Origin of the sequence: Janthinobacterium leeuwenhoeki (genome assembly GCF_051380795.1) — a bacterium.
In the GTDB taxonomy this organism is placed as follows: Bacteria; Pseudomonadota; Gammaproteobacteria; order Burkholderiales; family Burkholderiaceae_D; genus Janthinobacterium.
The window spans coordinates 1-87864 of sequence record NZ_JBNYXT010000020.1; the positions used below are offsets into that span (position 1 = coordinate 1).

General features: G+C 59.5%; 72 protein-coding genes, 1 tRNA gene and 1 pseudogene. 40 read left to right on the plus strand and 34 right to left on the minus strand.

Annotated features, from left to right (window positions below; translation table 11 throughout):
- Positions 1-119 precede the first annotated feature (119 nt).
- The 3 genes and pseudogenes from ACQ4WS_RS16050 to ACQ4WS_RS16060 form a co-directional block, all read right to left on the minus strand.
- A pseudogene (locus ACQ4WS_RS16050) lies at positions 120-278 on the minus strand (helix-turn-helix domain-containing protein); the annotation flags it as partial.
- Between the two features lie 689 nt (positions 279-967).
- Positions 968-1219 (minus strand): hypothetical protein, encoded by a 252-nt coding sequence (locus ACQ4WS_RS16055; protein WP_150130967.1) that lies wholly within the window; start codon positions 1217-1219, stop codon positions 968-970.
- A gap of 24 nt (positions 1220-1243) precedes the next feature.
- Positions 1244-1474, minus strand: a complete 231-nt coding sequence (locus tag ACQ4WS_RS16060; RefSeq protein ID WP_077405346.1) for a DUF2188 domain-containing protein — start codon at positions 1472-1474, stop codon at positions 1244-1246.
- A gap of 135 nt (positions 1475-1609) precedes the next feature.
- Between ACQ4WS_RS16060 and ACQ4WS_RS16065 the strand changes: the two genes are divergently transcribed.
- The 4 genes from ACQ4WS_RS16065 to ACQ4WS_RS16080 all read left to right on the plus strand — a co-directional run bounded on the left by ACQ4WS_RS16065 (position 1610) and on the right by ACQ4WS_RS16080 (position 4139).
- A complete protein-coding gene (locus tag ACQ4WS_RS16065) occupies positions 1610-2215 on the plus strand; it encodes a hypothetical protein (protein ID WP_436477819.1) in 606 nt (201 codons plus the stop codon).
- The gene (locus tag ACQ4WS_RS16070; RefSeq protein ID WP_436477821.1) at positions 2212-2640 is read left to right on the plus strand and encodes a hypothetical protein; all 429 of its coding nucleotides are present in this window, start codon (positions 2212-2214) and stop codon (positions 2638-2640) included. Before ACQ4WS_RS16065 ends, ACQ4WS_RS16070 begins: the two co-directional genes overlap by 4 nt.
- Positions 2627-3394 (plus strand): ImmA/IrrE family metallo-endopeptidase, encoded by a 768-nt coding sequence (locus tag ACQ4WS_RS16075; protein WP_436477823.1) that lies wholly within the window; start codon positions 2627-2629, stop codon positions 3392-3394. Before ACQ4WS_RS16070 ends, ACQ4WS_RS16075 begins: the two co-directional genes overlap by 14 nt.
- Positions 3395-3752: 358 nt before the next feature.
- Positions 3753-4139, plus strand: a complete 387-nt coding sequence (locus ACQ4WS_RS16080; protein ID WP_077405376.1) for a hypothetical protein — start codon at positions 3753-3755, stop codon at positions 4137-4139.
- A 238-nt stretch (positions 4140-4377) separates the two neighbouring features.
- On the opposite strand, the gene ACQ4WS_RS16085 is transcribed toward ACQ4WS_RS16080, so the two are convergent.
- The 3 genes from ACQ4WS_RS16085 to ACQ4WS_RS16095 all read right to left on the minus strand — a co-directional run bounded on the left by ACQ4WS_RS16085 (position 4378) and on the right by ACQ4WS_RS16095 (position 8812).
- Positions 4378-5523 (minus strand): ArdC family protein, encoded by a 1146-nt coding sequence (locus ACQ4WS_RS16085; RefSeq protein WP_436477825.1) that lies wholly within the window; start codon positions 5521-5523, stop codon positions 4378-4380.
- Positions 5524-5591: 68 nt separating this feature from the next.
- Positions 5592-6158 (minus strand): hypothetical protein, encoded by a 567-nt coding sequence (locus ACQ4WS_RS16090; protein ID WP_436477827.1) that lies wholly within the window; start codon positions 6156-6158, stop codon positions 5592-5594.
- A 263-nt stretch (positions 6159-6421) separates the two neighbouring features.
- Positions 6422-8812 (minus strand): type IV secretion system DNA-binding domain-containing protein, encoded by a 2391-nt coding sequence (locus ACQ4WS_RS16095; RefSeq protein ID WP_436477829.1) that lies wholly within the window; start codon positions 8810-8812, stop codon positions 6422-6424.
- A 175-nt stretch (positions 8813-8987) separates the two neighbouring features.
- On the opposite strand from ACQ4WS_RS16095, the gene ACQ4WS_RS16100 reads away from it, so the two are divergent.
- Both ACQ4WS_RS16100 and ACQ4WS_RS16105 read left to right on the plus strand, forming a co-directional pair.
- Positions 8988-9560, plus strand: a complete 573-nt coding sequence (locus ACQ4WS_RS16100) for a hypothetical protein (protein WP_436477831.1) — start codon at positions 8988-8990, stop codon at positions 9558-9560.
- A gap of 86 nt (positions 9561-9646) precedes the next feature.
- Positions 9647-10348: a LexA family protein gene (locus tag ACQ4WS_RS16105; RefSeq protein WP_436477833.1), complete on the plus strand. Its 702-nt coding sequence runs from the start codon at positions 9647-9649 to the stop codon at positions 10346-10348.
- A 72-nt stretch (positions 10349-10420) separates the two neighbouring features.
- Here the strand turns inward: ACQ4WS_RS16105 and ACQ4WS_RS16110 are convergent, their stop codons facing one another.
- Positions 10421-10930, minus strand: a complete 510-nt coding sequence (locus ACQ4WS_RS16110; RefSeq protein WP_436477835.1) for a helix-turn-helix transcriptional regulator — start codon at positions 10928-10930, stop codon at positions 10421-10423.
- Positions 10931-11168: 238 nt separating this feature from the next.
- On the opposite strand from ACQ4WS_RS16110, the gene ACQ4WS_RS16115 reads away from it, so the two are divergent.
- The 5 genes from ACQ4WS_RS16115 to ACQ4WS_RS16135 all read left to right on the plus strand — a co-directional run bounded on the left by ACQ4WS_RS16115 (position 11169) and on the right by ACQ4WS_RS16135 (position 19711).
- Positions 11169-12212 carry a hypothetical protein gene (locus tag ACQ4WS_RS16115; protein WP_436477837.1) on the plus strand — a complete coding sequence of 348 codons (1044 nt, stop codon included), beginning with the start codon at positions 11169-11171 and terminating at the stop codon, positions 12210-12212.
- A gap of 535 nt (positions 12213-12747) precedes the next feature.
- Positions 12748-13863 (plus strand): DUF4062 domain-containing protein, encoded by a 1116-nt coding sequence (locus ACQ4WS_RS16120; protein WP_436477839.1) that lies wholly within the window; start codon positions 12748-12750, stop codon positions 13861-13863.
- A 650-nt stretch (positions 13864-14513) separates the two neighbouring features.
- Positions 14514-15593, plus strand: a complete 1080-nt coding sequence (locus ACQ4WS_RS16125) for a site-specific integrase (RefSeq protein ID WP_436477841.1) — start codon at positions 14514-14516, stop codon at positions 15591-15593.
- A 118-nt stretch (positions 15594-15711) separates the two neighbouring features.
- Positions 15712-18828 (plus strand): MobF family relaxase, encoded by a 3117-nt coding sequence (gene mobF / locus ACQ4WS_RS16130; RefSeq protein WP_436477843.1) that lies wholly within the window; start codon positions 15712-15714, stop codon positions 18826-18828.
- Between the two features lie 28 nt (positions 18829-18856).
- Positions 18857-19711 carry a hypothetical protein gene (locus ACQ4WS_RS16135; RefSeq protein ID WP_436477845.1) on the plus strand — a complete coding sequence of 285 codons (855 nt, stop codon included), beginning with the start codon at positions 18857-18859 and terminating at the stop codon, positions 19709-19711.
- A gap of 33 nt (positions 19712-19744) precedes the next feature.
- On the opposite strand, the gene ACQ4WS_RS16140 is transcribed toward ACQ4WS_RS16135, so the two are convergent.
- The 3 genes from ACQ4WS_RS16140 to ACQ4WS_RS16150 all read right to left on the minus strand — a co-directional run bounded on the left by ACQ4WS_RS16140 (position 19745) and on the right by ACQ4WS_RS16150 (position 22543).
- On the minus strand, positions 19745-19999 hold the full coding sequence (locus tag ACQ4WS_RS16140) for a hypothetical protein (RefSeq protein WP_436477847.1): 255 nt from the start codon (positions 19997-19999) through the stop codon (positions 19745-19747).
- Positions 20000-20329: 330 nt separating this feature from the next.
- Positions 20330-21139, minus strand: coding sequence for a hypothetical protein (locus ACQ4WS_RS16145; RefSeq protein WP_436477849.1), 810 nt, complete (start codon positions 21137-21139; stop codon positions 20330-20332).
- Positions 21140-21247: 108 nt separating this feature from the next.
- The gene (locus ACQ4WS_RS16150; RefSeq protein WP_436477851.1) at positions 21248-22543 is read right to left on the minus strand and encodes a hypothetical protein; all 1296 of its coding nucleotides are present in this window, start codon (positions 22541-22543) and stop codon (positions 21248-21250) included.
- Between the two features lie 386 nt (positions 22544-22929).
- Between ACQ4WS_RS16150 and ACQ4WS_RS16155 the strand changes: the two genes are divergently transcribed.
- Positions 22930-23358, plus strand: coding sequence for a helix-turn-helix domain-containing protein (locus ACQ4WS_RS16155; RefSeq protein ID WP_436477853.1), 429 nt, complete (start codon positions 22930-22932; stop codon positions 23356-23358).
- A 543-nt stretch (positions 23359-23901) separates the two neighbouring features.
- Here ACQ4WS_RS16155 and ACQ4WS_RS16160 read toward each other — a convergent pair.
- Positions 23902-24924, minus strand: a complete 1023-nt coding sequence (locus ACQ4WS_RS16160; RefSeq protein WP_436477855.1) for a helix-turn-helix domain-containing protein — start codon at positions 24922-24924, stop codon at positions 23902-23904.
- A gap of 1403 nt (positions 24925-26327) precedes the next feature.
- On the opposite strand from ACQ4WS_RS16160, the gene ACQ4WS_RS16165 reads away from it, so the two are divergent.
- Together ACQ4WS_RS16165 and ACQ4WS_RS16170 are read left to right on the plus strand one after the other, a co-directional pair.
- Entirely contained in the window at positions 26328-26612 is a 285-nt protein-coding gene (locus ACQ4WS_RS16165) for a hypothetical protein (RefSeq protein ID WP_436477857.1), read from the plus strand.
- 7 nt (positions 26613-26619) lie between these two features.
- Positions 26620-27225: a hypothetical protein gene (locus ACQ4WS_RS16170; RefSeq protein WP_436477858.1), complete on the plus strand. Its 606-nt coding sequence runs from the start codon at positions 26620-26622 to the stop codon at positions 27223-27225.
- 24 nt (positions 27226-27249) lie between these two features.
- On the opposite strand, the gene ACQ4WS_RS16175 is transcribed toward ACQ4WS_RS16170, so the two are convergent.
- From ACQ4WS_RS16175 to ACQ4WS_RS16205, 7 genes are all read right to left on the minus strand, one after another.
- Positions 27250-27510: a helix-turn-helix domain-containing protein gene (locus ACQ4WS_RS16175; protein WP_436477945.1), complete on the minus strand. Its 261-nt coding sequence runs from the start codon at positions 27508-27510 to the stop codon at positions 27250-27252.
- A gap of 871 nt (positions 27511-28381) precedes the next feature.
- Positions 28382-29026: a hypothetical protein gene (locus ACQ4WS_RS16180; protein WP_436477859.1), complete on the minus strand. Its 645-nt coding sequence runs from the start codon at positions 29024-29026 to the stop codon at positions 28382-28384.
- Positions 29027-29633: 607 nt separating this feature from the next.
- Complete coding sequence (locus ACQ4WS_RS16185) at positions 29634-30968, minus strand: site-specific integrase (RefSeq protein WP_436477861.1); 1335 nt, start codon at positions 30966-30968, stop codon at positions 29634-29636.
- A gap of 125 nt (positions 30969-31093) precedes the next feature.
- Positions 31094-31168: transfer RNA gene (locus ACQ4WS_RS16190), tRNA-Val, on the minus strand.
- An 82-nt stretch (positions 31169-31250) separates the two neighbouring features.
- Positions 31251-31967 (minus strand): DNA polymerase III subunit epsilon, encoded by a 717-nt coding sequence (gene dnaQ / locus ACQ4WS_RS16195; RefSeq protein ID WP_436477863.1) that lies wholly within the window; start codon positions 31965-31967, stop codon positions 31251-31253.
- 128 nt (positions 31968-32095) lie between these two features.
- On the minus strand, positions 32096-32533 hold the full coding sequence (gene rnhA / locus ACQ4WS_RS16200; RefSeq protein ID WP_034784447.1) for a ribonuclease HI: 438 nt from the start codon (positions 32531-32533) through the stop codon (positions 32096-32098).
- Positions 32526-33302, minus strand: a complete 777-nt coding sequence (locus tag ACQ4WS_RS16205; RefSeq protein ID WP_436477866.1) for a class I SAM-dependent methyltransferase — start codon at positions 33300-33302, stop codon at positions 32526-32528. The genes rnhA and ACQ4WS_RS16205 overlap by 8 nt, the downstream gene beginning before the upstream one ends.
- Positions 33303-33321: 19 nt before the next feature.
- On the opposite strand from ACQ4WS_RS16205, the gene gloB reads away from it, so the two are divergent.
- A complete protein-coding gene (gene gloB, locus ACQ4WS_RS16210; RefSeq protein ID WP_436477868.1) occupies positions 33322-34131 on the plus strand; it encodes a hydroxyacylglutathione hydrolase in 810 nt (269 codons plus the stop codon).
- 79 nt (positions 34132-34210) lie between these two features.
- Here the strand turns inward: gloB and aceB are convergent, their stop codons facing one another.
- Complete coding sequence (aceB, locus tag ACQ4WS_RS16215; protein WP_436477870.1) at positions 34211-35809, minus strand: malate synthase A; 1599 nt, start codon at positions 35807-35809, stop codon at positions 34211-34213.
- 216 nt (positions 35810-36025) lie between these two features.
- Here aceB and ACQ4WS_RS16220 point away from each other — a divergent pair, with 216 nt between their 5' ends.
- Positions 36026-36937 carry a LysR family transcriptional regulator gene (locus tag ACQ4WS_RS16220; RefSeq protein ID WP_436477872.1) on the plus strand — a complete coding sequence of 304 codons (912 nt, stop codon included), beginning with the start codon at positions 36026-36028 and terminating at the stop codon, positions 36935-36937.
- 140 nt (positions 36938-37077) lie between these two features.
- Here ACQ4WS_RS16220 and ACQ4WS_RS16225 read toward each other — a convergent pair whose 3' ends face one another.
- The 4 genes from ACQ4WS_RS16225 to ACQ4WS_RS16240 all read right to left on the minus strand — a co-directional run bounded on the left by ACQ4WS_RS16225 (position 37078) and on the right by ACQ4WS_RS16240 (position 40449).
- Positions 37078-37281 (minus strand): cold-shock protein, encoded by a 204-nt coding sequence (locus tag ACQ4WS_RS16225; protein WP_010398811.1) that lies wholly within the window; start codon positions 37279-37281, stop codon positions 37078-37080.
- 292 nt (positions 37282-37573) lie between these two features.
- The gene (locus ACQ4WS_RS16230; protein WP_436477875.1) at positions 37574-37936 is read right to left on the minus strand and encodes an Hpt domain-containing protein; all 363 of its coding nucleotides are present in this window, start codon (positions 37934-37936) and stop codon (positions 37574-37576) included.
- A 22-nt stretch (positions 37937-37958) separates the two neighbouring features.
- Positions 37959-38609, minus strand: coding sequence for a uracil phosphoribosyltransferase (upp, locus tag ACQ4WS_RS16235; RefSeq protein ID WP_436477877.1), 651 nt, complete (start codon positions 38607-38609; stop codon positions 37959-37961).
- A gap of 157 nt (positions 38610-38766) precedes the next feature.
- Positions 38767-40449 (minus strand): isovaleryl-CoA dehydrogenase, encoded by a 1683-nt coding sequence (locus tag ACQ4WS_RS16240; protein ID WP_436477879.1) that lies wholly within the window; start codon positions 40447-40449, stop codon positions 38767-38769.
- Positions 40450-40905: 456 nt separating this feature from the next.
- Here ACQ4WS_RS16240 and ACQ4WS_RS16245 point away from each other — a divergent pair, with 456 nt between their 5' ends.
- Positions 40906-42585: a putative bifunctional diguanylate cyclase/phosphodiesterase gene (locus ACQ4WS_RS16245; RefSeq protein ID WP_436477881.1), complete on the plus strand. Its 1680-nt coding sequence runs from the start codon at positions 40906-40908 to the stop codon at positions 42583-42585.
- Positions 42582-44078, plus strand: a complete 1497-nt coding sequence (locus ACQ4WS_RS16250) for an HDOD domain-containing protein (protein WP_436477883.1) — start codon at positions 42582-42584, stop codon at positions 44076-44078. The genes ACQ4WS_RS16245 and ACQ4WS_RS16250 overlap by 4 nt, the downstream gene beginning before the upstream one ends.
- 111 nt (positions 44079-44189) lie before the next feature.
- Here the strand turns inward: ACQ4WS_RS16250 and aroC are convergent, their stop codons facing one another.
- On the minus strand, positions 44190-45284 hold the full coding sequence (gene aroC, locus ACQ4WS_RS16255) for a chorismate synthase (RefSeq protein WP_436477885.1): 1095 nt from the start codon (positions 45282-45284) through the stop codon (positions 44190-44192).
- A 417-nt stretch (positions 45285-45701) separates the two neighbouring features.
- Here aroC and ACQ4WS_RS16260 point away from each other — a divergent pair, with 417 nt between their 5' ends.
- The gene (locus ACQ4WS_RS16260; RefSeq protein WP_436477887.1) at positions 45702-47963 is read left to right on the plus strand and encodes a putative bifunctional diguanylate cyclase/phosphodiesterase; all 2262 of its coding nucleotides are present in this window, start codon (positions 45702-45704) and stop codon (positions 47961-47963) included.
- Positions 47964-48030: 67 nt separating this feature from the next.
- Here ACQ4WS_RS16260 and ACQ4WS_RS16265 read toward each other — a convergent pair whose 3' ends face one another.
- Together ACQ4WS_RS16265 and ACQ4WS_RS16270 are read right to left on the minus strand one after the other, a co-directional pair.
- On the minus strand, positions 48031-48477 hold the full coding sequence (locus ACQ4WS_RS16265) for a CBS domain-containing protein (protein WP_010398828.1): 447 nt from the start codon (positions 48475-48477) through the stop codon (positions 48031-48033).
- 224 nt (positions 48478-48701) lie between these two features.
- Entirely contained in the window at positions 48702-49325 is a 624-nt protein-coding gene (locus ACQ4WS_RS16270) for a 2OG-Fe(II) oxygenase (RefSeq protein ID WP_436477889.1), read from the minus strand.
- Between the two features lie 281 nt (positions 49326-49606).
- Here ACQ4WS_RS16270 and ACQ4WS_RS16275 point away from each other — a divergent pair, with 281 nt between their 5' ends.
- From ACQ4WS_RS16275 to ACQ4WS_RS16295, 5 genes are read left to right on the plus strand one after another with little or no spacing between them, the layout of a single operon-like run.
- Positions 49607-50917, plus strand: coding sequence for an O-acetylhomoserine aminocarboxypropyltransferase (locus ACQ4WS_RS16275; RefSeq protein WP_436477891.1), 1311 nt, complete (start codon positions 49607-49609; stop codon positions 50915-50917).
- A gap of 1 nt (position 50918) precedes the next feature.
- On the plus strand, positions 50919-51731 hold the full coding sequence (locus tag ACQ4WS_RS16280) for an alpha/beta fold hydrolase (protein ID WP_436477893.1): 813 nt from the start codon (positions 50919-50921) through the stop codon (positions 51729-51731).
- A gap of 34 nt (positions 51732-51765) precedes the next feature.
- The gene (locus ACQ4WS_RS16285; RefSeq protein ID WP_436477895.1) at positions 51766-53160 is read left to right on the plus strand and encodes a PoNe immunity protein domain-containing protein; all 1395 of its coding nucleotides are present in this window, start codon (positions 51766-51768) and stop codon (positions 53158-53160) included.
- Between the two features lie 30 nt (positions 53161-53190).
- Positions 53191-55191 carry a DUF6630 family protein gene (locus ACQ4WS_RS16290; protein WP_436477897.1) on the plus strand — a complete coding sequence of 667 codons (2001 nt, stop codon included), beginning with the start codon at positions 53191-53193 and terminating at the stop codon, positions 55189-55191.
- 54 nt (positions 55192-55245) lie between these two features.
- The gene (locus ACQ4WS_RS16295; RefSeq protein WP_436477899.1) at positions 55246-55560 is read left to right on the plus strand and encodes a hypothetical protein; all 315 of its coding nucleotides are present in this window, start codon (positions 55246-55248) and stop codon (positions 55558-55560) included.
- 7 nt (positions 55561-55567) lie between these two features.
- On the opposite strand, the gene ACQ4WS_RS16300 is transcribed toward ACQ4WS_RS16295, so the two are convergent.
- Complete coding sequence (locus ACQ4WS_RS16300; protein ID WP_436477901.1) at positions 55568-56944, minus strand: YihY family inner membrane protein; 1377 nt, start codon at positions 56942-56944, stop codon at positions 55568-55570.
- Between the two features lie 67 nt (positions 56945-57011).
- Between ACQ4WS_RS16300 and wrbA the strand changes: the two genes are divergently transcribed.
- The 9 genes from wrbA to ACQ4WS_RS16345 are packed head-to-tail and all read left to right on the plus strand — an operon-like array spanning position 57012 to position 67210.
- A complete protein-coding gene (gene wrbA, locus ACQ4WS_RS16305) occupies positions 57012-57620 on the plus strand; it encodes an NAD(P)H:quinone oxidoreductase (RefSeq protein ID WP_436477947.1) in 609 nt (202 codons plus the stop codon).
- A complete protein-coding gene (locus ACQ4WS_RS16310) occupies positions 57620-58030 on the plus strand; it encodes a DUF2069 domain-containing protein (RefSeq protein ID WP_436477949.1) in 411 nt (136 codons plus the stop codon). The genes wrbA and ACQ4WS_RS16310 overlap by 1 nt, the downstream gene beginning before the upstream one ends.
- Positions 58027-59442 carry an FAD-binding oxidoreductase gene (locus ACQ4WS_RS16315; protein WP_436477903.1) on the plus strand — a complete coding sequence of 472 codons (1416 nt, stop codon included), beginning with the start codon at positions 58027-58029 and terminating at the stop codon, positions 59440-59442. The genes ACQ4WS_RS16310 and ACQ4WS_RS16315 overlap by 4 nt, the downstream gene beginning before the upstream one ends.
- Positions 59439-59867 carry a DUF4124 domain-containing protein gene (locus tag ACQ4WS_RS16320; RefSeq protein WP_436477905.1) on the plus strand — a complete coding sequence of 143 codons (429 nt, stop codon included), beginning with the start codon at positions 59439-59441 and terminating at the stop codon, positions 59865-59867. Before ACQ4WS_RS16315 ends, ACQ4WS_RS16320 begins: the two co-directional genes overlap by 4 nt.
- Entirely contained in the window at positions 59855-62452 is a 2598-nt protein-coding gene (locus ACQ4WS_RS16325) for an FtsX-like permease family protein (RefSeq protein ID WP_436477907.1), read from the plus strand. The genes ACQ4WS_RS16320 and ACQ4WS_RS16325 overlap by 13 nt, the downstream gene beginning before the upstream one ends.
- Positions 62452-63528: a lipocalin-like domain-containing protein gene (locus ACQ4WS_RS16330; RefSeq protein ID WP_436477909.1), complete on the plus strand. Its 1077-nt coding sequence runs from the start codon at positions 62452-62454 to the stop codon at positions 63526-63528. The genes ACQ4WS_RS16325 and ACQ4WS_RS16330 overlap by 1 nt, the downstream gene beginning before the upstream one ends.
- 39 nt (positions 63529-63567) lie before the next feature.
- The gene (locus ACQ4WS_RS16335) at positions 63568-65421 is read left to right on the plus strand and encodes an ABC transporter transmembrane domain-containing protein (protein ID WP_436477911.1); all 1854 of its coding nucleotides are present in this window, start codon (positions 63568-63570) and stop codon (positions 65419-65421) included.
- Between the two features lie 12 nt (positions 65422-65433).
- A complete protein-coding gene (gene leuE / locus ACQ4WS_RS16340; protein ID WP_436477913.1) occupies positions 65434-66108 on the plus strand; it encodes a leucine efflux protein LeuE in 675 nt (224 codons plus the stop codon).
- A 10-nt stretch (positions 66109-66118) separates the two neighbouring features.
- Positions 66119-67210: a threonine aldolase family protein gene (locus ACQ4WS_RS16345; protein ID WP_436477915.1), complete on the plus strand. Its 1092-nt coding sequence runs from the start codon at positions 66119-66121 to the stop codon at positions 67208-67210.
- 164 nt (positions 67211-67374) lie between these two features.
- Here the strand turns inward: ACQ4WS_RS16345 and ACQ4WS_RS16350 are convergent, their stop codons facing one another.
- The gene (locus tag ACQ4WS_RS16350; RefSeq protein WP_436477917.1) at positions 67375-68808 is read right to left on the minus strand and encodes an OmpP1/FadL family transporter; all 1434 of its coding nucleotides are present in this window, start codon (positions 68806-68808) and stop codon (positions 67375-67377) included.
- A 157-nt stretch (positions 68809-68965) separates the two neighbouring features.
- Positions 68966-71719 carry a bifunctional diguanylate cyclase/phosphodiesterase gene (locus ACQ4WS_RS16355; protein WP_436477919.1) on the minus strand — a complete coding sequence of 918 codons (2754 nt, stop codon included), beginning with the start codon at positions 71717-71719 and terminating at the stop codon, positions 68966-68968.
- A 208-nt stretch (positions 71720-71927) separates the two neighbouring features.
- On the opposite strand from ACQ4WS_RS16355, the gene ACQ4WS_RS16360 reads away from it, so the two are divergent.
- Positions 71928-72902: a thymidylate synthase gene (locus tag ACQ4WS_RS16360; protein WP_436477921.1), complete on the plus strand. Its 975-nt coding sequence runs from the start codon at positions 71928-71930 to the stop codon at positions 72900-72902.
- Positions 72902-73942: an SMI1/KNR4 family protein gene (locus ACQ4WS_RS16365; protein ID WP_436477923.1), complete on the plus strand. Its 1041-nt coding sequence runs from the start codon at positions 72902-72904 to the stop codon at positions 73940-73942. Before ACQ4WS_RS16360 ends, ACQ4WS_RS16365 begins: the two co-directional genes overlap by 1 nt.
- Here ACQ4WS_RS16365 and ACQ4WS_RS16370 read toward each other — a convergent pair.
- The 4 genes from ACQ4WS_RS16370 to ACQ4WS_RS16385 form a co-directional block, all read right to left on the minus strand.
- Positions 73939-76218 carry a TonB-dependent receptor domain-containing protein gene (locus tag ACQ4WS_RS16370; protein ID WP_436477925.1) on the minus strand — a complete coding sequence of 760 codons (2280 nt, stop codon included), beginning with the start codon at positions 76216-76218 and terminating at the stop codon, positions 73939-73941. The two genes, ACQ4WS_RS16365 and ACQ4WS_RS16370, sit on opposite strands and share 4 nt — an antisense overlap.
- 164 nt (positions 76219-76382) lie before the next feature.
- The gene (locus ACQ4WS_RS16375; protein WP_436477927.1) at positions 76383-77717 is read right to left on the minus strand and encodes a VWA domain-containing protein; all 1335 of its coding nucleotides are present in this window, start codon (positions 77715-77717) and stop codon (positions 76383-76385) included.
- A gap of 9 nt (positions 77718-77726) precedes the next feature.
- Positions 77727-78980 carry a TerD family protein gene (locus ACQ4WS_RS16380; protein WP_436477929.1) on the minus strand — a complete coding sequence of 418 codons (1254 nt, stop codon included), beginning with the start codon at positions 78978-78980 and terminating at the stop codon, positions 77727-77729.
- A 128-nt stretch (positions 78981-79108) separates the two neighbouring features.
- Positions 79109-79684 carry a TerD family protein gene (locus tag ACQ4WS_RS16385; protein WP_436477931.1) on the minus strand — a complete coding sequence of 192 codons (576 nt, stop codon included), beginning with the start codon at positions 79682-79684 and terminating at the stop codon, positions 79109-79111.
- Positions 79685-79888: 204 nt separating this feature from the next.
- On the opposite strand from ACQ4WS_RS16385, the gene ACQ4WS_RS16390 reads away from it, so the two are divergent.
- The 5 genes from ACQ4WS_RS16390 (at position 79889) to ACQ4WS_RS16410 (ending at position 87343) form a co-directional block, all read left to right on the plus strand.
- Entirely contained in the window at positions 79889-80686 is a 798-nt protein-coding gene (locus tag ACQ4WS_RS16390) for an alpha/beta fold hydrolase (RefSeq protein WP_436477933.1), read from the plus strand.
- Positions 80683-81168: a dihydrofolate reductase gene (locus ACQ4WS_RS16395; RefSeq protein WP_436477935.1), complete on the plus strand. Its 486-nt coding sequence runs from the start codon at positions 80683-80685 to the stop codon at positions 81166-81168. Before ACQ4WS_RS16390 ends, ACQ4WS_RS16395 begins: the two co-directional genes overlap by 4 nt.
- Before the next feature lie 237 nt (positions 81169-81405).
- Entirely contained in the window at positions 81406-83670 is a 2265-nt protein-coding gene (locus ACQ4WS_RS16400) for an Orn/Lys/Arg family decarboxylase (RefSeq protein ID WP_436477937.1), read from the plus strand.
- A gap of 420 nt (positions 83671-84090) precedes the next feature.
- On the plus strand, positions 84091-85893 hold the full coding sequence (locus ACQ4WS_RS16405; RefSeq protein ID WP_436477939.1) for a DUF1800 domain-containing protein: 1803 nt from the start codon (positions 84091-84093) through the stop codon (positions 85891-85893).
- A 10-nt stretch (positions 85894-85903) separates the two neighbouring features.
- The gene (locus ACQ4WS_RS16410) at positions 85904-87343 is read left to right on the plus strand and encodes a DUF1501 domain-containing protein (protein ID WP_436477941.1); all 1440 of its coding nucleotides are present in this window, start codon (positions 85904-85906) and stop codon (positions 87341-87343) included.
- An 81-nt stretch (positions 87344-87424) separates the two neighbouring features.
- On the opposite strand, the gene ACQ4WS_RS16415 is transcribed toward ACQ4WS_RS16410, so the two are convergent.
- Entirely contained in the window at positions 87425-87691 is a 267-nt protein-coding gene (locus tag ACQ4WS_RS16415) for a hypothetical protein (RefSeq protein WP_436477943.1), read from the minus strand.
- Between the last annotated feature and the right edge of the window lie 173 nt (positions 87692-87864).

An 87864-nucleotide genomic window follows, 5' to 3' on the forward strand; every position in this document is an offset into this window, starting at 1 on the left:
TCGAGGTCTGAGAAGCTCTTTTGCATGATCGGTGGCGGGGCAATGAACGTGTCGCTATTGTCTCAGGTCGGCGCGCTGCCGTGAACAGCAACTGGAGAATAAATCAGCGCTTCCCTAACTGATCGCCGCTCCGCATAGGAGGGCTCAGTGGTTTCCGATCGCAGATAGCGTCGGACGGTATTGCGAGAGATATCCAGTCGCCTGGCGATTTCTCGTATTGGGATCTGGTCACGAAGGTGCCAGCGTCGAATGATACCGAGTAGAGCCACGTTGATCACTCCGATCTCCTGCCGATAAGACAGGTGGAATTGTGCTACTAACGTGGGTCAGATTCCGTTGCAAATTCGTGGGGAAAGTGGGTCAATTTTCAGTGCAACTTAACATGGGTCATTTTGCACGCAAAATGACCCCATAAAAGGGAAGGAGATCGAGTGAAATCAAGGCTTTCGTTCGGCCGATTTGCACCCGTCACTTCCTAAACTTTTATCGTATCGGGACGGGTCAAATGGACCCTCATGCAAATTATTTTCTGTGACCCACTTATACTCGCAGGGTGAGCTGCGCTGGTCCCAATTGTCCACCAGTAGCCTGATGGAGACTGATAGCCGGCGGCTACCTTCGATTACACGATGCCTGGATCGCCTTGTCAAAATCGGTTTTCAGTTGTTGATCATCGCCCTGCCGCGCGGTGATGCGCATAACGCGCCCAGCTCATCGAAAATTTCTTGTTCAGTTCTCATTGCGCGCCCTTTGTTTTGTTGCCACAACTCATGGCGCATATTTTCTCTTCAATGCATCCGAATACTTTCAGCTTGCACCAGCCCAGCTGATCCTAAACTGCTCACGCCACGCTTAGTTAATCAAAGCCGGCGACTTGCAAATACAGGCTGAAAGCCGCACGCTTCTTAGCATGCAGCTTCCAGCGGCCTTGCGGCATCCTTCACATCAATATTCGTCGCCACCTAGACTAGGCGCCCATGCGACGTCGCACTTCATTGACAGCTTTGTCGCAACATCCTTTGACCGTGAACTTCAGCGAGGAAAGATCCCGCCCCTCTCCTATTATTTGAGGTGACTTGCCATGTTCGGGGCAAGAGATGCGGCCAACGCGCGAGGCGATCTGGTCTCGGACATTTTGAAAAATGGCTTTTTCCAGAACGCTTTTCAAATTGTTCGGGCTCACCTCTCGGCCACCCACCTTAAATTTAATGTCGATCATGCGATTCTCCAATGATGCCAAGCATTAGCCTGGTGGTGGGAACGGGTCGTTTCCGTGGCTGTCTTTGTTTTGAATCCGGCCATCCTTTGTGTGGATGACCAGTTCGACGCCTTGATTTGCAGCGATTTCACGTGCGCGGTCGACAGCCTGTTGTTTTGTCGGCAAAATTGCCGTCGCACGCTCAGAATGCTCCCGTCGCACCGCCCAACCGCCCGTCGAATTAGGGACGACGTGTTGATTATTTTTCTTTGCCATGGAATGCTCCTTAAAGATGGGGCGGAAGTGCCCCACATAAACATAGGCTGACGAAATCAGAAAGTCGGACAAAAAAAAATTTTGTCCGACTTTTCAATGTAGCCAGCCTACAATGTGGCGGAGGAGAAAAAAGCGATGCGACAATCTGAACCGGTAGATATGGCGGCGCCCAGCGACATCGCGGCGCGGCTCGAGGTTGCCATAGGCGCCTTCAAGGATGTGGACATTATTCGCCTATGCAAGAAAATGAAATATTGGACTGGCGGCGCGCCAGATGGAGATCCGATGGCATTGTTCAATGAAGCAATTGTTCGAACATTGCAGGGAACGCGCCATTGGCCATTGGATTTGCCTTTTGAAATTTTCATATTCGGGGCGATGAAGAGTATTGCAAACGGCCAGCGTGGATTAAAACAAGTGATCAATGAAACACTTGAATGTGACCTTGACGATGACAGATACTCGGATGGCAACCTGGCTCACATCGCAGGCGCACCTGGCACAGATGATCTCCTTATTGAAAATGCCGCGTTCCTTGCGCTGCAAGCCGATATCGAAGAGCTGAAAGCGCATTTCAAAGGAGATGACAACGTCGAACTCGTGTTGGCAGCTCTGGAAGACGGAACACCACGGGGTGTTCTCATCGAAGAATTCGGACTGACCGTCACGGAATACGAGTCGGCAAGGAAAAAATTGCGCCGTGGCGCAGACGTTATTTTTCGTGGACGGAGGACAAAATGACTCACCACACCCAAAAAGATTTGCTCCGCAAAGCAAACCGAATCGCAGCGGCTCTCAGTGACGAGGTGGATGCTTTAACGGACGAACAACTAATGCAGGAAGCGCAAGAGGATGGACTCGACACTGCCAAGCTCGGCAATGAGTTTCGCTCAAGCGCTATGAAACTCATCGCGGAAGCCAAGCGGCAAAAGCTAGCGTTGGCACGGCAGCGCCTGGCTGAGTCTCAGCAAAACAGGGCGACTGAGCCGCGCTCGCGACCTAGCTTGGAATCAATCAAGCAACGCATACAAGCTGTTTTGGCAATCAGGCCCAATTTAGCCGTCGCATTCCGCGATGGAAAAACACTTTCCGACGACGACTGGTTATCGCTCTGGGATGATTTTATTGAGATGGGGGCGGTCAAGGACAATCATGACCCCCTTTGAACTTTCCCAGCTTAGCCCTGCAGAGGCCTTGTTGTGGAACTATGGCATATCCGACCCCGTCGACATCGACTTGGATGCGATAGCATTCGACATGGGAGCAACCGTCCATCGTCGCCCTCTTTGCGGCTGCGAGGCCCGGCTTGTTGCGGATGGGGACAAAGCTGTCATCACCATCAATTCCAAGAGCATCATTACTAGGCAGAGGTTCTCACTGGCACATGAGCTTGGGCACTTGAAACTTGATCGCGGACGCAGCGGCTTTCTTTGCACGAGCAAAGACATAGGTCCACATAGCGATGCATCGCGCGACGGCGAAGCCATTGCGAATAGCTTCGCTAGCCAGCTTTTGCTCCCTAGCTATCTATTCATTCCAGCTGCATGTGGCAAGCCTCTGACTATCGACAGCGCGCAAAAACTCGGCGCAACGTTCAACGCCAGCATAACCGCAACGTGCATTAAGATGGTTCGAACATCCACAGCCCCTGCATGGGTTGTGTGTCATGTTCGCAGGGGTCTTGCGTGGTTTTTCAAAAGCCCCAAAGCACCTGAGAATCTATTCCTCAATAGAGAGCTGCACTATGACACCGAGGCTTTTGATTTGGTGTATGGTGAAGGCGAGGGCAAAACAAGAATAAAAACGGAGGGAGGGCAACTATGGTTTTCGGATCGAGAAGCATCGAGATATCAAGTCAAGTCGCAATCTTTCCGAGTTCAAGACGGCACAGTCGTTAGCCTCCTGAGCCTGTCCAAGTAAGGCATCTGGCTTGCATGCGGGGTGAGGCGCTTATCCAAATCTTTAGCTCGCATACCCATCGCCCATAAAATCTTTCACTACGGGCCAATAGGCCATGTCGCTAATGGCAGAGGCAGAGGCATGCCGATATCATCTAACAACGCCGCCGCGAAAAGCGTCCTGCTAATCTTCGAAGCATCAGTGACTCGGCCATGCCGGTGGGCTTGCTGGCGATGATCGCCTCGCACAAATTAGTGGGTCGCTCCAGCTCGATCGAGAACGGGCACGTGTCGATCGGCTAAGCCGCTTTAGCAAAAGCGATGGGCGAAAAAAAACCCGCTTCGGCGGGTCTTTTTATCACTAATCAGCTTACGGAAGCATGCTCATTTTCATTGCTGTTGCAAACATCATCCAACCTACTAACTTCTTCACTGCACTAACTTTCTTCGAACTTTTCATTATTACCTCCGCTTTTGAGATCACATCAAACACACCTTCTTGCATTGCCACGGTTACGCAGCTAGCCGCCTTATCAGACTTCGCCTTTGTTGACTTGGTCCTCTTGGACTTCGCCTTCGCTGGCTTGCCACTTTCGGACTTCGCCTTTGTCGACTTGGCCTTTTTAGACCCAGCCTTCGCTGACTTGTCCTTTACAGACTCTGCCTTTACAGGTTTGGTCTTTTTAGGCTTAGAAGGACCCTCTATTGCACGCGGATCTTGTTTTGCACTTACAACACATTCACAGCTTGATACCCCCGCCTCATAATGAGCACATGGCTTTACCGGACCTGTTTCCGTAAGCTGATTAGACTTGGAATTGGGCAGGTATGGAATATCTTCCCGTGCGGGTTTTCGGGTGCCACTCTATTCCACTGCGATATAGTATCACAAAATCAACTAAAATGGTGAAAAATTTGATTCACATGGGAATTTATTTTTCGTCAACTTCGCCCTCGATGAACTTGAGGCCAAGATTATCAGTTAGCTCAGCTGAAGGGAAATAATTATGCGCTCCTCGCGTTGTCATACTCTTCGATCCATTCCTTGTGCGGCTCGATCGCCGCCATCTTCCGCTCCAAGCCCAGCATGTATTCCGCCATAAGCTCGGCATCCTTCGCTGCAGAGAAAATGGCCATCGGATCAGTGCTCACAGCCTTGATCCAGTGCTGAAGGTAGGCCGCGTGGTTGTCGATGTGGCTTTGAGACATTGGCACGCCTGTCTCGGCCGCCAGGATCGCCGAGCAGATCTCCGCCCTCAGCTCTTCCACGGCATATGCCTCGTCGCCCCAACGCTTGGCGATCGCCTCCTGCCGGTCCAGCCGCTTCTTGTGCAACGTGCTGTGCGCCCCCTCGTGAAGGGCCGTCGCATAGTAGTCATAGACGCTATGGAATGACTTTTTGGCCGGCAGACGTATTTCATCCAGGGCCGGCACGTAGCATGCATCGGTGCCACCATGAACGACGAGTAAGCCCGTCTTTTCTTTGAGAGCCTGGATCACCGCCTCCGCCCGGGCAACAGGATCGAACAGCTTTTCAGATGGGGCTTCAAGAGGTGGCACGCCATCCATTTGCTGAGCATTGAAGACGACGTATCGGCGCAGCGCGAAAGCCTTGCGCTCGGCCTCTCCCGCCTGCGCATTCCGCGCACCTGAAAGTCCACCGCCCGCGCCTCCCCCGCCCCCTCCACTTCCACTTCCGGCATTTGCATTGGCATTGGCATTAGATCTGACGCTGCCGGCAGGTTGACGATTGCCAGCAGAAGAGCTTTGATGTGCATCCGGGCTCGCAGATTTCCCGACTTCAACCAACTTCACGATCGATGTCCCTTTCTCGCCACGCCTGACCTGCCAGCCATTTGCTTGCGCCTGCTGATAGGTTGCCCACCGAGGATCGGAGCGTCCCTCAGCATCAAGACAGCTCCCCAAAGCAAGCAGCAGCCTATTTATGCCTCGATATCCGTTGTTCGTGGCGAGATTCACTGGCCTGAGAGCTTGCGCCGCCCAAGGTCTTTGCCAGGGGGTATTCCCGTTCTTCATCGCTTCAATCAGTGTGAGAGCGATCTCAGATTTCACGTCTGCTTTATTTCCAACATTTTCGCCTGCAGAGCGAGCATGTCCGTTAAATTGCACAGCTGGGTTTTCGACACGCATGTCTCACCTCTTATTTTTGCCACTATGAAGACCTGATCAGTTCGTCCCCCCCCCTACATTACAAAGACCTATTGGGGATCAATATCCTGATGGCCGCCCTTCTGGTCTTGGGAAAACGCGCGCGGCGCCAGGCTTGCCCCGCAAATTCTTTGATGAACTCGATCCATGTGCGCCTGCTCCGTTAGCATTTTTCGGATCACATTTACCAGTTCCCGCGACAAGCTGGTTCGCTCCACACCGCCACGTTCCTTTAACTTGCTGTGCACGTAAACGCAGAGTTCCAGCTTTACAAAAAGCATCCCCGCGTATTTTTCCTTATCAGCTTGCCGATCTTGAATGCAGCTCTTTCGAAATTTAGTATTGAGCTCTTCAATGGGGACCTCCTCTTCAATAGGGGCTTCAATGGGTGCGCCAATACCTGCTCGGTCACTTGAAGACAACAAATCCTGGTCGTTGCCCAAGTCCCCAACAAGGTCGACATCCAGATCAGCTAGGACCTCGTCTTCGTTAGCAATGGCTTGAGTGGCTAACGAGGCACCTCGTGGGCTTTCGCGCACCTCCGCACGGCACAGCCTATTGATGATGAAACCCGAGCAATTGAAACCGTTTTCTCGTCTTGATTTCATTTTTTTCATCAAACCTCCCATACAGCATGTTTTCGACATCCAACACCTGGCTTCTTGCTCCGGCCCTGCCCTCCCACCGCCTTCGCCGCTGATGCTGGCCACGTCCCCGCACCATTCCTTGCGGCCCTTGCCGGCAGCATTAGATATGCTTCTTCCGTTCAGCTATGCAAGGGACTGCTTTGGCGCGTGGTTATTCGCCGATTGCTTGCCAGGAAATTGGCAAGACTGCGACGAACGGTCGCCGCCATCGTTCGGCCAAAGATGCAAATTCATCAGTCATTGAGCGCATCGCTCCTCGCATCGCCAGTCTTTTTGGATGCCCTCTTTTTTTTAAGATCAAGAGCTTCATTCAGCATAGCTGATAGCTCCTCCACGCTCGGCAAGTCGTGCAAATCGCTGGGCAGCTCACTGCGCACCGGCTCAATTTTGGTCAATGGCGCAAGTTCCGGGCGAAAATCTGTCCTCGATGCTGGCGAGTCAACGCTGGCTCCAAGTGGAACACGGGAAAAAGCGAACGAGCCAGACGAATCGGGATAAAAAGTGTTTGGCTCAGTGTGCCCGGCTGGAATTAGAGCCGTGCTTGCTGCTGGCACTGCTGATGCAGGAGCTGCCACTGAGGCTGTGCCAGAGATTGGAGTTGCCTTTGCGGCTGGCGATATTGTTGCAACTGGGGTTGCGGCTAGGGTTTCTGCTGGGGTTGCGGCTGGGGTTGCGGCTGGGATTGGAGCTGCGGCTAGGGTTGATGCTGCGATCGGGGCCGGGGAGGATGCCGCAGGGCTGCCAACAAAGCCCGCACCTCGGCTGACATCTTGAGTCCATGCAGCCGGCACGTGAGCAGCCCGCGCCTTTTTCATCTTGTAATGGGGCCAGAACAGCTCGTATGCTTGGCCACCGGTAAAGAGCGCCAGGCGAACACCTTTGCCATCGGGGGTTGGGCCGAGGCGGGAACCCAGCTCCGATGGCTTGTAGATGGCAATTTCGTCCCGTGCGAACGAAAGCGTCGTCGAGCTCCCTGAGCCACTCCCTCCATTACCAGCATAGGAGATATTCGATCGCTCAACCTCCCTTGAGCCCAAAGCTTTGCACATCTGCTCCGCGGTGTCGCCCTGCATGAGCTGCCCGACCAGGACCGTGCCGGCCATCGACACCATCGCCTTCACCATGAGCGCTCCATGGATCTCCTCTAGCTGCGCCAAGTCCTGGCAAGCCAAAATGCAGCGCACGCCCCGCGAGCGGCCGACCTCCAAGAGCGGCCGGATCGGCACTTTGCCCATTTGCGCCGACTCATCGGCGATGATCCACAGCTTGCGGCTCTCGTCGTCGTCCATCTCCACGCTATTCACGATCGCCGAGACGGTGCCAATGATGCCCTCCAAGTAGCCCTTGGTAAGTTCCGGATAAGCGCCATGCCCTTGCAGAATGATTTGCCGGCGTGCTCCGCGGGAATTCCCCCCTCCACCCTTCCGGCCATCTGCCCCCTCAACTGGCCCGCAGCCCTTCCCAGCACTTTGCCTGCCCACGGCCTCCTCAACACCGCAGCCCCCTTCACCGCCATGTGTCCCACCATGCGCCCATTCCACAAAGCTGATGCGGCGATCCTCCGGTGTTTCGCCCCAAGCCTCGGCTAGGTCAAAGATCGACGCGCAGAACGACGAGAGATTGATCAAAATGCCCTGCGTCGTAACCGACGCCTTCTCGACCGACCGCATCGCCTCCGGATGACACGCCTCCATGATTTGCAGAATATTGGCCTGCGGGATCGACATCATCTCGGCGAGCTCGCGCCATCCCCACGCGCTTCCCCGCGTCGTCTTCAAATAGATCATGAAGCCGACCACGATCTGCCGCGCCGCGTTGGACCACATCGGGTCCTGGGCCTCCTTGATCATCGCTGCGGCGAACCGCCGCATGTCCCCGATGTTCCGCATGTCCTTCGCGATGTCCCACGCCAGGGACCGGGCATCCCATGGCGCCATGATCTCTGGCTCGCCAAAGCCCTTTGTGAACTCTCCCTTCGGATCGAAAAGGAGCAGGCTCTCGCCCGCCTCGATCACCGCTTGGATCATCGGCTTGAGCGCCGTCGATTTGCCAGAGCCCACGCCTCCCACCACTAGGACGTGCCTAGTCCACATGTCAGCTGGATAAGGCACGTCCGGGGCAATCGGATGATCAGGCCGGCGCTTGACCCGGTCCGCGAGCACCAAATTCAGCGCCTCGACCGCTTGGGCGCCCACATGGCGCGCCGATCCTCTCAGCACAAGCAGGCCATTGCGCGGAGCGAGGTAGATCTTCGCCAGGAACACCGCGGGCAGGCACGCGACCCACAGCGCAAACATCACGCGAGAGATCAGAGCAATCCTCTCCCCCGCAGACAGCGATTCCAGAAATTGGGCATAACTGCGGGCCGCATCTGAAAATGCCCAGCTCCAAACGCCATGCAGGGCCGAGCGAATGAGATAGCTGAAGTGGAGCGAGATGGAGCCCGGAGGGTCATTCAGCCAAGGCAACGCCCGCCAAGACAACATCAGCGCCAAAATCCCGAGAAAAGCGCCAAGCGTCGCGCTGGCGCCGATCCATCCCACCACATTCACCCGCCCCACTGATGGCGCGGCGGGGGCTGAAATGCCCCAGTCAAATTCGGTCCGACCACGGTCGTTGTTCATCGCTTCTCCCTATGCCAATAACAGCACTGCGAAGGAGAATTGGCTTCCGACATGGACGTTGACCAGCTTGACGAGCGGCCGGCGCCGCCGTTGGTCAGCCAAACAAATCCGGCTAGGCAGAAGTCGCTTTCAGTTTGCAGACCAAGGCAGGAAGACAACTACTCGGAGGAAGCAAATGACAGCAATGACGCAATATGGAACACCGGAAGAAACAATGCTCGCCTACGCCAACATCAGCGCTCGCGAAAAACAGATCTTGCTAGGGGTGGCGCGGAAATACATACAGGGAACCCATTTCTCCGAGCCGCTGGACCTCATGCATGAAGCCCTATTCCTGACATTGGATCAGCGCCGCCGCTGGCCCAAGAGCGTCATTTTTGAGATCTACATGGTCATGACCATGCGCAGCATTGCCGGAGCTGATCGAAACAAGCAATCAACCCGAACGGCTTCTGGCATTTCCATCGAGGACATTATCGAATGGTCATTCGAGGGGGAAAACTTTCACATCTCCGCCGAGGAGAAAGTCTTGCAAGCCGAGGCCAGATTGGCAAACAGCATCTCCACCAAAACGATACTGGGCCAGCTTCGAGCCAGCGCCGACATTGTCGCCGGAGACGTTCTCGCATGCCTTCTGTCGGACATGCCCGCGAGAGAAATTAGATCCTCACTAGGGCTGACCGTTGCCGCATACGACGCGGCAAGAAAACGGGTCTTGCGAAAGTTTAAAAAGTCGGAGAGACTCTGATCCGGCTATGACGGCGGAAGCACTCTTCCTACCGCTCATGCCACGCTGAGATCGCGGCGCATTGCGAAACGAAGAGGCTCTCTCCAATGATTCGAAACACTAAGAAAAATGGCACGGGGAAGCCCGCGCCTCAATCGAAGTCCACCGAGGCCAAGCCCGCAAGCGCCGGGCTCTCGCCACTGGAGGCGCACATTTTTGCTTTCGACGGGTTCTCCTCCTATGACCTCGTCCAGAAGGATGCCACTGACGCTTTGACAAACAAGGATGCGCTTAACGATGCGCCTCTCGAGACGCTCGCGGCGGTCTTTGAAAAGTGGCGCATCGCCGGAGAAACCCGCGATCGCAAGCAAGCGCCGAATCAGTTGTCAGCGAAATCAGCGACTGCATCTGGCGCCGGCGCTGCCGCAGCAGTATCACCAGTCGCACTCACCTCACCCGTCGCTGTCGACGCAGCCGAGGAAATAGCGAAGAAAAGTCATCATGCGCGCATGGACTCAGCAATTACACATGCAAAAAAGCAAGTGCGCATCAAGGGGGATTCGATGCGCCAGCTTGGCATTAAGGACGGCGACATGGTCGAGATCGAGCTCAATGCAGAGCCCAAGGATGGCGACATCGTGTTCGCAGATGTCGTTGGCGTCGGCCGCGTGGTGAGAACACTTAAAATTATCGGTGGCGCATATATCTTGGTCGCCTCGAACCCAGCGTTTGAAGCCATTCCCGTGCTTGAGGAGTCGGACATGCGCATTCTCGGCGTCGTGGCTATCCCACCCATCAGCATTCATTGAACATCAAAACATAAGTGGACTAGGCCGCGAGAGCATTGCTCTTGCGGCCTAGTCCACTACACACCTGACGAGTCAGCGTCCCGGCCGAAAGCCAGTCCCGCGTTTGCCATTGCCGGCCAATCCCAAAGCAGCCATGGCGTCTTCAACGATCGTTGCGGCTCGCGCCCGCGACATTGCCTCGTCCTTCATCTTGCGGGCAAGATTGGTTTTTTCTTTCTCGTCTTTTTCGCGCTCTTCGAGTTCTGCGGCCTCCAACGCAGACAGGCAGTCGCGTGAGCAATACCACTCCACCAAGTCATCTATGCAAACCATCGGGGTGCAATTGAAGATTTGATAGGGAATGAAAAACTGTCTGTTCCGTATTTGCCGCCAAATGGTCGAGGGGGAAATGCCGAGAATGCTAGCCAGCTTAGTGACATTGATGAATGCCGACTGCACCTGAAAGTCCTTGACGAGCATGAGTTTCACGCGCATGCGCTCTGCTTGCGCCGTGGCCGCAAGAGAGAGAGTGCCAGCGTCTTCATCCTTCGAGCAGCGACATTCCCCTACGCAATTGCATTGTTTTCCATAAAAGCTGTTCATCTTTTCTCCGTTGGTGAATGGCCGTGGCCGACTGGCCCAGCCTTAGCACTGTCCACGGTTAGGAACTTCAGCCGCCCCGCCGACAGACGGCAGGACCGCGCCGCTCGGCCGCTCCAATACATTGAAAGGAATATTCCGACACTGCCCAGCAAACCTGTCAGGGCTTGACGGCGCACGCCTGTCATCGCAGGCGCCAAGCATCCGGCCTAATCGTTTTCCATTCCGGGAAGCCGATCACATGAAATCACCACGAGAGGAAAAGATGATGACAAACTATGGACAAGAAGGCGTAGCAATAGAGGCTCCGGCGCCAGAAGATGACTGGGATCTTCCGCAGCCGGCTCGGCCACGCAGTGCAGCCACTTATATTGCAACTCAGTCTGTCCCGGTTAAGAACATGCGGGAAACTGAGAAAATAGCTCTGCCGGCGGCTAAAAATTACCCTTTGCGCCTGCCGAGCTTCTTTGACCCTGATCGATGCCCCGCATTTATGGCAAGAAGCGCCCTATTTAGCTCCGGCCGGACCGTGCTAGGCATACCCCACGATGGCCCCGTAAAGGCACAGGGAAAATACGCGTTAACGCTCTGTGGCGAACGGCTGTATATGAGGGACAAACAGGTCTGGCATGCCGTCATGAACATTGTCAAGCGAGCGCCTGCCCATAATGTTCCTATCCGCATAGAGCTGGCGGCAATTGCAACGCTGATGGGGTCGTCGGACCACTGCGGTGGCGCCTTGCGGCGGATCTGGCAAAGCGTCGAGCGATTGTCGCGCGCGACCATAGAAGTGACGCTTCACGACGGCCATGCCCACACAGGGAAGCTGGTCGCGGCCGCCTATCGCCAAGAAAAGAAGTATTTTGTTGAGATGGACATGCCATGGATGGCCGCGGCCTTGAGCCTAGACTATCAATTCAAAGTTAATTGTGGCCGCCGCAATGGGCTAGCTTACTCGCTCGCTCAGTGGCTCCATGATTTTCTATCCACCCACAAAAGCTTTCCTGGGCTCACGATCGGCTATATACGAGAACTGTGCGGCTTCGAGGGACAGCAACGGACGTTTCCAGCGATGATACTTACCGCTCTGACAGAGTTGAGAAACTCTGCAACCTTGCTTGTCGCAGACTTCGAAATTATCAGAAACGGGAAGTCCAGCGACGCTTGGACTGTTGTCATCACACACGGGCCAGAGCAGCCATCCTACTCTGCCCCGTCTTGGTATGAATCCTCCGACGAACCAAACGACCTGTCGTATCCGACGACTCGCAGGGTCGCGCTGTGAGCGTCCAGACCTGATTTGGGATGATCTGTTCATCAAAAAAACGGGCTGACGGGTTTAACGGAGCAGATGAATTTCCGGAATGCTCGCCAGCTCGGGTTTAATCAGGAAATTGCTCGTGTGCAAATGGGAAGTTCACCAAAATAACTCGGGTTTAATACGAAAGATGCTCGGGTTCCAGTAGGAAGCTCCTCGGGTTTAAACCGGACGCAGGGCCTACATCTATAGATTATTAATAGATATAGAATAGAAGACCGTTGACCGCGGCTTTGCCTTTGGGCAAGCCGCGCCAACTCCCTACGCCAACCTCGAAGCTTCCGCGGCGCTCCCGCCGCGGACTTATTGGAATTCCAATCCGTGCCATCTGCGGAAATGCCGTGCTCGTCGTAATCGGCCCTTATCCTTTGTGAGAATAGATGACTTTTCATTATCGGCTTGGCCTAAGAGTTATTTGCGCAAGCCGAAGATCGAAACGTGAAAAGCCCCAACGTGAGAGCGATTACAATATAGATTGATGGCCAAACATTGGAGACTTTGCATGAAAATTTTCATCAGTTCACTAATCGGTGGATTCGAGCAGTTCCGAGCGGCAGCGCAGTCAGCGATTGTCGCCCTGCGCCACGAACCCGTAGTTGCGGAAGACTTCGGCGCGCAGGCCACTTCGCCCCAAATCGCGTGTCTGCAGGGATTGCGGTCAGCGAACTTGGTAGTCCTCATACTTGGCTCCCGTTACGGATATATCCAAGGCTCGTCAGGAGTCTCCCCTACTCATGAAGAGTATCTCGAAGCTCGGGGAAGCAAACCTATCTTGATGTTTGTGCAAGAGGGTGTTGAGCGAGACGATCTGCAGGCGAAGTTTATCTCCGAGGTGGGTGCTTGGCAGGCTGGACATTTTCGCGCAGGCTTTAAAACTGCCGACGAACTCCGGGACCTTGTTACGCGCGCCCTCCACGACTACCAGCTTGCGAACACGGCAGGGCCTCTCGACAAGGCTGCGCTGTCGGCTGCGGCTCTAAGCTTGCTGCCCAAGGCTCGGCAAAACAGTCATGCCTCCCCGACCCTCTTGGTCAGCATCGTTGGTGGCCCTATCCAACAAATTCTGCGGCCAGCCGAGTTGGAGGCTCCCGTTCTGGCCGAAGCGCTCCACCAACAGGCTCTTTTTATCGAGCCCAAACTGTTTGTCAGGTCGAAGGGGGTTGACTGTGGCATCGAAGGCGCTGCTCTCGTGTTGGAGCAGGAGCGCGGCGCTAAAATCCAACTTGAAGAAAACGGCTCGATTTTACTCCGCCTCTGCCTAGATCGAACAGAGCTCGACAATCGCAGCGGATTCGGCGCCTTTGCCGTCATCGAAGAGGACGTATTGCGAGAACTCAGCGCAGCCTTGGCATTCGGAGCATGGCTTTTAGACAAAATCGACCCGACCCAGCGCATTACGCACGTCGCATTGGCAGCATCGATCGAGGCGAGTGAGTATATGGGCTGGCGAACGCGAGCGGAGCAGGAAGCCAGTCCGAATTCCGGAACAATGCGCATGGCCAGCGGGAAACAGGCGCCGACCTCGTCCACCGATCGGCCGCGGGCTGCATTGCTCTTCCAAGCTGCAGAGCTCGCCGAGGATCTCATGGTGCCGTTGCGTCGACAGATGAAGGCGTGATCATCTGGCCGTGAGAGCGTTTTCTCGAACCTCTATACGGCTATAGCCATCCTTAACGCAGCGCGCCATTAAGCTGATGGGCTTTCATCTCAAACTGGATTTCTTCGCGAACCATGCTTCTCGCATGGTTCGTCGTTTCGGCGCAGAACGTTTTCAGTTCACATCCAAAAGTAAATATTTGCATTTCCGCCTACTTCGACGTTGACCGACCAGAATTCTAAACTGCGGCATCCCTCGAACACCGCTTTTAAATCAAGCCCTCTACACAACAAAATTACCGCTCATCGGATACTTCTCCGCTGCACTGCGCTGCACCGATTTAATTCATCTGCTTCATATGCCCCAAAAAACTCACATTACGCAATGTTTTGTGGCTCAAAAGATAATTTTATGTCGTTACACGACTGTATTTAGAGTGGTTTGAGAGAGTTTTTGGTGCTCCGCGAGGTAGGTTTTTTGTGTAGACGCGCCCGAAATCATAACCCGCAAGGCCTTGCGCTGCCGTCTCGTTTACGGGATTTGTTGTGTGTGGATGTAGCGCGGCATTAGCGCTGCTAAAACCCCGTTTATAGATCCGACATGCGGCCGGCAGAAAAGCCCATTCATCGGAAGTATGCGGTGCACCTTCAAACCAAACCTAGGAGAAAAATATGGCTACCATCGTTGAACGACCACGCAAGAACAAGCCGAGCACTTGGCAGGCAACCATTCGAGTCAAGGGGCAAACCTCAGTTGTGAAAACCTTTGAGCAAAGATGCGATGCCGAAGATTTTTCGAAGATTATCGAGGCAAAGCTTAAAAAGCTTGCGGAGGAACGATCGAAAAAACTGAAGCGCCTCGACAAAAAACAAGCTACGCTCGCCGGCCTGATGGATGAGCGCCTGCGAGACATTGTCCAAGCTTTTTGCGAAAGCGATGAATCTATTCCGCGACATAAAAAAACAGCGCCGACGATTTTGCGCGTGATCGGCAATATAACGCTCAAGGACGTGACGCCCTTGTGGAATAAAAATTACATCGCACGCATGCTGACAAAAAAAACCAGGATTGGCACTACATTCAGCTATTCAACAATCGCGGTTCATCTGCAAATTATGTCGATGGCCTGCAGGTGGCGAGCGGAGACCCTCAACCTTCCGGCCCAGCAGCTCAACTTCTCCAAAAAACACTTCCCGAAACATTGGGAAAATAGGCGCACGCGACGCCTTTCCGAACCAGAGCAGCTACGCTTGGAGGCGGTCCTCAAAGCATGCAAGGCGCCATCTCGGAATCAATGGTTCCATCTCATGCAAATGGCGCTTGAGACTGGCGCTCGCTTGCAGGAACTTGTCTTGGCCGAATGGGATGAGTTTGACCTTGACAGAAGGTTATGGACGATTCCCGCGATAAAAACCAAGGGAAGAAAGGTTCGCGCAGTGCCGCTTTCTTTCAAGGCCATAGCCTTCATGCAGAATCTTCAACAAGAGGCAGTCGCTGGCAACTCCCGGGTCTTCCATCTCTTAGGCCTTCCGGTCAGTGTTTCCTCAGGATTCCATAAATTTGTGACTAGGGCCGGACTGATTGATTTTAGATTCCATGATCTTCGCCACGAGGCGATCAGTCGGATGGTGCTCTACAAGCGCAAGTTGTCGGTCTTTGAAATCATGGCGATTGTCGGCCATAGCGACGTATCCATGCTGGTCCGATACGCAAATCTTAGGGGCGATGAGCTGGCCGAACGGATGGACTAACGCTCGGCTTGGGGTGGCTTCCCAGCCACCCCTTGTTTTCGCCCCTTTCTGGGCAAGGAAATTTGAAAAGCAAAGCGCCAAAAGCGAGCCAGCTTGCTATTCAATAAGGAGGTGTCATTTGCTTTCAATCACGAAAATAAATTCTGCATCGAACCAAGCTAAAAAAGGCCACAGTTCCAAGGGATACTTGCATTATCTTGGCGGCCCTATGGACACGACGCGCCAGCGAGGAGACTTTGACGACTATGCTCGGGGACCTGATGGGGACTTGGGGCCTCCGCCATTCTGGACTGGTGGCGGCGCCGCGCTGCTCGGGCTTTCTGACCATGCCGAGCGCGAGCATGTAGAGCGCTTGGCGAAGGGATTTCATCCTCTATCAGGCGAGGCCTTGGTCAAAGGTGCCGGCGACAATCATGTCATGGGGCTCGACATGACCTTCTCCTCTGTCAAAGATGTCTCGGCGATCTTTGCCGGCGCAGACAAGGAGACGCGCGACGCACTCATCGCTTGCCTGCAGGACTCGGCAAAAAGCGCTCTGGCCTATGTTGAGAACAGCTCGATCACCAGGCACGGCCAAGGCGGCAGAGTAAAACAGCAGGCCGGAGCCACAATCTCAGCATGCTATACGCATTTCAGCAGCCGCGCCGGCGAACCCCAGTTGCATATTCATGGCTTCTTCTTCAACTTGGCCAAGCGCAAAAATAGCAAGGAATGGAGCGCCCTGGAACACCGCGCCCAGTTTGAGGCAAAGATTGCAACAGGCATTCTCTTTCGCGTCGAGCTAGCGAGCCGGCTACGGGGCATTGGCTTCGACGTGGAGCCAGCCGGCCCTTACTTTACGATTCGCGGAATCGACCAGGGACAACGCGACGCCCTGTCGACGCGCTCAAAGCAAATTGCAGAATATGTGCGCGAATGCGGCATGCTTGAGGCGGATGGAGCCGTCGCGCGGGAAATTGCTGCCCTCAACACCCGCTCCGCCAAGGCCGAGCCCTCGCTGCCGGATCTTCTTGAAAACTTCGAGGAAATGGCCGCAAAGCTGGGCTTGACGCCTGAAGCCGTCGCCTCGATGCGAACCGGCCACGACAAGCCTGCGCAGCCTGACATTGAAACACCTTTTGAAATTGATCGCGATGCAGTCTTGGCCGAGCTTTTGGAGAGCCAATCTTGCGCGACCGCCCAAGACGCCCTCGCCCTCATCTGCGAAAAGGCCATGGGCCACTGGAACGCGGAGGAATGCCTGGCGGAGCTCGAAAAGTTCCTGGCTCACTCCAATGTCGTTCAGCTGGGCCGCACTGAGCATCTCACAGAGATCTTCACTTCGAAGGCCACATTGGATCTTGAGGCTTCGATCAGCGCCTCGGTGGAGCGGCTCTCCCCGGATCGAGCGCATCAGGTCGCCCGCTCCGTCGTTGGCGATGAGTTCGAACGCCTGGAACACGAGCTCAAAGCCAAGCTGGGAGTCGGCGTCTTCCTGGACCAACAGCGCGCCGCGGCCCTGCACATCGCCTGCGACACTGGCAGGCATGCCTTTGTGGAGGGATGGGCAGGCACGGGCAAAACGACGCTCTTGAAAGCCTTGGGCGTGGCATATGCGGCCGCAGGGTTTAACGTTTCTGGCTGCTGCCAGTCGGCCGCGGCGAGCTTGAACCTGGCGCGAGAGGCGGACATCCCTTCGCGCACGATCGCCAGCCTGCTCCTGTCGCTTCAGAAGGGCAGAATGAAACTCGATTCCAAAAGCATCTTGATCCTCGACGAGGCTGGCATGGTCGGATCGCGAGAGTTTGGCCTCCTGCAAGCCGAGGCCATCAAGGCCGGCGCGAAGCTGGTCTCGGTCGGCGATGCCAAGCAGTTGCAGCCTATTGACGCGGGCGGGATCTTTCGGGCGCTAGCCATCCGCCACGGCAAGGCCGAGATTTCCAGCATCCAGAGACAGCGGACCGACTTCTCTCCCCTGCTCAATTGGCTCGAAGCGCGCGGGAATCTGTCGAAGAGTCAAATCCAGGCCTTGCGCGAGGCGCCAGAGGAGGCGCGGCTGCAGGCGCTCGAATCGATTTGCTCGGGCGACGCCAAGCTGGCGCGGGCCTTTGAAAAATGGAGGGGCCGCTACGATTTCGAATGGATGCGCAAGGCCGTGGAGCTCTTCGCCACGGGCGAGGCACGCGCCGGCTTGGAGATGCTTGACGAGCGCGGGAGGCTCAAGCTGGTCTCGGGCCACTCCGCCACCGTTGCCCAGCTGATCGAGGCATGGGACCAAGACAAGGCCGCATTGACGCAGAAGGCGATCATTGCCGGCACGCGCGCCGAGGTCGCGGAGCTCAATGCCAAGGCGCGGGCCGCTCTTATCGAAAGAGGCATCGTTCGCGATGCAGATGGAATTGAGGCCGAGATCATCCACCGCGACGACACTACCGACATCAAGCGCTTCGCGCCTGGCGATCGAATCGTCTTTACCAAAAATGACAGGTCGCTGGGCATTTCAAATGGCGTGGCTGCCAGCATTGCGACAATTGAGCGCGCCGCGGCCGGCGCCATGCTCGTGGTGGAGCTCGACGAGCCAAACGAGCGCCAAGAAAAGATCGTTCGCATACCCGCGTCGTTTGGGCGCTTTGACCATGCCTTTTGCCTGACGAATCACAAGAGCCAAGGGCGCACATTCGAATCGGCCTATGTCCTCGTGAATCCACGTATGGCGGATCGCGAATGGAGCTATGTTGCCGCCAGCCGCTCCCGCTTCGCCACCACCCTTTTCGCAAACCTTGGTGCCTTGGGAGCTGGCGACCCCGAGTCCCATCAACAGCAGGACGGAGCGCCAAGCGAACGAAGCAAGGCGATGGATGTCTTGGCCTTTGGCATGAGGCGCAGCCGCGCTAAGGGGACCACGCTTGATTATGAGTCGCCAAAGGCGCCAGCGAGCGCATCTTCCCCAAGCTGGGCAACATCGTTCAGAAATCTCATTTCGAGGGCAATCCGGCGAATGCGTTCGGGCTCTCGGCCTTTCGGCCCCACTGCCAACGGCATCGCCAGTCCCAATATCATGGCCAATGTCGGCGCCATCTCGCCAGCGACATGCTCTGTCCGCTTCTCTCCGTTCTCTATCTTGACGCCTTCTTCCTCCATAGGTTTAGCTATGTCCCCCACCGCTGATTCGCCGGGCTCGCCGCAGGGAAAATCTCCATACAAAAGGCCGCCGGCTACCTGGCTTGGCGAGCACGATTTAGGGCTGAGTCGATAGAGATTTTACTTGTGGGGGAAAGAGCGAAATGATCGAAATGACTGCCAGGAGCACGACTATGGATAGTGTGAACGCTGAGGATGATGCATTGAACGAAAGGAGCTCGGCGAACCATGCGGAGCATATGAAAGATATGAATTTGCCTATGAAATCCGGAAAGCCTAGCAAGCCAAGTCTGTGGGAAAGCCGAGGCGTCTATTTTCAACTGAATCCAAAACGAAAAGCGCGGCTTCGTGAAATTGCCCGCTCAAGGGGAATCGAAGATTCGCCGCTCAAAGCGCTGGCCGCCTACATTGACGAGGCGCAGGACGGCCCGCGCGGATCACCAACAATGGAGTTTGACACTGCTGGCGACATTGACGATCTGCGCTCCTTGCTTTGCGGTCGCATCGACAGGCTAGAACAATCCATAGGGCAGATTCATCACTTGGTAAAAGAAAGCGCCAGCAGCAATCCTGGCATGGAGACTGCCCTGGCGGCGCCAACGAAAGAAGATATCCTGTCATATGAGGCCCCATCACTTCTCGCGTGGCTCGACTCGCCCATGGCGGAAGGTGGCCTAGAAGTGTATAGCTTGGCGTTGCTGCAAGCATGCTGGATTGCCACTAGGGCGGATGGCAGCTCCCTATCCAAGATCGCATTGGAGCTAAGTGTTGAGGCCTTGCACGTGGATGGATGCGCTGTAGACGACGGCGCTGAGATACGAGTGGTTCTGGAAAATATGGACCCGCAATGCGCGCTAGCCGCTGGCATAGCGCAGGCCCCGTTCGATGCCATTACTCTTGTTTGCAAAAAAAGTGCCCAAGGCGGATGGCATATCGCCACTCTCCGAAGAAACAATGCAACTGGGCTCGGCGAGCAGCTCACTTGGCATGGCCAATAGCGTCAGCGCAGTGCTGGACAAGTTCAAATTTTGCTACTCAGCATCCAGCGCGGCTTGAAGAGCCTCAATATCATCGCTCTCGTCAAATACCAGCGACCACGCCGCAACGTTGCGTATATCGTCTGGCGTAGTGTCGATGTAGCTCTCCACCGAAGATACGGCAGCGGACCAGACAGCAGGACAACCATGCTCCTGCAAGATAGCTTCCACGAGTGGGCGTTGAGCAGCCGCTAGGATCAAATAGCCGTTTTGAATTATCAGCCGTTCCCCGGTCAAATCGTCAATCATGCAATCCCCTTCGAGGCAACATGTGGTTTAGAGAGCGCTGGGAGGTCCATCTCAGCGCTCATAGCAAAAGCATATACCAACGGTGCGTCAGGTGTATAAAAAAATGAGCTTCCGATTTCATTGGCAGCCCATCTCCCATGACCATCTGCTCCTCATACGGCAGTGTCCAGACGCGATCGCCTCTATCGTCTATCTTTTGATTAGATGCTGATACTTAGACGCGTCTGCATTCCCTGGGTAAGCTCAGAACTGAGCCAACAATCGAGTATCGACTTGGGGCAATTTCGCAATGCACTGCGTAGTCACCCCTTTCTACTCTTCCCTTTTTGATCAGAACTTGGCATTGGTGAGATTAATGAACCACAGCCGCGCATCACCGTCGATTGGCCCTTGGAATCCGGTCTTGATGAATAGTGAGGAAAGCAGATGTTGAGCGTTTAAATAAAACTTAGCATCCTCGCTGGTGGATTGTGGCACCAACCTTCTCGGAATTAACGGTCCAGCGGTCCGCACCTGTTCAGACGTATACATGTGTGGACCTAAACTTCCACCATAATGGCGCATTGCCACAATGCTCATGTATCGGTCATCGTCCTTGATGTCTACGCTACACATCACCACTCCATCAACCTTTTGGGATTTCTTCTCAGAGGTCCAAATTACAGCGGTGAATTTAATGCACTCAAGAGGGCGCGCGAGGTTGCCATATAGCCCATATTGCGCGGACGAATCTACTAACGAAAGGCTTTCCGAGTAGTCGTCAAGGCGAATGCTTATACGGGGCCAAAGGTTGCTTCGCGACTGCAAAGGATTACGATCAAATATTTTATACAGCGGTGTGCTTTCAATGGTTTTTCCAGCCCAGCGTGGATCTTTGGGGCGAGGCCCGTCGATGATAATTCTTGTTCCATTAATTAATTTCGGAGTGCCTTCACCGGCAGCGATAGTGGGGGCTGCTGGCCGGCTAGTTGGGTTAGTGGCAGTTGCCGAAGTCGGCACAGTCCCATTAAGCATGGCGCCCACCGTGTTGATGGCCTGCTGAAGCTGGACATTCGAGCCGCCCTGCATTCCGGGGTTGGCGCATGCGGACAGCACAAATGGGACGAGCGCAATTAAAGGCGCGGATAAAATTTTACGCATCAGTATTTCCTATAAGTTAATTAAAACAGATGAATGCTGTGGCCGCAGCAGCGGCAACGATCACTGGGCGAGGCGTGTGCCTTGCCCAGCGTCCTAGTCCAGCGCCTGCTATCGAGCAAGGATCTCAATTCGATCGATCCAGGTTGTAATTTGCGCCTTCGGATAGCCAACCATGAGCTGGAAGCGGCGCTTGCGGAGCTGCGAGCGCTCAAACTCGTCATCCTTGACGACTATTCCCAGTGCAAAGGTGGGTGCGGCGCCGTCGGTTTTTGCGGGAATTTCATCCAAGCTCGCCGTCGCGCAAGCGTCTTTGAGTGACCCGATCCACACGTCGCCATTCAACTCAACTACAGCGCGGCCACTCTTGTCGGCAGCAATGGTCCATGCTAGCGAGCCGTTGTCATACAGGGCATTTTCTAAAAATGCCTCGCCAAGACCTGCAAGCTCTTTAAGCTCGCTCACGCGCGCCATGCTGATTTCGCGTTCAGCCTTCCATGCAGCGCGTGCGCTAAGCCTCACCGCAGCCAAGCTATCCTGATGCTCGGTGACATAGGCATCCGCTCTCGCGTGTCCCATTGAAAATATTCTTTTTTGAATCGGCATCCAGTAACGATTGAAGTCGCTCGCCAGCACCGGGCCGATCTCCTTGAAGGATGCGTCAAAGTCAGGCGTGGAATGCCATTTTCGTTCAAGGCGGGCAGAGCCTTCTCTGACAAGCTCGTCGCCTCGCCATTTCACGCTGATAGGTGTTCCAACCACAACCTCTTGAGAAAATGCAAAAAAGTAAATGCTAGTGCTATTTTCCTTGACGGCACAGGCCAGGTCTGACAACCGGAAAGCGCGATCAAAACGCGTCGAAATATCGCCTTTAATACCCAAGATAGTTACACCGACATTGTCGACATGGGATACCAACCTTGCCTCGTCGCGCTCGAAATTGATCATCAAATCGAACCGAGAACAGGAATAGCCCCACTCCGCTCCGTTCACGTCGCCACTGGCGACGCCGGCCTTGTCTGCGTAGGTGGGCGGCGCGGCGGCGCGAACCGCAGCCATTTGTTTGCTGAGAAATACCCAATCGACAATCCAGAAAATAATCACCGCGGGTATTCCAAGAATCGGGAAGACCACCGCTGCAATGATTGAGACCAAGAATTTCTGCTTGAGTTTTCCGGCCCACACCATCCTGGGATTAATACGTTCCCCCCGCTTCAATGCCGCTTTGAGCTCTATGAGGCCGCGCCGGTAGTGTGCGATCAATTGCCAAATCCAGAAAACAAACACCGCCCCCATCATCGGTATCACCGCCGGCTTGGGAGCGGTCACTACCACGACAACCGAACACAAAACTTTAATCGCAAAATATGTGATCCTTGTAAGCAAGCTTTTCGGAGAATTGGACATTTTTAAACCCTTCTATTTGCTACTTGTTGCTTGTCATTAACTGGCTGTTCTATCTGCCTGCGTCGTTACAGGCAGGGAGCATCGCCAACGCTGCTGTTGAAGCTCACTACCATGTTCTGCTCATTCGCCTAGCAACCTTGCTCCCGCCGCCGGCCTTTCACTGCAACCAGGCAGCGGCCTCAAATACTGATGCTCCCCACCATGCATGCCCCCATGCCTTGGCCTGCGGCTTCTTGCCAAACCTAAGGGTTCCGGGACATTGCACTAGAGAAAAACATGCTGCGAACGAATAATAAACTATTTTAGTTGTGTTTCAACTTTTTAAGTCCTTCAAACAAATAAGCCTAATAGCCACCATTCGGGTTGAACCATCACAAGGACGCCCCATGGAATCTCAACGACTCAAAAAAATTTCCCAAACAGTGGGCGCCGCCATCGCGAGCCACAGAGTCCGAGTCGGCCTCACACAAGAGGATGTTGCCGAGCGCTTGGGAATCGGCAACGAGGCCATCTCGCGACTTGAGCGCGGCATCGTCTTGCCATCGATCCCGCGCCTGTCAGAGCTCGCGGAGCTCTTTGATTGCAGAATGAATGAATTGCTGCTGACATCCAGCGATCGCAAAACCGACCAGGCCGCGGCCATTGAAGCCCATCTCAGCGGCCTTTCCCCAGAGGACCGAGCATTCGTCGTCGATCAGGCGCGCGCCACTGCCATCTACCTGCGGGAAAGGGCTAACAACTACTTTTGCTCAACCATTTCTTCCCCCGACACTCCCTCAACGGGACAGCACAAGAAAAATACAAAAAAATCTTGAGATAGAGAGCGCAAACTCCTGCGCCGGTGATTAAGCATTCCATTGCTCTCCGACAACCAGAAAAATAACGCAACGGCTGTCGAAAAGATTGAATCTATGCGACACCAGCAAACAGATTGGCAATATTGACGATATTGAAATTGACGCTGTTGAACTCAGATCGGCCTCAAAGCGAGATGCCATCCCAAGCGAGGGACTGCGAAATGGGATGTCTGCGGAGCGCGAGGCGTGGCGCAAGAGGAGCAACGAATGCTCGCGAGTTGAGTCCGGCGTAGATCTAGGCGGACGTAGATGGCAAACCCGCGAGCAAACGCGGAACCCGCGCATGCGGAGTCACCGCTCGCGACCGAACGTTGGCGCGCGCCCTACACGCCATCAGATAGAACTATGTCGGCAGCAAGAAGAAGTGGAATTGGAAGTGAAAATGGAAGGGAATAAAGAAGGATGTGGCCTTTAACGCCTGTCAAAGCCCACGTTAAGAGCGATCAAAGCCCAAGGCTGTCGAAACCCTCAGCACTAAAGGGCTTATGACAAGACGGGCAGTTAAAGGCTGGGGCTTAGCGCTGGCAAGGAATTTTGGCTAAGGCGCATCAACTTGCGTATGAGACTAGGAGGCATTCCCGATGCGGTTTGAAATGCCCTGGTCATGTGGGCCAAATCAGAAAATCCTTCGTCAAAGGCAATCATCGTCAAGCTGTCGAAGGATGAGAGTCGATGCGATGCGCGAACCAAGCGTGACGCTTGTCTAAGCGCTTCGGCCGTTATATTTGACTCCCGCAGCCGGCGCTCCAAAGTCCGCTGGTGACAACCAAGCTTGCGGGCGACACTAGCGATGGGAAGGTGCCCCTCGCTTTCAAACACCAGAGCCACTTCGCCAGCAGCAGACGCCTCCACACCCAGGATCTTTGCAGTGCTGGTCAAGCTGCGCTTCTCTCCTCCGCTCGGCAACTGCGCATTGCGCCGCGTGGTCGCCATCATGGTCTCCACAATCGCTAGCGTGCCTTGGCGGCAGCTATCAGGATCGTCTCGACCAGCCGTGAGCGTTCCATTTCCGCCATTTCCTGCATCATTGCCATTGCCGTTGGCCGGACTATTACGAGATGCGCTGCTTGGCCGGCGCGCGTAGCCATTGGCGCCGAGACTGGTCTGCACGCCCAGATTCGCGGACTGGTTATAGGCGTTGAACGCAATAAGCACGTCGGCTTCGCGCTGGAATGATGAGAGAAGCAGATAGCCTGGATTGATGTCGGTGGCGAGGAAGTCGTTGACCATGCGCTCGACGACACCGGCCCCAGCTCCCTCAGCCGTTCTTGCGCGGCCGGCGGCATGGTAGCGCCGATACGGCAGGTGGCCACTGATCGCGTGCGACACCGCGGAGACGAACCTGGACATCGGCGTCCAGCCAGCCTTGCCCTCGAGTGCATTTACGACAACGTGATAGGCAAGCGAGTTCGGCATTCCAGATTCCCAGTTTGATATTTTGAAGATGCTTCGGCAGGCGCTGGATCTATGCAAAGCGAACAACGATTTCCCGTAAACGAAAATGGCCGCGAAGGTCGCAGCCATGGGAGCAAAAATGTGTCCTACCTAGACGCGCATTAACACAGCCTATAAATTAGTAGCTGCTGAGCTCACCGTATAACGAAATACTTCGAGGACTTCTCGCAGCATACCTCCGCCGGTTTAAGTTTCCATGATACAACATTATCTAGAAGAGAACGTCTTTTTAAAAATGTTTTTTTGTTCTATGCATTGCTGGATTTAATAGCTCTACCTATAGAATATTTGTAATCGAAGATAAGCCGTCAATTTACTGAAACGAAAACTACTTAAGGAGGTGCTGATCAACTCGTTTTCTTTGCAAGATTGGCGCGCCAAAAGATCGACCGATGAACCGCTCAAGCCCGTTCTTCGTTAGATTCGACGCGACGCTTCGCATCCTTCTGCAATCAGGACAGATTGTGGGATTCGGTGATGGTAAGGCACATACCGGCCAGCACCAGATCGGCAAAGGCGATCAGTGTAAAGAGCTATGAAGCGTTCTTGGCCAAGTCGCAATAGCGGGTTTTACGATGATGGAACAGGTTCTTGACGACATCTAATAGCACATTTCGATCGACACCCTCTTGGCAAGCTAGCCAATGACCTTTTCGACCAGCCTGCGCGCAAACATCATCGTCCCCTCCATTCGCCGGCAGGCAATCTTCCCTCATATTGCGCTTCGTCGGCGTTTGAAGGCCAAGCCTGAGGCCTCGGGGCCGTTGAATCCATTGTCTGCTAAGTCATGCCCACGTAGCCCTTGTAGCCGGAGATCCCCACCATGCCAACCGAGTTGACCAACAGCATGCCGCGAAATCCGTAGAGGATCTGTTATTTTGCCTCGTAGTAGCCGGAGACAGCCTCTCCCCTGATGAGCTTGGAGAAGTAGGGGCCACGAAAAGCTGCATGCTGATTGCGGGAAGCCTTCGGCGATGAACAGTGCCCCGCGGCGGCCGATGGACGTGAGGATGGTGGCGTGGACTTCACGCTTACGGGCTCAGAGGTTGGCGGCTTGGCGGGCGAAGGTAGTCCGGCAGCCAAGCCTAGGGAAGAAGCGGAGCCAATCCCCTCATGAAGTAGGCGTGGATCTACTTGTCCTAGTCCATGCCGAGGAGTTCCCCACCGGAGGGGTTGATCTTTGTGAAGCGATGCCATAGCATCGCTGACGAGGCAGTAGAGGTGGATGATCAGGTTGTCGAGGGGCATTTAGGCTCTCCTGTTGGAATTCGATGCTTAGTAGCTTCCAAATAGAATCCACAAGCGCCTCCCATCCAGGGCTTGGAAAATGCGGGACGACCAACGGCCGCCCCGCATTTTCGGTCTCATTTAAAGTTGCACACGACGTTTATAATTTTGTTTCAATTATGCAACTTTTCTGCTACGGCAAAATGCTTGCATTTTACGAAGATCATCGTATAATGGAGGAGTGATTGGGATACAAAGAAGCGAAATCCAAGGTCTTGGCGGCCCTAAACAACGGCGCGTTTGATCATGAGGCACGGGATGACATCAATGTGAAAAACTTATTAGCCACAGGTGATATTTTAGCTGCTGATGTAGCAAAATTTATTGCAAAAAGTTCCGGGTTGGAGCATACCGAAAGTCCGCACCATTCGCAAAAGTCAGTTACTGTCCATTGCATTATTACCAATACATGGTATATAAAATTTTATTTTTTAGATCCAGATACGACTTTTATTAGTGTTCATCAGTGAGGTTAAAATGACAAAACGATTTCTTTTAGTGGGTGCAAAAGGTAAAGCCATTTGTGAAAAGTGTGCGAGTGTCTGCTCTACTACCTATCGGTATCGTGATGTCCCCTTTTCAGATGGGAAAGGTTTAGCTTCGAATATACTTGTAGGCGTTTGTGACGTTTGCGAAACAGTATTATCTATTCCCGCACAATCGACGCCAAAAATTAGAAAGGATAGAAATATCGCCACTCAATCCATTGAGGCGATTCTTCCTGCACCATATCTCGATATATTAGATCTAGCTTGCTTTTCTATTGACCCCAATGCCTCCACAGATTTTCGAAAAAAATTATTATTATTTTACATTCATAAATTTTCATTAGGTGAATTTGATGTGAAAATTCTTTCTACACTAAGTCCACTTTTCTCATCAGAGCATGATACGTATAAACGAAGACTCTCTATAAAAGTTCCAAAGAACTTAGCAGAAGACTTCGCAAAAATTGTTTCCTTGAGCAAGATGTCAAAGACTAATTTCCTTAAAAATATAGTTGGTGAGATTAAGCGTCAGGTCATTGATGATGAAAATGAGAATATTGTTGAAGAATTACGCACTATCGCTTACCTGGGATAATGTTAATAAATTTGAGTAGTTGAGTTAGATGTGCTCTTGTTGTATATCGACATGGGTCGCGCACCAAACGACGACCGAAACTGAGCGGCATTCCCGATGCCGTCTAAAACGCCGTGGCATGTGCGCCAGATCGGAAAAGCTCTTATCACAAGCAATCATCGTAAGGCTGTCACTGGCCGAGAGTCGATGCAACGTGCGAATCAAGCGCGATGCTTGTCGAAGCGCTTCCGCAGTGATATTCGACTCCCTCAGTTGTCGCTCCAAAGTCCGTTGGAGGCAACCCAGCTTCTAAGCAACGCCCGCAATAGGAAGATAGCCCTCGCTTTCAAACACCAACGCCACTTCTCCGGCGGCCGAAGCTTCCACACCTAGAATAATGGCAGTGGTAGTCAAGCTGCGCCTCTCCAATCCGTCCGGCACTGAACATTGCGCCGCGTGGTTGCTATAATAGTTTCCACAATCGCTAGGGTGCCTTGGCGACAGCTATCAAGATCGCCTCCATGAGTCGCGAGCGTTCCATCTGCGCCATTGCCCTTAGCATGGCATGGGCATTGCACGAACTGCTGCTGAGCCGACGCGTGTAGCCACTGCCGCCGAGGCTGGTCTCCACACCCAGTTTCACAGATTGGTTATAGGAGTTGAACGCGATAAGCACATCCGCTTCGTGCTGGAATGACGAGAAAAGCAGATAGCCAGGTGACGTCGATGGCGAGGAAGTCATTGAGCAGGCGCTCAACGACGCTTGCACCAGGTCCCTCTACGGTCCTAGCAGGGCCGCGGCGTGAAAGTGCTGATACGGCAAGTAGTCACTAATAAAGTGCGCCACTGCCGAGACAAACCGGCTCATCGACGCCCAGCGGCATTTCCCTCAAGCGCATTTACACGACGTGATATGCAAGCGAGTTCGGCATTTATCGTTGCCTAGTATAACGTTTGGAAATTCTGCGGCTGGCCGAGGGCGCGGATAGAAAAACAACGAGTGCCTGTAAACGAAAGTGGCTGCGAACATCGCAGCCACTGAAGCGAAAGTGCATCCACGATAGGCGCACACGAAAATTGTGGCTGCCGTCATGGTAGCCAATGAAAAAACTTGGACCGCTAAAAAATTAGTTCCTAAAAATCATCCTGCAATCGGCAGGTTTCAGTTAAATACTACTTAATTTCTATCCGGCAACAATTCTACAATTGGCTGCACTTCCTTCTCACCCGTTGAATATTTTAACAATGCATTATAAAGTTCCCAAAAATCCTGGGCACCGTTTTCTTTAAATGGAAATTGCAAAAAATATCCACTACGTGGAAATATTTCTTTAGCAAGCGCATCATCAATAAGATGTCTTTTCTCCAAGGAAAAAGCGTCTAGTTCTTCGTTGCTAAACTCAATATCTATATGATATTTATAAAATTGCCCTTTTCCTTCAATGAATTCAGGATATTTTCGCTTAACCCAGTAATATACCTTTAACTTATCACGCAATTCGTAATAATTAAAATCGTTAAGCAACTTGAAACCAAATTTAACCATTTCACCATACAAAGGTTTTTTTCGCCAAAATTCTTTTACTATATCGAGCAAGAAAAACAATTTCTTAAACAACTCCCTACGCTGATATAGCCGATTAAAATCATCCTGCCCAGAAAAACTTATCAAACTTAGCTGATTCAAGGTGGAAAATGATTCTATCACTTTATCGAAAGTAACGTCCTCGTTAGCGTTATTTCTTAAACGAATTTTTATTTCATCGAACAATTCCTCAAAACGAGCGTTTAAGACGACAGCATTAGATTCTGAGCGCAACATCGTGACCATCCTCAAATTAATTAAAATTCTTTCCATAATAAACCATTAGTCGCTGACGGATGTCACTTCATACACTTTTTTGCGAAAAAATTTTCACTTCACCACCATCGATTTCCCTTCATCAAAACCAAATAAAGTTGAGGATGGCGATGGCAAAGTAAAGTTCGGTTCTGGAGAGCTTATCACCGTCTTTTTTACGCTACAAAACCTCTAAAATGGTATTTCTGAACGAATCTTGGTGTAGTTTTGAAAGCGACTTTAAAAGTCGCAGGCGTTGAGATTTTCACATCAAATTTTACTTTAAATGCTACATTTTCTGAAATAATGCTGAGCTCTTTTTAGCATTAATAAACAGCGCCATGCCAGTCTCCTTTCAACCCGAAACACTCTGATAAGGCACGGAGATGTAAACGTAAATGATTTCGGAAACTGTCAAGCGGCTAAATTACGATATCGATAGAGTCATGATTACTAATTACCAGCACGCAAGCTTTCCAGATCTCTCATGCCATTAGTTCGATTTTTTAACGACGTTGAGGCAACCGCTGGGCCTCCAGAGAGCGAACAAAAGTTTATGGGGCAAAGATAGCAGCGAGGATCGTGACTGCTATTTGTTACTTTCCCGCTTTTTTTCCGGAGCCATGTTCGCGTAACGCGCGGTCGTCTGCCCGTCCTTGTGCCCAACGACTGAACGCAGCTCCTCCTCCGTTTGAATGAAGCCAGCGTCGATCATATTGCCTTGCCGGATGCGCTCGATGGTCCGCTTCTGCAAATTCGCCACGCTGCGGGCGCCAATCATGTCTGCAATGGCCACTGGCGAAGAGGTAATGTCTTTGAGCACTCTGGAAATGAAAGAGCGACGAGTATCGTGCATGTGAATGCCATCGAGCTTCGCCCGCTCCAGCACCCGGCGAAATACCGTCTTGAAGCCCTCGATCTTGTAATGGAAGACTCGATCGTCCACTCGCGGAATAACCTTGAAGGCTTCCACTGCTTCCGGCAGCAAGATGACCAAACGCTCCTCGTCTGCTTTCGTCTGATCCGCGTCGAGATTGATGACGCCGCGCTCGATATCGATCTGGGACCATAGAAGGCCAAGGATCTCGGCCCTTCTCATGCCGGTGGAGATCGCAACGGCAAAAATGAGCGGCATTTCCTTGTTCCGGCATTTGCGCAGCTCCGTAAGCAGCGCTTCCTCTTCATCCGGCGAGATGATCCGCCGTCGGCGCCGCTCGCCGCCCTTCACCTTGGCCTTGTCTGCTTCTGCAAAGGGATTGTGGCCGTTGAGGCGCTTCCACGCTTTATTGTCCGTGAAGCGCAGCTTGTTGACGACGGCTTGCAGGGCATATATCTCGCGCTTGACCGTGCTCTTGGCCTTGCCCTGCCGCAATCTGACATCGATGTATTCGGTCGTCTCCTGCTCCGTCAGGTCGTCGATATAGAAATCTCCGATCTTTTGCTTGGCGAAGCCCTTGGCATGCTCCCTCAGGCCTGCAAGCGGCCCTGACGGGACGACAAAGCCGTTTTTGATGTAGGAGATCTCAATGTTGCGGCAGCTTTCCAGGCGCGCCCTGGCGGCCTTTGCTGTTTGCTGGACCTTGTCTACGCCGCAATCTATCAATGGGGTCACGTAGGCGCGCAGATAGCTGTCGATGGCATGGCCAAGCGTGCAGCGCCCTTCCATGATGAATTCCGCGGCAAGGCGCTCGATCTCGGAAACCATCAGGCTCGCGCGGTCTCGCCCTTGGGCTATCAGAAGCCTGCCTTGCGGCGTCTTGGTATCGGCCAAAAATATCTTGGCGCGCTCAAGCTCGTCTTGCCCGAATGAGCGATCGACAACGAAGTCGCCGCGCTCAACGCGCACTCTGTAACGTATGGATTTTGTTTTGTCGGCGTTTTTCCAGTCGATGACCCGGATGCCGCGAGGTATGGATGATGCCATGATTGGCCTTTGGCGTTGGTGGAATCGTTTGTCGAATTCCCCTATTTTTCACCATCAAGCCGGCATTTACCGTTGCCCTGAAACCTGCTGGCGAACGCCAAGACCTTGATTTCAAAGCTTAAATTTGGTGGGAAGTGCAAGTTTCGAACTTGCGACCCCTGCAGTGTGAATGCAGTGCTCTACCCCTGAGCTAACCTCCCGAAGCGAGGCGAATTATCGCATAGGTGTTGCGGCATCTGCAAGGGCTGGCAACAGGAAATTTGCCACGCCTCCGCTTTTTTCTCAGGCGGCCGCTGGCGGCGCCGTGACGGTGGTCCAGATGCACTGGCCTTTGGCGGCCTTGTCGAGACCGGCGATGGTGGCGGCGTGGGCGGCGAGTTCGTCGGCCGTGGCGCTCTGGAAGATGACTTCGGCCAGGGGCACGATTTCCAGGGCGGCACCGTCGGCGGCCACTGCCACCTCTTCCTCCATGCTGAGGCTGTTCTGGCCGCGTGTCATGGCCAGGTAGACGTCGGCCAGCAATTCGGAGTCGAGCAGCGCGCCGTGCAGCTTGCGGTGGGCGTTCGAGACGCCATAGCGGTCGCACAGGGCATCCAGCGAGTTGCGCTTGCCCGGATGCATTTCCTTCGCCTGCACCAGGGTGTCGATCACGCCATGCACCTGCTCATGCACAGGCGGCAGGTTCAGGCGCTTGAATTCCGCGTTGAGGAAGCCGATATCGAACGGGGCGTTGTGGATGATCAGCTCGGCGCCGGCAATGAACGCACGGAATTCTTCCGCGATTTCCGCAAATTTCGGCTTGTCGCTGAGAAATTCCGTCGTCAATCCGTGGACGGCCAGCGCGCCCTCTTCCGAATCGCGCTCGGGATTGATGTAATGGTGGAAATTATTCCCCGTCAACATGCGGTTGTTCAGCTCGACCGCCCCGATCTCCAGGATGCGGTCGCCCGTGCGCGGGTTCAGGCCGGTGGTTTCAGTATCGAGAACAATTTGACGCATGGCAGATTCAGTCGTAAAAGCAAAAAGCGAAGGGCACAGTATAGCAAACCTGTGCCCTTCTTTTACAACATCATGCGCCACATCGCCGGGCGCAAAGCGCGACGCGCTGTAGGTTTGGTTGGGCGTTCTCAGGCGCGCACGGTTTCCACGCCGAGGTTGGCCAGCTGATCGGCGCGCTCGTTGCCCGGATGGCCATTGTGGCCCCGTACCCAGCGCCATTCCACTTCATGGACGGCCTGGGCCGTGTCGAGCGCTTGCCACAGGTCAACGTTTTTCACAGGCGCCTTGGCCGCCGTTTTCCAGCCGCGCGCCTTCCAGCCGTGGATCCATTCGCTGATGCCCTTCTGGACATACTGGCTATCGGTATACAGCACTACCTGGCAAGGACGTTTGAGCGCCGTCAAGGCTTCGATCACGGCCTTCAATTCCATGCGGTTATTCGTTGTATTGAGCTCCCCGCCGTAAATTTCTTTCTTGGCGCCATCGGCAACCATCAACGCACCCCAGCCGCCCGTGCCGGGATTGCCCTTGCATGCGCCATCGGCATAAATCTCAACCTTATCCATCTTGCTGTTCCCGCCTTTTATTCGTGACCGGTGCGCCTGCGGGCGCCGTCGCCGGTTTCTTGGTCCACGCCGGACCGATCAAACGCATCCCTTTGACGCGCTTGATCGCCTGCACTATATACACTGCGCCCAGATATGGCCACCAGCGCGCACCGGCCTTGTCCATGAAGGCGTTGCGGCGCAGCCATTTTTCTGTCTTGCAGGCAGGTGCGTAGCAGCCGAAATGGCTTTGACTGACGCCCATGTTCAGCAATTTTAACCAGTCTTTCATGCGCGGCATAGAGATCAGCTCGCCCGCCTGCGGCAAGTAGTGGCGGCCCGTGACTCTTCCGATACCCTGGCGCATGCCCCACAGGCTGGCCGGATTGAAGCCGCAGACGATAACGCGCCCCTCAGGGATCAGCACGCGCTCGACTTCGCGCAAGACCTGGTGCGGTTCGGCGGCAAATTCGAGTACGTGCGGCAAGACCACCAGGTCCAGGCTTTGCGAGTCGAACGGCAGCTCATCGAATGCCGACACGAGGGTCAAACGGCTTTCCTGCGGCGGACGCGACGGCAGGCGCGCATCGAGCAGCCATTTGTTCGGCATGCGGTTGGCCGCCAGCGCGTCGAGCTGAGGCAAGCCGATCTGCACTGCATTAAAACCGAAGATGTCGACGGTCAGGCTGTCGAGGCATTGCTGCTCCCAGGCGCGCACGTACAGACCGGCCGGCGTCTGCAACCAGCCGTCAAGCGCTATAATGGATTTTTCGGATGCCACACTGTCCATTCAGTTTTCTCTTTTGCTCATGACACATTCCCCTGAACACGCTTTATCGGTACTTGCCGTGCCCGCCTTTGCCGACAATTACCTGTGGCTGATCCATGACGGCCGCCACGCCGCCGTGGTCGACCCCGGCGACGCCATGGCCATCCTCGATGCGCTGCAAGCCCATCAGTTGACCTTGACCGCCATTTTACTCACGCATCACCACGCCGACCACACGGGTGGCGTGCCTGAATTGTTGCAGCATTTCGCCGTCCCCGTCTTCGGCCCACGCAATGAGGCTATCACAGCCATCACGGAAGCGCTTGCCGAAGGCGATGTCGCCTATGTACCCGAACTGGGCTTGCAGATGACCGTCATCGACGTGCCCGGCCACACCAAGGGGCATATCGCCTACGTGCGCCAGCGCGACGAACGCAGCGGCGCGCCATGGCTGTTTTCCGGCGATACCCTGTTTGCGGGCGGCTGTGGCCGCCTGTTCGAAGGCACGCCGGGCCAGATGGCCGACTCGCTGGGCAAGCTGGCCGCCCTGCCCGACGATACCGAGGTATTTTGCGCGCATGAGTACACCTTGTCCAATTTGCGCTTCGCCAACGCCGTCGAACCGGGCAATGTGGCCTTGCAGGAACGCATCGCCGTCGACACGGAAAAACGCCAGCAAGGTCTGCCCACCGTGCCGTCGACCATTGCCCTTGAAAAGGCCACGAACCCCTTCCTGCGCTACCGCGAACCGGCGATTTTGACCAGCCTGAAGGTGGAAGGCAAACTGGCCACCGATGCTTCGCCCGTGGAAGCGTTCGCCGCCTTGCGGATGTGGAAGAACAGCTTTTAAGTTTCTGTTTCTAAAAAGAAAAATCCCGGCGGTGCCATCAGGCATCGCCGGGATTTTTTATCGCTCTATTTGATCAGGATCAGATTTCTTCGTACAACGGCAAGGTCAGGAATTCGGCGAACGATTCCGACGTCGACATTTCCTCGAAAATCTGGCCAGCGCGCACATAGGTCGGGCCATTGCCGCCCGGCGCGTCGCGCTGCACCTTGGCCAACTCTTCCGGAATCATGGCGCGCACCATCTCGGCCGTCACCTTGCGGCCATCTTCCAGCACACCCTTGCTGGAACGAATCCACTGCCACACTTGCGAGCGGCTGATCTCGGCCGTGGCCGCGTCTTCCATCAGATTGTGGATAGGCACGCAACCGTTGCCAGCCAGCCAGCTGCCCAGATAATGGATGCCCACGTTGATGTTGTAGCGCAAGCCCGCTTCCGTGATCGGCGCTTCCGGCTGGAAGTTCAGCAAGTCGGACGCTTTCACGTCGATGTCGGGACGCTGTTTCTCGATCTGGTTCGGTTTGTCACCGAGCACTTTGGTAAACTCGCCCATGGCCAGCCCGACCAGGCCCGGATGAGCAACCCAGCCGCCGTCGTAGCCATCGGTGGCGTCGCGCGCCTTGTCGTTGCGCACGCCACCCATGGCGATGTCGTTCTTTTCCGGATCGTTCTTGATCGGGATCAAGGCTGCCATGCCGCCAATCGCTGGCGCACCGCGTTTGTGGCAGGTTTTCAGCAGCAGCAAGGCGTAAGCGCGCATGAACGGCGCCGTCATCGTCACTTTCGCGCGGTCGGCCAGGCAGAAATCCTTGTCCAGCTTGAATTTCTTGATGCACGAGAAGATGTAATCCCAGCGTCCCGCGTTCAGGCCCGAGCTGTGTTCTTTCAGTTCGTACAGGATTTCATCCATTTCAAAGGCAGCCAGGATGGTTTCGATCAAGACAGTCGCCTTGATCGTGCCTTGTGGCAAGCCCAATTCGTTTTGCGTCATGACAAAGATATCGTTCCACAGGCGCGCTTCCAGGTGCGATTCCATCTTCGGCAGGTAGAAATACGGACCGGCGCCGCGCGCCAGCTGTTCCTTGGCGTTATGGAACATGAACAGGGCGAAATCGAAAATGCCGCCGGAAATGCGCTTGCCGTCGACCAGCACGTGCTTTTCATCGAGGTGCCAGCCGCGCGGACGCACGACGAGTGTGGCGATCTTGTCGTTCAGCTTGTAGGACTTGCCATTTTGCTCGAGCGAAATCGTCTTGCGCACGGCGTCGAACATATTGATCTGGCCCGTCAGTTGGTTATCCCAGTTCGGCGTGTTCGAATCTTCGAAGTCCGTCATGTAGCTGTCCGCGCCGGAATTGAAAGCGTTGATGACCATCTTGCGCTCGACGGGACCGGTGATTTCCACGCGGCGGCATTCCAGCGCCTTCGGAATCGGCGCGATCTTCCAGTCGCCGTCGCGGATATGCGCCGTTTCAGGCAGAAAATCAGGACGCTCGCCCGCATCGAGGCGCTTGGCCCGCTCCACGCGCACGGCCAGCAATTGCTGGCGGCGCGGCTCGAATTCACGCGTCAGCTTGGCCACCAGCGCCAGCGCCGCCGGCGTCAAAATCTGTTCGTAGCCGGGCTGGATGTCACCCGTGATTTGCATGCCTTCTGGAATTGTGATCGTGTTCTGCGTCATGAAGTTCTCCGGTCTTTAATAAATATCAGCAAGGGTATTCTGGTGATCCAAGTATAAGCGGAACGATTGCGCGGGCAAGCTGGACAGAGGCACAAAAACACTCTGTCAGGTGGCGCGTTTGTTCTATAGTATTGCACTATAAGGCATGGAAACGAGATTAAAAATCACTTCATCTATGCGTTTTTATCACAAGTGATGGCATTGCAGGAGCACAACATGGGCCAGTTCAGACAAATATCGACCTTCGTGGAAGTCGTCGCCAGGGGCAGCCTGTCGGCCGCTGCGCGTGCGGAAGGCATCGCGCCAGCCATGATAGGCCGGCGCCTCGATGCGCTCGAGCAGCGCCTAGGCGTCAAATTACTGCAGCGCACGACGCGCAAGCTGGCCTTGACGAATGAAGGCGCCGCCTTCCTGGAAGATTGCCAGCGCATCCTGGGCGAATTGGAAGAGGCGGAAACGGCCGTGGCCGAGCGTAGCGTGAAGGCCAGCGGCCATTTGCTCATTTCCGCGCCGGCCGGCTTCGGGCGCCAGCACGTGGCGCCTTTGATCCCCTCGTTTGTCGCCGAGCACCGCGACGTGACGGTGTCGCTGAACCTGAACGACCGCCTCGTCGACCTGATCGGCGAAGGCATCGACGTGGCCATCCGCATCGCCAGCCTGTCCGATTCCTCGCTGGTGAGTACGAAACTGGCCGACAACCAGCGCGTGCTGGTCGGTTCGCCCGCCTATTTGAAACGGGCTGGCACGCCCCTTATCCCGGCCGACCTGGCGAAACACAATTGCCTGGCGATCAGCAGCGAAGGCAGCCAGCGGGGCTGGACCTTTCGCGAAAACGGCAAGAATGTGACCCTGAAAGTGTCGGGCAATATGGTCTGCAACGATGGCGAAGTGCTGCACGACTGGGCGCTGGCTGGCAAGGGCCTGGCCTGGCGCTCGATGTGGGAAGTGGGTGCCGAGATCGCCTCGGGACAACTGGTGACGGTGCTCGATCAGTTCGCCGCGCCGGGCAACGACATTTATGCCGTGTTCGCGCAGCGCCGCCATTTGCCACTGCGCATACGGGCGTTTGTGGATTTTTTAAGGCATAGCTATTCGCAACCAGATTACTGGCGTGAAAGGGCAATCTAGTCGCTGCAGACCGGACTGGAAGAACGCAAAGCATGGCAAAAGAGCCACGCAACCCGGGTAAAAGCCATGGATCACGGAAATTCAGGCGAAAAAAAATCCTCGGAGACCGAGGATTTCTTTATTTCGTTTGATCCAGCGTATTAGATTGGCTGAATGTTCGAAGCTTGCTTGCCTTTAGGGCCAGCGGTCACTTCAAAAGAAACGCGTTGGTTCTCTTGCAGGGACTTGAAGCCGTTCGACTGGATAGCCGAGAAGTGAGCGAACAGATCTTCGCCGCCTTCATCAGGGGTAATAAAGCCGAAACCCTTCGAATCATTGAACCATTTTACGATGCCAGTTGCCATTACAATTTCCTATTTCAGTTAAGTTGGGCTTGCGCCCGTTATATCGTTTGAAGCAAGAAAGAAATGACAGACTAACTGCACTACTACCTCGAATCCAACGATGCCCAATTATACCAACAAAACTGAGAAAAACCATTCTTTCGCAAAATAAACTTGCGAACACTACTTTAATAGCCAAATCCCCGTCTTGCGGCGCCCTGTACCAGCGGCATGGAGACACTATATCCTAATCTGCGACGCGGGTGCTTTGCGTTGCATCAAATGAATCATTGTAACCACATAGTGCTGTCGCTCACGCGGTGAAGTGGGGGGCGGCTGGATCGCGTCCCGCCCAGTCCACCAGCGCCACCACTTGCGCCCGCACGGCGGGCCATTCCGCCACCGCTTGCGCCGGGGCATTGAGCATGGCGCGCACCAGTTGTTCGATGCGCCGGCATTCCTGGCCCAGCGCCGCAAAGCCGAAGGTAGCGGCAGAGCCGGCCACCGCGTGCAGCGCGCGGTGCAGTTCCGTCAAGGGCTCCAGGCGGGGGCCTACGCTATCGCAGCGGCCGCTTGCCGTCGTGATCGCTTGCAACAGGGCCGGCACGCCAGCCGCATATTTTTCATTCAGGGCGCGCAGGCGCGCGCGGAAATCCGGGTCGATCAAGGTTGCCATCGCAATACTCGCCTGAACTGGCTTACTTCGTGCCGAAGATGCGGTCGCCGGCATCGCCCAGGCCTGGCACGATGTAAGCGTGGTCATCCAGGTGCGAATCGAGCGAAGCGCAGAACATCTTGACGTTCGGATGCGCTTTCTGGAACACGGTCACACCTTCCGGTGCGGCAACCAGGGCCAGGAAGATGATCTGCTCGTCCGTCACGCCGCGCTTTTTCAGCACGTCGACGGCGTACACGGCCGAATTACCGGTCGCGACCATCGGGTCGCACAAGATAAAGGTACGCTCGTTCAGGTCCGGCAGGCGCACCAGGTATTCCACGGGCATGTGGGTAGCAGGGTCGCGGTACACGCCGATGTGGCCCACGCGCGCCGATGGCACCAGGTTCAGCAAGCCATCGCTCATGCCGATGCCGGCGCGCAAGATCGGCACAATGGCCAGTTTCTTGCCCGCAATGACGGGCGCGTCGATGGTCACCAGCGGGGTCGTGATTTGGCGCGTCGTCAGCGGCAGGTCGCGCGTAATTTCATAGCCCATCAGCAAGGTAATTTCCTTGAGCAATTCGCGGAAGGTACGCGTCGACGTATCGTGCTCGCGCATGTGGCTCAGCTTGTGCTGGATCAAAGGGTGATCGGTAATGAACAAATTCGGGAAGCGTGGATCTTGTTTCATATTGTTTTTCTTTCTCTGCTATCTGGCGCGGCGGCAAGCCTGGGCCGCAGGCGCGCTGTGTATATCGATAAAATGATGGATTGCAGCATTATCCCAGCCCGCAGCCCGCCTGTGGCCGGAATTTTCGAAATAATTGCGTATCCAGGCCGAAGCAAATTCAGTACTCGCGCAGCGCGCGCGCCAGGATGGCCGCGCAATCGGTGCCGGCCGGCAAGCGGCCATACGCGCCGCCCGGCGCCTGCACCAGGCGCGATTGCAGGAACGCTTGCGCAACAAACGGCGGCGCATGGCGCAGCAGCAAAGCCGCCTGCACGGCCAGCACGATGCGTTCGGATAAGTGCCGGGCGCCAAACTCATCCGTTTGTGGCCCGTCCAGGTCGGCCAGCAGGCGCGCGCGGTAATAGACAAAGGCGGCGTCATCGTCGCCGGCCAGCGCCAGCTCGGCCGCCAGGGCGTCGCGTGTGGCCGGCGACTTGCCGAAGGCGCGCAAGACGTCGAGACACATGACGTTGCCCGAACCTTCCCAGATCGAATTGACGGGCAGCTCGCGGTACAGGCGCGCCAGCGGCGCGTCTTCCACGTAGCCGGTACCGCCCAGCACCTCCATGGCTTCCGCGCCGAAACCGGGACCGCGCTTGCAGATCCAGTACTTGCCGGCCGGCGTGAGCACGCGCGCCAGCATCGCTTGCTGCGGATCGTCCTTTGCATCGAAACAGCGGGCCAGGCGCAGCGCAAACGCGGTGGCAGCTTCCGATTCCAGCGCCAGGTCGGCCAGCACGTTTTGCATCAGCGGTTGCTCGGCCAGCGGCTTGCCGAACACGGCCCGCTGGCGCGCATGGTGCAGCGCCTGGCTCAGGGCGGCGCGCATGATGCCGGTACTGCCCAGCACGCAATCGAGGCGCGTGTGGCTGGCCATTTCCAGGATGGTGGGAATGCCGCGCCCCGGCTGTCCCACCAGCCAGCCGTAGGCATTGGTAAATTCCACTTCCGACGAAGCATTCGAGCGGTTGCCCAGCTTATCCTTCAGGCGCTGCACGCGGATGGCATTGCGACTGCCATCGGGCAGGTAGCGGGGCAAAAAGAAACAGGACAATCCGCCCTCCTGCGCCTGCGCCAGGATCAGATGGGCGTCGCACTGGGGCGCGGAGAAAAACCATTTGTGGCCGACGATGCGCCAGGCGCCGCCGGCATCGCAGCCGAACAGGGCTTGCGCCTCGGCCAGCGGCACCGGCACGGCGCGCGTGGTATTGCTGCGCACATCCGAGCCGCCCTGCTTTTCCGTCATGCCCATGCCGACCAGGGCGCCGCGCTTCTGCTCCACGGGCAAGGAGCGGGGATCGTATTCGCGAGACAGTATCTTCGGCAGCCAGCGCTGTGCGATGTGCGGCAGATCCAGCGCCTGGCGCAAGGCTGGCACCGAGGCATACGTCATCGTCACGGGACACTGCGTGCCGTTTTCCACCTGCCCCACTAATAGATAGGCAGCCGCGCGCGCCACCTGGGCGCCGGGACCGGGCGTGGCCCAAGGCGAAGCGTGCGCGCCCGCGCCCACAAGGATGGCCATCAGCTCATGCCAGGCCGGATGGAACAGCACTTCGTCGATGCGCCGCCCGGCACGGTCGAATTGCTGCAGTTCGGGCGTGTGGATATTGGCCAGGCGTGCCAGCGCGTAGGTCTCGGCGCGGCCCAGCTTTTCGCCCAGCGCGTCGAGCTCCTGCAACGCCGCACCGCCGCCCTCGCGCAGCAGCGCCTCGATCAGCGCCGGATCGCAGGCGAACAGATTGACATTTTCAAAAGGCGTGGCCTGGTTGAAAACTTCATGCGTGTCAAAGGCATTCATGGGAGTCTCCCGCGATTTGTTATCATGGCGCCCTTGCCGTCGCTGGCGCACCGGCAACACCGTCTGCCAGCCAGACTAGCGCAAAGCGCGTGGCGGGGCAAGCGCACCAGTGGAAGCAAGCGCAGATAAATATTTCCATGTGGAATGAAAACGCCTGCGCGCGTCGCGCGACATGATTTTTTCATGGGAAGGCAGGAATATTTACAAAACCTGAAGCAATGTTGCTCTATTTCATGTAATCGGGTGCTTTTCAATGATACATTTCGTGTGGATCGCGTTCCGATAGCCGCCCTTTCGGCCACTCTGGCACGCCTCACGCACGATGCATTCTTTCCGTTGGCGCCCTGCCCTGCAGCGAGCGCCGGCACTGATAACAAAAAGGTAAAAGCCAGCACGATGTTTTCCAGTACCCCATCCGCCGCCCACCGCGAGCCTCGCCACGAGTTGGACAACCTCATGGAAGAGGCCGGCGACGTCGTGTTCCGGCTCGATACGGACGGCCTGATCCTGTTCGCCAGCAAGCGCGCGGCCACCCTGTTCGGCGCGACCTCGGGCCTGTCCGGCCATTTGCTGCTGCCGCTGGCCACCGAAGCATCGCGCGCGGCCCTGCAAGCGGCGCTGGAAGACGCGCTGGAAGAACCGGGCCGCCTGGAAGTGCGCCTGCAAACGCCGGACCAGGAAATCTGGTTCGAACTGCGCCTGTCTTCTTATATGAACGGGGACGGCAGCGCCGAATTGCTGGTGGTCGGACGCGACACGTCGGCCCAGCACAATACGGAAGAACGCTTGCGCCACATGGCCACGCACGATGCGCTCACGGGCTTGCCGAACCGCTTGCTGCTGTCGGACCGCATCCGCATGGTGATCGCCCAGGCGGCACGTTCGGGCCAGGGGTTTTCGGTCGCCACCATCGGCCTCGATGGCTTTAAAAAGGTCAACGATGGCCTGGGCCATCCCGTCGGCGACGCCGTGCTGCGCCTGGCCGCCGCGCGATTGCGCAAGACCCTGCGCGACAGCGACACCCTGGCGCGCGTGGGCGGCGATGAATTCGTCGCCGTGCTGCCCGGCAGCGCCACGGACGCGCAAATCAAGCTGGTGACGGGCCGCCTGCTGGCCACCCTGCAGGCGCCGTTCGAAGTCGATGGCCACACGATCTACGTGGGCGCGTCCGTCGGCGTGGCCATCTATCCGCTACACGCGGAAGATGAGGTGCGCCTGGTGGCGCTGGCCGATGCAGCCATGTCGCGCGCCAAGGAAACGGGCAAGGCCCGCTGCCTGGTCTACAGCCCGCGCCTGAATGGCCCGTCGGAACACGATATTTCGCTGGAAGCGGCCATGTTCCACGCCGTGCGCGAAGGCGAGTTTTTACTCTTTTACCAGCCCATCGTCGATGCGCACACGCGGCAAATCCAGGGTTTCGAAACCCTGATGCGCTGGAAGCACCCGACCCTGGGCCTGGTGCCGCCCGTGCGCTTCATCCCGATTGCCGAAGCCAATGGCCTGATCAATCTGCTGGGCGCCTGGGCGCTGAAGGCGGCCTGCGTGCAGCTCAAGCAGTTCCAGGAAGTGGCCAAGCGGCCGCTGTACATCTCCGTCAACATCAGCCCGCGCCAGTTCCGCAACGACAAATTCCTCGACGTGCTCGATGACGCCATCGCGTTTTCCGGGCTCTCCGGCGAACACCTGGTGCTGGAAATCACGGAAGGCACCCTGATGATCGACCCCGTGCATGCGGAAACCATCCTCGTCAAGATGACGGAGCGCCGCGCGCGCATCGCCATCGACGATTTCGGCACCGGTTATTCCTCGCTCGCATATCTGAAGCGCTTCCCCATTTCCGTGCTGAAGATCGACCGCACCTTCATCAAAGACTTGCCCGAATCGAGCAAGGATGCCGCCATCTGCAACACGATTCTCGACCTGGCCAAGCATTTGAACCTGTCCGTGGTGGCCGAGGGCGTGGAAACCGAGGAGCAGATGCATTTCATGGAGTCGCGCGGCTGCCAGTATGTGCAAGGCTACCTGACGGGCAAACCGATGCCGGCCCATGCCGCGCTATCGGCCTTGAGCGACAAAACCTATGCGGCGCTGGTGCCTGCGCCATCTGCCAATGATCCGCGCGGAGGGGTGCAATGAATCCAGGTCATTTCACGGCGCCGACACAGCTCGGCAAAAACACCCTGGACCTGCTGTGGGCGCGCACGCGCCAGCAGGGCGACATGCCAGGCTTCGCGAAAGCCATCAGCGCCATCCTGGGCGCCATGCGCGGCGAAGATGACCACGAATTCGACATCACGCAAACGGTGTTGTCCGACCCTGTCCTCACGCACAAGGTGCTGCGGCTGGCCAACAGCGGCATGTATTCGGCCTTCGGCCAGCGCGTCAACACGGTCTCGAAGGCCGTGCTGGTGCTGGGCATCGACGCCATCGGCCACCTGGCGCTGGGCCTGAAACTGATCGAGGAGCTGTCGCAGGCGTCGCCGGACTCCGTCAGCGCCCACGTGGAAATGGAAAAGGCCGTGCTGGCCGGGATGGTGGCGCAGCAGGTGGCCACCAGCGCCGGCAGCCTGCAGGCGGAGCAGGCTGTCGTCTGCTCGATGCTGCACACCCTGGGCCGCATGATGGTGACGTTCTACATGACGGACTTCTGGGCACGCATGCAGGCGCATGCCGGTCCCGGCAACGAGGCGGCCGCCGCGCGCGAAATCCTCGGCCTGTCGCTGCCGGAAGTGGGCTATGCGACAGCCGCCCACTGGGGCTTGCCGCAGCACCTGATCAACGGCATGCGCCCCATGGATCCGTCGCCGGACAATTTGCCCGTCAGCGGCGCCGACTGGATGGCGGGACTGTCGACCATGGCGGCGCGCTGCGCCGATTCGCTGTGGCATGACGATGCGGCCGGAGCGGCGCAGGTGCACGCGCTGCTCGACGACTATGCGGGCACCCTGGGCGTCACCGCGGCCGACCTGGTAGTGGCGGTGGACAAGGCCAAGGCGATGGCGGCGGCCGACCTGTCGATCGCGCCCCTGTCGAAACCGGCCGAACGGCGCGCGCGCCAGCTGGCGTCGACGCGCATGCGCGCCGAAGGCAACCGCGTGCTGATCGGTGGCCTGGCCGAGCTGCGCGGCGCCATCGGCAGCGCCAGCCCGGGCCAAATGGTCTCGATGGCGCTCGAAACGCTGCACCAGGGCTTCGATTTTTCGCGCTCGGTGGCGTTCGTGCGCAACCACCGGGATCATTTGTATTCGGCGCGCATCAGCATGGGCGAAGGCATGGCCGACCTGCAGGACCTGATGGTGTTTGGCGACGCGTATGAGCCGAACGTGTTCCACGCGGCCCTCAACAGCGACCGCGTGATCTTCATCGACAATGCGCGCGACCCGAAATTTGCCGCCAAGCTGCCGCAATGGTGGAAAGCCACCCTGTCGGAGGCGCGCAGCTTCGTCGTGTTGCCCCTGTCGGCCAACGGCCACCCCACGGGATTTTTATACGGCGACTGGGACGACAGCTTCCCGCCGATCCAGCTGAACCAGACGGAATTTAACCTGATCAACGATATCCGGGCGTTATTGGTGCAGTCGGTGGAGATGCGCCATCAATTGGAATTGGTGGCGAACAAGGTGGCGTGACAGGAAGCGCCGACAATGGTGTCGGATTACGCGCAAGCGCTAATCCGACCTACATGGCATCGGTCGTAGGTCGGATTAGGGCCGCAGGCCCGTAATCCGACAAGATTCAGCTTACTTCAACTTCGGCGTACTCACGCTGACATCGCCGCATTGCGCGCGGTGCATCAGGGCGTGGTCGATCAGTACCAGCGCCAGCATGGCTTCGGCGATCGGCGTGGCGCGGATGCCCACGCACGGATCGTGGCGGCCGAACGTTTCCACCATCACGGGATTGCCCTCTTTATCGATCGAGCGGCGCGGCGTGCGGATCGACGAAGTCGGCTTGATGGCGATTGAGACACTGATATCCTGCCCCGTCGAGATGCCACCGAGTACGCCGCCGGCGTTATTGCCGATAAAACCTTCCGGCGTCAGTTCGTCGCCGTGCTGGGAACCCTTTTGCGCCACCGAATCGAAACCGGCGCCGATTTCCACACCCTTGACGGCATTGATGCCCATCATGGCGTAGGCGATGTCGGCGTCGAGCTTGTCATAGATGGGCTGGCCCAGGCCGACTGGCACGTTTTGCGCAATGACGTCGATGCGCGCGCCGATGGAATCGCCATCGCGGCGCAATTGATCCATGGCCGCTTCCATGCGCGCGATCAGGTCCGCGTCGCCACTGGCGGCAAAGAACGGATTCGCATGCACGTGTTCCCACGACTGGAACGGCACGGCAATGTCGCCCAGCTGGCTCATGCAGCCCTTGAAGGTGGTGCCGTATTGCTGCAGCAGCCATTTCTTGGCGATGGCCGCCGCACCCACCACCGGCGCCGTCAGGCGCGCCGAGGAACGCCCGCCGCCGCGCGGATCGCGCACGCCGTATTTATGCCAGTAGGTGTAGTCGGCGTGGCCGGGACGGAAGCTTTCCGCGATATTGCCGTAATCCTTGCTGCGCTGGTCTTCATTGCGGATCAGCAGCGCGATGGGCGTACCCGTCGTCACGCCCTGGTACACGCCGGAGAGAATCTCGACCGTATCGGATTCCTGGCGCTGCGTCACGTGGCGCGAAGTGCCCGGCTTGCGGCGGTCCAGCTCGGGCTGGATATCGGCTTCCGACAGGATCAATCCTGGAGGACAGCCATCGATCACGCAGCCGATGGCCGCACCATGCGATTCGCCGAAAGTGGTAACAGTAAACAGCTTGCCAAAAGAATTGCCGGACATAGTAGGAGGTGTGAAGACTGGAAAACTCAATTCTACCAGCCTGCGGGGCATGCCATGCCGCTAATGCCGCGACCAGCCCCGATATTGCCCCACCCTTCTCGCCATTTTAAAATCCCGCGTGTTTTTTCATCTACAAAATACCAAATAAGAGTTGCAATCGTGCAATACAAGAAATATTGCTCTGCAGAATAGGCTTAAAAAAACATTTTGCTTATTAAATAGCTATATACTTGAATCAAAGCGCGCCACACAATGCAGGTTCAAGGCTGCGCCGAGAGTACGTCACAAATGCCCAGGGCTAGGCGTCGTTGCCGAAGACAGTACGCAAGTACAAGTACGGTAAGGGCAACGCAACAACGCCATGGGCTTTTGCGACGCGCTCGTAAAAAATATCGAGTCATCCTGGAGAAGCTATACATGCCCGCACCGATCATCCCCCTTGACGCCAACAAGGACGATCACGACGACCTGGTATTCCTCGATGAGCAACCAGCGCCGCCGCTGGCCGTCGCACCGCGCAGCGTCTGGCGGGTGATGATCATCGACGACGATGAAGACGTCCACTCCACCACCACTTTCGCCCTGGGCAATCTGGAAATGCAGCACCGCCCGCTGGAATTCGTGCATGCGTATTCGGCCGGCCAGGCGCGCGAACTGCTCAAGCAGGAAGACGACATCGCCGTCATCCTGCTCGACGTGGTGATGGAACAGGATGACGCGGGCCTGCACCTGGTGCGCTACATCCGCGAAACCCTGAAAATGACGGATGTGCGCATCATCCTGCGCACGGGCCAGCCTGGCTATGCGCCGGAAATCGACGCCATCCGCGATTTCGATATCAACGACTACAAGACCAAATCCGAACTGACGCGCATCAAGCTGTTTACCACGGTGACGGCGGCCATCCGCTCGTACGAGCAAATCCGTTCAATCAGCACCAGCCGGCGCGGCCTGGATCGTATCGTCCACGCCAGCACGCAGTTGATGGCGCTGCACGGTGTGCAGAATTTCTCGGCCGGCGTGCTGGCGCAGATCGCCGACCTGCTGGGCATCCGCGCCGACGGCGTGCTGTGCGTGCAGGACTTGCAAGACAACGGCTCCCGCGAACTGCTCGTCTCGGCCTGCACGGGCAGCTTTTCCGGCTTGCCGCACAGCGCCCTGTGCGGCCTGCAAAACCCCCGCGTGATGGCCGCCATCGAGCACACCCTGGCGCAGCGGCGCAATGTGTACGCGCACGACTACGCCACCCTGTACTTCGCGGGCAAGGCCAGCCGCGACGCGGCCGCCTACCTGATGCTGCCGCGCCCCCTCTCGGCCATCGATGAGAGCCTGCTGGAAGTCTTTTGCAGCAATGTCGCCGTGGGCCTGGACAACGTCGAGCTGGTATCGCACCTGCACAATGCCGCCTTCTACGATCAGTTGTCAAAGCTGCCGAACCGCACGCGCCTGGTGGAAATCCTCGACGCCACGCTGGCCGGCCCGGCGCGCGACGACGCCACCCTGTCGCTGGTCGACCTCGACCATTTTGCCGAGACCAACGACGCGCTGGGGCACCAGTTCGGCGACACCCTGCTGATCGCCGTGGCGGGCCGCCTGCAAACCCAGCTGGGTCCCCAGCTGACGGTGGCGCGCCTGGGCGGCGACATCTTTTGCGTGCTGGGCGATTCCTCGCAAGTCAACCCAAGCAAGATCCTGGCCCTGTTCCAGGTGCCGTTCTGTATCGATGGCCAGGATGTGCAACTGTCCGCCACCCTCGGCCTGGTGCGGCTGGGCGAACATGCGGGCACGGGCGCCGATGCGCTGAAAGACGCCGATATCGCCCTGAAACGGGCGAAAAGCCAGCAGCGCGCCGGCCACTTCTATTTCTCGCGCAGCATGGGCATCGAAATCCGCGAGCGGGTACGCATGATGCACGCGCTGCGCACGGCCTTCAGCCAGGACCAGCTGTTTGTCGTCTACCAGCCGCAGATCGACCTGACCACGCGCCGCCCTGTCGGCGCCGAAGCGCTGCTGCGCTGGCAGACGCCGGATGGCAAGTTCATCTCGCCCGACCGCTTCATCCCGATTGCCGAGTATTCGGGCATCATTATCGACCTCGGTGAATGGGTGCTGCGCACGGCTTGCCGCGAACTGGTGCTGCTGCGCGAGCAGGGCCACCGCAATTTCGTCATGTCCGTCAACGTGTCGCAAGTGCAGTTCCGCCACCCGCTGTTCCTGGAAATGCTGCGCGCGGCGCTGGAAGAGACGCAGGCGCCGCCCGAATTCATCGAGCTGGAAATCACGGAATCGATGGCCATGGAAGAGCCGGACCTGCTGATCAAGATGTTATGGCAGATCAAGCAGACGGGCGTGAGCATCGCCATCGACGACTTCGGCACGGGCTTCTCGTCGCTGTCCTACCTGCAGCGCCTGCAAGTCGACCGCCTGAAAATCGACCGCGCCTTCGTCACCGAGATCACGGGTTCCGCACGCGGCAGCAGCATCGCCGAAATGGTCATCCAGCTGGGCCGCAACCTGGGCTTGGCCGTGATCGCCGAAGGCGTGGAAGACGAGCGGCAGGCGCAAATACTGCAAGCGCTGGGCTGCCCGATGGCGCAAGGTTTTTTGTTCGCCCGCCCCATGACGGCCACGGCACTGGGCACCTGGCTGAACAACGAGGCGCTGCAGGGGGCGGCGTAGGCGCCTCCTTGCATTGAATGTAAAACGCCGGCAGTTGCCGGCGTTGTTTTTACTGCATCAGCGAAGCTTAGTCGGTGGTTTCGGCCGGCCAGTCGCGGATATACGCCTTGAGCATCTGGTTTTCAAAGCTTTGCGCTTCCAGCACGGCGCGCGCCACGTCGTAGAAGGAGATGACGCCCAGCAAGGTCTTGGCGTTCATGACGGGCAGGTAGCGCGCGTGCTTTTCCAGCATGATGCGGCGCACTTCATTGACTTCCGTGTCCGGGGTCACGGTGATCGGATGGTCATCCATGTGCTTGCGCACGGTGCCGCCGCCGATCTGGCCCGCGTTTTCATGCAGCGCGTTGAGCACTTCGCGAAAGGTCAGCATGCCGACCAGGTCGCCAAATTCCATGACCACCAGCGAACCGATGTCTTTTTCAGCCATGGTATTGGCCGCGTCAAGCAGGGGCTGGTCTGGCGTGACCGTGTAGAGGATATTGCCCTTGACTTGGAGAATTTCAGATACTTTCATATTGGCCGTCCTGTCCGCGTGATTGGTATTTTAGTTATTCTAGCCCTTACTGCGACTGTAGCCTATGCCTGCGGAAAAATCCAGCCTTGCGCGCAATCAAATCGGGGGGGATTGTCGGGCAAGAAAAACGTAGCGAGCGGATGCGCGGCGCGGCCGAGAAGCGCAGCGGTACGCGAGTACCGTGAGCATCGCCGGCCGTGCCCCGCGACGCGCAGTAGTTTTTCTCACGCTCTGCGGCGGAACCAGCCGGCGATGGATAGGCGTTCACGCGCCGTCGGCAGCACTTCGTGCAGCATCTCGCCGGACATGAACATCGCCATGCGGCCCGCTTGCGGCGCGATATCGACATGCTCGCCCTCCTGCGGGTGCAAACGCAGCGCGCCGCCGTGTGCGGGCAGCCAGTCATCGTTCAAGTACAGCACGACGGACACGGTGCGTTTGTCGTCGTCGCGGAATCGGTCCAGATGGGCCCGGTAAAAGGCGTCCGGCGCGTACAGGGCAAAATGGCTTTCGTACTCTTCCAGCCCCAGAAACAACTCGCGGTTGAGCATAAGGCGCAGCGCTTCCATATGCTCCAGGTAACGGTCACAGGCGCTTGAGCGGCCCGTATCCAGCCATTCGATATGGTCGCCGCGGATGTCCGGCTGCAGCAGGGGCGCATGGCCGCTGCCCACGCCAGCGCCTTTCATCTTGCCGCTGAGCATGGATTGCACGCATTCGGCGGCCAGCTCACGGCTCAGTTCAGGGGAGATAAAATGCTCTTGCATCAGCCAGCCTGCGCGGCACAGGCCGTCAACGATAGACGGTCCGGGCACGGCAAGGGCGCCGTCGAACGATATTGCGGGCATAGAATCTTTCCTGGTGGACATACATGAGAGTGCGCCTGAAGCCCAGGATTTCGTTCGTTTGCAGCAGCTTCCTGGCGGTGCGGCGCACGCGCGAAGGTCGAACAGCCCGAATATCACTGACCCCGCATCCTAACACCGCCACGGGGAGCCGGTCACTTTTTTCGACTTCGAGTTACACGCCCGGCCCGCCAGCACGGCGCCATGCGCCCTGCACGGGAGGCCTTTTGCTCAGCTGTAAATCAGGTTACGATCTTGCCACTATAAAACTTGGCGGAGACACCATGAGCGGCCCGAAATACCCCGGTTTCGATACTTTATCCCTGCATGCGGGCGCGGCGCCCGACCCGGCCACGGGCGCGCGCGCCACGCCCATTCATTTCACCTCTTCGTTTGCCTTCAAGAGTTCGGAGCATGCAGCCTCGCTGTTCAACATGGAACGGGCCGGCCACGTGTACTCGCGCATCTCGAATCCCACCAACGCCGTGCTGGAAGAACGCATCGCCGCGCTGGAGGGCGGCGTGGCCGGCATCGCCACGGCCAGCGGCCAGGCCGCCATGCACCTTGGTTTATCTACCATCGCCGGCGCGGGATCGCACATCGTTGCCTCGCGCGCCCTGTACGGCGGCTCGCACAACCTGCTGACCTATACATTAAAACGCTTCGGCATCGAGACGACGTTTGTCGACCCGCGCGACGTGGATGCCTGGCGCGCCGCCATCCGCCCGAATACGAAAGTGCTGTTCGCAGAAACCCTGGGCAATCCCGGCCTCGACGTGCTGGACATCCCCCAGATTGCCGTCCTGGCGCACGAGCACCAGCTGCCGCTGATGCTCGATTCGACGTTTACCACGCCGTATTTGCTGCGCCCCTTCGAGCATGGCGCCGACCTGGTGTTCCACTCGGCCACCAAATTCCTGTGCGGCCACGGCACGGCCATCGGCGGCTTGCTCGTCGACGGCGGCACCTTCGACTGGCAAGCGGCCTACGACAAGACGGGCCGTTTCGCCGAACTGTGCGAACCGTATGAGGGCTTTCACGGCATGGTCTTCGCCGAGGAATCGACGGTGGCGCCCTTTGCCCTGCGCGCGCGGCGCGAAGGCTTGCGCGATTTCGGCGCCGTCATGAGCCCGCACAATGCCTTCGCCATCCTGCAAGGCATCGAAACCCTGGGCTTGCGCATGGATCGCCACGTGGCCAACACGCGCAAAATCATCGATTTCCTGCTGGCCAATCCGGCTGTCGAATCCGTATCCTACCCCGAACTGCCAACGCATCCCGACTACGAACTGGCAAAAAGCCTGCTGCCGAAAGGCGCTGGCGGCGTGTTCACCTTCCGCCTGCGCGGCGACCGCGCGGCGGGCCAGCGCTTCGTCGACAGCCTCAAGATCTTCTCGCACCTGGCCAATGTGGGCGACGCCAAGTCGCTCGTCATCCACCCCGCCTCCACCACGCATTTCCGCATGCCCGACGAGCAACTGGCGCAGGCGGGCATCACGCAAGGCACCATGCGCTTATCGGTGGGCCTGGAAGATGCGGACGATTTGATTGAAGACCTGGCCCGCGGCCTGAAACTGTCGCAGAAAGGCGCCTGAGATGCTGTTCACTATCGAGAACGCCACGGCCTACTGCTACACGGGCGGCAAACCATTCAACCCGAGCCAGCCGACGGCCGTTTTCATCCACGGCGCGCAAAACGACCATTCCGTGTGGGCCCTGCAGACGCGCTATTTCGCCCACCACGGCTGGAACGTGCTGGCCGTGGATTTACCGGGCCACGGGCGCAGCCTGGGTGGAGCAAAGGATAATGTGGGGGCAATGGCGCACTGGATACTGGCCGTGCTGGACGCGGCTGGCGCGCACAAGGCCATGCTGATCGGCCACAGCATGGGGTCATTGATCGCGCTGGAAGCGGCATTCCTCGCGCCAGAGCGCGTCAGCCACCTGGCCATGCTGGGCTCGACCTACCCGATGAAGGTCTCGCCCGCGCTGCTGGAAACGTCGCTCAACGATGAACAGGCGGCCATCGACATGGTCAATATCTGGTCGCACTCGTCGATCGCGCAAAAGCCGTCGTTCCCCGGCCCGGGCTTCTATGCCATGGGCGGCGCGCGGCGCTTGAAACAGCGCATCGCCGCCCGCAACCCCGATCACGTGTTTCACACGGATTTTTTCGCCTGCAATGCCTACGCGAACGGCGAAATCGCCGCCGCTTCGGTACACTGCCCCACTATATTCATTTTCGGCGCGCGCGACATGATGACGCCGCCCAAATCGACCCGGCTGCTGACAGCGGCCATAGCGCATGGCACCGTGGTGCAGGTCGACAGCGGGCATGAATTGATGGCCGAGCAGCCCGACGCCGTGCTCGACGCGCTGTTTGCGTTTGCGCAAAGCACCCCGACATGATGCCATGCCACGCACACTTTTTTAGGATAGTTGAATGATGTTGTTGAATACCCTGCTCGATGAATTGACTGGCCGAGGCAGCGGCACGGAAGCGGAGCGGCACGAACGCTATACATGGCTGGAACAGCTGCGCTTCACTAACCCGCTGGCGGACGAAGGCGGGCCCATGGCCGGCATTCCGTACTACCAATGGTGCAGGCTGCCGCAAGCGCTCGCCGTGGCGGGCCAGCAGACGGATCTGCTGGTCGGCACCACGAGCTCCCAGTATCTGGTCTTCGAGGGCCGCCACGCGGCAGCTTTCGCGGCCGAACTGGGCCTGCAATACGACGCCAACAACCGCATCGACCGCCCCGGTGGCCTCGACGAGCTGCTCGAGGCCTACGAAGAGCAGGCGGACGGCAGCTGGACCACCCTGCCGGATGAACCGCCAGCGCCTCCGCTGGCCGGCTGGGACGACGTGTACTTCCGCGTGCGCGACCTGAGCGACGGCAGGACCATCCAGAGCGTGACCACCATCGCCTACGAAAGCAGCCGCTTCCCTGGCTACACCCTGCTGGGCACGACCTTTGTGGGCGTCGGCGCCATCGTCCACGACGACGAAACGGCGCAGTATATGCAGCAAATCTTCGCCGACTGGGCTATCCAGCGCGATTGCGCCGCCACCTGCCCGGTTTCATCCGCGCCCTGGCCCTGCGCGCCGCGCCAGCTGCCGCCCGCCCCTTTCGACTTTAGCCGCAACCTTGCTTACCTCGACACCCTGCTGGCAGCCTATGTCCGCGCGCAGGCGCAAGCGCAAGACGACGGAGGTGATGCCGCCTACTGGGCGTGCGCCGCCGCCAGCACGGCTTACCAGGTATTCTCGCTGCGCTACACGGCCGGCCTGCCCTTGCCCGACGTGGAAACGGCGCTGGAAGCGGCCGTCGCCGCCTGCGAAACGGCGCGCGCGGCCCTGGCCGAGGCCTACGATGACGATGCCTTGCCGGCCTTTGATTTCGAACAATTGACGGATTACGCGCGCACCTTGCAGTTGCTGGGCGCAACCCTGCTGTTCGGCCGCCACGATCTGTCCAGGCGCCTGGCCGCCCTGCAAACAGCCTTCGATGGCGAAGACGGTGTGTATGAGGCGCTGCTGTCGACCATCGATACGCAGCGTGCCGCCGTCGACGAATGGTATTTCGCCGAGCCCTACTCAGCCCTGTTCGACTGCCTCGACGCAGACGATCCCGCGCAGCAGCTCGAACACCTGCGGCAATACCTGGCCAGCTGGCATGGCGCGCTGGTACAGGAAGACTGGTTCAACGGCCATTTACGCGCGCACGGCCTGGGCGGCTATTACGGCCTGTGGGCCTTCGAGGCGGCCGCCGTGGCCAAGCATCTGGGCCTGGAGCGCAGCGCGCTGGCGCACTTGGTCATGCCGCCCGCACCCTGAATACCCCCGTTCACTTTTAGATAAATATCCATGATCAATACCGCAGCCCTGTTCAGCACCGCCGTCTTGCCCGGCCAGGCCGATTTCGACACCGACACGATTACCGGCCTGGCCGAATGGCGGCTGGACATGCCCATGCTGTTCAAGCTGCTCATCGGCGCCGGCACGCAAGCCGTCGCCTGGCCCATCTACGGCGATGGCGAAGACTGCCCTTGCGTGCTGGCCGCGCCAATGATCCAGGCGCAAACCAGCTGGCAAGCATTGTCAACGCTCATGGACAGGCCGCGCGACGCGGCCGCCATCGTCGCGCGCAGCGCCATCAGCGCCCTGCTGGCCGGTGGCCAGGCGTGGCTGATTCTCGATTGCGTCCAGCTGATCCCGTACGATATCGACACGCCGCAATACGCGGCCGCGCTCGAGGCCCTGCGCGCCGAAGCGCAAGCCTTGCACGCTGCCCTGCAGCGCGGCGACCGGGAAGCGCTGGCGCCCCTGCTGGCTGCCGGCGCCACTTCGCCCGCCACCGGCTACTGGTCGGCCACGGCCGATGCGCAGCTGGCCGATGTCGAGGAACTGGGCGCGGACGAACTGCCTTTCCTGCAAGGCCTGGAAGTGGTGGGCTGGGAGCAAGACGCGCTGTGCTATGAAGTGAGTACCGCCGGCGAACCGGCCGTCACCGGCCTGGTCACGCCGTATGGCCGCTGGATCGTGCCGCTGTCGCAGCGCTATGTCGACCTGGGCGTTTACTACGCGGACGATGGCTGGATCACCTTTGCCACGGCGGACGCCCCCGACGCGCACGGCGTGCTGAACCTCAACGGTACGGTGGTGCTGCCGCCCGCCCCCGGCGCCCTGTATGTGATCAGCCCCCATCTGTTGCAGCAGATCGATGCGGACGGCGCCAGCCGCTTGCTGCGCCTGCCCGATGGCGCGCTGCTCATCGACAGGGTCGACAACATCTGCCTGCGCGAAGACGGCTTGATCGACATCGAGCGCCAGACAGACCAGGCAGACGATGACGAGAAGCGCAATGTCTGCGGCGTGCTCGACAAGACAGGCAAGGTCATGGTGCCGCCCGCCTACAGCTCCGTGCAGGATTTCGGCACGAAGAAAAAAATCGCCGTCGTCAGCCAGCGCATCGGTGGCCGCTTCCTGTTTGGCCTGGTCAATAGCCAGGGCGAGCTGCTGGCGCCCTGCCAGTACGAAGCCATCGACTGCGCCACCACCTCGTCGCCGCCCAAGCTGCGCAAGAACCTGATCTTTGCCATCGATGCGCAGGGGCTGGCCTGCATGCTGACGCTCGATGGAAAACAGGCCTTCACGCCCCTGTATCCGCCCGCACACCATTTGCGCGGCGTGGCCGTGCAAAGCGATTTTTTATATGTGGTCAAGGATGGCATGGCCTGGAGCATGGATTTCACGGGCCAGTTGCTGGAGCAGTTCGACACCGTGGAAAACTTCAAGGCGGCCGTCACGGCCCAGTTGAGCGAAGCCATGGGGCTGAGCAAGAAGAAAGCGGTGCCGCGCAACAGCTTTACGCCGGCGCAAATATTGCAAAAGGCTGACCGCGAACAGTTGCGCGCCATGGCCGCGATGCTCTTGCTGGGCGATGCGGCACTGGCCGCGCGCTGCGTGGACATCACGCTGGAAGAACTGGCGGAAGACGACCCGGAAGAAGAATACGAAGGCGACACGCCCGAGGCGGCGTGTTTCTTCCTGCTCTGGTCCACGGCTGCCGATGTACTGGACCACGGCACCACCCTGGACTGGAAAGCCGTCGATGAAGTGCCGCGCATCGCCCAGCATATCGGCCTGCCGGCGCTGCGGGACTTCCACTGGGCCGCGCGCAAAGATGGCGACGCGATGGCCGATGGCCTGGCCGCCATCGCCGCCCACCTGGCGCCGCATCAGCTGCGCCTGGTCAACATGCACGGTGGCGAGGACACGTATTATCTGGGCGTGGTGCGCGCGTCCGATGCGGCGGCGTTCAGCAAGGTGGCGCTGCAGGCGGCCTTGCGGCCCGTGCTGCTGTAAGTTTTTCCACCCTGCGGCGGCCATGAGGCCACGCCAGTTCAAGACAAGGTAACCATGCACGCGAAAAAATTCATCGATGATGTCGTCGCATCCAATGCATCGCTGCTGGCCTTGTATGCGCAGGGACGGCAGGGACAGACCCGGCTTGGCACCCTGCTCGACGGACTGGCGCTGGCAGATGGCCAGCGCGAACAAATCCTGGCCTTGATCAAGCTGGCGATCGATGACGCCACGTACCAGCTGGTGTGCGGCATCGAGGGCAGCGCCTCGCTCGGCGACTGCCAGCAGGATTACACGCTGCTCGACGAAGAAGGCAATACGCTGACGGGCGCGCTCGATGCGCTGCTGTACGACCGGCTCGATACCTGATCGCCGCTCAGGCGCAGCGCACTTCGCCGAAATGCTGCGCCAGGGTCAGGCCCAGCCCCTGCTCCACGGCGTTTTCCACCTGCGCCGCCAGGGCGGCCGCTTCTTCCGCCGCCTGGATATCGCGTTCATTGGTGGAGCCGGCCGGATAGCCGGAGTTCACGCGCATGCCGCCAAAGACGAATAAACGGTAGACATCGGCCAGGCTGATGCGGTTGACATTGCCCAGCAAGACCCAGTGGTCGGAACTGTCGGCCACGCGCTTGCCCCACTGCACCCGCACGGCGCCATCCACGTTGACCCGTCCCACCCAGCCCTGCTGCACCATCTTGTCGAGCAGGGTTTCCATCTCTTCAAAGCCCAGGCGCGTGCTGCGGCGAATTTCGGCTGCGCCCACCAGGGCCGAATCGGCGCAGTGGCAGGCCTGGTGCAGCACTTTCAAGATGGCGACAGCGTCGACGAATTCGCTGCCCGGCGCCGCCTCGTACCACCAGCGCTCGTATTTCACGACGGGCAAGGCGGCCACCAGCAAGGCGCCCACCAGGGTGATCATCCAGCTCAGGTATATCCACACGAGGAACAGCGGCAAGGCGGCCAGCGCGCCGTAGATGCGTGAATACGTTGGAAATTCCTGGATGAACTCACCGAAGCCGCGCTTGGCCACCTCGAAGGCCAGCGCGGCCAGCAAGCCCCCCCAGGCCGCGTCGCGCCAATCCACGTCGCGGTTCGGCACGGCGATGTAGAGCAGGGTAAACGCCAGCATGGTCAGGCCGACCGACACCAGGGTATAAAACACGGCTCCAAGGAAGGGCACGGCGCCCACCACGCCGCTGGTGGCCATGAAGAGGCGCGAGGTCACCGTCAGCGATACTCCCACCAGCAGCGGTCCGAGGGTAACGATGGCCCAGTAAACAAGCAAACGCTTGCTCCAGCGGCGCTCCTGGCGCACGCGCCAGATGCGGTTGAAGACGCGCTCGATCAAGCCCATCATGCCCACCGACGTGACGATCAGGGCGCCCGCGCCGATGGCCGACAGGCGCGTGGCCTTCGAGGCGAACGTCGTCAGGTAGCCGAGGATGGTGTTCGATATGCCCTTGGGCATCACGCTTTGCACGAAATAATCTTCCAGCGCGTGGCGGAAGGTGTTAAACAAGGGGAAGGTGGTGAAGATGGCCAGCGCCAAAGTGAGCAGCGGCACCAGCGCGAATACGGTGGCAAACGTCAGGCTGCCGGCCACTTGCGGCAGGCTTTCCTCGCGCACGCGGCGGCGCGCGAACTGCAGCAGGTCGCGCGTTTCGGACCAGGTCAGGCCGCGCACGACGGCCAGTCCCATGCTCAGGGCGCGCCACAGGTATTGAAAGAGGGGGAATATATATTTTGAAAACATGTGCAAAATCAGAACGGCGCCATGACAGCAGTCGTATCAGGCTGTAAAGCGCCCTATAATACCAATGATGAAGCCAACCAATCTGATTATTCTCGTATTGTTTTATTCACGCCATGGCGCCACGCGCCAGTTGGCCGAGCTGATAGCCCAGGGAGTGGAAAGCGTGCCTGGCTGCGATGCGCGGCTGCGCACCGTGCCCGCCGTCTCGACGGTGACCGAAGCGACGGCGCCCGAGGTGCCGCCTGATGGCGCGCCCTACGTGGAACTGGAAGACTTGCAGGAATGCGCGGGCCTGGCCCTGGGTTCGCCCACGCGCTTTGGCAACATGGCCGCGGCCATGAAGTACTTCTGGGATGGCACGGCCAGCGACTGGCTGGCCGGCAGCCTGTCCGGCAAGCCCGCCTGCGTGTTCACGTCCACAGGCAGCCTGCACGGCGGCCAGGAATCGACCCTGCTGTCGATGATGATCCCCCTCTTCCACCACGGCATGCTCGTCATGGGCTTGCCCTACACGCATGCGGAACTGATGACGACGTCCACCGGCGGCTCGCCGTACGGCGCCACGCACTGGTCGGGCATCGACGGCGACAAGGCGCTCAGCGACGATGAAAAGCGCCTGGCCATCGCCCTGGGCCGGCGCCTGGCGGAAAACGCCGCGAAACTGGCAGACGCATGATGCACGGCGCACTGCACAAGTATTTTCACTGGGGCGCCATCGCCAGCCTCGTCACCCTGATCGTCTGGTGCCTGCTGTGGGAAACCGTCATCGCGCCGCTGCAGCCGGGCGGCTCCTGGGTCGTGCTGAAGGCCGCGCCCCTGCTCATTCCCCTGTACGGCGTCATCAAGCGCGACGTCTACACCCTGCAATGGTCGTCGATGGTGATCCTGCTGTATTTCACGGAAGGCGTGGTACGCGGCTACAGCGACACGAACGCCACCTCGGCCCTGATGGCCTGGGGCGAAGCGGCCATCGTCTGCATCTATTTTTTCTGCGCCGTGCTGTATCTGCGCCCGTATAAAAAGGCGGCCAAGCGCATGGCCAGGGAACTGCTGGAAAAAGTGAATAAAGTGAGCATCAAGAAATGACTGACCGAACCGACTTCCTCTCCGCCTGCCGCGACCTGCTGGGCGACACCTACGTCCTCACCCTGGATGCCGACATGGCGCCCTTCCTCACCGACTGGCGCGACCGGTTTACGGGCAAGGCCCTGGCCGTGCTGCGCCCCGCCACGGTAGAACAGGTCGCTGGCGTGCTGCGCGCCTGCGCGCAATGGCAAGTTCCCGTCGTGCCCCAAGGCGGCAACACGGGCCTGGTGCTGGGCAGCATACCGGATGCCGCCGGCACGGCCATCGTGCTGTCGCTGGCGCGCCTGAACAGCATACGCGCGCTCGATCCCGTCAACCGCACCATCACGGTGGACGCGGGCTGCATTTTGCAAACCATCCAGGAAGCGGCCAGCGCCGCCGGCTGTCTGTTCCCATTGTCGCTGGCGGCCGAAGGCAGTTGCACCATCGGGGGGAACCTGGCGACGAACGCGGGCGGCACGGCCGTGCTGCGCTACGGCAATACACGCGAACTGTGCCTGGGCCTGGAAGTGGTCACGCCGCAAGGCGAAATCTGGGGCGGCTTGCGCGGCCTGCGCAAGGACAATACCGGCTACGATTTGCGCGACCTGTACATCGGCGCCGAAGGTACTTTGGGCGTGATCACGGGTGCGGTCATGAAACTGTATCCGCAGCCGAAAGCCTGCATCACGGCGCTGGCCGCCATGCCCTCGCCCGGCCACGCCCTGCGCCTATTAAGCCTGATGCAGGACCATTGCGGCGCCAGCCTGACGGGTTTTGAATTGATGTCACAGTATTGTTTGCAGCTGGTGGCGCAGCAGTTCACGCAGCTGCCGCGGCCATTTGCCGAAGCCCATGGCCAGTACGTGTTGCTGGAGCTGTCCAGCAGCCAGTCCGAGGCGCACGCCGTGGAATTGCTCGAAGCGAGCATAGGCGCGGCCCTGGAAGACGCGTTGATCGAGGATGCCGTCGTCGCCAGTTCCGTGGCGCAGTCCGAAGGCCTGTGGCAGCTGCGCGAGCATATCCCGCTGGCGCAGGCGCAGGCGGGCAAGAACATCAAACACGATATCTCGCTGCCGATTTCCCGCATCGCCGATTTCATCAGCGTCACGGATACCGCGCTGGAAAGCGCCTTCCCCGGCTGCCAGCTGGTGTGCTTCGGCCACCTGGGTGACGGCAACCTGCATTACAACGTGGCGCCGCCGCCCGGCATGACGGACACGGATTTCCTGTCCAACCAGGACGCCATCAACCGCATCGTGCACGATCAGGTCCACGGCTTCGGCGGCTCGATATCGGCCGAACACGGCATCGGTGCGCTGAAGAAGGATGACCTGGCCCGCTACAAGTCGCCGCTGGAACTGCAGCTGATGCGCACCGTGAAACAGGCGCTGGACCCGCAGAACATCATGAATCCGGGGAAGATATTGTGAAGTCGCCATCCATCCTGCTCTGCGCCATGGCCTTGCTGGCCAGTTCCGCCACGGCACAGGAGGTCTACAAATGCGTGCAGGACGGCCAGACCAGCTACAGCGCCACGCCCTGCGCGGGCGGCCAGCTGCAAATCCTGGAAATCCCCTCGCCCCCGCCTGCCGTCGACAAGGGCGCGGCCACGCGCCAGGAACGGGTGGCCAGCCAGATGGAAGCGGCGCGCAAGCAGCAGGAAAAACTGGAAGACCAGGCGCGCGAACGGGCCGCCAAACAGAAGGAAATGCACGAGAAGCACTGCGCCCAGCTGCGCCTGGAGCAGAAATGGGCGGCACAGGACGCCGTCGGCGCCGGCGACAAGAACCGTGACGCGGCGCAACTGAAAGCGCGGCGCGCCGGCGAACGCCTGGCCGTCGAATGTCTGAATTGAGTGCGCCGCTGGCCAGCCCGGCGACGACGCGCCTGCTGTCGCGCTGGCTACTGCTGGGCGAATGGCGCGCGCATCCCGTGCGCGCCCTCGTCGCCATCCTCGCCATCGCCATCGGCGTATCGCTGGGATTTGCCATCCACTTGATCAACGCGGCCGCCTTCAATGAATTTTCCACGGCCGTCAAAAGCCTGTCCGGCCAGGCCGACGTGCAGGTGGCCGGGCGCGAAGCGCTGTTCGACGAAGCCATCTACCCGTGGCTGGCGCAGCGCGACGGCGTGGCCGTCGCTTCGCCTGTGCTGGAGCTGCAAGCTGGCGTGGCCGACCGTGCTGGCAAGGACGGCGGCCCGCTGCACATTCTGGCGCTCGACGTCTTCCGCGCTGGCTTCATCTCGCCCGACCTGATCGGCGCGCCCGCCGATGGACAGCCGTTCGACACGCTGGCCGACGACGCCGTCTTTCTGTCGCCAGCTGCCTTGCGCTGGCTCGATGTCACCCAAGGTGGCCAGGTGGCCCTGCAATCGGGTACGGTGACGGTGCCGCTGCGCGTGGCCGGTTCGCTGCAGCGGGCGCGCGCCGGCCAGCGCATCGCCGTGATGGATATCGGCGCAGCGCAGTGGCGCTTCAACAAGCTGGGCAAGCTGTCGCGCATCGATCTGAAACTGCGCCAGGGCGTCAACCGCGACGCCTTCCAGGCGGATCTCGCGCGCGCACTGGAAGCGCAATACCCGGGGCGTTTCCAGGTGGGCCAGCCGAATGACGAAAACCAGAATAGCCGCAACAATAACCTCAGCCGCGCCTACCGGGTCAACCTGACGGTACTCGCCCTCGTCGCCCTGTTTACGGGCGCCTTCTTGGTGTTTTCCACGCAAGCGCTGTCCGTCATCCGCCGCCGCGGCCAGTTCGCGCTGCTGCGCGTGCTGGGCATGGAGCGGGGACAATTGCTGCGCCAGGTGCTGCTGGAAGGAGCCAGCCTGGGCGTGGTCGGCGCCGCGCTGGGCATCGCCGGCGGCTATGCCATGGCGGCCGTCGCCCTGCGCTTCTTCGGCGGCGACATGGGCGCCGGCTATTTCGCGGGCGTGCAGCCGCAGGTGCAATTCACCCCCGTCGCCGCCGTCGTTTACTTCGCGCTGGGCCTCGGCGTGGCCTTGCTGGGCTGCGCGGCGCCCGCGCTGGAAGCGGCGCGCGCCGCCCCCGCCATCGCCCTGAAATCGGGCAGCGAGGAAGTCGTGACGACGCGCCTGGCGAAAACCTGGCCCGCGCTGGCTTGTTTGCTGCTGGCCGGCACCCTGACCTTGCTGCCGCCCGTGTTCGAACTGCCCCTGTTCGGCTATCTGTCCATCGCCCTGCTGCTGATCGGCGCCATCGCCCTGATGCCGCAACTGGCGGCCGTCGTCTTCCGCTTCCTGCAGCGCATCTGGCTGCGCACGCAGACCAGCGCGCACGCCCCCGTGCGCAGCCTGACCCTGTCCCGCCTGGCGAACGCCTCGGGCCAGGCCGGCATCGCCCTCGGTGGCGTGCTGTCGAGCTTTAGCCTGATGGTAGCGATGGCCATCATGGTGTCGAGCTTCCGCGTCTCCGTCGACGACTGGCTGCTGCAGATTTTACCGGCCGACGTGTATGCGCGCACGGCCGCCAGTGGCGGGACGGCAGGCCTGAACCCGGGTGAACAGGCCAGCATCACCGCCCTGCCCGAGGTGGCCAGGGTGGATTTCCAGCGCGTGCGCTCGCTGTCGCTGGCGCCCGACCGTCCGAATGTGGCACTGCTGGCACGTCCTGTCGACCTGGCCGATCCGGCCAAGAGCATGGTGCTGGTGGGCGATACCCTGCCCGTGCCAGATGGCGCGAAACCCGTGTGGCTGTCCGAAGCGGCGGCCGACCTGTACAACGTCAAACCTGGCCAGCAGATAGCTCTGCCACTGGCGGGCGGCTTGCACAAATTCTTTGTCGCCGGCATCTGGCGCGACTATGCGCGCGCGTCGGGCGCCATCCAGATGCCGCTGGACGACTACCGCGCCCTGACCGGCGACAATGACGTGAGCGATGCGGCCCTGTGGCTGGCCAAGGATGCCACCGGTGACGCGCTGCAGCAGCGGCTGAAAAGCCTGCCCTTCGGCGCCAGTCTGGAAGTATCGAATCCGTCGGCTATCCGCGCCCTGAGCTTGCAGATTTTCGACCGCAGCTTCGCCGTCACCTATTTGCTGGAAGCCATCGCCATCGTCATCGGCCTGTTCGGCGTGGCCGCCACGTTTTCCGCGCAGACCCTGGCGCGCGCGCGCGAATTCGGCATGCTGCGCCACGTGGGCGTGACGCGCGGCCAAATATTATCCATCCTGGCGCTCGAAGGCGGCGCGCTGACGGCGCTGGGCATCGCCACCGGTTTTGTCCTGGGCCTGTTGATCAGTTTTGTGCTGGTCTTCATCGTCAATCCACAATCGTTCCACTGGACCATGCAGCTGCACCTGCCCTGGCCCTTGATCGCCACCGTGGCCGCCGCCCTGCTGACGGCAGCCGCTCTCACTGCCCTCATCGCCGGCCGCCAGGCCCTGTCCGCTGGCCCCATCCGCGCCGTCAGGGAGGACTGGTAATGCGCAGTATTTTCATATTGTTATTGGCGCTGGCCTTGCCAGCCTTGGCCGCTCCACCCGCCTTCGCCCCCGTCACGCCGCTGCCGGCCGGCCAGACCCTGCGCCTGCCGCACGACTTCGGCGCCCATCCCGCTTACAAGACGGAATGGTGGTACGCCACGGGCTGGGTAAAAACCGCTGGCGGCGAACAGCTGGGCTACCAGGTGACCTTCTTTCGCAGCGCCACGGCGTCCGACACGATGAACCCCAGCGCCTTCGCGCCGAAACAGCTGATCATCGGGCACGCGGCCCTGTCCGACCCCAAGGTGGGCAAGCTGCTGCACGACGAGAAAAGCGCGCGCGAGGGTTTCGGCCTGGCCTACGCCAAGGTGGGCGACACGGACGTGAAACTCGACGACTGGCGCATGCAGCGGCAAGCGGACGGCAGCTACCGGGTCAGCCTTGCCGCGCGCGATTTTTCACTGCAACTGACCCTGGCGCCCACGCAACCCGTGCTGCTACAGGGCGAAAACGGCTACTCGCGCAAAGGCGCCCGGCCCGCGCAAAGCAGTTACTACTACAGCGAGCCGCAACTTGCTACCCGTGGCACGATAGCGCGCGTGGGAGGCAAGCCGGAAGCCGTGACGGGCACCACCTGGCTCGATCACGAGTGGTCCAGCCAGGTGCTCGACGCGGACGCCAGCGGCTGGAACTGGATAGGCGCCAACCTCGATGATGGCGGCGCGCTGATGGCCTTCCAGATCCGCAGCAAGACAGGTGCTAAACTATGGGCGCACGCGACATGGCGCGATGCGTCCGGTAAGATGACGCAGTTCGCGCCCGGCGACGTCGATTTCACGCCCACGCAACTGTGGCGCTCGCCCCGCACGCAGGCCGAATACCCGGTCGCCACCGAGATCCGCACTGGCTCCACGCGCTGGCAAATCAAGCCGCTGCAAGCTGACCAGGAGCTCGATTCGCGCCGCTCGACAGGCGCCGTATACTGGGAAGGCGCCGTGACGGTGGAGCGCGATGGCCAGCCGGTAGGCCGCGCCTACCTGGAAATGACGGGCTATGTCCAGCCGATGAAGTTATAAACAGTACCGCAAGCAAAAAGTAAATCAAAGCGAAAAACAATGACAACCAGCACAGAAACAGGCAGCACGAGTACCACCGCAACCACACCGTCCCCCGACACCGGCACCAGCCGCGAACTGAAAAAAGGCAGCCTGGCCGCCTTCAAGGGCTTGATGCCCTTTCTGACGCCGTACCGCAAGCAGTTCTTCCTGGCCGGTATCGCGCTGGTGGTGGCCGCCGCCTCGACCCTGGCCATTCCTGCCGCCTTCAAGCAGATGATCGACCTCGGTTTCGGCGGCGCGGCCGGCTCCAAGAGCATCCAGCACGTCGACCTGGTGTTCCTCGCCCTGTTCGGCGTGGCGTCCGTCCTGGCGCTGGCCACGGCGGCGCGCTTTTACACGGTGTCGTGGCTGGGCGAGCGCGTCACGGCCGACATCCGCAGCGCCGTGTACCGCCACGTCGTCACGCAAAGCCCCGCCTTCTTTGAAACCACGCAGACGGGCGAAGTCCTGTCGCGCATCACCACCGACACGACCCTGATACAGGCCGTGGTCGGCACCAGCATTTCCATGGCGCTGCGCAATGTGCTGCTGTTCCTGGGCGGCCTGGTGATGCTGTTCGTCACCAGCGCCAAGCTGGCCGGCATCATCATCGGCCTGTTGATCCTCGTCGTCGTGCCCATCATCGTGTTTGGCCGCCGCGTGCGCAAGCTGTCGCGCGATTCGCAGGACCGCATCGCCGACGCCTCGGCCATGGCCGGCGAAATCCTCAACGCCATGCCCACCGTGCAAGCGTTTACGCACGAGAAAATCGAATCGAAACGCTTTGGCGACTCCGTCGAAGGCGCCTTCATGACGGCCATGCGCCGCATCCGCGCCCGTGCCTTGCTTACCGTGATCGCCATCCTGCTGGTCTTCGGCACCATCGTGTTCGTGCTGTGGCTGGGCGCGCGCGCCGTGCTGGAAGGCGCGATGACGGGCGGAGATTTAGGCCAGTTCATCCTGTACGCCTCCATCGTGGCCGGCGCCATCGGCGCCCTGTCCGAAGTGATGGGCGAAGCGCAGCGCGCCGCCGGCGCCACCGAGCGCCTGCTGGAACTGATGGCCGTCAAATCGGAAATCGAATCGCCAATCAAGCCGCTGCCGCTGCCCGCGCGCGCCGCGACTGGCGCCGCGCTGTCCCTGGACGATGTCATGTTCTCGTACCCGTCGCGCCCCGACACCCACGCGCTGGACCACGTCAGCCTCGATATCCGCGCCGGCGAAACGGTGGCCGTCGTCGGTCCGTCGGGTGCCGGCAAGACCACCCTGTTCCAGCTGTTCCTGCGTTTTTATGACCCGCAAAGCGGCAGCATCCGCCTCGACGGCGTGGACATTAAACAGCTCGACCTGCACACCCTGCGCGACGCCATCGGCATCGTGCCGCAAGATACTGTGATCTTCTCGGCCGACGCCATGGAAAACATCCGCTATGGCCGCGCCGGCGCCAGCGACGAAGAAGTCATTGCCGCTGCGAAAATGGCGGCCGCCCACGAATTCATCGAGCGCCTGCCGAATGGCTATAAATCCTTCCTCGGCGAACGGGGCGTGCGCCTGTCCGGCGGCCAGCGCCAGCGCATCGCCATCGCCCGCGCCCTGCTGAAAAACCCGCCGCTGCTGCTGCTCGATGAAGCCACCAGCGCGCTGGACGCGGAATCGGAACGCCTGGTGCAAAAAGCGCTGGAAGCGGCCATGGTGGGCCGCACCACGGTCATCATCGCGCACCGCCTGGCCACCGTGCAGCGGGCCGACCGCATCATCGTCATGGAAGACGGCAAGATCGTCGAGACGGGCACGCATGCCTCGCTCGTTGCCCTGGGCGGTATTTACGCCAATTTAGCGGCCCTGCAATTCCATCACGTACAACTCAACTAAACACGACTCGCCATGAACGCCTTATTCCACGCCAACCTGGGCATCACCGATTTCTGGACCTTTTTACTGGGCACCATCTTCATCGTCATCCTGCCCGGCCCCAATTCCATGTATGTGCTGTCGGTCGCGGCCCAGCGCGGCGTGCGGCCAGCCTACCAGGGCGCTTTCGGCATCTTCGCCGGCGACTTGATTTTGATGGTGCTGTCGGCCTGCGGCGTGGCCTCCCTGCTGAAAGCCAGCCCGGCCCTGTTCTACGTGGTGAAATACATCGGCGCGGCCTACCTGGGCTGGATCGGCCTGCAGATGCTGATCGGCTGCTGGCGCAAGCTGCGCGCGCCCACGCCGGCCGATGGTGAGGCGGCAGCGGCGCCAAGCCCCGCCAAGGAAAGCGATCCATTCCGCAAGGCGCTGATCATCAGTCTGATGAACCCGAAAGCGATTTTGTTCTTCATTTCCTTCTTCATCCAGTTTGTCGATCCGGCCTTCCCGAACCCCGTGCTGTCCTTCATCGGCCTGGGCCTGATCTGCCAGGTGATCAGTTTTACCTACCTGACGGCCATTATCTTTGTCGGCGCGCGCCTGGCCGAGACCTTCCGCCGCCGTCGCCGCCTGTCGGCCGGCATGGGCGGCGGCGTGGGCGCCATGTTCATCGGCTTTGGCGCGAAACTGGCCACGGCCACCCTGTAAGGAAAACACCGTGAACGAGCTTGAGCTGCGCCAGCGCTGCCATACCGTCCTGCCGGGCCACCGCCAGCCCACGCCAGCGGCGACCTTCGCCGCCATGGCCGCCTGGTGCGACGCCAACGACATCGCGCACGACACCTATGGCGAAGGCGCGCTGATCGAACAGTTCGAGAACAAGATAGCCAGCCTGCTCGGCTTCGACGCTGCCGTGTTCTGCATCACGGGCACCATGACGCAGGTGACGGCCCTGCGTCTGGCCTGCCAGGACCGTGGCTCGCCCCTGGTGGCCCTGCATCCCACTTCGCACATCTTGCGCCACGAACGGGGCAACCATGCATTGCTCGAGCACTTCAAGGGCTTGATGATCGGCGACCCGCACCGTCCGTGGTCGGTGGACGATTTGCGCGCCGTGCCCGATGCGCTGGGCGCCGCGCAGGTCGAACTGCCGATGCGCGAAATCGGCGGCCAGTGCCCATCCTGGGAAGACTTGAGCCAGATCAAGCGGCACTGCCGCGAGCACAATATTCATTTGCACATGGATGGCGCGCGCCTGTGGGAAGCGCAAGCCGGTTTTGGCCAGCCCCTGCCCGCCATCTGCGACGGCTTTGATTCCGTGTATGTTTCGCTGTACAAGGGCATCGGTGGCCTCGGTGGCGCCATGCTGGCCGGCAGCCGATCGTTCGTCGAACGGGCGCGCGAGTGGTTCCGCCGCCAGGGCGGTAATATCGTGCACCGCACGCCCTACGTGGTCGCCGCCGCCATGCAGTTCGACGCGCGCATCGCCGCCATGCCGCGCTATTTCGAACGCACGCAATGGCTGTACGCACTGCTGCGCGACTTTCCGGCGATTGCCGTCAACCCCGCCCAGCCGCAGGCCAACATGCTGCACCTGCACTTGCCCGTCTCGCGCGAACGGGCCCTCGCCATCCGTAACCAGGTGGCCGAAGAGCACGGCATCTGGCTGTTTGGCCGCGCCAGCCACGCAGCCCTCCCCGGGCACAGCGTGGTGGAATGGTATGTAGGGGATAACTTGCTGGAACTGCCGGACGACACGGTGCGGCTGGCCTTGACCCTGCTGGATCAGGCGATGCGCGCTAGGGAATGATCATGGTAGGTCGGGTTAGCGCGCAGCGCGTAACCCGACAACTTCCGAAAACCCATCAAAAGCCGGGGTCAGACCCGAAGGGTCTGACCCCATGCACCCAAAAAAAAAGCGCCCGAAGGCGCTTTTTTCATTTCATGGCGGCCGGGTTGGCCGCCACTACCTGCTTAGAACTTGTAGTTATAAGCGAGACCGATCAGCTGCAGGCGAGTCTTGAACATGCCCTTGGTGGTTTCACCGTTGCCGGTGCAACCAGTCTTGACAGGCGAGCAGTCGTTTGTGTAGTTGACGTCGGCATTCTTGAAGTCGAGGTAGCTATACGCCAGGTCGATCGAGGAATTGGCGTTCAGCTTCCAGTTCGCGCCGATCGAGTACTGCATGCGGTCACTGTCCGGCAGGGCTGGATGACGCAGCTCGGCGCTGCGCACCGGCGCCTGGTCGTGCGCGATACCGGCACGCAGCATCAGGCTCTCGCTGTACTTGTAATTGGTGCCCAGCGAGACGCGGTAAGTGTCTTTCCAGTTCTGACGGATACGCTCGGCGCCTTCGGCCGTCGGCGGGAACTGGATGTCCAGGTTCTGCAAACGCGAAGTGCGGGTCCAGGTGACGTCGCCCATCAGTGCCCAGCGATCATCCATCTGATGAAAGGCGTTGACCGACAGGGTTTCCGGCGTGCGCAATTCCACCAGCGCTCCGGAATTGACCTTGTTCGAGGCCTTGGAGATGAAGGCGTTCACGGCGGCGTTGTTCGACACTTGCGAGAAGTCCCAGATCGTGTCGCCTTTCAGCTTGTGCGAGATCGACGAGCGGTAGGCGATACCGAAACGCGTGCCTTCATTCATCTGGTACAGATAGCCCAGGTTGAAGCCGAAGCCCCAGTCATCGCCATCCATCGAGGCGTGGCCATCCTTGGTATTGTTCAGCGCTTGCTGCGCAGCGCCAGCTGCTGCCGCGCCTTGCGTTCTGGCGATACTCGTCACAAACGCGATCGCAGCCGCAGGGGACTTATCATGCATGGCTTTCACTGTGCCCGGCACGTCGACGGCCTGGCCCAGTTCCGCCTTCATGTGCTCAGCGGTGACGCCGAAACCAAAGGAGTGGTGTTCATTGACCTTGAAGGAAACGGAAGGATTCAGGGCGATGGCTTCGAGCTTGATGTTGGTAATCGCATAGCGGCCGCTCCAGTCATTGCCGTAATCGAGCTTGGCGCCGTATGGCACGAACATGCCCATGCCGACGGTCCACTGATCATTGATTTTCTTGCTGGCATACAGGGCTGGCGCGAAGACGGCGTCCGGCGCGTAGTCCTTGGTCGTGCCACCCGGCGTGCGGCCAGTGAAGGTCTTCGAACCCGTATCCTGGTAGGTCGAATGCGGTACCACCAGGGTGCCGCCGCCGACGAACTGCGTGCCTTCCAGGCGCGACAGGCCGGCCGGATTGTAGAAAATGGTCGAAGCGTCGGCCGCTTCGGCGCCGCTGGCATCGGCCGTGCCTTGGGCGGACACGCTTTGCGAGCCGAAACGGTAGCCCGATGCTTGTGCGGTGGAGGAGATGCCGGCGAACGCGGCAACGATCAGGAGGGGCAGGTATTTATGTTTCAAGTTAGTCTCTCTTTATTATATGAAGTGTCTTCGTCACATTGTCTCGGGTAGCTCAACCTCACCCGTATTGCACTGTTTTTGCCGCCGTGAACTCCCTCACTGACAGCATGAGCGAAGCATATAATATTTTTTAGAAAAAAGCGAACGTTCGCTCTTTTTATGAAACAGCGTTGTTTTCCTCACCAATCACGGGGCTGTAGGGGGGCAGCACAGGCACTGGAAGCGGTATCAGAAAGCGCTGCTGCATCAGCGCCAGCATCTGTTCGGCGGGCACGGGGCGCGAGATGAAATAACCCTGCACTTCGTTGCATTGCAGGGCGCGCAGGATGTCGAGCTGCTCGCGCGTCTCCACCCCTTCGGCCACCACGCTCATGCCCAGCGCATGCGCCATCGACAAGATGGCGCGCACGAACACTTCGCCCTGCTCCGAGCGGCCCAGCTCCATGGTGAAGGCGCGGTCGATCTTCAAGCCATCCATGGCGAACTTCTGCAGCTGCGACAGCGAAGAATATCCCGTGCCGAAATCGTCGACCAGCAGGCGCACGCCCAGCGCGCGGATGGCAGACAACTGCTCCACGGCGCGGTTCTGCTCATCCATCATGGCCGATTCCGTGATTTCCACCTCGATCAGCCGCGCATCGATGCGGTGGCGCGTCAGCGCCGACGCCAGTACCTGGTGCACGTCGCCACGCCCGAACTGGCGCGCCGAGACGTTGATGGACACGGGCACCAGTTCCAGTCCGCTGGCCTGCCAGCGTGCCATTTGCAGGCATACCTTCTCGATGACGACTTCGCCCAGCTGCGAAATCAGACCGCTGCTCTCGGCCACGGGGATGAATTCCAGCGGCGGCACCATGCCATGCTGCGGATGGTGCCAGCGCACCAGCGCCTCCATGCTGCACAGCTGCCCGCTCATGGCGTCGACGCGCGGCTGGTAGACGACGAGGAACTGGTCCTGCTCCAGCGCCGTTACCAGGCTTTGCTCGAGTTCGCGGCGGTTGCGGATGGTTTCGAACAATTCCGGCTGGAAGAAGCGGTGATGGCCCTTGCCCGCCACTTTCACGGCGTACATGGCGATATCGGCGTTCTTCAGCAGCACTTCCGTCTCGGCCCCGTCGCGCGGATACAGGCTGATGCCGATCGAAGCGCCCATCTTGTGGCGCTCGCTACCCAGGTAAAACGGTTCATCGAAGGCGCTGGCGATGCGCTGCGCCACCTGTTCGGCGCGGCTGTCGTCTTCCACCGGGTCGAGCACGACGACGAATTCGTCGCCGCCCAGGCGCACCACGTGGTCGCCCGGGCGCAGCACGGCCTTCAGGCGCAGGGACGCGGCGCGCAGCACCTTGTCGCCCTCCGCGTGGCCTTGCGTGTCGTTGATATCCTTGAAGCCGTCCAGGTCGATGAACAGCAGCGCCAGCATGTGCCGCGCGATGGCGGCGCGGCCCAGGGCGCCGGGCAGGAATTGCTGCAGCCAATAGCGGTTGGGCAAGCCCGTCAAGCCATCTTCATTGGCCAGTCGGCGCAAGTCGCGCTCGTGCTCCTTGGCCGTGCTGATGTCTTGCAGGGTGACGGCCAGGCGGTCGCCACTGCGCACCAGGCGCCGGCGTATCCAGCGCAGCTTGAAGGGGTTACCTTCCGGCAGCTCGATCTCTTCCTCGGAGAAACCGGAGACCATGGCGGCCCGGTAATGATGGATCAGGTCGCGGAAATATGGCTCGTGGGCGCGCGACTGCAAGCGCATGCCCAGCAACTGTTCGCGTCGCACGCCAAAGTAGCCGGCGCCCGGTTCGTTGCAATCGACGATCTCGAAATCAAGGATGCTGCCATCCGCGCCGCGCAGGGCGGCAATGATATAAAAGCCGTCGCTGGTGCCTTCGGTGGCCATGCGGTAGGCATTGCGCACGCCTTCGGACTGGTGGTGGCGCCAGGCCAGGCGCAGCGACAGCACGGTGGCGACGGCGGCAAAGGCCAGCAACAGCAAGGTGACGGCAAAGGCGATGCCGATATAAATCGTGCGCGTTTCCTCGTAGGGGTGCAGCATTTCGCCGTCCGACAGGCCGACCATCGCCGTAAACGGATAGGCTTTCAGCGCCTGCCAGCCCACGTAGCGGCTTTGCTTGTCGGAAAAGGCTATTCGGCCGCCCGAATGCAGGGAGCCGCTGTCCGTTTCCAGGAAGCTGGTGTCGAGAAACGGCGTGCCCTCACCGCTCGGGGTCGGCAGCACGCGCGAACCGAGGCGCGTGCTGAACAGCTCGCCCTCTTCGCCCACCATGGCCGACATGCCGAACTTGCCGAAACTGACGCTGTTATAGAATTCGGAAAAATAGCTGGAATGGATGGAGATCAGCAGCACGCCGTCAAAATTGCCATCCTCGTCTTCCAGCCGGCGCGTGAAATGCACGAGGCTTTCGTCGGCACCCGGCGCCGTGGCCTCACTGGCTGCATTGGCCGCATTGGCCCTCCCCAGCGCAATGCGCAGCGCGCTGGAATTGCTGCGCCAGTGGCGCAGCAGGAAATCGCTGCGCTCGTTAACCCGCAGGCGTTGCAGCGGCGCCGTGGCCGTCACAAGGTGGCCCTTGCGGTCGAGGATGGCGACGATGGCAAATTGCGGCAAGGCATACATGCCCTGCGTCTTCAATTGGTCGAGACGCAGCTGGCCGTGCGAATTTTCCCACTCATACTTGAGCTGCAAGGTCAGCTGGTCCATCTGCTCCAGGGTGCGCAGCAGATACTGGCCATACGCTTTCGACAACGAAGACACGCTGTCGAGCGCCTGCTGCTGCGCCACCTTCTTTTCCGCCTCCAGCTGCAGCAAGGTGGCCGTCCACAGCACGGCGCACAGGACCAGCCCTAGCAAGGGCCAAGCCAGGATCAGGCGCAGGTTGGCCTTGAGAAAATCGGCCCTGCTCATCTCCACCACGGCGGCGTTATTATTATTATTTACAAATTGTCGCAAGAACATGGTGCAGCGTCTGCCGTTTCTATGTATTTCTTTAAGGACACACAAATTACCACAGAGTCATGTTTGCAGGTAGGACAGCCGCGTAATTATGTGTGCGGGCCGCAGCCCGCCTGTCGCGCCTGCGTTACAATCACCATCCTTACCGTTGGAGAAATACATGCAGCAATATCAAGATTTGATCAAGACCGTGCTCGAAACGGGCAGCTGGCAAGACAACCGCACAGGCATCCGCACCCTGAGCGTGCCGGGCGCCATGATGCGTTTCGACTTGGCCAACGGCAACTTCCCTGCCGTGACGACCAAGAAACTGGCTTTCAAATCCGTGATCGGCGAATTGTGCGCCTTCCTGCGCGCTTCGCGCAACGCGGCCGAATTCCGCGCGCTGGGCTGTAAAGTCTGGGACCAGAATGCCAACGAAAATGCGCAATGGCTGGCCAACCCTTACCGCGAAGGCGAGGATGACCTGGGCCCCGTGTACGGCGTGCAATGGCGGCAATGGCCCGCGTATAAACTGCTAGCCGCCGACCAGCCGGCACAGATAGCCGACGCCCAGGCGAACGGTTTTACGCTGATCGCCCCCATCGACGAAAACGGCGTGCAAAAAGTGCTGCTGTACAAGGCCGTCGACCAGTTGCGCGAGTGCCTCGATACCATCATGACAAACCCCGGCAGCCGGCGCATCCTGTTCCATGGCTGGAACCCGGCCGTGCTGGACGCCGTCGCCCTGCCCGCCTGCCATTTGCTGTACCAGTTCATCCCGAACGCCAGCACGCGCGAAATCTCGCTGTGCTTATATGTACGCAGCAACGATATCGGCCTGGGCACGCCGTTCAATATCGCCGAAGGCGCCGCCCTGCTGCACCTGGTGGCGCGCCTGACGGGCTACACGCCGCGCTGGTTCACGTATTTCATCGGCGACGCGCATATCTATGAAAACCACCTCGACATGGTGGAAGAGCAACTCAAGCGCACGCCCTTCCCCGCGCCGCGTTTCGTCATTTCCGAGCGCGTGCCCGACTACGCGAAGACGGGCAAGTACGAGCCGGAATGGCTGGAAAAGATCGAGCCGTCGGATTTCTCGCTGGAAGGCTATGAACACCACGCGCCCATCAAGGCGGCGATGGCCGTCTGATGGCGGTCGCACCGCTGGCAGCGCTGCACCGCAAGCTGTTTGACGAAACCGACGGAAACAAGTTCGCCCGCCTGAAGGATAGGCTGCTGAAAAAGCATGCGGCCGACGAGCGGCAAGCCGTGCTCGCCATCCTGATCGCCTACGCCAGGGACGGCCAGCTGCTGCACTGGCGCGCCTTCCTGATGACGGATATCGTCGCCCTGGCCGAGCCGGGAGAATACGGCGATTTTTTCAGCTGGAGCCTCGATATGGACGGCCTCGCCTACTGGGGCGTGGATGGCATGCTCAAAAGCATGGGCAAGGCGGCGTATGCTCCGCTCGTGGCCCTGGCCACTGCGGAAAATACCAAGCTGAGCGTGCGCGCCAAGGCCGTCAAAAGCCTGGCCGTCTTCAGCCGCCAGCCTTTCGATGCCGGTTTGCCTTGCGATCCCGGTCACTGGAAGGCAGAACAGCTGCGGCTGGCCGACGTGCTGGCCTGGCAGCGTGACGCTTATCCGGATGGCGCAGGCCATGCCTTGCCCGCCACCCACGCGTCGCTCGGGGATCCGCGCACGCCGCTGGAAAAAGCCGCGGCCAGGCTGGAGAAAAAGCTGGCCGCCAGACGCAAGCAGGAACAGGATCTGGCGCAGCCATCGAACTGGCTGACCATCGCCAGCGCCGCCGACATGGCCGGCATCGCGCAGCGCTGGGCCTTGCCGGAACACTACCGGCGCTTCCTGGCTTGTCATTCGCCGCTGCGGGTGGTAATCGACAGCCAGCAGTATTTCCAGGGTTTGAGCCTGTATGGCGCGGCCGGGCTGATAAAGGCCCAGCACGGTTACGCCTGGAATCCCGTCAGCAGTGAAACCATCGCCGGCTGGCCGGAACAGTATCTGGTGATCGCCGACGCTGGCGCCGATCCGTATTGCCTGGACCTGGGCGCCATCGCCGATGGCGACGCGCCCGTGTATCACGCCGAACATGGCATGGGCGCATGGTGCTTCGAGCGCCATGCGGATAGTTTCATCGACTTCCTGAACGAGATCGCGTCAGCGGCCTAGCCTGCTTCGCCTCCCGGGCCGCCCGGGCCTGGGCCGCCTGGCCCGCGTCCGCCCGGCGGGCCGAAACGCGGTTCCCGCTCCCCCTCTTTCGCCGCCGACGTGGCGCCGCCGAGGCGGTACGACAGCCCCACATAAATCATGCGTCCATCAAACCGGCGCGTGCTCGTCTCGCGCAGGGATGCGCTGTTGATGACGGTTTCCATCTTGTTGCTGCTGAACACATCAGTCACATTCATGACCAGGCTTAGCTGCGGCGTCAGCGTGTGGCGCCAGCTCATATTCAAGGTATTGTTCGGCGAGCGGTAGCCCTGTCCCGACAGCATCTTGCCTTGCATTTGCAGGGCCAGTTGCAGCTGGTTGGCCGTATTGAACTGGTAATTGAGGCGCGCGCGGCCGCTGAGGGCATTCGCCGTGCGCGTGCTGCGGTTGCCCAGGTCGTCCGAGCTGGTTTGCTGGCTGCGCGCCAGGTTGCCGCTCGTGTTCAGGGTCAAGGAAGGCGTCAGCTTGCCGCTGAGGCTAAACTCCAGGCCGCTCGCATGGCTGCCTGCGCCGTTTTCCCGCGTGGTCAGCAGCACATTCTCGCTAATAAAATAGCGGTAATCGACGATGGCGTCCGTGTCGCGCCGGTGGTAGGCGCGCAAGCTGCTTTCCAGGCCAAACAGTTTGGTTTCATAGCCAATCTCGAACGCGTCCGTCTGCGTGGGTTTCAGCCTCGGATTACCGGCCGACACATTGAACTCGTCGCGGTAGACCACGTACGGGTTCAGGTCGCCCGCGCTGGGGCGGCGAAGGCGGTGCGCATAACTGAAGCGCAAATTGCTCTCGTCGCTGACTTTATAGGTGGCGAACAGGCTGGGAATGTAATTGACGTAGTTGTTGCTGGCCTCGACGCCGCCCGTGATCTGGCGCACGTTCAAGTCCGTGTATTCGGCGCGCAAACCGGCCAGCGCGCCCCAGCGCTCGGTGAGGCGCATCTGGTAAGAGCCATACAGCGCGATGGTGCGCTCGTCGAGTTCGAAACGGTTGCTGCGCATGGGGTTGACGCTCTCCGCCAGGCTGGCCGGATTGATGTCCGTGTACAGGGTGTCGAAGCTGCTCTGGTTATCGGCCACCTTGTAGCCCAGCTTGGCCGTGCCGCCCGCCAGCGGACGCTCGTAGTCACCACTGAAGTCGACGATGCGGTTGCCCGTCTCGCTGTGCTGGCGCGCGCGGCTGTCGAAGGCATTCACGGGTGCCACCGTGTAGGTGTTGGCGTAATCGCTGTCGCTCTCGTTGGTCGAGGACGATACGCGCAAGTCAATTTTGAGGGTTTCGCCCGGCAATTCTCCCTTGTGGTCGTAGCGCGCGCCCCAGCTGGTGTTGCGGCTGTCGCCATTGCGCACGGTGCTGCGCACATAGTCGACTATGGTGCCACCCATGGAGTCGCCATTGATGTAGCGGTCGAGCGAGCGCTGGTCGTTGCTGCGGCCGTTGTACGACACGCTGGCGGCCAGGGTGTCGTTGGCGTTCAGATTGTAATTGACGGTTCCGTGCAAGCCCAGCGAGTCATTCAAGCCATTGTTGCTGGACTGCTGGCTGCTGGGGGCGAATGCCCCCGTGTCGCGTTCCAGGCGCTCGCGGCTGACCTCGCCCACGGAATTGCGGCCGTCATGGCGCACATTGATGCCGCCCTGGTAGCCCCATGGGCCCTCGTTGTAGGTGCCGGAGACGGAGCTGTTGTAGCGCCCGGCGATGCCCGCATTCGCATTCACGGTGGCAAAGCCGCCCGGCTTGCGGTTGCGCCGCATCACCAGGTTCAAAATCGGGCCGCCACCGGCTTCGTTGCCGAACTGGGCACCGGGATTGTTGATCACTTCCACCGATTCGATATCGTCGGCCGCCATGGCGTTCAGGGTGGCGCCGCGTGAATCGCCCTGCAGCATGGCAGATGGCTTTCCATCGATCAATATCTGCACATTGCTGCTACCGCGCAAGGACACGGAACCGTCGGGGTCGACGGCCACTGACGGCACATTGTTCAAGGCATCGGCCGCCGTGCCGTTGCTGCTGCCCACGTCGGACTTGACGTCGTAGACTTGCCGGTCGATGCGGCCAGCGGGGCGCTCGGCCGTGACGCTGACGGATGGCGGCCCATCGACGGCGGGCGCCTTGGCCGATACTGGTGCTGGTGCGGGCTTGACGACGGCGTCGCCGGTGGCTACGGCTTGTGCCTGAGCGGAAACATTGGCAGACAGCAGGCTGCCGCCAGCGAGGCAGCAGAGAACAATTTTATGCATGAAATAAATAGCCCAGGAACTGTGAGGCGCAACGCAAGCGCGTGGCAACCAAGAATCGAATGCCATGATTCTAGGGGCCAACGCATAGCCAAACAATTGCAATTTACTTCAATTTACAAATCTCTTGCGCTTGTGGCATTACTGCCTCATCCCTTGAGGAACAGCTAGGTCAGCAAGCCCTTTCCCCGCGCCAGTTTCAGCCAGCCCGGATATTCCGTCATCAACAAATCATACAGTTCCGCATCGCTGTGTTCGTCGGGCGAGCTGACGGAAAAGTAATTGGCATTGTCGACCAGGCGCCCCTGCAATTCGTCGAGCTTTTCCAGGAAGGGGAAGTCGGAATCGGCGAAGGCGGCGAGGAACTTGCTTTTCGATTTGCGCCCCTTGCCGATGCCCATGAATTGCCAGAAGATCGGTTCATTGCTGGCCCAGCGCAATTGTTTTTCCGTCGTCGCCTGGTCGCTCGTGCCGCCATCGGTGACGAACATGACGTACACGGGCATTTCCGCGGCGATGGGCCGCGTGCGCTCGCCGCCGGCCGCATCGGGAAAGTAAAACGCACGTATCGCCTGCATGGCGGCGCCATAGCGCGTGTCGCCTTCCAGCGGATGGCGGATGATCGCCCGCCCCACATAAGTGTTGCAGTTGTTCAAGTCCATGGGCCCCGGATGATGGACGTTCTTGCCGAACAGGAAAACATCGATCTCGCCATCGTCGTCGAACTTGCAACCCAGGGCCAGGATGCGTTCGGCAAAGCGCTGCACCAGCCCCTCTTTATACAGCCGCCCCATGGAACCGGAAATATCCAGGCATAAACACACCTTGGCGCGGTGCTCAAGCAAGCCCACTTTTTGCAGAGACACGCCCGCCTGCTTGACCAGGCTGACCAGGTGCAGCGCATCGCGTTCGACGCGCTTTTCCAGGTTGATCTTGGCTTGCTGGGCCGCCGATGCAGCTGCTGGGGCCGCTGGCGCAGCCTGGTCGACTTCGCCGCCAAAATGCTGCACCAGAGAGTCGAGTCCCCCATTGAAACCTTGTCCCACGGCCATGCAGCGCCAGCCGCCATCCTTGCGGTAGATTTCCGCCAGCATGACGGCTTTTTCCTGTGCGAAATCACTGCCCGCGAAGGCGAAACGGGCCAGCTCGCGCCCGCCCGCCTGCAGGCGCACGTGGCCAGCTTGCAGTTGCGACATCACGCCGCCGCCATCGATGGAGGCCGTCACGACAAGGCGCTCTATGCTGGCCGGCAAGCGCGCCAGTTGCAAGGCAAACTCGGCCATGTCGCCGCCGCTGCCGGCCCGCGCCTCCACGCCGCCGCACGGCGTGCGCGGCTGGTTGAAAAAGGTCATGTAGCGCTCGTCGGAGAGTTTACCGGCCGCATCGAGGCCGAAACAAGCCACGTCGAGCGCCAGTCCCTGCGCGGCGACGCCGATCTGCAGCATGCCATCGGGAACGAGATTGGCCAGCGGCAAGCGCTGTCCCTTGGACAAGGTTTCCATCAGTGTCTCCTAGGCGATATAGCGGCGCGGATTGTCCGCATTGCAATCATCTTCATCTTCTTTGTCCTCGCCCTTGAAGACGACGGGACCATTGAAGGCCAGCTGCAGGTTCTCGCCGTGCCAGCTCAGCCACGGCGTCGCTTCGCTGCCCGGCTCCGACGTCTTGCCGGACGGCTCGAGGATGATGCTGTCGTGCGTGATGCGCGCCATGCCGATCACATAGGTGTAGACGGTATCATCGTCGGCCGCCTTGGACAGGCGGAAGTCGAATGCGCACTCGACGATCTGCTGGCCGTACTGCATGACCATCTTCGGCCGCATGGAGGCGACCGACACGGCGCCGTTGGCCACCGCCGAATACACGCTGAAGACGAGGCCCACCGTGCCGCCGTAATGTTGCGCCAGGGCAGGATTGACTTCCACCGTTTCCGTGGCTGGTTCCTTGCCCGATGCGCCCGCCACGTCGCCCAGATGGCGCACGAAGGGCATGATGTCAAAGTTGCCGGGCGTATCGGGCGCCTGGATGAAGCGCATCTGGCCGTTCGGCAAGAGGATGCCGACTCTTAAATCGAGGTCGTCGTTATCGTCGTCGCCATCGCCGTTATCGACCCAGGTGGCCTTGACGGTAAGTTTGCCCGGCGCGCCCGCGCCCTTTTCCAGCGACACCTTGTGCGTCTGGCCCGCCTTCGTCAGCGAGATTTTCGACAGGGAAATCTTGGGTGACGGCACCGGTTCCGCGACGGCCTGCGCCACTTCCCCGCCGAAATGGGCGACCAGCGCGTCCAGCCCGCCATTGAAACCCTGCCCCACGGCCATGAAGCGCCAGTCGCCGTCCTTGCGGTAGAACTCGCCCAGCATGACGGCTTTTTCTTGCGCAAAATCAGCGCCAGCATACGTGTAACGGGCCAATTCTCGCCCGCCGTCGAGCAAGCGCAGGTAGCCGCTGCCCAGCTGCGCCATGGTGGCGGCGCCATCGATGGCGGCCGTGACGACCAGGCGCTCGATGGAAGCAGGCAAGCGCTCCAGCTGGTAGCTGAAACCGGCCGCATCGCCGCACGGCGCCGAGGTTTCCACGCCGCCACACGGCGTGCGCGGCTGGTTGAAGAACGTCATGTAGCGATCATCGGACAGTTTGCCGTTGGCGTCGAGGCCGAAACAGGCAAAGTCCAGCGCCACACCGGCGCTGGCGAGACCCAGTTGCACGACATTGCCCGTGACGAGGCCGGACAGCGCCAGGCGCTGCCCCTTGATCAGGTTTTCCATGGGATTATGTATTCAGGTGTGGGAGCTTCGGACAACGGCTCAGGGCAAGGCGCGTCGTCCGAAGACAGTACGAATGTACAGTCAGTCCATGGCGGAGCAACGCCGCCATGGGCCGTTTTCCGGAGCTCTTAGGCGTTGATGCCGAAGGAACGGGCGAGTGGACCCAGGCCGCCCTTGAAACCCTGGCCGATTGCCTTGAATTTCCATTCGCTGCCGGCGCGGTAAATTTCGCCGAAGATCATGGCCGCTTCCGTCGAGCCGTCTTCCGACAGGTCGTAGCGGGCGATTTCCGTGCCGTTGTCGCCGTTCAGGCAGCGGATGTAAGCCTTGCCGACCATGCCGAAGTTCTGCTTGCGATTTTCCGCGTCGTGGATGGTGACGGCCACGGCGATCTTGTCGATATCGGCCGGCACGTTGGCCAGGTCGACGGCAACTTTCTCGTCATCGCCATCGCCGCCGCCCGTGGTGTTGTCGCCCGCGTGGACGATGGAACCGTCAGCCGACTTCAGGTTGTTATAAAAAATGAAATCGGCATCGGAACGGGCCTTGCCATCCGTTTTCAGCAGGAAGGCACTGCCATCCAGGTCAAATGCGGCGCCATCGGTGGCGCGCGGGTCCCAGCCAAGGCCAATCACGATTTTCTTCAAGCCAGGAGCTTCCTTGCTCAGGTTGACATTGCCGCCTTTTTGCAAACTGATCGCCATGGTAATTCCTCTTTAATGTGGGGGTTGCATTCGGTGTTTCAGGTCACGTCGCCGGCACGCCGGCTTGATGAGCCATGAGCCTACCATAAAGTTACTGCTTGCCAGCCGCGCACTATTGAAAATAGTACCATACGGAAAATCCCGTGCCGCAGCCCGGATGCGCAAAATGACGGATAATGCCGCTCGACAAAAATTTTCACCCTCATGAGCGATTTGAACCCAGACTTGTCCTTGAACAATACGCAGATACGACTCGACTGTATTCCCGGCACCCTGTGCGACGAGCGCCTGTGGTCGCGCCTGGCGCCGGCTCTGGGCGACACCTTTCAGCTACAGCACGTGCCCCTGCACCAGGCGCGCACGCGCTCGCAGATGCAGCAGATGATCGCCAGCCACAGCGCGCCGCAAGCCCATTTGGTGGGCTTTTCGCTGGGCGCCTACCTGGCGCTGGAACACGCGCTGGCGCACCCGCAACGTGTGAAATCTCTCACTTTGATCGCCAATTCGGCCCAAGGTTTGCTGCCGGCGGAAATTAGCGCGCGCCAGCGCATCGTCGCCATGCTCGAGCGCAACGCCTATGCGGGCATCACGCGCCAGCGCCTGCGCGAACTGCTGCACCCGTCGCACCTGAGCGATGTCGCCATCACGGGACTCATACAGCAGATGGGCCTGGACCTGGGCAAGGACGTACTGCTGGCGCAATTCATCACCACCATCGCCCGCCCCGACCTGATGGCGCGCTTGCCGGAACTCGATTTTCCCGTGCTGATCGTGGGCGCCGAAGACGACAAGCTGGTCCATCCCGACGATCTGCGCGCCATGGCCGCCCGCCTGCCGCAAGCCACCCTGCACTTATTAACAGACAACACCGGCCACATGATTCCGCTGGAAGCGCCGGGAGCGCTGGCGCAAGCCATGCGTGCGCATCTGGAGGCTGCCGGCAATTTCAACGATAATGACGGGCATCGGGCATCGCCCCCACCTTTTTCACAGAACCAATGAGCCATTTGACCATCATCGTCGCCACCGACCAGCAAGGCGGCATCGGCATCGACAACACCCTGCCGTGGAAACTGCCGGAAGACCTGGCGCATTTCAAGCGTCTGACGACGGGCCATCCCATCCTCATGGGCCGCAAGACCTTCGATTCCATCGGCCGTCCGCTGCCAAACCGCCGCAACATCGTCATCACGCGCAATCCGGACTGGCGCCACGAGGGCGTGGAAGCGGTGTCGTCGGTGCAAGCGGCCATCGCCCTGCTGGACGGCGCCGAAGGCTATGTCATCGGCGGCGCGGAGATTTACAAGCAGGCATTGCCCCTGACCCAGCGTTTGATCATCACGGAAATCGGCCAGACCTTTGATTGCGACGCCTTCTTCCCTGCCGTTGATCATGCCGTATGGCAAGAAACCACGCGCGTAGCGCATGTATCGGAGAAATCCGGCCTGCCTTACGCCTTTGTCACGCTGCAACGCAAAGCCTGATAAGGTGATATTGATCGCCAGAGTGTTGCTGTAATACCCCTGTCACACGCTTGCTTCACGCTAGCGCAAGCGTGTGATGCTGTAGGGTGATATTTTTTTCCCGCAGATGCCGCATTTCTGCGAGAATCCCGTTCTTATTTTTTTTCTGCGGCTGCCGGGTTGTACTACCGCCTGAAGTCGCGCCCTAGTCCGCCCCTTCACATCTGTCAGGGGCGGCTTGCTTTTTTGGAGACATGCATGAAATTTCGTTTCCCCATCGTCATCATTGACGAGGATTTCCGTTCTGAAAATACGTCCGGCCTGGGCATTCGCGCCCTTGCCGCCGCAATGGAAAAAGAAGGCATGGAAGTGCTGGGCGTGACCAGCTACGGCGATTTGTCGCAATTTGCCCAGCAGCAATCGCGCGCGTCAGCCTTCGTGCTGTCGATCGACGATGAAGAATTCGGTGCCGGTTCCATCGAGGAAACCGATCATGCCTTGAAATCGCTGCGCGCCTTCGTCGAGGAAATCCGCTACAAGAACGCCGACATCCCCATTTATCTGTATGGTGAAACGCGCACTTCGCGCCACATCCCGAACGATATCCTGCGCGAACTGCATGGTTTCATCCACATGTTCGAAGATACGCCGGAATTCGTTGCGCGCCACATCATTCGCGAAGCGAAATCCTACCTCGACGGCCTGTCGCCGCCGTTCTTCCGCGCGCTGGTGCACTACGCCAACGACGGTTCCTACTCGTGGCATTGCCCCGGCCACTCGGGCGGCGTGGCGTTCCTCAAATCCCCGATCGGCCAGATGTTCCACCAGTTCTTCGGTGAAAACATGCTGCGCGCGGACGTCTGCAACGCCGTCGAGGAACTGGGCCAGCTGCTCGACCATACGGGCCCTGTCGCCGCGTCGGAGCGCAATGCGGCGCGCATCTTCAATGCCGACCATTGCTATTTCGTTACCAACGGCACGTCGACCTCGAACAAGATGGTGTGGCACTCGACCGTGGCGCCAGGCGATATCGTCGTCGTCGACCGCAACTGCCACAAGTCGATCTTGCATTCGATCATCATGTGCGGTGCCATTCCCGTGTTCCTGATGCCAACGCGCAATCACCTGGGCATCATCGGCCCCATTCCGCTGCATGAATTCACGCCGGAAAGCATTGCCCGCAAGATCGAGGCGAATCCGTTCGCGCGCGAAGCGAAGAACAAGAAGCCGCGCATCCTGACCATCACGCAATCGACTTACGATGGCGTGATCTACAACGTGGAAACCCTGTGCGAAATGCTGGACGGCAAGATCGACACCCTGCACTTCGATGAAGCATGGCTGCCGCACGCCACCTTCCACGATTTCTACAAGAATATGCACGCCATCGGCAAGGACCGTCCGCGCGCCAAGGAATCGATGATCTTCTCGACCCAGTCCACGCACAAATTGCTGGCCGGCCTGTCGCAGGCCTCGCAAATCCTCGTGCGCGAATCGGATACGGTCAAGCTGGACCAGGACGCCTTCAACGAGGCTTACCTGATGCATACCTCGACCTCGCCGCAATACTCGATCATCGCTTCGTGCGACGTGGCCGCGGCCATGATGGAAGCGCCGGGCGGCACGGCCCTGGTGGAAGAATCGATCATGGAAGCGCTCGATTTCCGCCGCGCCATGAAAAAGATCGACCAGGAATGGGGCCAGGACTGGTGGTTCCAGGTGTGGGGTCCGGCCAGCTTCAACGACGAAGGCATGGGCCGGCAGGAAGACTGGATGATACGCGCCGAGGATGACTGGCACGGCTTCGGCGACCTGGCTCCCGGCTTCAACATGCTCGACCCGATCAAGGCGACCATCGTCAACCCGGGCCTGTCGCTGGACGGGCAGTTCGGCGAGACGGGCATTCCCGCGTCCATCGTCACCAAGTACCTGGCCGAGCACGGCGTCATCATTGAAAAATGCGGCCTGTACTCGTTCTTCATCATGTTTACCATCGGCATCACCAAGGGCCGCTGGAATACCCTGCTGACAGCCTTGCAGCAATTCAAGGACGATTACGACAAGAACCAGCCGATGTGGCGCATCCTGCCGGAATTTGCGGCGGCCAACCCACGCTACGAAAAAATGGGCTTGCGCGACCTGTGCCAGCAAATCCACGATTTCTACAAGGCCTACGACGTGGCGCGCCTGACGACGGAAATGTATCTGTCGGACATGATCCCGGCCATGAAGCCGTCGGACGCGTTCGCCAAGATGGCGCACCGCGAAATCGAGCGCGTGGCCATCGACGAACTGGAAGGCCGCATCACGTCCATCCTGCTGACGCCGTATCCACCGGGCATTCCGCTGCTGATCCCGGGCGAGCGCTTCAACAAGACCATCGTCGACTACCTGCGCTTCGCGCGTGACTTCAACGAGCGCTTCCCCGGCTTCGAGACGGATGTGCATGGTCTCGTGAAACGCGAAGTCGATGGCAAGCGTGGTTACTTTGTCGATTGCGTCAAACTGGATGAGAACCCCTAAAAACGTCGCCCTTCCTTAGACAGTGGTATTGAACGCCGCCCGATGCAAATCAGGCGGCGTTTTTCATTTCAGGCCACCGCGCGCTCCGGTGAAAGACAGGCGAACGGCGTTTCGCCGATAGCGTAAAAACCATGGTTTCCGGCGTAGCAGGTTGCGTTGTCAAGATGAGCGTTCAAACAAGCTTAATTGGCGGGAATGATTACGTCGCCTATCCGCCACAGCGCCTACTCTCGGCAAAAAAATATTTTTCATTTTTAAAATATAAACTTCGCGCTACTTCGGCAAAATTACCGCCAATTTCATGTCAACTGTTCGCAAAAATAAAAGTAGCCAACATGCAAATACTTAATTGAAAACAGGAATAGGGGGAGCAAGCCCTACAATTAACGGGCCGGAATTTTATTGCCCGAAAGAAACTAAATGACTAACCCTACTTTGCGCCGCTTACTGGCCATCACCCTACTCAGCCTGCTTGCCGCTTGCGGCGGTCGCGGCGACAGCAAGAGCGACTCCATCCAGAACCCGGACGTCTCGGTCGTGCCGCCAGCGACCACCGCCCCCGGCGATGCGCAAGCCCCCGGCACCACGCCGGGCGATACCGTTGCGCCGCCGCCCCTGACCACGCCCCCGCTTGGCCAGGCAGCAACCTTCACGCGCCAGGAAGCGTCGCGATTTCTGGGCCGCGCCACGTTCGGACCGGACATGGCGGCCATCGAAACGCTGGCCGCCAGCGACAGCGACGCCTGGTTCCGCGCACAGTTTTCCAAGCCGCAAACCTTGCATCGGAAATATATCGACGCCATGCTGGCGGCGCAGGCCGCCGGCGGGCAAAAAGTGGGGTTTACGGGGGTGTATGAAACTTTCTGGCAGCAGAGCATCCGCGGCGAGGATCAATTGCGCCAGCGCATAGCCTTTGCCCTGTCCGAGATTTTCGTTATTTCCATGCAGAATGAATCCGTGCGGCCTCAGGTGCGTGGCGTGGCCAGTTACTACGATATGCTGGGCCAGCATGCTTTTGGCAACTTCCGCGACCTGCTGCAAGGCGTGGCCCTGCATCCGATGATGGGACTGTACCTGTCCCACCTGCGTAACCAGAAAGAATCGGCCACCCGCACGGCAGATGAAAACTTCGCCCGCGAAGTGATGCAGCTGTTTACCATCGGCCTGTACCAGCTGAACGCGGATGGCAGCCTGAAACTGTCCGGTGGCAAACCCATCGATACCTACACGCGCGACGACGTGGCGGGCCTGGCGCGCGTCTTTACGGGCTGGAGCTGGGCCGGTCCGGACCAAAGCGCCACACGCTTCTATGGCGGCACGACCGATCCCGACCGCGACTGGAAGCCGATGCAGAATTACGCGGCCTATCATTCCAGCGGCGACAAGCGCTTCCTGGGCCAGAGCATCTCCGGCGCCAGCAGCGGCCAGGCCGATCTGAAACTGGCGCTCGATACCCTGTTCAATCATCCCAATGCGGGACCGTTCTTTGCCCGCCAGTTGATCCAGCGCCTGGTCAGCAGCAACCCCAGCGCCGCCTACGTGGGCCGCGTGGCCGCCGCGTTTGCCAACAATGGCAGCGGCGTGCGCGGCGACATGCAAGCCGTCATCCGCACCGTGCTGCTCGATCCGGAGGCACTGGCCCCAGGTGGTACCACTTTGCGCACAGGCAAGTTGCGCGAACCGCTGCTGCGCCTGGCCGGCTGGATGCGCGCCTTCGATGCCAAGCCTGCCAACGGGCGCTACCGCATCTATTATCTCGACGACCCACTGAGCGGCTTGGGCCAGAACCCGCTGAATCCGCCCTCCGTGTTCAGTTTTTTCCGCCCCGCCTATACGCCGCCCAATTCCGCCCTGGCCAGCGCGGGCCTGGTGGCGCCGGAACTGCAGATCACGGCCGAGCCATCGGTGACGGGCTACCTGAACTTCATGCAGGAAGCCGTCAATAGCGGCGTGGGCGAGAACCGCGAAGTCAAGCCTGACTACACGCGCGAATTGGCGCTGGCCAGCGACGCGGGCGCCCTGCTCGACCGTATCGACCTGCTCCTGATGCATGGCAGCATGCCCACCAGGCTGCGTGGACAAATCCTGACGGCCATCAATGGCATCAGCATCCCCAAGGCCACGGCCAGCAATGCCACCCAGGTCGCTACAGCCCAGGCCAACCGCGTCAAGCTGGCCATTTTCCTGACCATGGCCTCGCCGGCCTACCTGGTACAAAAGTAAGAGCGATCACATGCAAAATTTCCCGTTTTCCCGCCGCCGCTTCCTCGGCTCCATGCTGAGCCTGGCCGGCACCAGCGCCGCCCCCTTTGCCCTGAACCTGGCCGCCATGGGCAACGCCGCCGCGCAATCGGCCGGCGACTACAAGGCCATGGTGTGCCTGTTCATGGCAGGCGGCAATGATGCCTTCAACACGGTGCTGGCCACCGATCCCACCTCGTGGAATGAATACGCGCGCCTGCGCAACACGGGCGGCGCCGATTCCATCCATCTGCCCGGCGTGGGCGAGACGGGCGGCGTATTGCCCATCGTGCCCGCTACCGCGCAAGCGGGCCGTGCCTTCGCCCTGCATCCCCAGCTGGCGCCCCTGAAAGATCTGTTCGACAATGGCCGCGCCGCCGTCGTGGCCAATGTGGGCACCCTGATCCAGCCCGCTACTCTGGCCCAGTACAAGGCGGGCAGCGTAGCCTTGCCGCCCAAGCTGTTCTCTCACAACGACCAGCAATCGACGTGGCAATCGGGTTCGCCGGAAGGCGCCAGCGTGGGCTGGGGCGGCCGGGTGGCCGACCTGGCCGGCTCGCTCAATACGAATGCCATGTTTACGGCCATTTCCGCCGCAGGCAACACCGTCTTCCTCAGCGGGCGCCAGGTGCGCCAGTTCCAGGTGGGCCAGGCAGGCGCCGTGCCCATCCGCGGCCTGAGCGGCAGCCTGTATGGCAGCACGGGCGGCGCGGGCGCGCTGCAAGCCATCATCAACGCTGCGGGCAGCGACCTCATCGAACAGGAACATGTGGCCGTCGTGCAGCGCGCCATTTCCAGCCAGAGCGTGCTGAACGGCGCCATGCTGGCGGCCGGCGCGGGTGGCGTGCCCAATCCGCCGCCCTACATCAATCCGAACACGGGCGTGTCCGGCGTCAATCCGCTGGCCGTGCAATTGCAGACAGTGGCGCGCATCATCGGCGGGCGCGGCGCCTTGGGGACGAAACGGCAAGTGTTTTATGTGACACTGGGCAGCTTCGACACGCATGACCGGCAAAAAGTGCTGCATGCCGACCTGATGGCGCGCCTGGCCCATGCGCTGGCGTACTTCGACACGACCCTGGCGGCCCTGCAGGGCGCGGACCTGCGGCGCCAGGTGACGACGTTTACGGCGTCGGACTTCGGCCGCACCTTCAGCAGCAACGGCGACGGCACGGATCACGGCTGGGGCGCGCACCACTTTGTCGTGGGCGGCGCCGTGAAGGGCCGCGACATCTACGGCGCCTTCCCCTCCACGGGCCTGGGCCATGAGCTGGACGTCGGTTCCGGCGCCCTGCTGCCGACCACCTCCGTCGACCAGTACGGCGCCACCCTGGCCAAGTGGTTCGGCGTGGCCGACAGCCAGCTGGCCGAGGTGTTCCCGAATATCGGCAACTTCAGCCGGCGCGACCTGGGTTTCATGACAGCAACTTAACCATACACGGCGGTAGCAAGCCGCTGCCAGGACGCAAGATATGGATGCGCATGCAGACTCTCCCTGTGCTCGCGCGTACCTTTACGGGAGGCGCCGGGTGCAATGCGGACCTTGGCGGCTGCCGCGCCACTGCTGCGCCTGCTGGCGCTGTTCCGGCGTCAGCACGGCCAGCAATTGCTGTTCCAGCCGCGCCTGCTGCAAACTGATCTTTGCCATGGCTTGCGCCGCCGTATTCGCCAGCGCGCTGGCTTTCGCATCATCGTAGGCGCTCGATCCGGCCAGCACCCGCAGCGGCATGCTGCAGGCGGACAAGAGCAACAGGGAGACGGCGATACTCAGGTATTTCATCAGGATTTCCTTTTTGTTGCGATCAGCCCTGATTGTCGGCGTCTGGCGTGTAAAACAAGGCTCTGTCCTCAGTAAGTAGGGGAAATGCCGGAATCTTCCCTTGGCTGTGCTGTCTGACTCTGCATACTCACCACAGAGGGAGCAGATCATGCAGCCAGCCGAATGGATCAGCT

Coding starts and splice junctions, on each gene's coding strand:
- ACQ4WS_RS16415 (WP_436477943.1), bottom strand. CDS start 87,691: ATGAAATACCTGAGTATCGCCGTCTCCCTGTTGCTCTTGTCCGCCTGC.
- ACQ4WS_RS16250 (WP_436477883.1), top strand. CDS start 42,582: ATGAATCCAGGTCATTTCACGGCGCCGACACAGCTCGGCAAAAACACC.
- ACQ4WS_RS16185 (WP_436477861.1), bottom strand. CDS start 30,968: ATGGCATCATCCATACCTCGCGGCATCCGGGTCATCGACTGGAAAAAC.
- ACQ4WS_RS16310 (WP_436477949.1), top strand. CDS start 57,620: ATGCACGGCGCACTGCACAAGTATTTTCACTGGGGCGCCATCGCCAGC.
- ACQ4WS_RS16395 (WP_436477935.1), top strand. CDS start 80,683: ATGAGCCATTTGACCATCATCGTCGCCACCGACCAGCAAGGCGGCATC.
- ACQ4WS_RS16325 (WP_436477907.1), top strand. CDS start 59,855: ATGTCTGAATTGAGTGCGCCGCTGGCCAGCCCGGCGACGACGCGCCTG.
- ACQ4WS_RS16400 (WP_436477937.1), top strand. CDS start 81,406: ATGAAATTTCGTTTCCCCATCGTCATCATTGACGAGGATTTCCGTTCT.
- ACQ4WS_RS16150 (WP_436477851.1), bottom strand. CDS start 22,543: ATGTCCAATTCTCCGAAAAGCTTGCTTACAAGGATCACATATTTTGCG.
- ACQ4WS_RS16105 (WP_436477833.1), top strand. CDS start 9,647: ATGATTCGAAACACTAAGAAAAATGGCACGGGGAAGCCCGCGCCTCAA.
- ACQ4WS_RS16365 (WP_436477923.1), top strand. CDS start 72,902: ATGGCGGTCGCACCGCTGGCAGCGCTGCACCGCAAGCTGTTTGACGAA.
- ACQ4WS_RS16290 (WP_436477897.1), top strand. CDS start 53,191: ATGATCAATACCGCAGCCCTGTTCAGCACCGCCGTCTTGCCCGGCCAG.
- ACQ4WS_RS16145 (WP_436477849.1), bottom strand. CDS start 21,139: ATGCGTAAAATTTTATCCGCGCCTTTAATTGCGCTCGTCCCATTTGTG.
- ACQ4WS_RS16085 (WP_436477825.1), bottom strand. CDS start 5,523: ATGCGTGTCGAAAACCCAGCTGTGCAATTTAACGGACATGCTCGCTCT.
- ACQ4WS_RS16370 (WP_436477925.1), bottom strand. CDS start 76,218: ATGCATAAAATTGTTCTCTGCTGCCTCGCTGGCGGCAGCCTGCTGTCT.
- ACQ4WS_RS16170 (WP_436477858.1), top strand. CDS start 26,620: ATGACAAAACGATTTCTTTTAGTGGGTGCAAAAGGTAAAGCCATTTGT.
- ACQ4WS_RS16090 (WP_436477827.1), bottom strand. CDS start 6,158: ATGAAAAAAATGAAATCAAGACGAGAAAACGGTTTCAATTGCTCGGGT.
- ACQ4WS_RS16300 (WP_436477901.1), bottom strand. CDS start 56,944: ATGTTTTCAAAATATATATTCCCCCTCTTTCAATACCTGTGGCGCGCC.
- ACQ4WS_RS16140 (WP_436477847.1), bottom strand. CDS start 19,999: ATGATTGACGATTTGACCGGGGAACGGCTGATAATTCAAAACGGCTAT.
- ACQ4WS_RS16390 (WP_436477933.1), top strand. CDS start 79,889: ATGAGCGATTTGAACCCAGACTTGTCCTTGAACAATACGCAGATACGA.
- ACQ4WS_RS16380 (WP_436477929.1), bottom strand. CDS start 78,980: ATGGAAAACCTGATCAAGGGGCAGCGCCTGGCGCTGTCCGGCCTCGTC.
- ACQ4WS_RS16225 (WP_010398811.1), bottom strand. CDS start 37,281: ATGGCAACTGGCATCGTAAAATGGTTCAATGATTCGAAGGGTTTCGGC.
- ACQ4WS_RS16135 (WP_436477845.1), top strand. CDS start 18,857: ATGATCGAAATGACTGCCAGGAGCACGACTATGGATAGTGTGAACGCT.
- ACQ4WS_RS16065 (WP_436477819.1), top strand. CDS start 1,610: ATGCGACAATCTGAACCGGTAGATATGGCGGCGCCCAGCGACATCGCG.
- ACQ4WS_RS16275 (WP_436477891.1), top strand. CDS start 49,607: ATGAGCGGCCCGAAATACCCCGGTTTCGATACTTTATCCCTGCATGCG.
- ACQ4WS_RS16205 (WP_436477866.1), bottom strand. CDS start 33,302: ATGGACAGTGTGGCATCCGAAAAATCCATTATAGCGCTTGACGGCTGG.
- ACQ4WS_RS16080 (WP_077405376.1), top strand. CDS start 3,753: ATGCTCATTTTCATTGCTGTTGCAAACATCATCCAACCTACTAACTTC.
- ACQ4WS_RS16120 (WP_436477839.1), top strand. CDS start 12,748: ATGAAAATTTTCATCAGTTCACTAATCGGTGGATTCGAGCAGTTCCGA.
- ACQ4WS_RS16125 (WP_436477841.1), top strand. CDS start 14,514: ATGGCTACCATCGTTGAACGACCACGCAAGAACAAGCCGAGCACTTGG.
- ACQ4WS_RS16315 (WP_436477903.1), top strand. CDS start 58,027: ATGACTGACCGAACCGACTTCCTCTCCGCCTGCCGCGACCTGCTGGGC.
- ACQ4WS_RS16240 (WP_436477879.1), bottom strand. CDS start 40,449: ATGAATGCCTTTGACACGCATGAAGTTTTCAACCAGGCCACGCCTTTT.
- ACQ4WS_RS16385 (WP_436477931.1), bottom strand. CDS start 79,684: ATGGCGATCAGTTTGCAAAAAGGCGGCAATGTCAACCTGAGCAAGGAA.
- ACQ4WS_RS16075 (WP_436477823.1), top strand. CDS start 2,627: ATGACCCCCTTTGAACTTTCCCAGCTTAGCCCTGCAGAGGCCTTGTTG.
- ACQ4WS_RS16230 (WP_436477875.1), bottom strand. CDS start 37,936: ATGGCAACCTTGATCGACCCGGATTTCCGCGCGCGCCTGCGCGCCCTG.
- ACQ4WS_RS16270 (WP_436477889.1), bottom strand. CDS start 49,325: ATGCCCGCAATATCGTTCGACGGCGCCCTTGCCGTGCCCGGACCGTCT.
- ACQ4WS_RS16280 (WP_436477893.1), top strand. CDS start 50,919: ATGCTGTTCACTATCGAGAACGCCACGGCCTACTGCTACACGGGCGGC.
- rnhA (WP_034784447.1), bottom strand. CDS start 32,533: ATGGATAAGGTTGAGATTTATGCCGATGGCGCATGCAAGGGCAATCCC.
- ACQ4WS_RS16375 (WP_436477927.1), bottom strand. CDS start 77,717: ATGGAAACCTTGTCCAAGGGACAGCGCTTGCCGCTGGCCAATCTCGTT.
- ACQ4WS_RS16055 (WP_150130967.1), bottom strand. CDS start 1,219: ATGATCGACATTAAATTTAAGGTGGGTGGCCGAGAGGTGAGCCCGAAC.
- ACQ4WS_RS16285 (WP_436477895.1), top strand. CDS start 51,766: ATGATGTTGTTGAATACCCTGCTCGATGAATTGACTGGCCGAGGCAGC.
- ACQ4WS_RS16245 (WP_436477881.1), top strand. CDS start 40,906: ATGGAAGAGGCCGGCGACGTCGTGTTCCGGCTCGATACGGACGGCCTG.
- ACQ4WS_RS16220 (WP_436477872.1), top strand. CDS start 36,026: ATGGGCCAGTTCAGACAAATATCGACCTTCGTGGAAGTCGTCGCCAGG.
- gloB (WP_436477868.1), top strand. CDS start 33,322: ATGACACATTCCCCTGAACACGCTTTATCGGTACTTGCCGTGCCCGCC.
- ACQ4WS_RS16330 (WP_436477909.1), top strand. CDS start 62,452: ATGCGCAGTATTTTCATATTGTTATTGGCGCTGGCCTTGCCAGCCTTG.
- ACQ4WS_RS16260 (WP_436477887.1), top strand. CDS start 45,702: ATGCCCGCACCGATCATCCCCCTTGACGCCAACAAGGACGATCACGAC.
- ACQ4WS_RS16110 (WP_436477835.1), bottom strand. CDS start 10,930: ATGAACAGCTTTTATGGAAAACAATGCAATTGCGTAGGGGAATGTCGC.
- ACQ4WS_RS16405 (WP_436477939.1), top strand. CDS start 84,091: ATGACTAACCCTACTTTGCGCCGCTTACTGGCCATCACCCTACTCAGC.
- ACQ4WS_RS16355 (WP_436477919.1), bottom strand. CDS start 71,719: ATGAGCAGGGCCGATTTTCTCAAGGCCAACCTGCGCCTGATCCTGGCT.
- ACQ4WS_RS16160 (WP_436477855.1), bottom strand. CDS start 24,924: ATGGCTGCGACCTTCGCGGCCATTTTCGTTTACGGGAAATCGTTGTTC.
- ACQ4WS_RS16180 (WP_436477859.1), bottom strand. CDS start 29,026: ATGTTGCGCTCAGAATCTAATGCTGTCGTCTTAAACGCTCGTTTTGAG.
- wrbA (WP_436477947.1), top strand. CDS start 57,012: ATGAAGCCAACCAATCTGATTATTCTCGTATTGTTTTATTCACGCCAT.
- ACQ4WS_RS16060 (WP_077405346.1), bottom strand. CDS start 1,474: ATGGCAAAGAAAAATAATCAACACGTCGTCCCTAATTCGACGGGCGGT.
- ACQ4WS_RS16070 (WP_436477821.1), top strand. CDS start 2,212: ATGACTCACCACACCCAAAAAGATTTGCTCCGCAAAGCAAACCGAATC.
- ACQ4WS_RS16265 (WP_010398828.1), bottom strand. CDS start 48,477: ATGAAAGTATCTGAAATTCTCCAAGTCAAGGGCAATATCCTCTACACG.
- ACQ4WS_RS16335 (WP_436477911.1), top strand. CDS start 63,568: ATGACAACCAGCACAGAAACAGGCAGCACGAGTACCACCGCAACCACA.
- aroC (WP_436477885.1), bottom strand. CDS start 45,284: ATGTCCGGCAATTCTTTTGGCAAGCTGTTTACTGTTACCACTTTCGGC.
- ACQ4WS_RS16360 (WP_436477921.1), top strand. CDS start 71,928: ATGCAGCAATATCAAGATTTGATCAAGACCGTGCTCGAAACGGGCAGC.
- dnaQ (WP_436477863.1), bottom strand. CDS start 31,967: ATGCGTCAAATTGTTCTCGATACTGAAACCACCGGCCTGAACCCGCGC.
- aceB (WP_436477870.1), bottom strand. CDS start 35,809: ATGACGCAGAACACGATCACAATTCCAGAAGGCATGCAAATCACGGGT.
- ACQ4WS_RS16095 (WP_436477829.1), bottom strand. CDS start 8,812: ATGAACAACGACCGTGGTCGGACCGAATTTGACTGGGGCATTTCAGCC.
- ACQ4WS_RS16100 (WP_436477831.1), top strand. CDS start 8,988: ATGACAGCAATGACGCAATATGGAACACCGGAAGAAACAATGCTCGCC.
- upp (WP_436477877.1), bottom strand. CDS start 38,609: ATGAAACAAGATCCACGCTTCCCGAATTTGTTCATTACCGATCACCCT.
- ACQ4WS_RS16155 (WP_436477853.1), top strand. CDS start 22,930: ATGGAATCTCAACGACTCAAAAAAATTTCCCAAACAGTGGGCGCCGCC.
- ACQ4WS_RS16295 (WP_436477899.1), top strand. CDS start 55,246: ATGCACGCGAAAAAATTCATCGATGATGTCGTCGCATCCAATGCATCG.
- ACQ4WS_RS16410 (WP_436477941.1), top strand. CDS start 85,904: ATGCAAAATTTCCCGTTTTCCCGCCGCCGCTTCCTCGGCTCCATGCTG.
- ACQ4WS_RS16115 (WP_436477837.1), top strand. CDS start 11,169: ATGAAATCACCACGAGAGGAAAAGATGATGACAAACTATGGACAAGAA.
- leuE (WP_436477913.1), top strand. CDS start 65,434: ATGAACGCCTTATTCCACGCCAACCTGGGCATCACCGATTTCTGGACC.